Consider the following 104,298-nt stretch of genomic DNA (forward strand, 5'->3'; position numbering starts at 1 on the left):
GCCCGGATGGAGATGCGCATCGCCTTCCCCGCGCTGCTTCGCCGCTTCCCCGGCCTCGCCCTGGCCGATCCGTACGAGCAGGTGGACTTCCGCGCCTTCAGCCTCGTGTACGGCGTGCACACGCTGCAGGCGACCTGGTGAGCCCAGGGCCGTAGAGAGCCGACACGATATAATGCCAGGTGAAGCCCGGTTTGCCGGGTGCGGCGGTGGGGCCCGCCGCCTCTGCCTACGAGCGGGGACAACCACGGAGTGCGTCTTCGTCAACGGTCCCTGCCAGTGGTGTTCCGCTCAGGTACTGGTAGGAGGCGGCCATGAAACTCCCCGGCCCCGCGATGCGCTCGACGATCCGCTGTGCGAGAACGATCCGCGCCTTCTTGCCCCAGCCAGACGAGCTCACGTCGAAGGGTGAAGGGTGAGGGAGAGCAGCGTGATGAACCACCGCGGTGAGCATCCGACGCCTGCAGCACCCGGGCAGGGAGCCGAACGTCAGGCGCTGTGGTTGGTGGTGGGATACGACCGGCATCCGGCCGCGCGACGCGCGCTGGCGACCGCCGCCGACCTGGCCGTCCGGCTGGGGGCGCGGCTGCTGGTGGTGCATGTCGTCGATCTGGACGACTACCCCATCGATCCCGACGCCTGTGACTGGGACGCCTACGCCGAGCAGGCGGTGGCCGGCGAACGCGCCCAGGTCGGGGCCCTGCTCGCCGGTCATCCGCTCCCGTGGAGCTGGCAGGTCGGCCATGGGGATCCGGCGCGGCAGCTGGTGGATCTGGCCGCCCGCCACCAAGCCCTGATGATCGTCATCGGCGCGGCCCGGCATGAGTGGGGCACCCACCTTCTGACCGGCTCGGTCGCCAAGCACCTCGCCCGCCACGCCGACCAGCCGGTGCTGCTGGTCCCCGAACAGCCCTCCGGTTGAAGCCGTCCGATCGAGTGACGTACGCGCTGCGGCGGCCGTGACTCGGGCACCGTCCCGGGCCGGGTCAGGCGGTGCGGCGGGAGCGGGCCAGAGCGAGCCCGCCGAGGACCATGGCGATCAGCCCGACCACCAGGTCCACCCAGCCCCCGACTATTCCGTAACCGGTGCCGGGACCCCCCTCGGCGGCGGCCACAACCAGCCCGCCGATGACCGTGCAGGCCAGCCCCGCTCCCAGGGCCACGGTGGCCCCCCTTCTCCCGCCGTTGCCGATACGGCGGGCGGAGCGGGCCAGAGCCAGCCCGCCGATGACGGCGCCGGCCAGCCCCAGCAGCGCGCCCACCACGGACCAGAGACGCCCGGAGGTGAAGGTGTAGGCATCGACGGGCTGGACCAGAACGTGCGCGGCGGCGGTGGTGGTCAGGTGGTGGAGGGACATGAAGATCCTTTCGGTCGGATGACGGGCCCCGCGGCGCGCTGGATCGCCTGTGCCGGTCGAGATGCCGGTGACGAGCACGCGTCTCGGAGGCGCCGTGTGGTGATCGGGTTGTGCGCGGTTGTTCGGGTCTCGATCGCGGGCCTGTCCTGGCCGCGGTCAGCCGCTCGGCTCGGTCCGGCGGGAGCGGGCCAGAGCCAGGCCGCCGAGGACCGCACCGGCCAGGCCCAGCACCAGGGCCACGGCCGCCCCGAACACTCCGTTGCCGGTGCCGAGACCACCGTCGGCGACGGCCAGTTTCACCGCGCCGTTGAGCCCGCCGATCAGCCCCGCCCCCAGAGCCACGGTGGCCGCCCCTCTCCCGCCGTTGCCACGACGGACGGAGCGGTGCGCCGGCCAGCCGATGATCACGCTGGCCAGCGCCACCAGCGCGGCCACGCTGGCCCAGACGCGCGCAGGGGTCCCGATGAACGTGTCGACACCCTGGCCCGCGCATTCAGCGGCCGTCGTACAGACTGGCGAGGCCACCTGCGTGGCCAGCAGGACGGACATGGAGCATCCTTTCGGTCGGATGACGGGCACCCGCAGCGCGTGGGTCGCGGTGGCGTGGCCTATGCCGGTCGGGGTTTGGTGACGAGCGTGAGCGCCCGGCGGGGGTTTCACTGACTCGATCGTCGCGCCGTCGATGCAGGCACGGCCTCCGCCTGCGGATGGCTGCCTCTACGCAGTTCCGCGTAGACGGCTCGTGCCCCGGTACGCCCGTCGTCGTAGGCGGCCGCGCCGCTGGGCGGAGTGTTCTCGCGGGCGGCGACCGTAGGATCGAGGCATGAAAGGCCGCGCCGTGTCGTTGCGCCTGCCGGTGCCGGCGCAGGAGGTGTTGCTCGCGCTGTTCGTCACCGTGATGCAGGTGCAGGGCACGATAGTCCGCAATGCCGGCGAGGTGGTGCAGCGTCCCCTGACCGACCTCGGAAACCTGGGATATGCCCTGCTGGTCGCCAGTGGTGTGGTCGTCGCCGTCCGCCGCCGGTGGCCGGTTCCGGTGTTCGTCGTCGCCGCGTCGGCCAGCTTGGTGTACTACGGTCTCGGCTTCCCGGACGGGCCCGGCTGGCTCGGGCTCTTCGTCGCCCTGTACACCCTGGCCGCCTACGGTGACGGGCGCCGGGCGCTGGTGATCGCCGGCGTGGGCACCTCGGTGCTCACCATCGGCTGGCTGGTCGCCGCGGCCGACATCGAACCACGCGCCGCCATCGGATGGGTGTACTTCCGGATCGGCGCGTCGGTCATGAGCGCGGCCCTCGGCGAGTCCGTCCGGTCCCGGCAGGTCATCGCGGCCGAAGCTCAGCAGCGCGCCGAGCTGGCTGAGCGGACTCGTGAGGAGGAAGCGCGGGCGCGGGTGGACGCCGAACGGCTCCGGATCGCGCGCGAGGTCCACGACACCGTCGCTCACGCCATAGCGATCATCAACGTGCAGTCCGGTGTCACCGCGCACGTGCTCGACAAGCGGCCGGAAGTGGCGCGCGAGGCGCTGCGGGCCATCGAGCAGACCAGTTCCCGGGCGCTGCGGGAGATGCGGGCCATCCTCGGAGTGCTCCGTGACGACGACGATGACGGCGGGCGGGAGCCGTACCCCCGGCTGGGGCAGATCGACGAACTGGCCGCCAAGGCACGCCAGGCGGGACTCGACGTCAAGCTCGATGAGGCCTCGCCCGCGACGCCGTTGCCCAGCGCGGTGGGAAGCGCCGCCTACCGGATCGTCCAGGAATCGATCACCAACGTGATCCGCCACGTCGGCCCGACCCGCGTGACGGTGGAGCTGAAGGCAGGGATCGAAGATTTGGAGATCCGCGTGACCGATGAGGGCCGTACCGCCCGGGATCATGACTCGGCGGATCCGCGCCCGCCGGCCCGGCATCCGAGCAGCACGGGCCGCTCGGCCGAGCCCGGCCGCGGGATCGCCGGCATGCGCGAGCGCTGCCGGCTGCTGGGCGGGGAGCTCGACGCCGGGCCGCTCGCGGGCGGCGGGTTCGAAGTCAGGGCACGGCTGCCCCTCGCGCCGACCGGGTCGCGCCTGTGAACGCGGCGGCCGCCTCACCGATCAGGGTGCTGCTCGCCGACGACGAGGCTCTCGTGCGGTCCGGGTTCAAGGTCCTGCTCGACCTCGAGGACGACATCACGGTGGTGGGCGAGGCCACCAACGGCGCAGAAGCGGTCGAACGGGCCCGCGCCGGCCGTCCCGACGTCGTCCTCATGGACATCCGCATGCCGCAACTGGACGGGATCCAGGCCACCGCCCAGATCGTCCGGACGCGCGGGCTGGAGCAGGTGCGGGTCCTCATCCTCACCACCTACGACACCGACGAGTACGTCTTCGACGCCTTGCAGGTCGGCGCCAGCGGGTTCCTGCTCAAGGACGCCGGGCCGGCCGAGCTGCTGCATGCCGTCCGGGTGATCGCCGCGGGGGACGCGCTGCTGGCACCGCGGATCACCCGACGCCTCATCGGCGAGTTCACCACCAGGCGAACAGCCGCCCGGGCTGCGGAGGACCGGCTCGCGGAGCTGACCGAGCGCGAACGCGAAGTGCTGGCCCTGGTGGGGCAGGGCCTGAGCAACCACGAGATCGGCGCCCGGTTGTTTCTCAGCCCGGCCACCGCACGCACCCATGTCAGCCGCGCGATGACGAAACTGGGTGCGCGCGACCGTGCGCAACTGGTCGTCATCGCTTACCAGACAGGGCTGGTCAGCCCGGCGACGTAGGGCGCGGCCAGGCCGGGCTCAGGGCAGCGACCGGGCTGCCTTCCTCCGCGTGTACGAGCCCCGCGGAGCCCGGGAGGACACCGTCGTCACCCCGGGCACTCCTGGGGGCCGATGCTCTGGCCCGCACCGAGGACGGTGACCTGGGCGGGGTTCTCCGGCGACAGGGCGGCGGCCGTGCACACGATCTGGTCGACGGCCAGTGCCGGCAGTTCGTCTGCCGGGGTGGCTACGGTCACCACCAGGTGGCCCGGCTTGGCGGCCACCGAGAACGGGGCGGCTTCGCGCGGGATGTCGGTGGTGATCCCTTCCGCCTGTTCGCTCTGCGTGGGTCCCTCCGCCAGCAGCATGAGCGCGTTCGTTCGGGCTGGTCCACGAGCGGATCGCCGCGTCACCGTGCTGAGCCGGCCGTCCTTCACCAGGTAGAGGGTGATCTTCCAGGTAGGTGCGACGGGTCCGCTCGGCGGGGCGCCCGCGGGGATGGCGTCGCTGGGTTGCACGCCGCAGCCGGCCAGAGCGACGAACGACACGAGGCCCGCGGCGAGCACGCGACGGGCGAGCCAGGCCTTCACCCGTGGCCTCCATCCGGATCGGGTGCCCGGCGTGGCAGGCGGAGCGTGAAGACGGCGCCGCCGTCCGGGGCGTTGGTGACGGTGAGGTCGCCTCGGTGCAGGCGCGCGTTCTCCCGCGCGATGGCCAGGCCGAGGCCGCTGCCCTCGGACCTGGCCCTGGCCGCGCTGGCCTTGTAGAAGCGGTCGAACACGTGCGGCAGCACCGCCTCGTCCAGCCCCGGTCCGTGGTCGCGGACCTCGACGGCGATCCCGTCCTGGTCGGCGCGCAGCCGTACCGACACCGGTGGCTCGCCGTGCCGCAGGGCGTTGCCGACCAGGTTCGCGAGGATGACGTCCACCCGGCGCGGGTCCAGCCGGGCCGTCACCGCGGAGGCCAGTTCGGTGTGCACCCGCTCCGGCCAGCCCCGGGTACGCAGGGTCGCGCGCACCAGCTCGGCCACGTCGACCTCGTTCAGTGCGAGGGCCGCGACGCCGGAGTCGAACCTGCTGATCTCGATGAGGTCGTTCACCAGGCCGGTGAGGTTGAGCGTCTCCTGGCTGACCAGCCTGGCGGCCCTGCCGGCGGGCTCGGGCAGCCCGTCCGCCTCGTCGTCGAGGACGTCGGCGACCGCGGCGAGCGCGGCCAGCGGGGTGCGCAGCTCGTGCGACACGTCGGCCACGAACCGGCGGGCGTCGGCCTCCATCTCGCGCAGCTGCTCGACGTGCCGTTCCAGCTCCGCGGCGGTGTTGTTGAACGTGCGCGCCACGTCGGCCAGCTCGTCGGCGCCGCGGACCTCGACCCTGGCTCGCAGCTCGCCCTCGCCCAGCATGTGTGCCGCCCTACCGAGCTCGCGCACCGGCCGCAGCACGCTACGGGTGGCCAGCAAGGCCAGGACGACCGCGAACGCCAGGGCCGCCCCGCCGGTGAGCCAGGCGCGTGCGGCGAGCTCGTTGATGCTGCGCTGTTCGGGAAGCAGGCTGTGCAGGACGTAGACCTCCATGCCGGACATCCGCGCCGTCCCGTCCGGCTCGGCGATCAGCAGCGGCGCGCCGATGAGCAGGAAGGGCGCGCCCTGCCACACCAGCACGCGTTGCCACGCGACATTGCCGCCGGCCACCTCGCGCCGCAGGGACAGTGGAAGCATCTCGGGACGCACGACCGGCGTGTCACCGCCCTGCGTGCGGAGCCCCGGCGAGCCCCCCGGCGGGTCGGCCGGCGCCGGGTCGCCTGTGGAGTACGCCCCGCGGTAGATGGCCATCGCGCGTACGTTTCCTTCGGTCATCTTGTTGGCGATGCCGCGGAGCTCGTCCGGGCCGGGCTCCGCACTCCGCAACGGGAAGAGCTCCTTCAGCTGGCTCTTCGTCGCCTGCACCGCGGCGTCCTGGGCTCGCTGGAGGATGGCGTTGCGAGCCCCGACGTACATCCCGCCGGCCACCGCCGCCGCGGTGACCACACACAGCAGCGCGAACGCGAACAGCAGCCGGGCACGCAGCCCCGGGCTCGGCCGTGGTGCCACCGGCGGTTACACCGGCCCGAACCGGTAACCGAACCCGCGCACCGTCTGCACGTAGACGGGCGCCGCCGAGTCCTCCTCGATCTTCGCCCGCAGCCGCTGCACGCACGCGTCCACCAGACGCGAGTCGCCGAAGTACCCGTGCTCCCACACCGACTCCAGCAGCTGCTGGCGGCTGTGCACCCGGCCCGGCGTGCCGGAGAGCTCGAGCAGCAGGCGCAGCTCGGTCGGGGCGAGGCTGACCGGCACGCCGCGGTGGGTGACCACCAGCCCGGCCCGATCGATGGTCAGGTCTCCGTGCCGCTCCAGCTCCGCCTGGTCCCGGCCGATCCGCCGCAGCACCGCGCGAATGCGGGCCTCCAGCACCCTGGGCTGCACCGGCTTGACCACGTAGTCGTCGGCGCCCGCCTCCAGCCCGGCCACCACGTCCATGTCGTCGCCGCGCGCGGTCACCATGATGATCGGCACCTCTCTGGCGGCCCGGACGCGCCGGCAGACCTCGAACCCGTCCATGCCGGGCAACATCAGATCGAGCACGACCACGTCGGGCAGGTCCGTACGCAGCCGGTCCAGCCCCTGCTCGCCGGACTCCACCGCGCGCACCCGGTGCCCGTGCCGGGTCAGGGCCAGCTCCAGGCCCTCCCGCACGGCCGGGTCATCCTCGATCAACAACACTCGCGACACGCCGCCGAGTTTCACCGCACGCTCCGTAGCTCCCCGCAGGTCATCTCCATCCACTGTCGGCCGGTCGTGTCCCCGCCTCGTGCGCGCCGTGTCATGGTCGTGTCACGGTCGCGCCGGCGGTGGCCGCCGTCGAGAAACGATGACATGCGGCGGACAACGCACGCATATTCGGCGCCAATCGTAGTCGCCATGAACGAACCACGCACCATCCCACCTCGGCCCCGCGACCGGCTGTTCACCGTGGTCACGCTGGTGCTCGCCGTTCTGCTGCTGCCCGCGGCGTTCGTCCGCCGTCCCGGCCGCGCTCGTGAACTGGCGTGCTCCTGGGCGTTACGGATGCGCTTCCCGGCCGAGGACCTCACCGGGCTCGCCGACGGTGCCCTGGCGGCGTTCACCGCGGCCCGTACCAGGGCGCTCTGGCGTCACGGCCAGCTGCTCGGCCTCACCTCGGGCTACCGCGATCCCCTCGTCCAGCAACGGATGTTCGACGAGGAGGTGCGCCGCTCCGGCTCCCCGGCCTCGGCGCGCATGCTCGTGCTGCCGGCGGCGGAATCCAGCCACGTCAAGGGCATCGCGCTGGACGTGCGCCCCCACGAAGGCGCGCGCTGGCTGGAGGAACACGGCGCCCGCTACGACCTCTACCGCATCTACGACAACGAGTGGTGGCACTTCGAGTACCGCCCGGACCGCGGCGGCACACCACCGCCCCGCCGGCCCCACCCCGGCCTGGGCTGACCGGGGCGGGGACGTTGACGGGTTCGCGCCCGAGAACCGACGGGCGATCGGAGAAGGGTCAAGGGATATGTCATCGGGACTGCTGGGATGGCGCCTGCAAGCCGCGAGGGAGACGGCGTTCGTGGGGCGGGAGGAGGAGCTCGCGGTTTTCACCGCGGCGTTGTACGGCGGCCGCTGCAGCGTTCTGTACGTGCACGGTCCCGGCGGCGTGGGGAAGTCGGCCTTGTTGCGGCGGTTCGCCGGCGAGGCCGCGGCGGCGGGGCGGCCGGTGTCCATGGTGGACGGGCTCCTGCCGGAGCCGGCGGGCTCCGAGGCCGAGGCGGCGCTTCGTGACGCGGACGCGGTGCTGCTGGTCGACAACGTCGAACGCGTGCGGGGCTGGGAGGAGTGGCTGCGCGAGCGGTTCCTGCCGCGCGTGCCCATGGGGGCGCTGGTGGTGATCGCGGGGCGATGTCCGCCGGACATGCGATGGCAGGCCGATCCGGGATGGGCGGGTGCACTGGAGGTGCTGCCGCTGCGCGACCTGCGGGCCGGAGACGCGCAGGCCCTGCTGGACTCCCGCGGGGTGCCGGCCGAGTCGCGCGAGCCGCTGCTGGCCTTCGCCGGAGGTCATCCGCTGGCGCTGCTGCTGGGGGCGGCCGTGGCGGTGAAGGACGGCGGGGCCGGCAGGCGGTGGACGCCGGATCAGGGCGTGGTGGGCACGTTGCTGGATCAGCTGGTGGGCGAGTTGCCCTCGGCGGCGCATCGGCACGCTCTGGAGGTCTGCGCGCATGCGCGGGTGACGACAGAAGACCTGCTGCGGGCGGTCTTTCCGCAGGACGCCGCGAATTTGTTCGGCTGGTTGCGGCGGTTGCCGTTCGTGGAGTCGTGCCGTCTCGGGCTGTTTCCGCATGACGTCGTGCGCGAGGTGGTGGAGGCGGACCTGCGGTGGCGCGATCCCGAAGGGCACGCGGCGATGCACGACCGGCTGCACGCGCATCTGGCGGACAGGGTGCGCACGGCGAGCGACGTGGACGTGCCAGGCGCGGTGGCGGCGCTGCTCTACCTGCATCGCGGCAACGGGGCGCCGGCCGGTTCGCACCGTTGCCGGGACGAGGACGAGTACCAGGAGGAACCGGTGCGGCAGGAGGACGTCGGCACGCTGGTCCGGGTGGCCGCAGCCGCGGAGGGCGCCGCCTCCGGGGCCGTCTTCTGTGCCGCCTTCTGGGCCGAACGGCAGCCGCAGGCGTTCCGGCTGTACCGGCGGGCCGAAACCGGCGAGCCCGTGGCCTTCTCCGCCTGGTTGCGCCTGGCGGAACCCGACGAGCGGGAGCTGGCGGCCGATCCCGTCGTGGCCGCGGCGTGGACGCATGCGCGTGCCACCACGCCGTTGCGCGCCGGCGAACACGTGGCGGTCGGCCGGATGTGGGCGCTGCCGCAGTATCGCGAGCACTCGCCGCTGTCGGAGGCGATCCGGTGGCGGATGATCGCCGATTGCCTGCGGGCCGAGCGCCTGGCATGGTCCTCCATCGCGCTACGGCATCCGGACCCGGAGTGGGTGGAACATCTACGGCACTACGGAATGCGTACCCTCTCCGAGGAGCCGCGGCTCGGCGATGACGCCTACACCCTGTTCGTTCATGACTGGCGCGCGGTGCCGGCGCAGACCTGGCTGGAGCGCATGAACCACCCGCTCGTCGCGGGCCCGGCCGGCGGCCCGAGCGCCGCCGCGGCGGAACTGGCGGTGTTGTCGCGGGCGCAGTTCGCCGAGGCGGTGCGCAAGGCGTTGCGCCTGCTGTCGCGGCCGGACGCGCTGGCGGCTTCCCCGCTGGCGCGCACCAGGCTGATCGCCGAGCGGGCCGGGCGGGATCCCGCCGCGGCGCTGGGCGACGTGCTCCGCCAGGCGATCGACGAGTTGCGCGAGGATCCGCGTGCGTTCAAGTTCCACCGGGCGCTGTCCGTCACGTTCCTCCGCGGGACTCCCACCCAGGAGCTGGCCGCGGAACGGCTCGGCCTGCCTTTCACCACCTACCGCCGCCACCTGGCGGCCGGCATCGAACGCGTCTGCGCCGGCCTGTGGCACCGGGAACTGTACGGCGCAGGCGCGCCGGCGGACCGGTCCGCCTGACCCGCCGCATCCCGCCCACGGCGTGCACGATCAGTCGGCGAGCGCGAAGCCGGCCGCCGCCTCCGCGTGCAGCCGGGCGCTCGGCAGCACCGGGATGGCGCTGTCCTTCTCGCCGACCAGCAGCTCGATCTCCGTGCATCCGAGGATCACGCCTTCGGCTCCGTCGTCCGCGAGACCATCGATGATCCGGGCGTACGCGTCCCTGGACGACTCCCGGAGCACCCCGCGCACCAGTTCGTCGAAGATCACGCGATGGACCAGGTCGCGCTGCTCACGCCGCGGGACGACCACGTCGAAACCGTGGGCGGCCAGCCGGTCCCGGTAGAAGGGCTGCTCCATGGTGAACCGGGTGCCCAGCAGGCCGACCTTGCGCATGCCCCTGGCGCGGATCTCGGCGCCCAGCGCGTCGGCGATGTGCAGCACGGGCACGCTCACGGCCCGCTCGACGTCGTCGCTCACCCGGCTGAAGGTGTTGCTGCAGATGAGCAGGAGGTCGGCTCCGAGATCCGCCAGTTTCCCGCCGGCACCGGTCAGCAACGTGCTCACCTCGTCCCAGCGGCCGGCGAAGATGAGGTCCTCGACGGTCGTATAGTCGACCGACCAGATGAGGCTGTTGGCGGAATGGCTGCCGCCGAGTCGCTCGCGTACCCGCTGGTTGATGATCTGGTAGTAGATCACCGTCGATTCCCAGCTCAACCCGCCGATGAGACCGATAGTGCGCATGAAACCCCGTTTCGCCAGCTTGTGGCGACAGGCTAGACGGGGTGCCTGCTCATTCTTAAGGCCAGAAGGTGTCCAGCCGTCCGGATCCGGCCTGCCGCCGAAGCGGAATGGAGCGTACGTCGACACATGATCAGCACTTGTCGTCTGCTGGTATGTGCGGACACCCCTCACCCCTCACCCCTCAGGTCGTTCCCCTGACCGCCGTTGACATCTTAGGGCATCTATGTTTCCTTAATGCCCCTAAGTAATCTAGAAGCAATAAGGAGTGGTCGTAGAACCTCAGTGGTGGATCCTTCTCGCGGCGATGGCGATGGGCGCCGCCGTATGGTGGCGGATGTCCAGATCCGCCACCATACGGCGGCGTAAGGACTCCTGACGTGACTCCTCCGCTCCGTGAAGGAAGCGGCTTCTCGCCCCGCTTACGCGGGAGACGACGGCCAAGCCCTGACCGATGCCCGAAAGCACAAGCACCATCCTATCCGCAGGAGGCGACGGTGTCTGAGGTTCTGCCCCTGACCGCCCGGGCCTTGGCGGACCTCCCGCTCCCGATTCCCCCATCGCCTGAAGGCGACGGTCCCCTCAGGAGGCTCTGATGGCACGCACGATGCGCGACCCCCGGCAGGCCGACCCTTGTCCCCGTGACGTGCGGATGCGCCGGATGGTGTCCGCGTCCGCGCCGGGACAGGTCAGGCGCCGGCCAGCGCGCGGGCGCACGCGCCGAGCCCGATCTCGCTGGAGGCCTTGACGAGCACCACGTCTCCCGGTTCGAGCAGCGCGGTGGCCAGGCTGAGGGCCCCGGCCACGTCCTCGACGGTGTGGACGGCCATCTCCGGGTTCGACGACTGCGCCGCCTGCGCCATCGCGACCGGATCTCCTGCTCCGACCGCGATCAGCACGTCGAAGCGGAGACCTGCGACGAGCCGGCCCATCTCCGCGTGCCGGGCGCGCGAGGCGTCCGCCTGCTGCCCCATCGTGCCGAGCACGGCGACGGTACGACGGGCTCCGGCCAGGGCCTTCACCGCCCGCAGCCCGGCCCGCACGGATTCGGGGCTGGCGTTGTAGGCGTCGTTGACGATGGTGATGCCGTCAGGTCGTTCGGCGATTTCCAGCCGGCCCGCTGAGCGCCGCACGGCGGCGCTCAGCCCGTCGGCGATCTCGGCGGCGCCCAGGCCGAGCACGGTGGCGACGGCGGCGGCGGCCACGGCGTTGCTCACCTGGTGCTCGCCTATGAGGTCGAGCTCGACCGGGGCGCGGCCGGAGGGCGTCACCAGCTCGAACGCGGTCCGCCCCCCGTGGGTCATCCGCACGTTCCCGGAGCGCACCTGCGCCTGCGCCGACCGTCCGTACCACAGGATCCGCGCCCTGGTCCGGCCGGCCATGCCCCTGACGTACGGGTCGTCGGCGTTGAGCAGCGCGAACCCGTCCGCCGCGAGCGCCTCGACCAGCTCGCCCTTGGCCTCGGCCACGTCGGCGGGCCCGGCTCCCATGCGTTCCACGTGTGCGGTGCCGACGTTGAGCACCAGCCCGACCTGCGGCGGTGCGAGCCCGGTCAGATACGTCAGGTCGCCCTTGCGGCCCGCGCCCATCTCCAGCACCAGGTAGCGGGTGGTGGCATCGGCACGCAGCACGGTGAGCGGCAGCCCGAGCTCGTTGTTGAACGACCTGTCGGTGGCGACCGTCGCGGCGTGCCGTTCGAGCACCTGGGCCAGCAGGTCCTTGGTCGTGGTCTTGCCCACCGAGCCGGTCAGGCCGATCACGGTCGGGCTGATGCGTTCGAGCAGGTGCCTGGCCAGCAGGCCGAGCGCGACCTGGACGTCCTCGACCACGAGGGCGGGCACGCCGAGGGGCCTCGAGGCCAGCACGGCGGCGGCGCCGCCCGCGACGGCGCCGGCCGCGTAGTCGTGACCGTCGACGTTGGCGCCGGCCGTCGCGGCGAACAGGCCGCCGGGCAGCACCTCGCGGGAGTCGACCGCCGAGGGCGCCGTCACCGTCGCCTGCGGGTCGCGCACGTCGTGGAGGCTCGCGCCGACGACCCGCGCGATCTCGTTCAGCGTCATGGGGATCATGAGCGGCTCCTGGCGAAAGCCAGGTCGATGAGGCGGCGCAGCAGGTCCGGGTACGGGACACCGCTGGCGGCCCAGGCCCTGGCGTAGACGGAACGGGACGTGAAACCGGGCATGGTGTTGATCTCCAGCACGTACAGGCGTCCCGTGTCCTCCTCGTAGAGGAAGTCGACACGGGACAGGCCGTAGCCGCCGATCGCCCGGAACGCGCGCAGGGCCAGCTCGCGCACGTCCTCGGCCACGCGCTCCGGCAGCGCGGCGGGGATGGTGGCGATCTCGGCCCCGCTGAGGTATTTCGCCTCGTAGTCGAGCCAGTCGCCGGGCACGATGAGCTCGCCGGGCACCGAGACGTCCGGCGCGTCATGGCCGCCGAGCACGCCGCAGATGATCTCGCGCGCCGTCACGCCCTGCTCGACGACGGCCATCCCGTCGTAGGCCAGCGCCAGGTCCACGCCCGCGCGCAGCTCCTCCATGGAGGTGACCCGCGAGATGCCGATGGAGGAGCCCATGCCGGCCGGTTTGACGTACATCGGCCAGTCGAGCGACTTCACCAGGCCCCAGGGGTCGGTGGTGGTGCGCCACTCGTGCTCGGTGAACCACACGTGGGGAGTGACCGGGATGTCCTCCGCCGAGAACGCGCGCCGCATCGCGACCTTGTTCATGCCCACGGCCGAGGCCAGCACGCCGCAGCCCACGTACGGGATGCCCAGCGTCTCCAGGAGGCCCTGGACGACGCCGTCCTCGCCGAACGGCCCGTGCAGCGCGGGGAAGACCACGTCCGCCAGATCGGGCCGCGGCTCCACCGGCCATCTGCCCTGCCGGTCGATGATGACGGGGACGGGCTCGTACAGATCTTGCGGCAGGGCGTCGAGCACGGCCTGCGCCGACTGCAGCGACACCTCGTGCTCGGCGGACGGTCCGCCCGCCAGCACGGCCACGCGCACGCGTTCGGTCACGATCGATCAGCCTTCCTCGGTGGCACGGAGACAACGCCGCCGGCGGTACGGCGTTCCGCCGTCGCAGGACCAGCCCGCCGAGTGTCGGCTCTTCGCCTGACCGGTTACCAGGCCATTCGCTGTCCGCTTCCCGACCGCGGCGCGTCCGCGGGCGCCGCGGGTTTCACACGAGCAGGAGAGTGGCCAGTGCCGGGCCGAAGGCGCCGCCCAGCTGATAGCACAGGGTGAACAGGCTCACGGCGGTGGCCCGGTGCTCGTGTGGCACGACCTCGCCCACGCGGGCCGCGTACCAGGCCATCGCCGCTGTGGCGGCGAACACCGCGAACGCGGTGGACGCCGCGATGAGCACCGGCCACGGGGCGACCAGCGGCAGGGCGACGGCCACGGCGCCCGTGGCCGGCAGGACGGCCCAGGTGACGGCCGCACCGAGCCGGGAGGTCCACCGGGTGAACAGCAGCGAGGCGATCGAGCCGGCGGCCAGCATCATGAGCGTCATCCACCCGATCCGCTCGCTCGTCCAGTGGTGTTCCAGCAGCCGGGGCACGGTGTAGAGCAGAGCGAAGTAGGAGGTGGACAGCGTGCCGGCCGCCGCTGCCGCGGTGATGAACGGCCGGGAGCGGATGACCGGCCGAGGGACGAACCCGGCGGGTTTCCTGCGGACGTGCCGGGCCAGCAGCAGGCCGGCCACGGCCGCGGCGGCGGCCGCCGCCAGTTCCAGGCGAGGGATGAGGACGAAGGCGCTGACCAGCGCCATCACCAGAAGGGTCCCGACGGTGTCCGTACGGGTGGCGCCGGCGGCTTCGCGGCTGTCGTGATGGGGGGCGCGGCGCAGGACGGCGGGGACGGCCAGCAGCGCGGGCAGGGACAGCAGCAGCGGCACCCGCCAGGAGATCGCCGACAGCGTGGAGCCGGCCAGCGGGCCGAATGCGCCGACCAGGCCGACCCCGGCGGTGACGGCGCCCGCTCGCGAGGTGGTCCCGGCCAGGGTGATGGCGATGGTGACCAGGCCGCCTCCGCCGGCGGGTTGTTGGCGAGCAGGTACCGCTGCGCCGGCCCGGAGATCATGCCGGCGGTTCTGGTGCCGACCAGCAGGCCGGCCCGCAGGTCCTTGACCGCGGAGGCGAAGTGCTCGCACGCCGAGGCGCAGCCGCGGTAGGTGAGCACCGCCAGCGGCAGGCCGAGCAGCTCGACGGTGTCGTCGGTCCGCAGGCTCTGGCAGGTGTCATCGGCGGTGCAGTGATAGGCGGTGACCTTGCCGTGGGCGAACGCGCTCAGCAGCCGGGTCGCTTCCGTGATGCTGCCTCCGCCGGCGCCGCGCGGGTCGAGCACGACACCGGACAGTGTCCGGCCCCTGCGCAGCCGGGAGATCGCCCGCACTATCCGATCCGCGGAGTCGGGCAGGAAGCTGGCCACCCGTACGTGGGCGATGTCGTCGTCCAGCAGCTTCGACCGCACCACCTGCAGGTCGGAGAGGTCCTGCTGGTAGAGGCCGGGCTGGAGCGTCACGCTCCAGCGGCGGCCGGAGCGGGGCCGCAGGAGGCTCAGCTCGACGGGGCGTGCCTCCGGATATCGCGGATAGAGGGCGGGGATCGCAGTGGTGGCCTTCTGGTCGGTGAAGGGCGCCGAGCCGTTGATCGATTCGATGACGTCGCCCGGGCGCAGCCTGGCGGCCCGCGCCGCGCCGCCCCGCACGGCGATGACGAACAGCGGCGGTACGGCGGCGGCGAGGTTGCCGTCCGCCTGCGACGCGCCGACGTTCCCCTCGAGACCCAGGCCGTAGCCATCGCCGTCGTAGTGGTCCGGCGGCTGCTCGACGTCGTGAGCCCAGGAGGCGTGCTCATCATCGAGGGCGGCCACGATGGCTTCGAGGGCAGCGACGGCGAGCTTGTCGCGCAGGTCGGGCACCTGGCCGGTGATCTTCCGGTAGACGGTTTCGAAGACGGCCCAGTCGGCTTTCCGGTCGCCGTTCAGCGCCGGCATGGTCGCCTCGGGCAGGTCGCGTCCGTTGCGGTCGAGCTCCTGGGTCAAGGCGGCGAATCCGGCGGTCAGCAGGGTGCGGGCGTCCAGCGTGGCGCCGCTGTGGTAGTTGCCGAGGAGGCAGAAGTACGCCTGCTCGATGACGTCGATCGTGGTGGCGGTCTCCTTGCCAGGGGTGCCCTTGGGCGGCGCGCAAACCGTGCCGGCCGCCGTGCTGGTCTCGCCACGCGCGGCGCCGTGCAAGCGGCCGCCAGGAGAAGGCCGAGCCCGGCGGCCGCTACCCTGACGGCGGTCATGACAGGCCTCTGCGTACCCGCCGGAAGCAGAGCCAGGCGAGAGCGAGGGTGAGCAGGACGTAGATCCCGGTCTCGATCCACTGCAACGGCCAGAAGCGCTTCAGAGGCTGGTAGGTCGCCTGCTGCCGGTAGCCGAGCCGGTTGATCTCGGCTGTGCACGCCTCGGTGCCCAGTCCCCCCGTGGGTGCGCAGGGTCCCGACGTCGTGGAGACCGGGACGGACCGCGCGACCGTCGAGGACGGCCCCGAGGCTCTATCGCCGCCGACGACGCGTCCGGACGGATCGACCAGGTAGCTGGACAGGACCCAGGCACCCGCGTGGCCGGGCACGGCCGACGTGCTCAGGAAGATGTGCATGGCTCCGCCTTGCGGCACCATGCCTTCCACGTTCGTCCGGCCGAGCTCGAACGTCGACGTGACCGGGGGCATCAGGTGAGGCCGGACCAGCAGCGGCATGGCGAGCTGAATCGCGGCGAAAGCGATCAATGTGAGGGCCATGGCGGGCAGGGTGCGGCGCACCAGCACGCCCAGGGTCACGCCCAGGACGAAGGCGAAGGCCGCGTACCCCATCGGGGTGATGCCGCGCGCGCCGAAGACCAGAGGAGCCATGCGCGCCATTTCCGGAACGGCCGACTGGTCCAGCGGGTCGGACCACCAGGTCACCGCAAGACCGCACACCCCGGCGGCGGCCATGGCGACCAGGCCGGTAAGCCCGAGCTTGACGGCCAGCCAGCGGGCGCGGGTGATGCTCTGGTTCCACACCAGCAGGTGCGTGTCCGCCTCCAGCTCACGGGTGACCAGCGGAGCACCCCAGAACAGCCCGGCCAGCGCCGGCAGGATCAGCACGACGAGGGTGAGGGCCAGAAAGGGGATCTGGCACTCGCCGAAAAACCGGTCGAAGAAGTCGGCGCAGGTGTCGTTCGGGGTGCAGCCGGCGATTCCGGCGGCGTAGCGGGAGGCCAGACCCGGACCGGTCACAGCCAGGGCGATACCGAGGACGACGAGTACGGCGGCCGTCATCGCGGCCGAGCTGCGGAACTGGCGCCAGGTAAGCCAGATCATCCCCGCACCTCCTGGGCTTCCCGCCGGTGTTCGGCGGTGCGCCGGTCCATGTGGGCCAGGACGAGCTCTTCCAGGTCGATCGGGCTGACCGTCCAGGCCGGATCGTGCATCGGGGTACCGGCACGGACCACGAAGGTGCTCTGCCGGCCGGTGTGCCGGGCGGAGACCACGTACTGGCCGGCGGGCAGCCTGCCGGGATCGCAGCGCGGGCCGGTGAGCCGGTAATGGGTGGCCACCAGCTGGTCGATCCTCCCGGCGATCCGGACGCGGGAGTCGACGAGCACGACCAGGTAGTCGCAGTCCCGTTCCAGGTCGGAGACCAGGTGGGAGGAGGGCACCACGCTCAGCTCGTGCTTGGCGGCGGCCTCCGTCAGGTGCTGCAGGAACTCGTGACGGGCCAGCGGGTCGAGGGCGGCCGCGGGCTCGTCCAGGATCAGCAGGTCGGGCCGCTTGGCCAGGCCCAGGGTGAGGGCGAGCTGGGCGCGCTGGCCGCCCGACAGCCTGCCCGCCCGATGTGCGGGGACGAGGCCGAGCCGCGCGATGCGTTCGCGCGCCATGCCGTCGTCCCAGCGGGGGTTGAGCCGCGCGCCCAGCCGCAGATGGTCGGCAACGGTCAGGCTCGCGTAGACCGGGGTGTCCTGGGCGACGAACCCGACCTTGGCCAGTTGCGCGGGCGTGCTTCCCGGCCGGCCGCCGAGCACGGCGATGCCGCCCACGGTCGGTTCGAGCTGGCCGCAGGCCAGCTTCAGCAAGGTGGACTTGCCGACTCCGTTGGGGCCCACCAGCCCCACGATGTGGCCCGCCGGGATGTCGATGGTGCACTCGCGCAGCGCCCAGCGTCTGCCGTACTTCTTGCCCAGTGCCTGGGCTCGCAGGACAGCGGTCACGCCATGTCCTCCTGGGTACAGGGTCGAAAGGATGATCATGAACAGCGCCTCGATCGTCGAGGCCGCCATGCGGGGCCGCGGCTGCACCGCGGCCTGGTGCCGGGAACGAAGCTAGGCGCCGCTCCTGCTGGCGCGCTTCGGCCGTGCTGCCGAGATCACCTAGTGCTTGAGAACGAGGCGGGGCCAGGTCATCCCTGCGACCTAGCCCCGAAGAGCGTGCAGCCCCGTCACGACGGCCGATGTGGGACGGACGGGGCAGGCGTGACAATGTGCCGGTGGAGACCAGCGAACGACGGCCGTGGTGGCGGCGTGTGCTCGACCTGTGCAGCCGGCTGAACGAGGACGGCTCGGCCCGGGACGCGCCAGGGCGGAGCGGCGGCGGGTCTCCGGGACTGTCGCGCCGGGCCCTCGCCTTCGACGTGGTGTTCGCAATGTCGCTTCACCCGCAACATCCAGCAGTTGAAGAGGCGAGCACGCCGATAACTACACAACTCCGTATCACCCCCCGCTCGTGAACCTTGAAGGCATGACTCACCATGGTTGTTGTGACCGAGGAGCCTCTCCCTGGCGGGAACAATGCCCTGCAAGTCGTGCGGGCCGGCGAGACGGTGCGCCGCACGCGCGATGCCGGTTCCGCGTTCGCTGCCCGGGTCCTGACGTACCTGGAGTCCGTCGGCTACCCCCACGCGCCGCGCTACCTCGGCATCGACGACCACGGACGCGACATCCTCAGTTTCATCCCCGGCACCACCACCGATCACCCCACCCAGCGAGCACACGGCGCCTACGCTGCCGGCGGCCGGATGCTTCGCGAGCTGCACGAGGTCACCGCTGGCCACGCCCTGGCCGCCGACCGGGAATGCGTGATCCACGGCGATCCCGGTCCGTTCAACGCCATCTTTCGGCAGGGGCTGCCGGTGGTCTTCATCGACTGGTCGTCCTGCCGTCCCGGCGACCGGCTCGACGACTTGGGCTACATGGCGTGGACCTGGTGCATCCAGTCGCAAGGCCGGGTACTGATCGCCGAACAAGCCCGGCACCTGCGGGAACTTCGCGACGGTTACGGCACGGTCGAACCGGCGCACCTCCTGGAGGCGATGGTGCGAAGGCAGACGCACATCGCGGACGCGGAGGCGGCGAACATCGACGATCCCACGCTTACGCCCGCTCGCCGCCGCCACGCGCAGGCAGCCGTCGCCTGGGCCACAGCCGATCGCGAACTCATCCACCGGCACCAGCCGCTCCTGCTGTCTGCACTGCAACGGACCGGCTGACCTCCGACCGTCCCACTCCAGATCCGCATCCACGGATTCTGAGTACGTCAGCGGCGCATGAAGCAGGTCTACCGCTGGAGATCACGGTCAGTTACTGCCGCCCTCTGCTCACACCAGGCACGGCTTCACCAGATGACGTGGAGAGCCTTCGGGCCGGCGTCGACCCCGTCGTGGACCCACTCGACGCTCTCGGCCGTGCCCGCCAGGCGCAGACCGGGCAGCTGCCGGGCCAGCGCTCCGATCACGGCCGCGACCTCGAGGCGGGCCAGTGGCGCGCCGAGGCAGTAGTGCACGCCGTGCCCGAATACCAGTGACGGGCTCGATGTCCGCTCCGGCACGAAGGCGTCGGGATCGGCGAAGTGCCGGGGGTCGCGGTGTGCGGCCTCGAGCCGTACCAACACCAGGTCACCGGCTTGGATCCGCGTCCCGGCCAGCTCGACGTCGGTCTGGGCGAAGCGGGGGAAGGGCTCGCCGGTCTGCCCGGACTGCAGGCGGAGCACCTCCTCGACGGTCGCGCCGAGCCGCTCGGGGGCCGTGGCCAGGTGTCCCTCGCGCAGCAGCCTGAGCACGGCCGCGGAGATGGCGTTGCGGGCCGACAGGTATCCGGCGGAGACGATGGTGGCGGCCATGGCGACGAGCTCGCCGTCGCTGAGCCTGCCGTCCTCGGCGTCCCGTACGGTGATCAGGGAGCTGAGCAGGTCATCGCCGGGGTCCTCGCGCCTGGCCTCGGCCAGGGTGGCGGCGTACGCCAACAGTTTCTCCCATGCCTGCGCGCCCCGGGCCATCTCCTCCTCGCCGCCGAAGACGAAGTCGACACCGCCGGCGCCCACGGCCACGGCCTGGAAGTGCTCGCGGTCGGCGATCTCCACCCCGAGCAGCTCGCTGATCGCTGCGATCGACACGGGCCCGGCCACTTCCGCCACGAGTTCGGCGGGCGGCCCGCCCCGGGCGATCGCGGCCACGTGGTCGTCTGCGAGCCGCTCGACTCGATCGCGCAGCGCCTCGATCCCGCGCGGCCCGAACGCCTTCGACACCAGCCGCCGCAGCCGCCCGTGCGCCTCGCCGTCCTGGAAGAGCGTGTCGTTCCCGGGGTGCGCGGTCCCGGCCGGGGCGAGCCCGAACCTCCGGTCCGCCAGGATGGCGGCAACGGCGTCGTAGGAGGTGACGAGCCAGGCGGGGCCGCCGCCGGGGGTCTTCACCTGGGCGACAGGGGTGGTCTCGCGCAGGGCCGCGTACTCGGGAGGGGGCGTGAGGGGATCGGGGCGGTCGTACGGGAGCGTCATCGCCTTCGGTGCCTTTCTTTGGGGGGCAGCGGGTGGTTGCCCGCCTGGCCAAGTCAAGACGTTGACGTCGCGTCAAGGTCAAGCCGATGGGATTCCGGCTCTCTTGACCAACCCACCACAGGGCGGCCACATGCCTCCGTTAACGCAGGTAAGAGGCTACTTCGGTGGAAATTTCTTCATCGCTACGGGAGCCCCACTCCCGTCAGCCGGTCATAACGGTAGACCCGCACGCTGGAATCGGCGCGGTCCCGCAGCCCCTCGACCCGCACGACCAGCACGCCCTGGCGGACGCGGTCGTCGGTGCTGACGCGCAGCCAGGGCTCGCCGTCACGCAGCGCGGTGACCTCCTCCACCAGATCGCCCCCGCGCCCGGCCGCGATGGCGTACGTACGGCCCTGCGGCGAAACGATGTCGATGCCGCCGTCCTGCCGGAGGGTGAAGGTGACGACGAGGTCGCCACGGCCGCCGTTCGCCTCCCCCACGAAGTCGTACAGCGGCGCCGGATCGCCCACGTAGTACTTCAGCCGGCCCAGACCGGTGACGTCCATGCCGTTGTAGAAATTACGGCCGGACGGGTCGAGCCAGAAGTGCGGGTTGTGGGTGGGCGCGCTGAAGTCCGCACCGGAGTTGTACGAGATGTGCCAGTGCGGAGGATTGTCGGCGTGCAGCGTGTTGTTGGTCTCGATGCCCATCAGCACGAACCGGTGTCCCTTCGCCGCGGCGACGTCGACCATGCCGGAGTCCCGCAGGATGGTGTGCGCCGCGACGAGCTGGTGAATCACCGATCTGACCGGGCCTGCCGGCCACGGCACCGTCGTCCATGGGCCCGCGGCGCGGTCAGGGTCGTTGTGCTCGATCCGCCAGTTCATGCCTGGCGAGACGTCGGGATGGCTCCACACCTGCAGCGTCGGCTGGTTGGCGTCGGGCGAGGGCTGCGTCATCGGCAGCGTGAACGACACGCTGTGCCTGTCGCCGGGAACGCGGCGCAGCTCCAGCCGCGTGTCCTGGTGGACGACGGCCTCGACCCGCTCGTCCGGCCAGCGGACCGTGACCTCGATCCCCGCGGCGGTGTGCGGGCCCTGGACGAACGTGTAGTACTCCGCCCGAGAAGCCACGGAGTATTTCTCACCGGGCAGGATCTCGTAACCGGCGGGCAGCACGACCTCGGGCCGGCCGGGCTCGCCGGGGCGGCGACGTACGACGCGGAAGGCCGCGTAGGCGCTCTCCGCGGCCGAAGCGGCGCCGGGCAGCGCGACCGCCAGGCCGACGGCGGGCACGCCGGCCAGTAAAACTCGCCGGGACAGGGAACCTGACATGGGGACGTTCCTCTCGATCGCGCCATGGGGCTGGGCCGTCCGTCATACGGGAGGCACACCTTCATCCTCCGTCTCGCGGCCACCAGCGAAACCTCCCCTCCCCTAACGATCGGTGAACAGGGGAGCATCTATCCACGCCCTCACGACCGTGCTCGAAGCGGCGTGAGGCCGGCACACCGCTCCCGGCGACGTACCGGACGGTTGACGCGGACCGCGGTGCAGCGCAGGTCGTCCCTGATGACGCCCAGCTCGCGCTCTTCACTAAGGTGCAGTCAGTGGGTGCTCAGGTCTGTCGTCTTCTACGGATCTTGTCCGCCCTCCTGCCCGTTCCGGAGGCCGATCCGCGGAGCCACGCGCCGTTGCGCTGGGCGCGACTGCGCGGCCATGGTGAGAATCGAGGTCGGCACCCAGGTGGAAGCCGCAGTGAAGCGTCCTGACATGTCGCGCGGTGCGCGCCTGACCGCCCACGGTTCCGTCTCCACGGCCCTGGCTCTGCGCAGCGATCGCGCCCTGCGCGAGCTCATGGACACGGCCCTGCCGATCGGATCCGGCATCGGCGGGACGTCGGCCCTGCTTGAGGTCGCCGGAACCCCGGTCTTCGTGAAGCGGGTGCCCCTGACCGACCTGGAGAGGCGGCCCGAGCACGTCCGGTCCACGGCGAACCTGTTTGATCTGCCCGACTTCTGTCACTACGGCGTCGGCATCATCGGCGGGCCGGGCTTCGGAGTCTGGAGGGAGCTCGCCGTGCACACCATGACGACGAACTGGGTGCTGGCGGCGGAACACGAGGGCTTTCCCCTGATGTATCACTGGCGGGTGTTGCCGGACTCGACGCCCCTGCCCGACGAACTGGCCGACGTCGAGCGGGCTGTTGCCTACTGGGGCGGCGGATCGCAGGTACGCCGCCGGATCCAGGCCCTGCGGCAGTCGTCGGCGAGCGTCGCGCTGTTCCTGGAGTACATCCCGCAGAACCTGCACCAGTGGCTGGGCGCTCAGGTCGAGGCAGGGGGCCGAGCCGCCGGCCGGGCCTGCGTCATGGTGGACAGGGAACTGGCGGCCGGCGTCTCCTTCATGAACAGCCGCGGGCTCCTGCACTTCGACGCGCACTTCGAGAACATCCTGACCGACGGCCGGCGCCTGTACTTCGCCGACTACGGCCTGTCCATCTCCTCCGGGTTCGAGCTGTCGCCGGCCGAGGCCGGCTTCTTCGACCGCCACCAGACCTACGACCGCTGTTACAGCGCCACCTATCTGACGAACTGGCTGGTCACCGCTCTGTACGGACTCCGGAGAGAGGACAGCGAGGGGCGCTACGCTCTGGTGCGCGCCTACGCGGAGGGCGAGCGCCCCGCAGGAATCCCGGAGGAGGCCGCGGCCGTCCTCGCCCGGCACGCGCCGGTCGCCAAGGTGATGTCCGACTTCAATCGCGCGTTCCAGCGCCAGAGCAGGCGGACCCCGTACCCGCTGGAGGCGATCCGCCGGCTCGGCGGGATGCGGAGCTCATCGTCATGCTGACGTACGCGTGGAGGCCGGCCCCGGCATGGATGGCTCACCGGCTTCCCGGCGCCCGCAGGTGTCGTCGGCAGGACGCAGGGAACCACCGGCCGGCCTGAGCATCGAAGCCTCAGGAAGCGTCGCGGTACAGGTCACGTCTCTCGGGCAACGGCTCGAGGCCGGCCGACTGGTAGGTGGCGACGGCGCCGACGTTGGAGCTGGGGGTGCACACGTCCACGCTGGACGCGCCCGCCTCCTGGAGTGCGCGCGCCGCGGCGACCGTGATCGCCCGGCCGTAACCGTGACCGCGGTGCGCGCGGTGCACCCCCAGCGGCTCAATCAGCCCTGGCCTGCCCGCACCCGCCGACCACACCGTCACGGCCGCCACCGCCTCGCCCCGCTCGTCCCGCACGGCCAGGCACCGCGCGCCGGCATACGGCGCGCCTGCCGCCATCGCGTGCCAGCGCTCCTCGGTGAACGTCGACCCGTCGAACGACGCCCGCAGGACCGCGGCCCACTCAGGCGCCTGTTCCGGCCCGACCACCTCGACGCGAAAACCGGGATCCGGCACAGGCGCGCCCAGGTCACGCCGGAGCGGCGTCCACGCCTCGCCGCTCTCCCAGCCGTCCCCGGACAGCAGGTCCCGGACCAGCGCGCCCATCGGCGCCTCGACGTACACCTTGCCCTCGGGCAGCACACCGCGCTCAGGCGCCGACACGTCGCCGGCCACCTGCCGCGCCAGCTCCTCGTCCTGCCACGCCTGCGGAGCGAACGCCAGCCGCACCAGGTCCGCGCCATCGAGCAGCCCGACGGCCAGAATGTCCCCAGCCCGGCTCCAGGTCCGCGTAGCCTGCGCCGTCCGCTCCGCGCCGAACCGCCAGAACCACCCCAAGTCCCCCGGATGCACCTGCAGGGGCTGCCCGTCGTGCTGCCACTCCCCCAGCACTCGCACCACGTCACCGAGCCCGTCGACCCCGGGCCCGCCCATCTCGATCGTCATCCCCCGATCACACACCAACCCGCCGCCCCTCCGCATCCGGATTTCCGGCCCGCGGCCGGCGACCGCGGTCGCCGTGGTCACGCCCCGCGCCCGGCCGCCCCGCGTCAGGCCGGGCCGAGGACGCAGAACTCGTTGCCCTCCGGGTCGGCCAGGACCGTCCACGGGACGTCGCCCTGGCCCACGTCGGCGGGCGTCGCGCCGAGCTCCTTCAGGCGCGCGACCAGCTCCGCCTGATAAGCCGCAGAGGTGGTGGCGAGGTCGAGGTGCACGCGGTACTTCACCGTTTCGGGGTCCGGGACCCTGACGAGGTCGACGTAGAAGGCGCCGGGGTCCGGCCAGGCGAAGCCCTCGGGTTCGAGGTTGGTCACGCCGGGTCCCTCGCTGGAAACGCCCCAGCCGAGCGCCTGCGCCCAGAACCGGCCGAGCGCCGAGTCGTCCCGAGCCTTGATGTTCACCTGGACCGGTCGCAGTGCCATGCCGCCCACCCTATGCCCGGAGGATGCCGTACTTTGACACCTCCTATGGATAACCGCTATCTATTAGCCAACCGTTAGGGAGGTGCCATGCAGGACGCGGTGCTGGCGATGCTCGCCAAGGAGCCGTCGCACGGATACCACCTGCACGCTCGGCTGCGGCGCAGCCTTGGCCCGCTGGGCGAGTCGATGAACCGCGGTCAGATCTACGTGACGCTGAACCGGCTGGAGCGAGCGGGGCTCGTGGCCTGCGAGCGGGCGGACGGCCTGCCCGAGCGGCCGGAGCGCAAGGTCTACGCGCTGACGCCGGCCGGGCAGCAGCGCGTGGCCGCCTGGCTGGCCGAGGTGGGCTGGCCGAAACCGGACCTGGCGGAGTTCCATCTCAAGCTCGCCGCCGCCGCGGCGGCCCGGCTGGCCGACCCGGTGGAGCTGGTGGCGGCGCAGCGCCGCGAGCTGCTGCGCCGGCTGCGCGAGGCGCAGCAGGCCGCGCTGGCCGAACCGGCAGGATCGGGCGCCGGCCTGCTGCTGGAAGGGGTCGTGCTGCGGCTGCAGGCCGACCTGCGCTGGCTGGACGCCTGCGAGAGGGCCTGGTCCAAGGCCGATGACGAAGTCGAGGGTGGATGAACGTGCCGAGTGCTGCGGTCCGGGCCTGCGGGCTGGTGAAGACGCATGGCCAGGGACAGAGCCGGGTCCGCGCGGTGGACGAGGTCGACCTGGAGGTGCCTCAGGGACAGACGCTGGCGGTGATGGGGCCCAGCGGCTGCGGGAAATCCACGCTGCTGCACCTCCTTGGCGGCCTGGAACGGCCGACCGGCGGGGAGGTGTGGGTGGCCGGGCGGCGCATCGACACGCTGAGCGAGCGGGCCCTGGCGCGCATGCGTCGCCGGTCGGTGGGATTCGTCTTCCAGGCCTTCCACCTGGTGGAGGAGTTGTCGGCGGCCGAGAACGTGGAGCTGCCCGCGCTGCTGGCCGGACGCTCGCGCCGCCAGGCCAGGCGCCGCGCCGGCCTGCTGCTGGAACGGGTCGGGCTCGCCGCGCGTTCCCGGCACCTACCCTCGCAGCTGTCGGGCGGGCAACGCCAGCGGGTCGCCGTCGCCCGCGCCCTGGTCAACGACCCGCTGGTCGTCCTGGCCGACGAGCCGACCGGCAACCTCGACACCGCGGCGACCCTCGATGTGCTGAGGATCTTCCAGGAACTGCGTTCCGCCGGGCAGACCCTCGTGATCGTCACGCATGACGAGCGGGTGACGGCCACGGCGGACCGGCTGGTCTCGATGCGCGACGGGATGTTCGTCGACGACACCCGGCTGACCGGCTCGCACCCGCGCGGGCTCGGCGGGCTGATCGGGCTGGAGGGCTGAACGTCATGGGTTCCCTCGTGCTCGTCCTGCGCCTGGTCCTGGCCGACCTGCGCAGGCACCGGGCCCAGGCCGCGATGCTGCTGCTCGCGGTGACCGTGGCCACCGCCACGATGGCCCTGGGCCTGTCCCTGCGGGGCGTGAGCGACGCGCTGTACGAGCAGACCCGCGCGGCCACCGCCGGGCCGGACGTGGTGGCGCTCTCCGGCGCCACGGGCCCCGCCGTGACCTCGGCCCTGGCCTCGCTGGCGAGCGCTCCCGACGTGATCGCCCACCACGGCCCCTACCGCATCGTCTACGCCGACCTCACCACGCGCGATGCCACGCCGTCCCGCGTGGTGGTGCACGGCTTCGCCGACAAGCCCGGCCCGGTCAACCGGCCGCTGGTGACCGCGGGTCACTGGGTACGCTCCGGCGGCACCGTCCTCGAGCGCGGCTTCGCCACCGCGCTGGGCGCCGGCGTCGGCGACCGCGTCACCATCGCCGGCCGGCCGTACCCCGTCGTCGGGATCGCCGTGACCGCGGCCACCTCCGTCTACCCCGGTGCGTCGCAGATCGGCCCGGGCGGCGGGGGGAGCGACTACAGCGGCCTGGCCTGGATGACCCGGGACGACGCCCGCACGCTGGCCTCGTCCCGTGATCTCCCGGTGACCACGGCCGTGGACCTCAAGTTGCGCGACCCCGCCGCCACCGAAGCCTTCCGCGACGCCCACCGCGACCCCGCCATGCCCGTCAACTTCCACTCCTGGCAGTTCACCGCCGCAGCGGACATGGGCCTGCTCAAGAACAGCCAGCCGATCCTGGTCGTCGGGAGCTGGCTGCTCAGCTTCCTGGCCATCACCGGAGTGGCGGCACTGGCCGCGGGACGCGCCGTCGAGCAGACGCGCCGCGCCGGGCTGCTCAAGGCCGTCGGCGCCGCACCGGGCCTGATCGCCGCCGTCCTGCTCACCGAGTACCTGGCGCTGGCGCTGGCCGGCGACGCCCTGGGGCTGGTGATCGCCCGCCTGGCCGCGCCCGTCATCGCCAGCCCCACCGCCAGCCGGATCGGCGAGGCGGCCGGACCGAGCGGCGCCACCGTGGCCACGGCGACCGTCCTCGCCGTGGCGGTGGCGGTCCTGTCCACGCTGCGTCCCACGCTGCGCGCCCTGCGCACGGCAACCGTCACGGCGCTGACCGCGCCCGCGCACCAGCCCCGCCACCGGCCGTGGCTCACCTCGCTGTCGGCGCTGCTGCCCACGCCGCTGCTGCTCGGGCTGCGGCTGACCGCCCGCCGTCCGGGTCGCGCCGTGCTGCAGGCGTCCTCCACCGCCACCACGGTGATCGGGATCGTCGCGCTGCTGACCCTCCACGCCCAGTCCGAGAGGGGCTACGGCCTGAACGGCTCCGCCGTCCTGCCCAACCTGCGGGGCGAGCACGACCGCCTGCTGATGCTCGCCGTCACCGTCCTGCTGATCGCCCTCGCCGTCGTGAACACCATCACGTTCACCTGGACCACCGCCATGGAAGCCCGGGCGACCATGGCCGTCGCCCGCACGCTCGGCGCCACCCCGGGGCAGGTCTCCGCAGGGCTGTCCGCCGCCCAGCTCCTGCCCGGCGTGCCCGGCGCCCTCATCGGCGTCCCGCTCGGCACCGGCCTGCTCTCGCTCTTCGCCGCCAGGAACGCGGTGGACCCTCCCTCGTCCTGGCTGCTCGGCGCCGTGATCGCGACGCTCCTCGCGACGGCGGCACTCACCGCCCTGCCCGCACGCCTGGCGGCGCGCCGGCCCGTGGCGCAGGCCCTCAGCACCGAAACAGCGTGATCCGGACCGCCGCCGGAACCGCATAGGGACGAGCGCGGTCCGCCCCGGGCTGATCCCGGCCATGGGTGAGGGACCCCTCACCGTCGCGCAACATCACACAAAGTATCCGATGCGTTACGTTCAGTAGGCGATAAGCCGATCTTACAGGCGGGCACCGCTCCCCGCCCCAAGCGAACCGACGGCTCCGGCGGACCCGGAGCGCAGCGAAAGCGAGGTGGCGGGTGCATCTGACCCCGCACGAACAGGAACGCCTGCTGATGCACGTGGCCGCGGACGTGGCACGCAAACGCAAAGAACGGGGGATCACGCTCAACTACCCAGAGGCGGTCGCCATCCTGACGGCCTACGTGCTCGAAGGCGCCCGGGCGGGCACAAGCGTGGAAAAGCTCATGGCGATGCCGCAACCGCCAGAACCACCCGTGCTCACCCCCGAAGACGTCATGGACGGGGTCGCGGAGATGATCCGCGACCTCCAGATCGAGGCCACCTTCCCCGACGGCAGCAAAATGGTCACCCTACGCGACCCCATCCCGGCGATCACCAGAAAAGCACCACTCCTTCACCCCGGCAAGATCGACCACCCGCGCGACGCCGGCCCTGTCGCCTTCAACACCGGCCGCGAGGTCACGACCGTGACGGTCACCAACACCGACGACCGTCCCGTCCAGGTCGGCTCCCACTACCACTTCTACGAGGCGAACGCCCTGCTCGACATCCAACCCGACCGCGACCTCGCCTACGGCAAGCGCCTGAACATCCCCGCCGGCAGCTCGGTGCGCTTCGAACCCAACTGCCCACTGGAGATCGAACTGGTGCCCATCGAAGGCACACGCATCATCGAAGGCCTCAACGGCAAGGTCGGAGGCGAACTCCATGCTTAAGCCCCCGGCACCAGAGCCCGCCCCGCCCGCGCCCCAGCCCTCACGCCACGAACGCCATCAGCCACTCACCCGCGAGCAGTACGCCGACCGGTTCGGCCCCACCACCGGAGACCGCATCCGCCTGGCCGACACCGACCTGCGGATCGAAATCACCGAGGACTGGTGCGGCGGCCCCGGCCACAGCGGAAACGAGATGATCTTCGGCGGCGGCAAGGTGATCCGGGAATCGATGGGCCAATCCTGCGCGCCACGCGACTCCACCCGCTTCGGCGCCCCCGAACCCCCCGACACGGTCATCACCGGCGCGGTCATCCTGGACCACTGGGGCGTGGTCAAAGCCGACATCGCCATCCGCGACGGCCGCATCACCGCACTCGGCAAGGCCTACAACGACGAAACCATGGACCGCCTGCACGACGGGCACACCACCGCCACCGACTTCGTGATCGGCCCGGAAACCGAGGTCATCTCCGGCAACGGCAAGATCCTCACCGCGGGGGGCGTGGACACCCACGTACACTTCATCTGCCCCGAACAGATCCACGAGGCACTGGCCTCCGGAGTCACCACCCTCATCGGCGGCGGCACCGGCCCCGCCGAGGGAAGCACCGCCACCACCGTCACACCGGGCTCCTGGCACATCGCCCGGCTGTTCGCGGCGCTGGACGCCTTCCCGGTCAACATCGGACTGCTCGGCAAAGGCAACACGATGTCCACGGAGTCGCTGCTCAACCAGGTGGAGGCGGGCATCCTGGGCTTCAAGATCCACGAAGACTGGGGCGCGACCCCGGCCGTCCTGCGCCGGTGCCTGCAAGTGTGCCGCACGACCGGCGTCCAACTCGCCCTGCACGCCGACTCCCTCAACGAAGCCGGCACCGTCGACAACACCATCGCCGCCATCGGCGACCACCCCATCCACGTCTTCCACGTCGAAGGCGCGGGCGGCGGCCACGCCCCAGACATGATCAAAATGGCGGGCCTGCCGAACGTCCTCCCCGCCTCCACCAACCCCACCCGGCCCTACACCGTCAACACGGTCAAAGAGCACATCGACATGGTGATGATCTGCCACCACCTCAACCCGATGGTGCGGGAAGATCAGCAATTCGCCGATTCGCGGGTCCGGCCCGCCACGATGGCCGCCGAGGACATCCTGCACGACCTCGGCGCCATCTCCATCATGTCGTCCGACGCCCAGGCCATGGGCCGCATCGGCGAAGTGATCATGCGGACGTGGCAGACAGCCCACGTGATGAAACACCGACGCGGCCCTCTCGAGAACGACCGAAACGGCGCCGACAACCACCGGGCCCGCCGCTACATCGCCAAATACACCATCAACCCGGCCATCGCACACGGCATCGACCACGAGGTCGGCTCAGTCGAGGTGGGCAGGCTGGCCGACCTCGTGTTGTGGGAGCCGAAGTTCTTCGGCGTCAAACCGCACCGAGTGATCAAAGGCGGCCAGATCGCCTACGCCCAGATCGGCGACGCCAACGCCTCCATCACCACGCCACAGCCGATCCTGCCCCGCCCGATGTGGGGGGCCACCGGCCACGCCCCCGCCGCCAACTCCGTCAACTTCGTCACCGCACGGGCCATCGAATCCGGCCTTCCCGGACGGGTCAACACCGACAAAACGTTCAGACCCATCCGCGACACCCGCAAGACCTTCAAAAAGGACATGCGCCACAACGGCGCCACACCCCGCATCGAAGTCGACCCCAACACCTACGAAGTCACGATCGACGAGGAGACCATCGACCACCACCAACCACCGGCCGACCTGCCCATGGCCCAGCGGTACTTCCTGTTCTGACCACCACGAACAAGGACACCCCATGAACCGCGCCGCACTGCTCCTCCTCGCCGACGGCCGCTTCCCCTCCGGCGGGCACGCCCACTCGGGCGGAGCCGAGGCGGCCGTCACCACCGGGCGCGTACACGACGCAGCAAGCCTGCGAGAATTCTGCCGCGGCCGACTGCACACCAACGGCCTCGTCGCAGCCGGACTGGCCGCCGCAGCCGCCACCGGCCACGACCCACTCCTCCTGGAAGAAGCCGCCGACGCCCGCACCCCCACCCCCGCCCAACGGCAGGTCACACGCACACTCGGCCGACAACTCCTGCGCGCCGCCCGCGCCACCTGGCCCTCCCCCGAACTCGACACCCTGGCCGCAGCCCGGCCACGCGGCACACACCAGCCCATCGTCCTCGGCCTGACCGCCCGCGCCGCAGGCCTGACCCCGCAAGACGCCGCCCACGCGGCCGCCTACGACAGCGTCAGCGCCCCCGCCACCGCCACCGTCCGCCTGCTCAGCCTGGACCCCTTCGACGCCACCGCCATCCTCGCCCACCTGACCACCGACCTCGACCACATCGCACAACACGCCACCGACGCCGCGCAACGCCTCCGCACCGAGGGCATCGCAGCCCTGCCCGCACGCTCCGCCCCACTACTCGACATCACCGCCGAACAACACGCCGCCCGCCCGACGCGACTGTTCGCCTCCTGACCCACCCGTTCCACCACAGGAGCACCATGCACCTGCACCACAACCACGAACCCCCCAAAAACCACCCGCACGGCCCCGGCCACTCCCCCTCCCCACACCCCGGCAGCCACCACCGCGCCCTGCGCATCGGACTGGGCGGACCAGTCGGCACCGGCAAGACCGCCACCGTCGCCGCCCTCTGCCGCGCCCTACGCGACGACCTGTCCATCGCCGTCATCACCAACGACATCTACACCCGCGAAGACGCCGAATACCTGCTACGTGAAGCCGTCCTGCCCACCGAACGCATCAGAGCCGTCGAAACCGGCGCCTGCCCCCACACCGCCATCCGCGACGACATCTCCGCCAACCTCGAAGCCGTCGAAGACCTCGAACACCGGCTCGGCCCCCTCGACCTCATCCTCATCGAATCAGGCGGCGACAACCTCACCGCGACCTTCTCCAAAGGCCTGGCCGACGCCCAGATCTTCGTCATCGACGTCGCCGGCGGCGACGACATCCCCCGCAAAGGCGGCCCCGGCATCACCACCTCCGACCTCCTCGTCATCAACAAAACCGACCTCGCCCCACACGTCGGCGCCGACCTGCACACCATGGCCCGCGACGCCAAGGCCCAGCGCGGCGACCTGCCCGTCGCCTTCACCGCCCTCAGAACCGAAGACGGCGTCAAACCCGTGTCCGACTGGCTCCGCCACCGCCTGACCGCCTGGACCACGGCCACCACATGACCCTCACCACCCAGACCGCACCCGGCGAACCCAAACCGCTCGGCGTACATGCCACCGCCCGCATCAAAGCCACCCGAACAGGAAAGACCACCACCCTTCCCCTCCTCCACGGCTCCGGCCCCTTCGACCTGCGCCGCACCCACCCCCACGGCGACCACGCGCGCGTCTGCATCATCGGCGCCATGAACGCCCCCCTCGGCGGCGACCGGCTCCGCATCGAAGCCACCGCCGAAGCGGGCGCCCACCTGCACATCACCACCGCCGCCGCCACCATCGCCCTGCGCGGCCCCACCCCCGGCCACGCCACCTACGACCTGCACCTGACCGCGGCCGACCAGGCAAGTCTGCACTGGCTGCCCCAGCCGCTGATCTCCGCCGCCGGCAGCAACCTCCGCCAAACCTGCACCGTGGAACTGGCCCCCACCGCACGCTTCGTCCTGCGCGAAGAACAGGTCCTCGGCCGCACGGGCGAGATGCCCGGCCGGCTGACCACCCGCCTCACCGTCAGCCGCGACGGCCACCCACTCCTGGACCAGGAGACCCGCTACGGACCGGACGCCCCCGGCTGGGACGGCCCCGCCGTCCTGGCCGGCCACCGCGCCGCCGGCCAGCTCCTCATCGTCGACCCGGCCCTCGACGACCGGCCACCCACCGTCAGGCTGCTGGACGATGACCCGGCGCACGGGCAGGCCGTGCTGACCCCGCTTGCCGGCCCTGCCGTCCTGGTCACCGCCCTCGCCACGGACACGCTGCACCTGAGCCGCCTCCTTGACGCGGCTCAGGCCCTCACCTGAACGTGGAGCTCTCTTGTGGTGGAGTACGGGCGAAGCCCGTGCCTTGTGGGGACAGGAGGTCAGTGAAACCAGCCGGGGCCTTTACATTGTAGATCAGTCGAGGATCTCGACGTAGCCGTCAGTCCCGTGAACGCGGATCCGCTGCCCGTCCCGGATCAGCCGGGTGGCCTGCTCCACGCCCACCACGGCCGGCAGGCCGTACTCCCGCGCGATCACCGCCCCGTGCGTCATGAGGCCGCCCACCTCCGTCACCAGTCCGGCGACGGTGACGAACAGCGGCGTCCAGCTGGGGTCGGTGAAGGCGGTGACCAGGATGTCGCCCTCCTCCAGGTCGGCCCGCGCCATGTCCATGACGACACGGGCACGGCCCTCGACGGACCCGGCCGAGACCGGAAGGCCGACCAGCGCGCCGGGCGGGGCGTCCTCGCTCCGGTACCGGCCCGTGATGACCTCGCCGTCCGACGTGAAGACCCGGGGCGGGGTGAGCGGCTCGTACGAGCGGAACGCCGCACGCCTTTCCAGCACGAGCTCGGCGTCCACCTTGTTGGTGCGCACGACTTCCTGCAGCTCCTCGAACCTGAGGAAGAAGATGTCGTCATTCTCGCGCAGAACGCCGGACGCGACGAGGCGATCGGCTTCCTGCAGCAACGCCTGCTTGTAGGCGAAATAGCGGCGGATCATGCCGTACTTGGGGTATTCCCGGTAGCCGGCGAAGGCGCGGACGCGGTCGATCATCCGCTTGGTCTCCTCCGCCTTCTGCTCCCCGTGGGGCAGGGCGCGCAACCTTGCCAGCAGTTCCTGCTCCTTCCGCTGCGCCTCCTGGCGTCCCTGTTCGAAGCGTCGTTCGCCGGCGCCCGGCTCGAAGTTCTTGATGTTGCCGAGAATGGTGCGCACGAGCATGGCGGGATTCTCGCTCCAGCGCGTTCTGGTGATGTCGATCTCGCCCGCGCAGCGCATGCCGTACTCGTCGAGGTAGGTGCGGATGGCGTCATGCGCCTCCTGCCCGCCGGCCAGCCCGGGCAACTCCCTCAGGAAGGCGTCGCCCTCACGGCCTTCGTCCACGACGCGGTGCAAGAACGCCACGACGTCCGCATGCGGCCGGATCGTGTCAGCGACGTCGAGGAGCGCCAGCCCCATCTCCGACGTGACGTTGTGGGGGACGGACTGCGTGAGCGTGTCGGCCGCGTTCTTCTCGCCCAGCCACGCCTCCAGGCGGTCGTTGAGCCACCAGGCCGCATCGAACCCCGCCATGATCACCTGGTGGCTCCGCGGGTCGAACAGGACCCGCTTCAGCTCCGCGATGTCGTCCAGGATGAAGTCGAGCAGCGCCGGCCCGGACAAACTCCGGATCTTGCCCTGCAGGGTGGCGACGGACTCCTCGTTGTTCCGGATCAGCTGGGCCACGATGGCCGGATCGGCCTCGATCGGTGCGGGTGAGTCACCGGCGGGCGCGGCGCCGGAATCGTCGTCAGGAAGCGAGGGCAGGAAGTCGCCGCGGTCGACGACGCTCTGCAACGCGTCCCTGATGAGCGGGTCGGACCTCCCCAGCCCTTCGATGAGGTTCGCGCGGCCCGAGGGCCTCGCCAGGAGGGGGGCCACGTCGACGAACAACCGTCCGCCCGCCTCGTGCATCGACCGTGGGGTGGTCAGACACCACAGGGAGAGTCCCAGCGGCTTCATCGCGTCGGTCATCATCTGCTGGTGACCGACGGAGACGTAGAGGTGGTTCTCCTGGTCATCGGTCGCGGGAAGGGGGAACAGGGTGGTGATCGGCCGGCTCTGGACGATGTGGAAGTCGTCGCCGGCCAGGCACCACTCGATGTCCTGGGGCCGGCCGAAGTGCTCCTCGACGCGCCGGCCCAACCGCACCAGGCGCACGACCTGCGCCTCCGTCAGGGCCGGCTGCGCCTGCCGCCCCGGATCGGTCGGCGCCTCCCGCGTGCCGCCCCCCGGCGACGCCTGGACGAAGCGCGTCTTGGTGGCGACCTCTGCGGTGACGACCTGATCGTCGCGCACCGTGTAGACGTCCCCGGCGACCAGACCGGACACCAGCGCCTCGCCGAGCCCCCAACCGGCCTCCACGGTGGCGACCCTCCGGTTGGAGGTCACGGGATCCGCCGTGAAGAGGATCCCGGCCGCGTCGGGGAACACCATCTGCTGGACGACCACCGCCATCCGTACCTTCCGGTGGTCGAAGCCGTTACGGCACCGGTAGGTCACCGCCCGCTCGGTGAACAGCGAGGCCCAGCAGCTTCGGACGTGCCGCACGACGGCCTCCACGCCCACGACGTTCAGGTAGGAGTCCTGCTGGCCGGCGAAGGACGCGGTGGGCAGGTCCTCGGCCGTCGCGCTGGAACGCACCGCGTAGGAGGTCCGCTCCCCGAACCGGGCGAGCGCCTCGCTGATCGCCGCCACGAGATCGTCAGGGACCGCGACGCCTTCGACGGCGCGCCGGACATCGGCGCTCAGGGTGCGGATCGCCTCGCGATCGTCCGGGTTCACCCGCGCCAGCAGGTCAAGCTGAGCGTCGATCGACGGGGCCCCGGCCACGACCCGCTCGAAGGCGTCCGTCGTGACGCAGAAGCCGTCCGGCACGCGGACGCCGTCGATTCGCGAGAGCTCGCCCAGGTGCGCCCCCTTCCCTCCGACCTCTGCGATGTTCGTCGCATCGATGTGCTCGAAGCCCATCACGTAACCCAATTTTCCGTGCTCCATCGTTCGTCGGGTGGTTCGCAGTGGGCAAGTATGGAGCACTTTCCGAGGTCTCATGAGGCGCCAGGATCTGCTATAAAGTGAAAGTGGCGGGAGGAGGCTCTCAACCCTCGCCAAGGCCTTGACGCTCAGGCTCGGCCCTCTCTTCCCTTTCAGGGCCCGATGTCCCGCGCAGGCAGCGGAACCGGTCAAGAAGAGTGACGCATCCAGAGCATCTCCAGCCCCAGGACGATGGCGCACAACACCGCCACGGACCCCGGAACGGCCACCGATGCCACGTGGTTCGGGCTGCTCTCGTCCGGCAGGAAAAGGTCCACCCATCCCAAGGCGAGGGCCAGGGCGGTGGAAATCCCGCCGACCCTGGAGGTCCATCCGAACATGCGCGCATGACACGGGCCCGGAGCCGCCGACTCCCTCGACCGCACGTCGATGCTGAAGAAAATCAACAAGACGGCGAGAAACGAGATCAGGGGGACCATCTCGGCCGACGGCATCGGGCGCATGGTGCGGACCATAACCCACCGTCGATTCCCGCCCTTCGCGGTCGCGGGGCGTGTCCGTCAAGGTCATGGCGCTTCGATCCGCACAACTAGGAGCAGCGGCTCGCACCGACCCGACCTTTACCATGTCGCAGGTGACCACCTACGGCGACACCGACGCGTTCGAACATCTCGACTTCTCCGTTCTGCCGCAGCGCCAGCAGCGCATCCTGGCCACGATCCGGGACTGGGTGGTCAGGTACGGTTATCCACCGAGCACACGCGAGATCGGCCGTGCGGTCGGGCTCCGGTCGTCCTCGTCGGTGGCGAAACACCTCAGAAGCCTGGAGGAGCAGGGTTTCCTCCGCCGGGGCACGTCGATGACCCGGCCGATCGACGTGCGTCTGTTCCTGCGGGCCGCGTCGCCGGAACCGGCCGGCGACGTGGTGACCGTGCCCGTGGTCGGGGACATCGCCGCGGGCATCCCCATCCCGGCGGACGAGCACGTGGACGGCACGCTGCTTCTCCCCCGCGACCTCACCGGACGCGGCGACGTGTTCGCCCTCCGGGTGCGGGGCGACTCGATGATCGACGCGGCGATCTGCGACGGCGACATCGTCGTCGTACGGCAGCAGCCCGAGGCTCACTCGGGCCAGATCGTCGCCGCGATGATCGACGGTGAGGCCACCGTCAAGGTGTTCCGCCGGCGCGACGGCCACGTCCGTCTCGAACCACGCAACCCCGCCTACGACATCATCGACGGCGACGATGCCGTCGTGCTGGGCATCGTCGTCTCTGTCGTACGCAGCGTCTGATCCACCGGCCGGCGGCGACGTGCGTGCATTCCCAGCCAGCCCAGGTGGCGTGGCCGGATGCCCGTGACCAAGCGATCAGGACGGGTACGGGCCCCACGCGGCCCGACCCGAGGTGGACGGCTTGCGGCCCAGCTTGCCGGCCCGCACCTGCACGGCGAGGCTGTCGAGGATGACGCGGCTGCTCATCAGGCAGGTCATCTCCGCCCAGTCGTAGGGCGGAGAGCACTCCACGATCTCGATCCCGGCCAGGCCGGGCTCGGAGACGAGCCGTACCAGGTTGAGCGCCTCGCGGGGCAGCAGGCCGCCGGGCTCCGGCCAGCCGGTGCCGGGCACGAACCCGGCATCGATCACGTCGATGTCGAAGGACAGGTAGACCGCCCTGGCATTCTTCCAGGCGATCTCCAGCGCCATCTCGGCGACCTTCTCCACGCCGGCGCGTTCGACGTCTCCCACCGTGATGATCGTGGTGCCCCGCTCCCGGCCCACCTTGACGCCGGCGCGCGGCGATTGCCAGCCGCCGATCCCGATCTGGACGAGGTTGGTGGCCGGGGCGTTCTTGATGTTGGTCGCGTGGAACCAGGGCGTGGTGTGCATGCGCTCGTCGAGGTCGGTCTCCTGGGTGTCCACGTGCCGGTCGAAGTGGATGATGCCGATGTTGCCGTCCACGTGTGGGGTCAGGCCGCGGACGGTGGGGAAGCCGATTGAGTGGTCGCCCCCCAAGACGACCGGGAAGACGCCCTGCGACATCACATGCGACATCGCCTGGCTGATCTGGTCGAAGGACTTCTCCAGGTTGCCGGGGATGGTGAACACGTCGCCGATGTCGACCATGTTGAGCTGCTCGCGCAGGTCCACGCCCAGCTCGTAACAGTACGTGCCGAACAGGCCGGTGCAGCGGCGGATGCCCTGGGGACCGAACCGGGTGCCCGGCCGGTAGGTCGCGCCGGCGTCCAGCGGCACGCCGAACACGGCCACCTCGGCGTCGCCCACGGCGTGGACGTCGTCGACGTACGGGCATTTCAGGAAGGTGCCGGTTTCGCCGGCGAAGTGCGGCAGCTCGCCTCTGGCGAAGGTCGAGATGGTCCGGTCCTCGATCGTGGGGGCGCCCTCCAACCCGTGCGCCAGGCGTTGTTCGATCTCCTCCTGGTGCCTGCGCGTGGGCAACTCGCCCTCGACCCGCTGGGCCCACGCGCCTTCCCGGTCAGTCTGCTCTGCCATGGAACCTCCTCTGCGAGTCAGGGGGAGTGGAGAAGCCGTACCCGGGCAGGAGCAGGTCACACGGGATCAAGATCAAGCGCGGACTCACGCCGAGCCGGTGGGTGAGTTCCCGCGGAGCGTGAGGAGTTTCCGATCGTGCGTGCGGTGGGACAGACCTCGCATGGACCGCATGTGGGACGTGGCGATCGTGGGAGCGGGACCGGCGGGCTCGGCGGCGGCGCTGCGGGCCGTGCAACTGCGTCCCCAGCTGCGGGTGCTCCTGCTCGACAGGGCCGACTTCCCCCGCGACAAGCCGTGCGGTGACGGCATCGCCGCCCACGGGCGCGACGAGCTGGCCCGGCTGGGAGTGCCCGCGCTCATCGACGACTACCGGCCTGCTCCCCGCCTGACCGTGGTCTCGCCGGGCGGCATGCGGGTCTCCGCCGAGGCCGCGCGGCCCAATCACGTGGTGCCGCGCCGGGTGTTCGACGCCCGTCTGGTGGCCGCCGCGCGGGCCAGGGGCGTCGAGGTACGCCGGCACCGCGTCAGGGATCTCGGCTTCGACGGGTCCGGCGTGGTCATCGACGGAGGGCTGCGGGCCCGTACGGTCGTGGCCGCCGACGGGGCCGGCTCGGTCGTGCGCCGCCTGATCGGCCTGCCCGCCGCCGCCGAGAAGCACACCGCCATCGCCGTGCGCGGCTACGCCGACGTGCCCGAGGAGGACGATGTCCAGCTCATCGCCATGCAGAAGGCGGGCTGGCCGGCCTATGCGTGGTCGTTCCCCATCGGCGACGGCACCGCGAACGTCGGCTTCGGCATGCTGCTGCCGAAGCTGCGCGCGGCGGGAGCGCCGGGGCGTCAGGTGCTGCACGGCAGGCTCGCCGAGTTGCTGCCCGGCCGGCACCCCCGCGATCTGCGCGCCCACCACCTTCCGCTCTCGACCGGACGGCCGGCGCCCGGCGCCGGACGGGTGCTGCTCGCCGGTGACGCCGCGGGCCTGATCAACCCGCTCACCGGGGAGGGCATCTACTACGCGCTGCTGTCCGGGCGGCTGGCGGCCGAGGCGGCGGTGGAGTCGCCGGGCGATCCGCTGACGCTGTACCGGAGCAAGCTGCGCGAGGCGCTCGGACGGCATCTGCGCACCACCGACGTGCTGGCCCGCCTGGCCCAGTCCCCCGGTTTCATCGACGCGGCGATCGCGACCGCGGCACACCGCAAGGAGGTGTTCGACCTGCTGGTGGAGGTGGGACTCGGGGCCGGTACGGTGCCCGCCCCGCTCGCGCTGGCCGTGGGGATGCGGTGGCTGCGCGGATCCCTGCGCGCCGGGCGGTGAACGGGCCGGGAACCGTGCGCGTCACGCGGTGAGCGAGGCGCCGCCGGCGATCAGGAGGATCACGTCCACGGCCGCCACGGCGACGGCGGTGACGAACGGCACCCGTGACGACCTGGCCGCCGGCAGCAGCCCCGTGGCCGCGAGGACCGAGGCGGCGGCCACGGCCAGCCAGCCCGCCACGCCGGGCGCGCCTCCGGGGCCGAGGACGAGCAGGCAGGTGGCGGCCAGCAGCGGCACGGGGACCAGAAGCCGTACGCGTGAGGCGCCCATGCGCTGCGGCCAGCCGCGTACGCCGGAGTCCAGGTCACCCGCGATGTCCGGCAGCACGTTGGCCAGGTGTGCGCCCACTCCGAGCAGCGCAGCGGCCAGGACCGCCCACCACGCGGGCCACGGCTCGCCGGGCAGGCCCAGCGTCACGAAGGCCGGGAGCACGCCGAACCCCACGGCGTAGGGCGCCCACGACAGGAGCGTCGCCTTCAGCCCGAAGTCATATCCCCAGGCCGCCAGCACGCCGGCGAGGTGCAGGGCGCCCGCCCGCCAGCCGGAGGCCAGCGACAGCGGGACGCAGCAGGCCAGCGCCACGAGAGCGGCGATCCGGACGGCACGCGCGCTCACCATGCCGCCCGCGACGGGCTTGCCCGTGCGCCCGGCCGCCGCGTCGCGCCCGGCGTCGATCGCGTCGTTGCACCAGCCGATCGAGAGCTGCCCCGCCAGCACGGCGGCGCCCGCCAGCACGCACCCGGCCGCGTCGCGTCCCGCGGCCACGGCCAGCGCCGTGACCAGAGCGGTCACGGCCACGGTCGGGCCGGGGTGGCACGCGAGCACCAGCCCGACGGCCGGCCGTCCCGGCCCGCCGTGCACGACCGCGGCGGCCGCGGGGTCGCGGTCAGTCACAAGGTGATCGTAGTCCGGGCGATGGCCGCCGGGAATTCCCGTGCGGCTCGGCGGCTCCCCTGGCGTGCTCGGGTACGCGTTCGGCGCGAACTCCGCCGTCCCGGCGTGGCTTAAACGACCGGTCGGACGGGAAACGTGCGGGAAGCAGGAGTTGTCGGCTGACGAGGGAGAACTGCATGACCCGTATCGCCGCAGTCCGTTGTGCCTTCCCTCCCCACCGCTACCCGCAGTCCGAGCTCACCGACATGGCCGCCCGCATCTGCCTGCCGGAGAACGGCGACCGGCGCCTCCTCGACCGCCTGCACCGCAGCGCCCGGGTGGACTACCGCAACCTCGCCCTGCCCGTCGAGCAGTACGAGAAGCTCAGCGGCTTCGGCGCCGCCAACGACGCCTTCGTCTCGGTCGCCGTGGACCTGGGGCTCGAAAGCGTGAAGGCCGCCCTGGACGCGGCCGGGCTGGAGCCGGCGGACGTGGACATGATCATGTTCACGTCGGTGACCGGCATCGCCGCGCCGTCCGTCGACGCCCGGCTGGCGGCGGCGCTCGGACTGCGGCCCGACGTCAAGCGGGTGCCCGTCTTCGGCCTGGGCTGCGTGGCCGGAGCGGCGGGCATCGCCAGGGTCCACGACTACCTGCGCGGCTGGCCGGACCACGTGGCCGTGCTGCTGTCGGTGGAGTTGTGCTCGCTCACCGTCCAGCGGGGCGACTCCTCGCCCGCGAACCTGGTCGCCAGCGCATTATTCGGCGACGGCGCGGCCGCGGTGGTGGCCTGCGGCGGCGCGCGCGAGGCGGCCGGTCCCACCGTGGTGGCCACGCGCAGCCACCTGTATCCGGGTTCGGAGCACGTCATGGGCTGGCAGGTGGGCGACACCGGGTTCCGGGTGCTGCTGGACGCGAGCGTCCCGGAGGTGGTGCGGCGGTATCTGGCCGACGACGTGCACGGCTTCCTGGCCGAGCACGGCGTGACGGCCGGGGAGGTGACGGCGTGGGTGTGCCATCCCGGCGGGCCGAAGGTGCTCGAAGCCGTGTCGGACGTGCTCGCCCTGCCCGCGGACGCCCTCGAGGTGACGTGGCGCTCGCTGGCGGCCAACGGCAACCTGTCCTCGTCCTCGGTCCTGCACGTGCTCGGTGACACCCTCGCCACCCGGCGGCCGGAGCCGGGGACCTGGGGACTGATCATCGCCATGGGGCCGGGCTTCTGCTCCGAACTCGTCCTGATCCGCTGGTGACCGTGCCCGTTCCGTGCTCATGACCCGATTGCTGGTGCCTGCTTTATGACCTGGTATCTGCTGCTCGTCGTGCTGGTCGGCCTGGAACGTGTGGCCGAGCTGGTCGTCGCCCGGCGCAACGCCGCGTGGAGCATGGCCCGCGGCGGTGTCGTCTCCGGCCAGGGTCACTATCCGTGGATGGTGGCCCTGCACACGGGGTTGCTCGTCTGCGCGCCGCTGGAGGTCGTGCTGGCGCAGCGGCCCTTCCTGCCCGCGCTCGGCTGGCCGATGCTCGCCCTCGTCGTGGCCGCCCAGGGGCTGCGGTGGTGGTGCATCGCCTCGCTCGGGCCGCGCTGGAACACGCAGGTGATCGTGGTGCCCGGCCTGCCGCTGGTGACGCGCGGCCCCTACCGGTTCCGGTGGCTGCGGCATCCCAATTACGTGGCGGTGGCGGTCGAAGGGCTCGCGCTGCCGCTGGTGCACACGGCCTGGATGACCGCGCTGGCGTTCACGGTGCTCAACGCCGTGCTGATGGTGGTGCGGATCCGCTGCGAGAACGCGGCTCTCACCCTCGCGTCCGAGCGGTGACGGCGTGATCGACGTGCTCGTCGCGGGCGGCGGCCCGGCGGGGCTGGCGACGGCCGTGCACGCGGCGCTGGCCGGGATGGAGGCGGTCGTCGTCGAGCCGCGGGCCGGGCCCGTGGACAAGGCGTGCGGCGAGGGCGTCATGCCGGGCGGGGTGGCGGCGCTGGCGGCGATGGGGGTCGAGGTCGAGGGACACGCGTTCCGCGGCATCCACTACCTCGACGGCCGGCGGGAGGTGCGGGCCGCCTTCGCCGCCGCTCCCGGCCTGGGCGTGCGCCGTACGCACCTGCACGCGGCGCTCGCGCGGCGGGCCGCCGAGCTGGGCGTCACGACGGTCACCGGCAAGATCACCCGCGTTGAGCAGGACCGGGACGGCGTGCGGGCCGCCGGGCTGCGGGCCCGCTGGCTGGTGGCCGCCGACGGGCTGCACTCCCCGCTGCGCCGCTCCCTAGGCCTCGGCCTGCCCCCGCGCGGACCCCGCAGGTACGGCCAGCGCAGGCACTACAGGATCGAGCCGTGGACCGACTTCGTCGAGGTCCACTGGTCGCGCGCCGGCGAAGCCTACGTCACGCCCGTCGCCGGGGACCTGATCGGCGTCGCGATCCTCAGCTCGGTGCGGCGCGGCTACGACGAGCACCTGCGCGACTTCCCCGGCCTGAGCCGCCGCCTGCGCGGCCCGGCCGTCACCGTGGTGCGCGGCGCTGGCCCGCTGCGCCAGGCGGTGCGCGCCCGCCGCTCCGGACGCGTCCTGCTGGTCGGGGACGCCGCCGGCTACGTGGACGCGCTCACCGGCGAGGGTGTCTCGCTGGCCGTGCGCTCGGCCGAAGTGCTGGTCAGGTGCCTGGCCGAGGACCGGCCTGAGGACTACGACGGCGCGTGGCTGCGGCTTTCTCGCACGCACCGGCTGTTGACGGGCGCGCTGGTGCAGGCCGCCCGCCGCCCCGGCACGGCCCGGCTGGTGGTGCCCGCCGCCCGCCGCCTGCCCGGCCTGTTCACGAACATCGTGAGGATTCTCGCCTGACTCGCGTACGCGATCCTCGCGCGGCAGGCGAAGCCACCCACCGCCGCACGGGGGCGGCCGGACGAAGCAGCTGATTTCTTCCGACTTATTGACGTAAATCAACAGACTTCGGCAGACTCTCCGCATGCCGGCCGCTGGGCAGTGGCTGACGCGAGAGGACGTACCGATGACTGATGCCGGAAACGAGCCGCAGGTGAACCGGAGATTCTTGCTGGCCGGAGCCGCTGGAGTGGTGGGGGCGGCGGCGCTGCCCGCGAGCGCGGAGGCCGCGTCGATGCGGAGACACCCGTCCAACTGGCCCGACCCCGAGCCCTACGGCCTCGCCGACACCCGCCCGGACCTGTGGCCGCGCGCCGACAACTCCTTCATCCTGCCGCTGGAGCTGCGCCCCAGGGACGAGGAGCTGGGCCGGGTCTGGATGCGGGACACCTACGTGAACTGCTTCGTGGTCAAAGGCCGTCCGGTCTACGTCGCCACGGGCACCACCCGGGCCGCCGGCCAGAACGGGCCGGCCCCGTGGAACGACGGCATCTTCGTCTGGGTGTCCTCGTCACTGCGAGGGCCGTGGAGGCTGGCGGACACCACGCGCATCCGGCCCGGCGCCGAGAAGGGCAAGGTGTGGTCGCCCGAGTTCGCCGGCGAGAACCGGCCGGGAAGGGTGGTGGTCGCCCCGTGGCAGGAGTACTGGAACGACGAGCAGTTCGGCAAGCGGGCCGCGGCCTGGGCCCCTGAGGTGCACCACTTCCGCGGCACGTGGTACATCGTGGCGTGCATGGGCGACCACTCCCGGAAGGTCGGCTCGTTCATGCTCGTGAGCGAGGGCGGGGTCGAAGGGCCGTACCGGCTCGTGGAGGGCAACCACGACAAGCCCTTCGGCGACTCCTTCATCGGCGGGCCCGGCTTCATCGAGCCCGGCGCGTACCACCACATCGACGGCAGCCTCTACACCGAGGGCGGCGACGCGTGGCTGGTGCTGCACAACCACCTGTACGCCAAGTTCAGGGACGACATGGAGGACATCGTCCCGGTGACCGGCCTCCCGGCGTTCCGGCAGACGCCCTACGCGCCCGAGCCGTACCTCGAAGGCGCGTACGTGTTCAAGCACCACGGCAGGTACTACCTCCTGCACGCCGCCTGGAACCGCAGCTCGGCCAACCCCGACGGCAGCACCCGCTACGCCTACGACCCGCCTGGCGAGGGCCGCGCGCAGTACCACTACGACGCGGTCGTCGCCGTCTCCGACCGCTTCGAGGGGCCGTACTCCGAACGGTGGACCATGGGCGTCGGGGCCGGCCACAACAACATCTTCAAAGACCACGAAGGCCGGCTCTGGGCGACGTTCTTCCGCAACCCGCGCTTCGGCTACTGGTCCGACCCTTCGCGCCGCGACGAGGCCGCCGTACCCGGCGTCGTCCGGCTGGAATGGACCGGCCCGCGAGGCCGCCGCCTGTACGTCCGCCGCCGCGACCACGGCTGAGATCCGGTTTCCGCCGCTCCGCGGCCCAGACCCGCCCCCGCGGCCGGCCGCGGGGGCGGATTCCGGAGAGCGGCCGTCATGCGGGATTCTCTGACGGCTGCAGGACGCAGAACTCGTTGCCGTCGGGATCAGTGAACACGTGCCAGGCCAGGCCGCCTTCCACGACGAGATCGCCGGTGACGCGCCGCCCTCCCAGGGCCACCACCCTGGCCGCCTCCGCCTCCAGGTCAGGCACCCGCAGATCCAGATGCACCCGGTTCTTGGCCGCCTTCGGCTCGGGAACCTGCTGCAACAGCAGCTCGACGCCGTTGCCTTCTGGAGGCAGGAGCCGGCGATAGTGCCCGACCGAGCTCGCCTCAGCGGTGTAGCCCAGGACTCCGCACCAGAACGCCGCCGGCCGGTCGAGATCGGCGCAGTCCAGGACCACCACGAGGACGACATCGTCTCGCCCGCCGAAACGAGCCGGTCCATCGGTCATGGCGACACGCTACGCCAGCGCCGGACCCGAACGTCTAGGGACGGGCACCGCCGGCGGTGATCAGAGTCTTGCCGAACACGGTGCGGCTCTCGATCGCGGCGTGGGCCGCCCCGGCCTGGTCGAGCGGGAACGTCTGCCCGATGGCCGGCGCGATCACGCCCGCGGCCACCTCGCGCAGCGCCTGCTCGATGTAGCGCGTACGGTCGTGGTCGGCGAGTTGCGCCACTTCGATGCCGGTCACCGAGAGGTTCAACGCGTCGGCCACCCGCCGTTCGACGCTCGAGAAACGACCGCCGGCCGCGCCGTGCGCGGAGAACCGCCCGCCACGGGCGAGCAGCGTCGAGGCGGCTTCGCCGAGCGGAGCGCCGATGTTGTCCAGCACGACATCGGCGCCGTGCCCGCCGAACACCGCCCGAGCCTGGTCGACCCAGTCCCGCTGATCCACGTCGATCAGCGCGTCGGCGCCGTACTGCTCAAGCCGCGCCAGCTTCGCGCCGCGGGCGACCGCGACCACCTTCGCCGCGCGGGCGCGGGCGAGTTGCACGCACAACGCTCCCAGGCCCCCGCTGGCTCCGACCACCAGCACCTCGTCCCGTCGGCCCACTTTCGTGGCGTCGAACAGGGCCAGGGCGGTCGTCGCGTCGTGCACCAGGGCCGCGGCCACCGCGAGGTCGACGGTGTAGGGCACCGTCACCGCCGCCTCGGCGGCGGCCACCGCGCGGTCGGCGTAACCGTTCTCCGCTCCGCGGATGCCGGCCACGACTCTTCGGCCGAGCAGGTCCTGGCGCACGTCCTCGCCGACCTGGAGAACCCGGCCGGCGACCCCGCCTCCGGGCACGTACGGCGGGCGCATCGGCCAGTAGTCCTGCGCCGTCCCCGAGCGCACCACCGTCTCCAGGAGCAGGGTGTCGATCATCTCCACGCCGATCAGAACCTCTCCGGCGCCCGGCACCGGATCGGGCATCTCGACCAGTTCGAAGACCTCCGGCCCGCCGAACCTCGTCACCATCGCCGCTCGCATCACGACACTCCGTTCTGTCAGTTGTCGGAGCAGGGACCTGCCGGCCCCTGCTCCGGGCCACGACCGGGACGCTAGAACCTCAACCATGGTTGACGTCAAGCCGCGGAGGGCGTCATGACCGGGAGCGGCGAGTTCCCCCTTGCCGGTCCCGCGCCACACGTGCCATGCTCACTGTTATAGAACTCATCCAAGAGTTATAGAACGAGGTGAGTACGGGATGCGATACGTGTCGTCAGGACGGGAGCCCGTCCCATCGACGGGGACGATGGGCGAGCCGGGGGCGCGGGGCCGGTTCGGCGCGTTCGGCGGGCGGTACGCGCCGGAGTCGCTGGTGGAGGCGTGCCGCGAGGTGGAGGAGGCGTTCCGGGAGGCGTGGGCGGACCCGGGGTTCCGCGGCGACCTGGCGGAACTGCTCGCCCTGAACGCCGGACGTCCGACCCCGCTCACACCGGCCCGGCGGCTGTCGCGGGCGCTGGGCGTGCAGCTGTACCTCAAGCGCGAGGACCTCGCCCACACCGGATCGCACAAGATCAACAACGTGCTGAGCCAGGCCCTCCTCGCCGCGCGGATGGGACGGCGCAGGCTGATCGCCGAGACGGGGGCGGGCCAGCACGGGGTGGCCACCGCGACCGCCGCCGCGCTGCTCGGGCTGGAGGCCACGGTGTTCATGGGCGAGCGCGACATCGAGCGGCAGGCACTGAACGTCTTCCGGATGCGCATGCTGGGCGCCGAGGTGGTCCCGGTGACCACGGGCAGCCGCACCCTCAAGGACGCGACCAGCCAGGCCATGCGACACTGGGTGGGCGTCACGGGCGACTCCCACTACTGCGTCGGCTCGGTCATCGGACCGGATCCGTACCCGTGGATGGTCAGGGAGTTCCAGCGGGTCATCGGCGAGGAGGCCCGCGGGCAGTGCGCGGCCGAGCTGCGGACCGGCGTGCCGGACCTCGTGGTCGCGTGCGTGGGCGGCGGCTCCAACGCGGCCGGCACGTTCGCCGGATTCGCCGACACCCCGGCGCGCCTGGTCGGCGTCGAGGCGGAGGGCGGCGCCGGAGCGGCCCGCGGCCGGCCCGGCGTCCTGCACGGCTGCCGCTCGCTGTTCCTGCAGGACGACGACGGGCAGATCACCCCGGCGCACTCCATCGCCGCCGGGCTCGACTACCCGGGGGTCGGCCCCGAGCACGCCCACCTCCGCGATCTAGGCCGGGCCCGGTACGTCACGGTGACCGACGACGAGGCCGCCGGCGCGGCGGTGCGCCTGGCGCGCACCGAGGGCATCGTCCCCGCGCTCGAATCGGCGCACGCCCTGGCCTGGGTGATCCGGGCCGCGGGCGGCGGGGAGCTGCCCGCCGGGTCGACGGTGCTGATGACGCTGTCCGGCCGGGGCGACAAGGACACCTCCACGCTGAAGGAGCTGGTATGACGAACCCCACCCTGGCCGCGAGCACGGTCGAACACCACCTGCGTGCCCGCCGGGACGCCGGCCGCGGCCTGCTCATGCCGTACGTCACCGGGGAGATCACGCCCGGCTGGACGGACTACCTGCGGGCGTTCGCCGCCGCCGGCGCGGACGCGATCGAGGTCGGCCTGCCCTTCTCCGACCCCACGCTGGACGGCGTCACCATCCAGCAGGCGAACGACACGGCGCTGGCCCGGGGGGCGAGCACCCGCCGGATCCTCGCCGGCCTGGCCGGAGTCCCGGATCTGGGCGTGCCCCTGGTCGCCAGCACCTACTACAACCTGGTGCTGCACGACGGGGGCGAGGCGTTCTGCGCCGCGCTGCGCCGGGCCGGCGTCAGCGGTCTGATCGTGCCCGACCTGCCGGTGCACGAGGCGGACGAGCTGACCGAGGTGGCCGCCGCCGCCGGGATCGAGCTGGTCCTGCTGGCGTCGCCGGCCACGCCGGAGCCGAGGTTGCAGGAGATCTCGCGCCGCAGCCGCGGATTCGTCTACGCGGTGTCGCTGATGGGCACCACCGGCGAGCGGGCCGGACTCGCCGGCTCGGCGGCGGAGCTCGCCGCGCGGATCAGGCGGGGCACCGACCGGCCGGTCTTGCTAGGATTTGGCATTTCCACGCCCGACCAGGCGCGGGAAGCCGGCCGGCACGCCGACGGCGTGGTGGTCGGCGCCGCGGTCATGCGGCGGGTGCTCGACGGGGCGGGTCCGGACGATCTGCTGGCCTTCCTCGCGACCCTGCGGCGGGCCCTCGACCAGGAGTGACGCACCACGATGACCCCCGACGCCGGGCACGAGGCGAGATACCGCGCCATCGCCGCCGACCTCGCCGCGAAGATCCGGTCGGGACACTACGCACCCGGAGAGGCCCTGCCGCCGCAGCGGGAGCTGAGCGCCTCCTACGGGGTGACTCTCATGACGCTGCGCCAGGCGTTGCGGGAGCTCAGCGACGAGAGGCTGATCGTGCAGCGGCCCGGCAAGGGCACGTACGTGGCCCCGCCCCATCTGGCGTACCAGCTCGGCTCGCTCCGCAGCCTGGCCGACGATCTGCGCGAGCAGGGCCACGACGTGCGCACCGTGGTGGCCAGGCTGGCGATGCGCCGGGCCCCGGCCCCGATCGCCGCGGAGCTGCGGCTGCGTCCCGGCGACACCGCCCTGCGGCTGGAACGGGTGCGCGAGTTCGCCGGCCGTCCCGCCGTCCACCAGGTGTCCTGGGTCCGCCGGCCGGTGGCCGACCAGATCCGCGACCGCGACTTCACCGCCGTCTCCCTCTACACCGCCCTCGCCGACGCGGGAGTGGCGGTCGCCCGGGCGTCGGAGGTGGTCCGGCCGGACCTGCTCGGCCCCGCCGCCGCCCGCCGCCTCCACGAGCCCGAGGGCAGCCCCGTGCTCGTCAGCACCCGGATCACCTACACGCCTGAAGCCGTTCCCCTGGTGTCCGACCATGCCACCATCCTGGGCACCATGATGGAGATCCGCACCGAACGCGCCGCCACCGGCCTGTCCCTGTCCTGGCGCGCCACCAGCTAGACCTGGCAGGAGCCGGTGCACGCGGATAGGGTCCGATGCTGTGGGGCGATCGAGGGCCGGGTCCGGGCCGGCCGAGGACCTGCTGATCGAGCTCGACCGCGACGCCGGGGTGCCCCTGCACCGGCAGATCGAGGCGTCCATCCGGGCGAGCGTCCGGGCCGGCCGGCTGCGGGCGGGCGCGTCGCTGCCGCCGACCCGCACCCTCGCGGCCTGCCTCGGGGTTTCCCGCGGGGTGGTCGTGGAGGCCTACCAGCAACTCGTGGCCGAGGGCTACCTCGCCAGCCGGTCGGGCGGCTACACCCAGGTCGCCGCGTCGATGCCGCCCGCCGCCGGTGCGCGCACCGCGGCGTCGACGGCGCGGCCGGCCGCGCGTGGCGCCGGCATCAGGGTCGACTTCGGGTACGGGCGCACCGACGTGTCGCAGTTCCCGCGGGCCGCCTGGTTGCGCTCGGTTCGTGCCGTGCTCACCACCGCGCCCAACGACCGGTTCGCCTACCTCGACGGGCGTGGCGTGCCCGAACTGCACGAGGCCCTGTGCGACTACCTCAACCGGGTGCGCGGCACGGCCGCCGTCCCCGGTAACGTGGTGATCTGCAACGGCTACGGGCAGGGCGTCGGGCTGCTCATCCAGGTGCTCGTCCAGCGCGGCGCCAGGCGCATCGCCCTGGAGGACCCGTCGTCCAACGACGACGCCCGGGTGCTGGCCGGCGCCGCCGGCCTGGACGTGGTCGGCGTCCCGGTGGGCCCGGACGGCGTCCAGGTCGATGCGCTCCAGCGGGCCGACGCCGATGCGGTCGTGCTCACGCCGTCGCACCAGTGGCCCACCGGAGGGGTGTTGTCGGCCGCGGCGAGGGCAGCGGTGATCCGCTGGGCGAAGCGTCGCGGCGCGATGGTGGTCGAGGACGACTACGACGCCGAATACCGCTACGACCGGTCGCCGGTGGGCGCCATGCAGGGCCTGGCGCCCGATCATGTCGTCTACTGCGGCACGGCCAGCAAGACGCTCGCGCCGGGGCTGCGGCTCGGCTGGCTGGTGGTGCCTCCCCGGCTGGTCGCCGACGTCACCGCGGCGAAGGTGCTCGCCGACCGCGGTTCACCGGTCATCGACCAGTTGACGTTCGCCGACTTCCTGGCGCGCGGCGAGTTCGACCGCCACCTGCGCCGGATGCGTCCGGTGTACCGCCGCCGCCGTGACGCGCTGCTGGACGCCCTGCGCACCCACCTGCCCGATCTGGAGCCGGCCGGGGTCGCCGCCGGGCAGCATGTGGTCGCCTGGCTCCCGCCCGGCCTCGACGAGACGGCGGTGGTGACGGCCGCCGCCCGGCACGGGCTCGGCATCCGCGGCGTCGGCCCGTACCGGATCTCCGGCGGCGGACCGGGTGGCCTCATCTTCGGCTACGCCATCCTCGGCGAGAGCGCCATCGCCGAGGGGGTCGCGCTGCTGGCGATGGCCGTCCGGGAGGTACGCGGGGCCTGACCCGCCGCGCCGGCGGCCCGTCCAGGGCATGCGCATCAGTCCGCCGGGCGGATGTTCTGGTTCAGGTGGAAGACGTTGGCCGGGTCGTACGCGGTCTTCACCGCGGTCAGCCGGGCCAGCTTCGCGGCCGAGTACGCCCGCCGGATGCCGCGCCGCCCGTCGGCCATCTCGTCGGCGGTCAACGAGTTGACGTACACCCCGCTCGCGTACGGTTCGAGTGCGGCGCCGGCGTCGCGGGCGGCGCCCATCCTGGCGTCGTCCTCGGCCGGGTCGGTCCAGCGGGAACCGGCGCCGAACTCGAACATCGTGCCGCGGTGGCTGAACGCCGCGTCCGCCTCCGGGACGTCGTCGATCGCGCCGCCGTGCGCCTGCAGGCCGACGCCCGGCAGGTACGGGCTCGCGCTCAGGTCGGCGCCGCCGCGCAGCAGGAACGCCTCGATCGCCGCGGTGGGGAATCGCCGCAGGTAGTGGCCCTTGGAGTAGCGGCGGTAGGCGTGTCCGCCGGTGGAGTCGTCGCGTCGCTGGAGTTCGAGGTACGACGGCGTGGTGACGCGCGACGCGACGGGACGCCCGAGCGCCCGCATCGCGGGCAGCAGCCGGCGGCCCTCGGCCGGATCCCCGGCCCACACGAACCCCAGCGTGGCGATCGGGCCGGCGGGACCGCCGGCGACGCCGGCGGTGAACGTCGCCTGCCGGGGCGCGACGGCGTTCAGGTCACGCCAGCCCTCGATGGCCGGGACGGCGTCCTCTGCGCGGAAGTCGAACTCGGCGACCAGCGCACGCGTGCCGGTGCGATGCAGCCGGAACTCGAACTCGGTGACGATGCCGAAGTTGCCGCCGCCGCCGCGCAGGCCCCAGAACAGGTCGGGGTTCTGCTCGCGGCTCGCGGTCACCACGTCCCCCTCGGCGGTGACCATCGTGTAGGAGACGACGTTGTCGCAGGCCAGGCCGTGCTGGCGGGCCAGCCAGCCCATGCCGCCGCCGAGCGTGAGCCCGCCGACGCCGGTGTGCGAGACGTTGCCGGCGGTGGTGGCCAGGCCGTGCGCCTGGGCCGCCCGGTCCAGCGCGCCGAGCAGCGCGCCGCCCTGCACCCGGGCCCGGCGACGGGCCGGGTCGATCCGCACGCCGCCCATCGGCGTCAGGTCGATCATGAGGCCACCGTCGGGAACGGCGAAACCGGCGACGTTGTGGCCGCCGCAGCGCACGCCGATCTCGAGGTCCAGTTCCCGGGCCCGCCGCACGGCGGCGACCACGTCGGCCACGCCGGCCGCACGGAGGATCATGCGTGGCCGCCGGTCGACCATGGCGTTCCAGACTGTCCGGGCGGTGTCGTAGCCGGCGTCGCCAGGTGTGAGGAGCCCGCCGTCGAAGCGGGTCGCTGTCGTTGTCATGCCCCTCAGGCTGACAGGAATTGGTACCCGCGATAAGGGCCGATTTTTCAGGGCATTTCAGGACCAATTCCGCGAGGAGGACCCCCTCCGATCAGGAGACCTGGCGGGCCGGGGTGCAGTCGGGACCGTCGCGCCACAGCGTGCCGGCGGAGCCCGCGGCGAGATGGTCGGCGTACAGCGCGACCTTTGCCTGGATCACGTCCAGCGCCTCCTGCAGGTCGGCTACCTGTTGCCGCACCCTGGCCTCGTGCAGGCGCAGGATCTCGAACCGTTCCGTCTCGGTGCCCGCGCCCTTCCTGACCAGTTCGGCGTACCGGCGGATGTCCGACAGAGGCATCCCCGAGGAGCGCAGCTTCGCGCAGACCCGCAACCACCCGACTTCCTGCTCGGTGAACACCCGCCGCCCCGCGGCGTTGCGGCGCACCGCGTGGACGAACAGGCCCTCCTGCTCGTAGAAGCGCAACGTGTGCGTCGTCAGGCCGGTCAGCGCGCTGACTTCGCCGATGCTCAACATCGTTTCCGCAGCAGCCGTCATGGGCCCAGTGTACGCGTTTGACTTCGAGTAGACTCGAACTCGTACCGTCGGTGCGACACGCTGACGGAAGGAAAGAGCCCATGTCCAGAACGTGGTTCATCACCGGCACGTCCTCAGGTTTCGGCCGGCTCCTCACCGAGCGGCTGCTGGCGCGGGGCGATCGGGTCGCCGCGACGCTTCGCCGGCCGGAGGCTCTCGACGACCTTCGCGCCGCCCACGGCGAGCGTCTCTGGGTGGCCCGGCTCGACGTCACCGACGCGGCCCGGGTCCGGCACGTCGTGGACGAGGCGTTCGCGGCCCTCGGCACGATCGACGTGGTGGTCAACAACGCCGGGTTCGGCGTCTTCGCCTCGGTCGAGGAGGCCGCCGACGAGCAGATCCGGCAGGTGATCGAGACGAACCTGCTCGGTTCGATCCACGTGATCCGGGCCGCGCTGCCGCACCTGCGCGCCCAAGGACACGGCCGCATCCTGCAGGTCTCCACCGCGGGCGGGCAGACCACGTACCCGAACTTCGGCTACTACCACGCCTCCAAGTGGGGCATCGAGGGTTTCTGCGAGACCGTCGCTCGCGAGATCGAGCCGTTCGGCATCGGCCTGACCATCGTCGAGCCCGGCGCGACACCGACCGGATTCGGCGGCGCGCTGGCCACCGCGCCGCCCATGGCCGAGTACGACCAGACACCCGCGGGTGACACCAGACGAGCCCTCGCGGACGGCACCTTCCCCCTGGACAACGACCCGGAGAAGATCGCCCGCGCGATGATCGACCTGGTGGACAGCCGCGAGGTCCCCTTGCGGCTGCCGCTCGGATCCGACACCTACCGCCACGTGCGGGAGTCCCTCGTGGCGCGCCTCGCCGAACACGACGCGCACCGGGAGGTCGCCCTGTCAGTCGTCCGTGACGACCTGGTGGCGTCGGGGTGACGTCGGGCTCGGCGGGCGTCCCTCACCCCGCGCCGCTACCCGCCGCCCTCGTGGCGTGAGCCGGGCCGGAACTCCGCGGTGAGGTGGGCCGTCAAGCGCGCCGGCGCGTCCTCCTGAAGGAGGTGACCGGCCCCCTCGATCCAGTGGAGCTCGGCGTGCGGGATCCTCTCGCGCAACCACTGGGCGTGCTCCGGGGGAAGGATGCGATCCTCACGGCCCCAGATGAGGCGCACCGGCACCGGGATCCCGCCCAGCAGCTGCTCGTAGCCGGCCGTGTCCGCCTGCCTGATCTGGCTGTACTGGCGGTAGAACGCGGCCTGCCCCTGAGCGCCCCGCCACGGCGCCAGGAAGGCGTCGAGGACCCCTGGCCGGAAGCCGGCATGCGTGGCGTGGCGCAGGTGGCTGGCCACCAGGGCCTCATGGGCGTAACCGGGAAGCTGCTCGAAGACCTCCGCCTGCCTGAGGATGAGCTGGAAGAGTCCTCTCTCCCACTGGCCGCCGCTCACCGCGTCGAAGAGGGTGAGATCCCCGAAGTCCGCTCCTTCCAGCAGCAGGGCCCGCAACGCGACCGCGCCGCCGATGTCGTGGGCGACCACGCTCGGGCGGGACACCCTCCAGTGGTCCAGCAGCCGCCGGAAGTTCCTGGCATGAGCCGCGAGGCCGAGGTCCTGGCCCTCGTGCTGGTCCGACCGGCCGAACCCGAGATGGTCGAAGACGAAGACCTTACGGGTGAGAGCCAGCGCCGGCGCGACATCCCGCCACAGGAAGGACGAGTACGGGGTGCCGTGCACGAGCACGACGGGGTCGCCGCGGCCCATGACCGCCCATCGTATGGTCCCGTCGGGCGTGTCGAATGTTTCGCGCAGCGTCCAGTCCACGGCCGTCCTCCTGTTCCGTCGTCTCCCCCCTCTCCCCGGCGACCGCGCCGTCATGCCGGACCGCCGCCTCCCCCCCTCGTCCGGGACGCAGGTCGTCACGTACGTGTCGCCCGGCCGTGGGCCAGGTCCTGGAGGCCGACCACGCGCAGCAGTTCCAGCCGCTCGTAGGCCCTGCTGCCCGGACGGGCGGAGTAGATGATCAGTCGCTGATCGTGCTCCGGGTTCGCCAGCACCTCGCAGTCCAGCTCCAGCAGGCCCACGACCGGGTGCAGGTAACGCTTGACGTCGGCGCGGCGCACGGCCACGTGGTGGCTGTCCCACAGCGTCGCGAACTCCTCGCTGCGGGCGCGGAGCCGGCGTACGAGCCCGGCCAGCCGCGCGTCGTCCTGGCGGCGGGCGAGCGTGGCACGCAGATCCGCCACCGCCGTGCGGGCGGCACGCTCACGGTCCTCGGCCGGGAAGAGCTCCCGCGCGGCCGGGTCCGTGAAGAAGCGCCACGCGATGTTGCGGTCCGCCTCTGGGAGGGCGGAGGCGTCGCCGTGCAGCGCCTTGGCCATCGCGTTCTGGGCGGGGATGTCGCCGCGGTCGCTCAGCACCTGGGCGGGAGTGTCGGTCAGCCGGTCGAGGACGAGAAGCAGGCCGGGACGTACGTGCTCCGTGGCCGGCCGGTTGTTGCGCGGCGGCTCCTCGCCGGCCAGGTGGAAGAGGTGGTCGCGTTCGTCGCCGGTCAGTCGCAGCGCGCGGGCGACGGCGGCGAGCATCTGGCGGGACGGGCGCGAGCCCCTGGCCTGCTCAAGCCGCGTGTAGTGGTCGGTGGACATGCCCGCCAGCTGTGCCACTTCCTCGCGGCGCAGTCCGGGGGTGCGGCGCCGCGCGCCCTGCGACAGCCCGACGTCGGCAGGGGCGAGGCGGGTACGGCAGCGGCGCAGGAAGTCGGCAAGTTCGGTTCTGTCCACGCTTCCACCATGCCCGGTACGCCGTGGCGCAGCCAGGGACGGCCCGTCCCCGGACAAGGGCGTCTCTCCCGCCGCCGCCCGTACCGCCGCACGCTGGGAACCGGCACGCCCCGGAGGGGTGCCCCACGTTCATTCACGGAGAAGGGCATATCTCGCCATGCACTACCGCACGCTCGGCCGGACCGGGATCAAGGTCAGCCCCTATGCGCTCGGCGCCTTGATGTTCGCCACGTCCGTCGGCAACCCCGACCCCGGCGACTCGGCCCGCATCATCCACAAGGCGCTGGACGCGGGGATCAACGTCATCGACACCGCCGACGCCTACGGCGACTCCGAAGAGGTCGTCGGCAAGGCGCTCAAGGGGCGACGGGACAATGTCGTCCTCGCGACCAAGGTGAGCCGCCCGATGGGCGACGACCCCAACCAGCAGGGCGCCTCGCGGCGCTGGATCATGACCGCGGTCGAGAACTCGCTGCGCCGCCTGCAGACCGACCACATCGACCTCTACCAGATCCAGCGGCCCGACCCCGCCACCGACATCGAGGAGACGCTGTCCGCGCTCTCCGACCTGATCCGCAGCGGGAAGGTCCGCGCGATCGGCACGTCCACGATGCCGGCGTCCGACATCGTCGAAGCCCAGTGGGCCGGCGAGCGGCGCGCTCTGGCGCGCTTCCACACCGAGCAGCCGCCGTACTCCCTGCTCGACCGCGGCATCGAACGCGAGGTACTGCCGGTCGCCCAGCGCCACGGGATGGGCACGCTGGTGTGGGGGTCGCTCGGGCAAGGGCTGCTCACGGGGCGCGTCCGCAAGGGCCGGCCGAACGAGCTCCGCCGCGCCGGCTTCTTCCGGCACCTCAACGACGAGCGCCGGCTCGACGTCGTCGAACGGTTCGTCTCGCTCGCCGGGGAGGCGGGCCTGCCGATGACCCACCTCGCCATGGCGTTCGCGATCGTTCATCCCGGGGTGACCAGCGCGATCGTCGGGCCGCGCACGATGAGCCACCTCGACGACCTTCTCGCCGGCGTCGACGTGGCACTCAGCGACGACATCCTCGACCGGATCGACGAGATCGTCCCGCCGGGCGCCGACGTCGGCGCGCTCGACCAGGTCCACGTGCCGCCGGCTCTCCAGCAGGCGGGCCTTCGCCGCCGGCCCGTCAACGACCGCGCCGCTGCCTGACGGGCCCCGCTCCCGCTACCGGCGCTCGAGGTGGGCGACCAGGTCGTCGAGGGCACGGCCGAGGGCTTCGGCGTTGGCGGCGGTGAACCACGTGGTGCGGATGCGTTCGTTGTTCCCCCTCGGGGTCTCGTGGTCGCCCGCGAGCTGGTGCAGGGAACGGGACTCGTCGCTCAGGGCACGCCCGACGCCCTGGAAGAGGCTGCGCACGTAGCGGTCCGCGACGTCGGAGGGGACGCCGCGGCCGACGGCCCACGACGTGAGCGTGGCGACGTACCAGTAGTGGGTGGTGAGCGTTCCGGTCAGCGCGGAGAAGACGTTGAAGGCCGCCTCGTCCTCGACCGGGAGAACCCCGCCCAGGTGGTCGAAGAGAGAGTCGACCACCGGGTGCGACGGGCACGTCACCGTGACGGAGGCGCGCTCGCGGATGGCGGGCAGGGGAATGGCCCGCACCAAGGGGGCGTCGGTGGCGAGCATCCGGCGCAGGTCGTCGTTCCCGACGCCGGTCATCACGTTGACCACGATCTTGTCGTCGTCCACCCTCAGCCCGGCCAGCGCCTCGGACCGGTCATGAGGGCGTACGGCGATGATCACCAGCTCCGAACGGTCCACCACCGCCTGGTTGGCGGCGCACACCTGCACACCCTCGTAGCGCTCGGACAGCTCCGCGGCCGTACGGGCTCCCCGAGGAGAGAGGAACACCTCCAAGGAGGTGTCACCTCCGTCACACAGTCCCGTCACGATGGCTCGGCCGATCTCGCCGACGCCGATGATGCCGACGCGCTTCACGTTCACGGTGTCCTCCCCGAAGTCCTTGGTCACCTGTGGTCCTTGGTCACCGTGCCCTCCTGCCGGCGGCGGTGACGGTCGGTCCATCATCGCGTGCTCGGCCGGAGTGCGGGGAAGCGCCTTCGGCGACCGCGGGACGTGGCTGTCAGGCGTCCGCGGCCGGCGCGCGCCCTGGCCAGTCCAGCTTGACGGCCTGCTTGACGAAGACGATGCCGTCGATCGTGCCGAGCTGGGCCTGGTCGAGAGGGAAATAGGCGAAATCGCGGGAAACGCGCTTGGCAGGCTCGGTGACGGCCTCGGCCAGGCGGCGGGCGTCGATGAGAGCCTGATCCCACGGGAGGGTGGACAGGACGCCCTCGGCGGTGTCCGGGTGCGGGGCGTCGTCGCCGACCACGCCGAAGGCCGAGGCCAGGAAGGCGTACCGGTCACCAAGGTGCTTCGCGGTGATCGCCCCCGCGCTCCACCACTCCAGCACCTGGTCGCCGAACGGCATGAGGCTCTTGTTCCGCTGCAGGTGGAGGTTGCTGGCGAAGACCAGGGCCGGGCCGCGCTCGGCGACGGCGCTCAGGTTGGCGGCCATCATCGCGTCCCGCAGGGCCGACAGCCGGGTCCACCGTGCGGGGGAGGCGTCGGCCAGCCAGTAGTGGTAGCGGAGCAGGCCGGTGGCGGTGCGCGCGTACAGCGCCGCCCGCTCCCACTCCTCCGCGCCCAGCCGGGGCGCCTGCGTGTCGAGCAGCGCCACCAGGTCGTCGGCGATCAGGCGCAGCCGCTGGGCGTCGGCGGACCGGCCGATCGACTGGGACGGATCCATGGCCGAGGCCTCGTTCGCCCACCGCTCGTCCGGGCCCAGCAGCGCGTCGAGGGTTTCCCTGGTGCAGGGCAGCGGGCCGTCGAGGAGGGCGTACAGGGCGGTGAGCGCCTGGCGCGGGCTCGCCGCCCAGTACTCCAGAGGACCGTCGAAGCCGTGGAACCGGAGCTTTTCGTCATGCTCCTCGTTGTACGCCCGCATCCAGCACACGAGCTCGCGGTTGGCCGCGAACGTGCCGAAGTTGTGGCTGAAGCCGCGTTCCATGACGTCGTCGAGCGTGCCCGCGCCCGTCACGACATACTCGTCGACCACGAGGCCCATGAGACAGTCGCTCTCGATGGCGAACGACCGGTAGCCCTCGTGCTCGACCAGGTGCCGGAAGATCTCGTTGCGCGCCTCGCCGAGCTCTCCCACGAAGTGCCTGGCCTCGCCCAGGCCGAGCAGGAGGGGCTGGGCGGGCAACGACCGGAGGAACGCCGAGACGCCCGCGCCGTCGAGCGGCCGGGCGATGTCCTTGATATCCATATGTTCAACGGTATCGTTGAACATTCAGTGTAGACTTTTCCCCGCAGAATTCCCGCTCCGTCGCGAAAAACTCTCAATCGGTGGTGTATCCATGAGGGCGGTGGACCTGGCGCGCGAGCACGGCCTGTCCACGCAGGCGGTCAGGAACTACGAGGAGGCCGGCATCCTGCCCGCCGCCGAACGCACCGCCCACGGCTACCGCACCTATACGCCGCTGCACGCCCAAGCGCTGCGCGCGTTCCTCGCCCTGGCGCCCGCGCACGGCCACCAGACGGCCACGTCGATCATGCGGGCGGTCAACCGGGACGCCACCGAGGACGCGCTGCGGCTCATCGACGAGAGCCACGGCCAGCTCCTCGACGACCGGCGCACCCTCCATGCCGTCGAAGCCGCGCTCCGCGATCTGGCGCCCGTGCCTCAGGAGCGCGGCGACACGTTCATCGGCCCGCTGGCCAGGAGGCTCGGCATCCGCCCCGCCACCCTGCGCAAATGGGAGAAAACCGGGCTGGTCCGGCCGCGCCGCGATCCGCAGACGGGCTACCGGGTCTACAGCGCGGCCGACGTACGGGACGTCCGGCTGGCCCACCAGCTGCGGCGGGGCGGCTACCTGCTGGAGCAGATCGCGCCGCTGATCGCTCAGGTGCGCTCCGCCGGAGGCGTCGCCCCGCTGGAGTCGACCCTGCGCGACTGGCAGGCCCGCCTGTCCTCCCGGGGCCGCGCCATGGTCAAGGGCGCCGCCGCGCTGGACGCGTACCTCCGGGCCCGCGAACCCTGAGCCGCGTCACCAGCAGCTCATCGTGACGGAGAATGCTCACGGTCTGGCGGCTTATCCGGTAAGTGACATTCCGTGAACACAAACAGAATTTCGCGATTATATCTGGATTCAGATGTACATCAAAGAGGTTTTATGGGTTTACATAAACGGTTTCCGTTTCTAACATCGCGGTTATGGGAGCGCTCCCAAACGCCGATCCGGCGATGAGACCGCAGCTACGCGACGACGTACGGTTCGTCGAATGCCCCGACGGTGCTTACGTGCACAGCGACTACGGTGCGTGCACACTGCGAGGGCGGCAGGCGTACGCCTGGCTGGCCAGGCTGGCACCCGCACTGACCGGCCGCCACACCCTGGCCGAGCTCACGGCGCAGCTTGCCGGCGACCGGCGGGCCATGGTCGAGCGGCTGGTGGGCCAGCTCGCCGAACAACGGTTCGTGGTGGACGCGCGACAGGCGCGGCCGCACGGGCTGACCGGCGCCGAACTGCGTGCGTACGCGGAGGAGATCGCCTTCATCGGCTACGCGCTCGACTCGCCGGAGTCGCGGTTCGAGCGGATACGGCGCACCCGCCTCGTGCTGACCGGCGCGGGCCCGCTGCTGGAGGCGCTGGCGGGGGCGTGTGCCGGCTCGGGGTGGCGGCGCGTCACAGTGATCTGCCCCGCTCCTGAGGCGGCCGTCAGGGCCGCGGACGCCGCCCGCCGCGACCCTGGCCAGGAGATCAGGACGCTCTCCTCCGCCGGCGACGCCGGCGTGGTCCGCCGGACGATCGCCGACGATGCCGACGTCGTGCTCCAGGTGAGTGCCGACCTCGACGAGCTGGTGGCGACGGCCCGCGCGTGCGCGGCGGCCGGGGTCGTGCTGGGGCAGGCCCTCGTCGCCTCCGGTGAGGTCTGGCTCAGCCAGGTGGGACGGCCCGCGGTGACAGCGGCGGAGTCGGGCTGGCACCGGCTGGCCGGGCTGCCCGCCGCGGTTCCGGCCCCACCGGAGGAGGACCTGCTGTCAGGCCCGGTGCCCACGGTGGTCGCCGCCATGACGGCGCTCGCGTGCTTCGCTCACGTCACCGGGCTCGACACGGGCTCGGAACGCATGCTCACCAGGGTGGACCTGCGCACTCTCGACACGGTCCCGCACCGGTTCCTGCCCCATCCCCGGGCGGGCGCCCGTCCTGGCGCAGGCCCGGCAGCGATCAGCGGGCTGGCGGAGGCGCTGGCCGGGGCGCCGGGGACCGTCCCGGCGGAGAAGGCGGCATCCGCCGCCGACGCGGAAGGACTGATCGGCCTCACCGCCGAACTGGTCGGCTCCCGGCTGGGGCTGCTCGGCATGCTGGACGAGCAGGCGCTCACGCAGTCCCCTCTGGCGGTGTGCCAGGCGGTCGTCTCCGACCCGCTCGGCGTGCTGCCCGGGTGGGCGCCGCAACCGCAGGCGTACGGCTGGGGGCCGGACCAGCGCGCGGCCCGGCTGCGCTGCCTGCTCGCCGCCCTCGCCACGTACGGCCTGCTGGCCCTGGACCCCGGCGAGGAGGACGTGGTGTCGGGTGTGGAACTGCCGGACGGGCGGCCTCGCCGCGTGCCCGCGGCGGACCTCCGGCTCGCCGGCACCGGCACGCCGCACCCGCCTGTCGGCACCGGCGCCGGCCTGAGCTGGCCGCAGGCCCTGGCCGCCGGCCTTCGGGCCCACTGCGAGCACCTGCTGGCCACCCGCCTGCCTGCCACCCCCGATCACCACACCGCTCCCGAACACCACACCGGCCCGGCTCGCACAGCCGCCCCGGCCGCCTTCCCGGCACCGGCGGCGGACCCCCCAGGGGAGGGCGTGCCGCTGACACCTTCGGGAGACCCCGTCGCCGAGGCGCTGTTGCGCCAGCTCACGCTGGCCGGTGAGACCCCGCGGATCCGCGACCACACGGCCGTCCTCGGGGTGCCCGCCGTCGCCCTGACGGTCCCGGGCCGGGAGGCGCTCGTGTCCGTGGCCGCCACCGTCTCGGACGCGCTGCGCGACGGCCTGGAACGGCTGCTGCTGCGCTGGCAGTCCAGGACCACCCGGCAGCACGCGTACGCCGGGGCCCGTCCCCTCTGGCCGCCGGACGGCGACCCGTCCCAGGCCGTGCAGACGATGGCCGGGGCGCTGCGCCGCGCGGGCAAGGTGCCGGTGGCGGTGCCGCTCGACGGCGATCCCGAGGCGGCCAGGCTCCTGCCCTTCGTCACCCGAGTCGTCCTGCTCGATGGCTGAGGCCACCATCACCACGGTCCCGTCCGCCCCGGACCCTGACCTGGTGACCGTCCTGGGCGGTGGCCGCCTGCACGCGGCCATCAGGGAAGCCCTCACCACCGGACCGGGAGGCGGCGCCATCGTCGTCGCGAGCGACGCCGACGACGTGCGGCCGTACCCCGCGGTGGCGCGCCGCGCGGCCGGGCGGGAGGTGCCGTGGCTGCCGGTGCGTGTCGAGGCCGGCTGGGTGCTGGTGGGCCCGTCGGTCCGCCCGTCCCGGCCCGGCTGCCCGACCTGTGTGGGACGCAGACGCGCCGGCAACCGGCCGGACGCGGTGGCACGTGACGCGCTGCGCGCCTTGTGGGCCGCCGACCTCGACTCGCGGCCCAACGCCCTGCTCACCCCGCTCGTCTCACGTACGGTCGCCGCGCTGGTCGCCGACGAGGTGCGCCGGCTGCGGCACGACCCCGGCTCCGCGCGGACCGTGGGCGCGCTGCTGAAGGTCCACCTGACGACGGCCGCGGTGCGCCGCCATCCGTTCCTGCCGGACCCGCTCTGCCCGGACTGCGGGGCGCGCCCTGACGACGGTCCACATTCCGGACGGTACGTCTCGCGCCCGGCGCCCAAGCCGGACCGGGGGACCTTCCGGGTCAGCGGGATCAGCGGCCGGGAGGCGGAACTGGAACAGCGGTTCGTCGACGCGGAGACCGGCATCGTGCAGGCCCTGATCAAGGAGGAGCACGGCGGCGGCCCGATGGCCGTCGCTCGGCTCAGCCCGGCCCGCACCGAGCACGAAAGTCACCACGGCTACGGCCGCAGCGACGACTTCGCCTCCGCGCGGGCCACCGCCGTCGCCGAGGCGCTGGAGCGTATCGCGGGCATCCACCCGCGTGGCCGGCGGACCGCCGTACGCGCCGCGTACGTGGACATCGCCGACCAGGCCCTCGACCCGCGCACGCTGGGCCTCTATCCCGACGACTGGTACGACCAGCCGGGTTTCCTGTTCACCCGCTTCGCCCCCGAGCGCCCCACGACCTGGGTGTGGGCCTACTCCTTCACCCGCGACGCCCCGGTGCTGGTGCCGGAGAGCTACGCCTTCTTCGGCCCCCGCCCGGCGGACGACCTCGGCTTCGCCTACGAGTGCTCCAACGGCTGCGCCCTGGGAGGCCACCCGGCGGAGGCGATCCTGTACGGCCTGCTGGAGGTGGCGGAGCGGGACGCGGCCCTGGCCACCTGGTACGCCCGGATGCCCATCCCGCGGGTCGACCTCGGCTCGGCCGCCGACCGCCGCATCCCGATGCTCGCCCAGCGGGTACGGGACCGGCTGGGGTACGAGGTGCACGCGTTCGCGGCGCTGCTGGAGCAGCGGGTGCCGGTGTTCTGGGTGATGGCCGTCGACGCGCTGGGCCGGCCGGACCGGCCGCGTGCGCTGTGCGGGTCCGCCTCGCACCTGGACCCGGAACGAGCGCTCCGCCGGGCGCTGGAGGACCTGGTCCCGATGCTGACCGGCCATGTCGAGCGCTACGACCCGGTGTCGTCGGCGCGGCTGGCGGCCGACTCCGACGAGGTGCGGCTGCTGGAGCACCATCCGCTGGTCTACGGCCACCCGGACGCGTTCGGCCGGCTGGGCTTCCTGCCGCTCGAAGGATCCTCGCTGACCGTGGCCGAGGTGGCGGCCCGGGTGGGCTGGCCCGGGCACGACGACCTCTGCGCGGACCTGGCCGAGCTGGCCGGGCGCTACCTGGCCGGCGGGCTCGACGTGATCGCCGTCGACATCACCTCGCCTGAGGCGCGGGCATGCGGCCTGCACGCCGCGAAGGTGTTCGTGCCGGGGACGATGTCCATGACCTTCGGGCACCGCTACCGGCGCGTCCACGGCCTGCCGCGGCTGCTCAGCCTGCCGCGGCTCCTCGGCTACCGGGACCGCGACCTGCGGCCCGCGGAGCTGAACCCGTACCCCCATCCGTTCCCCTGACCGGTCTCCACGGAGGAAGCGAGGCGGACGCCGCGTGCACATGACCACGGCGACGAGCGCGCCAGGCGCGGCCACGAGCCGCTACCTGGCCGCCATGCGGAACCGGGGGCCGCTGTCCATCGACTGGGCGGCCGCGCCGACCCGGCACAAGCGCTACCCCGGCGCCGAACGCGTGCGGCTGCCCTGGACCGCCGGTGACGGCCCGGCCCTGGGCCTGCTCGGCGAGCTGCTGCGGGACCTGCTCGGCATGACCAGGACCGTGTGGTCCCACCACCTCGGCGACGGCGGCGAGCCTCTGGGACGGCCGCCCATGCTGCTCACCGGCCGGCCCGCGCCGTCGGGCGGAGGGTTGTACCCGATCGAGGCGTACGCGGCCGCGGGCGGGCCGCGCCTGCCCGGCCTGCCCTCCGCCCTCTACCACTACGACCCGGTGCACCACGTGCTGGAGCGCGTGCGCGACGACGACCACGTCCCTGCGCTGACCGGCCTGCTCACGGACGTCCCTGTGGACAGCGCTCCGGCGGACCTGGCGATCCTCCTCTCCGCGGTGTTCTGGCGGTCGATGTTCAAGTACGGCGACTTCGGCTACCGCCTGATCTGCCAGGAGACCGGCGTCCTCGTGGCCCAGGCGCTGGCCGTGGGCGGGCGGCTGGGGCTGGCCGGCCGGGCCCGCCTGCGCTTCCCTGACGGCGAGATCGACCGGCTGCTCGGTCTCGACGGCGTCCGGGAAGCCGCGCTGGCCGTGCTCACCTTCACCCTGCCGTCCGGCGGGGCACGGCCCCCGGACACCGGGCGGCCGCGCGCCTCCTCCCCGTCCGGGAGGCCGCTGCCGCCGTCGTCCCCGGCCGGGGAGCTGATGTCCCGGCCGGTCGCCGATGAGAGCAGACCGCTGCCCAGAACGATGCCCGACGGCCACGCCGCCGCCCTGCACCGGGCCTGCGCGTCCGCCTTCCCCGGCTCGCCACGTTCCGCGGACGCGCCGCGCTCCCCCGGTTCGCCTGAACCGGCCGTCGTGCCGCCGCCCCGGCCCCTGGTGCGCGCGGGCCGGGCGCTTCCGGCTCCCGAGCCCGCGGCCGGTGCCCACCCGGCCGCGGGAGTGCCGCGCCGCACGTCGCCGGTCGCCGGCTACCGTCCGGTGCCGCTCACGGGCGGGGCGCTCGGCGCGGTGCTGGCCGCGGCCGGCGGCGGCTACCCGGCCGATCTGCCCGGCGCCGGGGCGGGACCGGCCGCGACGGCGCTGTGCCTGCTGTCCCTGCGGGTGGAGGGCCTGCCCCGCGGCGCCTACTGGTACGACCCGGCCCGCCACACCCTCCACGAGCTGGCCGGGGCCGGCGAGGTGGAGGCCGTGGCCACCGGGCGGCTGCTGGCCAACACGCGGGTGGCGCTGCGCGGAGCCGCCGCCGCGCTGGTTCCCGTGGGCGATCCGCTCGCGGGCGCGAACCTGTTCGGGGACCGCTGGTATCGCATGCAGCAGATGGAGGCGGGCCTGGTCGCGCAGCGGGCAGCGCTGGCCGCCGCGGCGCTCGGCCTGGCCGCCCGCATCCACTCCGACGGCGCGAACGAGACCACCGACGAGGTGCTCGGCCTCGCCCCGACCTGCCTGAGGAGCCTGTCCTTCCTGGCGATGGGCACCCCACCGACCGGCGGGCCCCTGGTGGCCCGCCGCATCCCGGTCCTCGCCGACGAGGAGGTGGTGCCGGATCCGACGCCATCGTGACGCGTTCGGATCGACCGAGTTCATCAGCTGTGTCCATCAACTGTGTCCATCAACTGTGTCCATCAACTGTGTCCATCAACTGTGTTCATCACATCCCCATGTCAGGAGACACACATGTCGGAGAACCTCAAACTCGACCTGCGCGGCCTGGACGTCGACTCCATCGACGTCGTGTCGGCCGACTCCATCGTGGCGGAGGGGCACGGCGCCATCGAGACCGGCGCCTCCTCCTCCCCCGGCTACTGCTCGTCGTACCTGACGGCGATGAGCTGCTGGGCTCCGGAGCTGTAGAGCCGGCGTCGGCCCTCCGGTGAGCTGCGTACGGCCACCGGTATGACGAGCAGGGCCGAGGGCGCCCGTGCCGTGGGCGCCCTCGGCCCCTGACGAACCCCTTCGAGGAGCGCGTTCCTTTGACCTATGTAGCGCACGCCGTCCCCGTCGCGGCGGACGGCGACTCTGCCGGGCTCGCCGATCCCGATTATGCCCTGTCGCCCGTTCTGGCAGTCCGCGTCGCGGGGCTGCCGGTGGCCGGGCTCGACCGGATGCGCTGCACCCGGACGTGGCGGCTGGTGGACGAGCTGGCGAACGTCTCGGCCCGGCTGCGGCGGGAGGGCGCGGAACTGTCCGGTCCGTTGCACGATGTGATCGGCGGCGTGGCGGCGGGCCCGCTCAGGTCCGGGCTGGTGGCGCTGCGGCGCGCGGTGTTCGCGGGGCGCCGGCCGGGCGGCCCGGCCGCGTCCGCCGGGGTGCTGGCGGCGCTGCCCGCGGACCTGGCCGACCGGATCAGCGCGTGGACCACCCTGCGGCAGCGCGCGGAGACGTTGCGCGGCGCGCTGCCCGCCGTGCTGGCGGAGGAGTCGCGGGAGAAGACGGCGGTGCTGCGCGAGGCGGTGTCCGACGCCGGCTTCCGCCACGGCCTCGCCCAGGGCAGCGCGGTACTGGCCGGCCGGCTCGAAGCCTGGCTCGCCGGCCCCGCCGACCGCCCGCCGGACCGGCAGGAACTGCTGCGGCTGGCCCGCTACCTCGCCCGGGCGAGCGTCAAGACCAGCCCGTACGCCACCTTCACGCTCAGCGGCCTGGGCCGGTGGGAGGCGGACGGTCCCGCCGTGCGGACCGGCGGCGAGCCGGCCTGGCACGTCATGGTGGAGCTGGACCGGGCGGTCCTGCGCCCGCTGTGGGCGGCGCTCACCCGGCACCGGCGGGTGCGGGAGCGGGCCCGATTGCGCGTCAACCCGTCCGCCGCCGACGACGGCGACCGGATCTGGTTCCTCGGCTACGGGCACGGCGAGCCGCTGTCCGGGGTGGCCGCGAGCCCCGCGGTGCGGGAGGCTCTCGCCTGGGTGCGCGGGCGGGACTTCGCCACCCTGGCCGCAGCGCCGGGGGTCGAGCCGCTGGTCGACGCGGGACTGCTCGAACTGGTCCCGCCGTACGACGAGCAGGGCGCCGACCCGGTGGGGCGGCTGGCGTCGTGGCTGGCCGAGGACGGTCCGGCGCCGTACGCGCGGGCCGTCGGCCGGGTCGCCGAGGCGCTGCGCGACGGTGTCACCCACCCCGGCGACGGCGCACGCACGGCCGGGGACGTGCGGGCGGCGCTGAGCGAGGTGCTGCCGCCGGGGCCGTCGCTGCCCGGCAAGAACCTGCTCTGGCACAGCGCCGTCATCCCCGGCGTGGCCGGACGGCTGAGCGCGACGGCCTGGCGCGGGGTGTGCGACGACCTCGACGCGCTGCGCGGGCTGCTCGGCCTCTTCGACCCCGACCTGCCCGTCAAGATCGCCGCCACCGCGTTCTTCCTGGACCGGTACGGCCCCGGCGGGCGGATCGCCGCCGTGGACCTCTACCGCGAGATCCACCGGCAGGCGCCGGGCGAGGGCGGGGCGCTGCTGCGCGGCATGCTGCGCGACCCGGTCGCGGGCACGCGCGCGATACCGGGCGCCGAGCACCCGCCCGGCCTGACGCGGCTGACGGAGCTGCGGCAAAGCTTCTGGGAACGGGCCGGCGCCGGGCCCGGCGGCGGCGAGCCGGTGGTGGAGCTGACGGCGTCCCGCCTGGCCGCCATGGCGGAGAGCTGGCCGCGCTTCGTCCGGCCGCCGGGGTCGATCTGCTGTTACCTGCAGGCCGTGCCGGGCCCCGGCGGCGTGCGCGCGGTCGTCAACTCGGTCTCCGCCGGGTACGGGCGCGGGCTGTCGCGGCTGCACCGGCTGGTCACCCTGGCCGGAGGGGAGGCGCCGCCCGCCGCCGGCCTGCGGGCGGCGCAGGACGGCGTCATGGTGGCCGAGTGCCGCGGGCTCGTCGGCGGCGGCCTCAACGTCCGCCCCGCCACCGCCGACCTCGCCCTCGACCACCCCTTCACCGCTCCCGACGCGCACCTCCCGCGGGTTTCGCCTGCGGAGCTCGTGGCCGGCTACGACCCCGGGTGCGACCGGCTGACGCTGTTCGACGGTGCGGGCCGCCCAGTCAAGCCGGTCCACCTGGGCATGACGGCCCAGTACTGGCTGCCGCCGTGGTTGCAGTTCCTGGTGCGGGCGTTCGGCGAGCCGTCCACGGCGATGGTGCCCGGCTGGGTGTTCCGCACCCGGGCCGAGCCGCCGGACGAGGGCGTGGTGGAGCGCTGGCCGCGGATGGACCTCGGGCGGGTGACGGTCGCGCGGGCGGTCTGGCGGCTGCGAGCCGGGGCGTTCCCGGTGCCGGCCAAGGGCGAGGGCGAGGCCGCGTACCTGCCCAGGCTGGCCGAGTGGCTGGCGCTGCACGGAGTGCCCCGCCGGTTCTTCGCCCGGGTGGTGGATCTCCGGCGCGGCCTGCTGGCGGGCCTGCTGAGCAAGGACCGCAAGCCCATGTACGTGGACGTCACCGACCTGCTGCTGCTGACCGGGTTCGTCCGCACGTTGCGCGACCCCGGCGCGCTGCTGGTACTCGAAGAGGCGCTGCCCGACCCCTACCAGGCGCCCCGCTACGGCGCGGGCGGCCGCGTCACCGAGTACGTCGTGCAGCTGTCGGAAAGGCCGGGCCGATGACGGCGGCGCGGGAGGACGCGGCCACCGGTGACGGCTGGGTCGGCGCGCACCTGTTCCATTTCGGCGACCTCGACCCGCTGATCACCGGCGTGGTGGACCCGGTGACGCGGGAGCTGGCGGCGGACGGCACCGCGCGCCGCGCCTTCTTCCTGCGCTACTGGGAGGGCGGCCAGCACGTGCGGCTGCGGCTGGAGGTGCCGGACCCGGCGCTGCGGCCGCGCGTCCAGAACCTGGTACGCGAGCGGGCGGCGGCCCACTTCGCCGCCCGCCCGTCCCCTTCCGTCGACGCGGCGGCCTACCGCGCCTTCGCCGCCGCCATGGCGAGGGGCGAGCGGCGCACGCACTACGACGAGCGGCTGTACCCCGCCGGCTCGGTCGCGTTCATCGGCTACCGGCCCGAGCACGAGGCGTACGGCGACGCCGCCTGCGTGGCCGCCGCGGAACGGCATTTCGCGGTGTCGAGCGGGCTCGCGCTGGACGTGTTGCGCGCCGGGACGGAGATGGGCCGGCGGGCGGCGATCGGGCTGGCCGCGCTGACCATCGCGGCCGCCGTGTGCGAGCCCGACCTGGCCGCCGCCGCGCGCCGCCTGGCCAGGGCCGCCCGCGAGGCGCCGGGCGCCGGTCTCGCCCCGCTCGCTCCCGGCAGCGAGGAGGATTGGCGGCGCCGCGAGAGCGCCCTGCTCGCCCAGACGCGCAGGTTGTGGGACACGCCCGAGTCGGGCGGCGACCTGCTGGCCGCGTGGGCGTCGTCGGTGCGCGCGCTCCGCGACGACCTCGACGCGCTGCGCTCCGCCGGCCGGTGCGCGCCGCTCGACCCGGGCTCGCCCCACGCGTTCTTCGCCCTGGCCGCGCCGCCGGAGCGGCGCACGGTGTCGCTGATCCTGATGCGCTGCGCGCATCTGCTCCACAACCGGCTGGGGCTGCGCGCAGGAACCGAGCAGCACATGTCGTTCCTGGCGGGCCGTGCCATCGCCGGCCTCGCCGACGCCCGGAGGTGGTCCCCTTGACCGGCTTGCCCGATTCCGACGCTCCCGCCTGGCACTGCGTGCACGTCCACTACCACGCGCCGGACAAGGACGGCCTGCTGCTGGACGCCGTACGGCCGCTGCTCGACGGGCTGCGCGGCCAGGTGGCGGCGGCGTACGTGCTGCGCCACTGGCGGCAGGGCCCGCACCTGCGGATCAACGTCAAGGCGGAGCCGGCCGTCTGGCGGCGGGTCGTGCGCCCGCGCGTGGCCGAGGTCGTCGGCGGCTGGCTGCGCGAGCACCCCTCGACGGCCGTGCTCGACCCGGCCGACAGCCTGTCCAGGCACCGCCTGCTCGCCCTGCGCGAGCAGGAGCGCGGCCCGCTCACGCCGTGGCCGCCGGACAACTCCATCCGCGACGCGCCGTACGACTCTCGCCGGCACGTGCTCGGCAGCGACGAGGCGGTGGACCTGCTCACCGCGTTCTACGTCGATGCCACCCCGCTGCTGTTCGGCATGCTGGAGCACGTGCGCGCGGGCCGCGACAGCAGGATCGGGCTGGCGCTGAGCCTCATGCTGACGATCGCGCACACCTCGCAGCGCATCGACCGCAGCTACCTGTCGTTCCGGATGCACGCGGAGGGATACCTCACGTGGGCGGCAGACCCGGATGGCGCCCGCGCCCTCTTCGAGCGCGGCTTCAGGGAGCGGCGCGCGGCCCTGACGCAGCGTGTGCGCGAGGTCGTCGCCTGCCTGGACGACGGCGGCGCCCCGGCCGTCCCGTTCGTACGGGAGTGGGCGTCCCTGCTGGAGCAGTACCGCAGGCGGGTCGCGGCGCTGGACGACGGCCGGCTGATCCAGCCGATGATCGGGCCGGGCGAGGCCCTCCGGGTGCGGCCGGGCGACCCGCCGGCGCCGCACCGCGAGCCGAGCGAGCTGCAACGCCTGGTCTTCGACAATCCCGCCTACCACGAGGCGATCTTCGCCGACCCCGCCTTCCGGCGCTACCGGGTGCTGCTCAACTACACGTACCTGCACCTGACGCGGCTCGGGCTCACCCCGCTCGACCGGTTCAGGACCTGCCATCTGCTGGCCGACGCGGTGGAGGACGTCTACGGCCTGTCAGGGCTGGACGCCCTGCGCCGCTTCGCCGGCCGCCCGGCGGCCGCCGGCTGACGTCGATCCTGCGACGGCGGTCGAGCACGCCTGGGGTCGCCTGAAATGCGTTGGCTTCGTACGCATCGGCTGGGCTAGCGTTGCTGCCGTCACGCGCCAGGACGACGCGCTTCCGCCCGCGTCCCGGCGAGTCAGCGGATAGGAGACGCCGGATGGCTGCCCAGCTCGTCGCGCTCTGCATCGATGCCAACGACCCGCCCGCTCTCGCCCGCTTCTGGGCCGGGGTCCTGGGCTGGGAGATGGTCGACGACCCCCACGACGGGCTCGTGCTCGTGCCGGGCGACGACACCGGGTTCCGCATCCGCTGCCTGCCGACCCAGGAGAAGAAGACCGCCCCGAACCAGATCCACTTCGATCTGACCAGCGCGACCCACGACGACCAGCAGCGGACGGTGGACAGGGTGCTCGCGCTCGGCGGGCGCCACATCGACGTCGGCCAGCGCCCCGAGGAGGGTCATGTGGTGCTCGCCGACCCCGAGGGCAACGAGATGTGCGTCATCCCGGCGGGCAACAACTTCCTCGCCGACTGCGGGTTCGTCGGAGCGCTCTCGTGCGACGGCACGCAGGAGGTCGGCTACTTCTGGAGCGAGGCGGTGGGGTGGCCGCTGGTCTGGGACCAGGACCAGGAGACCGCGATCCGCTCGCCGCACGGAGGTCCGAAGATCACGTGGGGTGGTCCTCCGGTGGCGCCGAAGACCGGGAAGAACAGGCTCCACTTCGACCTCGCTCCGCCTGCCGGCGGGGATCAGCAGGCGGAGGTCGACCGCCTGGTCGCCCTCGGAGCCACGCGCGTCGACATCGGCCAGCGCGAGGTCAGCTGGGTCGTGATGGCCGATCCCGACGGCAACGAGTTCTGCGTGCTGGCCCCCCGATAGCGTTCGCCGCCCCGCATCGCGCGGCGGCCCCTACGGACGCCCGTGGCCGGGCGTCACCAGCCCGGCCTCGTAGGCGACGATCACCGCCTGGGCCCGGTCGCGCACGCCGAGCTTGGCGAACAGGTCGCTCACCCGGTTCTTCACCGTCGACACCGACAGCCCCACCTCCTCCGCGATCTGCGCGTTCGACAGGCCACGCGCGATGAGCTCCAGCACCCGCAGCTCGCGCTCGCTCAGCACGGACAACTCGGCGGGCGTCACGACCGCGCGCGGGCGGGACGGGCGCACGAAGGTGCCGATCAGGCCGAGCAGGAGCCGGGGCGCCACCGTCGCCTCGCCCCGGTGCACGATCCTGATGCCTTCGATCAGCTCCTCCGGCGACACGTCCTTGGGCAGGAAGCCGGACGCCCCCGCCCGCAGCGCCGCCACCACGTGCTCCTCCAGGTCGAACGTGCTCAGCGCGAGCACTCTGACCTCCGGCAGCTCGGAGATGATCCGCTCGGTGGCGGCCACCCCGTCCATGTCCGGCATGTGCAGGTCCATCAGGACGACGTCCGGACGCAGGTCGTGGCTGAGGCGTACCGCGTCGAGCCCGTCGGCCGCCTCCCCCACCGGGGTCAGATCGGGTGCGGTGTCGAGCAGCAGGCGCAGCCCGACGCGGACGACGGCGTGGTCGTCCACGAGCAGTACTCTGATCACATCGTCTCCGGCAGCGGGATGCGGGCGTGTACGGTGAAGCCTCCCTCAGGGGAGGGCCCGGCGCGGATCTCGCCGCCGCACAGCGACACCCGCTCGGCCATCCCCGCCAGCCCCAGTCCCTGTCCGGCGGTGCCAGGACGGGCCGGCCCGTCGTCGTCGATCTCCACCTCCACCCGATCGGGCAGGTACGCCAGCCGCACCCGCGACCGGGCCCCGCCCGCGTGCTTGCGCGTGTTGGTGAGCGCCTCCTGGACGATGCGGTAGACCGCGTGGTCCACGGTCGTCGGCAGGACGACGGCCTCACCCGAGACCTGCAGCGTGGCGTTGCCCGACGCGTCGACGAGCGCGGGCAGCCGCGCCACCCCGACGCCCGCCTGGTTGTCGATCGGCTCGCCGTCGGTACGCAACACGTCCAGCAGGCGGCGCATCTCCGTCATCGCCTGGCGGGCCGTTTCCTCGCCGGTGAGCAGGGCGGACCGGGCACGTTCCGGGTCGGTCGGGATCGTCCGCCTGGCCACGCCCATGTAGAGGCCGACCACGCTGACGTGGTGGGCGATCACGTCGTGCAGTTCGCGGGCGATGCGGCGGCGTTCCTCGCGTACCGCGCTCTCGGCGACCTGCTGCTCGCGCCGCTGGGACAGCTCCGCACGCAGGCGCTCGGCGTACCCGACCGCCACCGGGTACGCCGGGGCAAGCGTGACGGTCAGGAACATCAGGAACGGGGCCGTCGCGGGCGCCGGGCCGAGGACGACGACGCCGCCGGCCACGGCCAGCACCGCCGTGACGATCGACGTCGGCGCCGAGGTGTGCCTGCCCACGGCGAAAAGGGCGATGAGCATGGCGCTGACCGGCGCGTCGTACGTGGGCGGCTGTATGCCCACCAGGTAGAGGACGGCGACGAGAGCGGCCACGACGATCGGATGCCGCCGGCGCGCCGGCATCAGTCCCGCGGCCGCCACCGCGATCAGCACCACCCTGCCGTCCAGCCCCGCGGCGGGGGAGCCGAGAAGCTCCGCCGCCAGCACCACCGCGGCGATCGCGGCGTCTCCCGTCCAGGGACGGCTCTTCCAGGCCTTGACGATCATTTCTCCAACGCATCACGAACGGCGGCCGCATGGCAATCGCCGGACCGGCCGGCTCGTGATCCCTGGACGCTCCCGCGGCCGGTGGCGGGACGCACGGCGCCCGCGCGGCGGGTGCCTCCAGGATCGGGCGGACCCGGCGTCACCGCGCCGCTCACGCTGCACGCCGCGTCCCCGTCACCGCGATGTGGGTGATCCGCGTCAAGGTGCGGCTGCCGGGCCGCAGGTAGGTGTGATGCCAGGCGTCGCCGGCGTCGACGACTCGTGCCCCGAACCCGGCGCTCACGGGATCGGCGCCGAACCCGAACGGCCCGATCCGCAGGCCGGCGCGGAGGACGTCGTCGTTGCTGCCGAGCGCCGCCCAGACCCGCGCCGACGTGTGCAGGTCGGCTGCCTGTCCGACGCCCAGGCCAGGGCTGCCGGTGACGATGAGATCGCGCACCGGCGAACCCCCCGCGACGGCACGAGCGCACACCACCGAACCATAGCTGTGGCAGACCAGGCTGATCCGCAGGGTTCGCGGCAGCGCGGAGAGGAGGGATCTCAGCCGCCGCGCCCCTCTGTCGGCGGGCCAGGTGGTGAGGATCTCCGGGTGGGCGAGTGACGGGGTGTCGTAGCCCAGCCAGCCGATCACCGCGGTCCCCGGCCCCAGCGTGGCGGCCTCGTCGTAGAGCGCGCGGGCGGCCCGCCCGGGGCTTTCCTGGGAGTCGTCGAAGGCGGCCAGGCTCTGTCCCGAGCCGGGAACGTAGACAATGGCCCTTCGCGCGCCGGCGAGATCTCCTACGACCTCGATCGCCTGGCCGTCGCCCTGACGGCTCAACGCCAGGAACTGCCGGCCCGGCCACGCGTCACGTTCGTAGCGTTCCTGGAGCGCGCGGGCGGTGAAGGCGGAGGGAAGGGGCAACTCGGCCGCCACCGGCCGGCAGGCGGCGGCCGTCCCGGCGGCGAGCGCGGCGGCCAGCAGCACGGTCCTGAGCAGCCGCGTGCGCGGGGAAGCGGTGGTGCCCGGTTCCCGCGCACGCGCGGCGCGGTCTCGCGAGAGGGGCTCCACGCGTTCGTACGCGGTGACGGCGTACGGGCGCACCGGGTGATCGTACGTGTCGATCTCAAACGGCTCGGCGTCATACCGCCGCGGGTCGGGAACGTGGTGCATCCACTCGAAGAAGCGGCGGAGAAAGCGGCCGTGAACGGAACCGGGCAAGAGGGAGGCGGCTCGGAAGAACATCCTGTGCAGGCGAGCGCGGACGTCGGGCATATATGCCAGCCTGCTGACGCCGGTGCCGCGCTTCATCGGCGTCAGGAACGATCTCTCACCGGGACCTGGCTCCCGCCACCGCGGCGTCTGCGGTACTCCGGGCCCTAGGGCTCCGGCGGGATCAACCGCCCATCGCCACTCCGTAGAGGGCCGCGAGCGCGTCGTCGATGGGATGGGGCTGCGGTTTCCCCGAGGCGTCGAGCCTGTTCCACCTCTGCAGGTTGAGCGCGACGGACATCTGCCGCCCGCCGTCGGCGCGCGTCATGGACAGTGTCCCGCCACCCCAGACCGTGCCGCCGTGACCCCAGAAGGTCCCGCCGCCGGGGACCTCCGTCGGGTGCAGGCCGAGACCGTAGTCGATCACCTTTCCCTCCTGGGAGACGACCGGGACGGTGCGCTGCATCTGCGCCAGCGACGACGGACTGACGATCTCCCCGGCCAGCAGCATGCCGAAGAAGCGGTTGAGATCCGCCATCGTCGATATCAGCGAGGCCGAGGGCCCCACCCACGACATGTCGTAGACGCTGTAGTCGCGCGGCGGGTCGATCATGCCGAACCACGCCTCGTAGATCTGCGAGTGCGGCCCGTGGACGTGCGGTCCGTCCGGGAAGCGGGTGTCCGGCAGCCCGGCGCGGTCAATGACGTTCCGGGTGATCAGCTTCTCCGCGGGAACGCCGGTCACGTGTTCCAGGAGCCGGCCGAGCAGCAGGTAGTTGGTGTTGGAGTACACCCCGGGGGTGCCGCCCGGCGCGCCGACGGCGGGCGCCGTGACTCCCATCTCGATCAGATCGGCGGGCTGGAACCGCGTGAGCCGGTGGTCGTCCAGGCTTTGCGGCCCCGTGTCCGCCAAGGAGGGGAACGCCTTGAGGGACGGGTAGGCGTGCGGGAGGTATTCGGCGAGGCCGCTGGTGTGGTTGATCAACATCCGGACCGTGATCGCGTCGCCTCGGTCTCCCGGGACCAGCCGCGGCAGGTAATGGCCGATCGGCGTGTCCAGCCCGATCTGGCCGCTCTCGACCAGCTGCAGCACCGCGGCGGCGGTGAAGGTCTTGGTGATGCTGCCGACGCGGTGCCGCATGTCGGCCGTGACGGGACGGCCGGTGGCGACGTCGGCGACCCCTGCGGCGCCCCGCCAGACCTGGGCGCCGTCACGCACCTCGGCGAACACTCCGGGCACTCCCGCGCGGTGGACGTTCTCCATGGCGGTTCGCAGCGCCACGGCGTCAAGGGGGTCGGTCACGATGCGTGTCCTCTCGTCATGAGTGGATGGACGGTCTCCTCCATTATGCACGCGGTGCGTGCAACAGTGAGTGCATAGGTTAGGTTGGGTTCGGATGAGAGGGGTGACATGACAGGCCGACGGCGTTGGTCGACCGAAGAGATCCTGGACACGGCGGCGGAGCTGCTACGCACGAGCGACGCCGAGTCCTTCAGCGTGCGCCGGCTCGCCGCAGCCCTGGGGACCGACTCCTCCAGCCTCTACCGGCACTTCCGCAACAAGACCGAGCTGTTGCGCGCGGTCACCGACCGCATCCTCATCGCCGCCATGGACGGCTACCACCCCGAGGGCGACTGGAAGCAGCGCATCACCACCGTGGCCACCCGGTTGAGGGAGGCCTTCGGCCGGCATCCCCAGGTCGCCGTGATCTGGGCACGCTACGTCTCGGGCGGCACCGGCTCCCGGCTGGTCATAGAGGAGACGCTGACGGCCCTGCGGGCGTCGGGCCTGCCCGACGAGGAGATCCCGGCGCACTACCACCGGCTGGCGATCCTCCTCGCGGCGTTGATCTCCTCCGAGGCGGCGGCCGGCAGCATCACCGCCGAAGAGCACGAACAGGGCCTCGAGTCGTTCCGCGTCGCGGTGCTGGGCGCCGACCCCGCGCGCTTCCCCGCCCTGGCCCATTTCTCCCGCGACATCCGCCCCCTGTCCGACAACCGCCACGCCGTGTTCGAAGCGATCCTCGCCGCCCAGCTCAGCGCGATCGAGGCCAGGATCCCCCGGCCCGCGCCGGGCTCCGGAACCGGAACCTGAACGCGCCGGCTCCCCGAGCCCTCGTGACGGCGCGGGTCAAGGCCGGGCAAGCAAGGTCGTCTCCTCGGCGGTTCCCCTAGGTCCGCGGCCGGATCCTGCCTATCGTGAGCGCCTGTTTCCTAGGAGAGCGGACGCGGCATGCTCGATCGGCGATCTCGGAGCCGCCGCGCGGCCATGCGGTCCGTACGTGTGCAGGGCGGAGCGGAATGAGCAAGTCACGATACTCCCGGGTGGCGGGGGTGGCGGCGCACCTGCCGGCGGACAGCCTGACGACGGAGCAGCTGGAAGACCTGCTGGCCGAGCGCAACCCCGGCATCGACGTTCCGCGCGGCCTGATCGAACGGCACAGCGGGGTCAGGCGCCGCCATGTCGCCCCGCCGGAGTGCATGGCATCGGACCTGGCGGCGGAGGCGGCGAGCCGGCTGCTGCGGCAGACCGGGCACACGCCGCCCTCGATCGACCTGATCATTTACGCGGGCGTGTCCGGCGACGCCGTCGAACCCGCGACGGGACACATGGTGGCGGCCAAGCTGGGCGCCGGCTGCCCCGTCTTCGACGTGCGGGACGCGTGCAACAGCGTCCTGCGGGCGATTCACCTCGCCGACGCGCTCATCACCGCCGGCCATCACCGCACGGTCCTCATCGTCTGCGGCGAGGTCATCACCTCGAGCATCCGGTGGCACGTGGAGTCGCAGGAGGACTTCGAGCCGGCGATCCCGTCCTACACGGTCTCGGACTCGGGCACAGCGCTGCTGCTGGAGCTCAGCGGCACCCCTGGCGTGCTCGGGCACGCGTTCGGCGCGAACTCCGCGGACTGGCGGGCCTCCATCATGCCGTTCGTCCGCGACGCCTCCGGCGGGTTCCGCACCGGGCCTTTCACCATCGACTCCGTGGGCCTGGCCATCGGCGTGCAGAAGCTGGACTTCGGCGTGCTGCGGCAGCCCCTGGCGGAACGCGGGCTCGGCTGGGACGACATGGACGTGGTGTGCGTGCACCAGCCGTCGCTGGCGGCGCTGCACTGGGGCTGCGAGCTCATGGGGGCCTCCCCGGGCAGGGCCGAGGTGACGATCGTCGACCACGGCAACCTCGCCGCCTCCACTCTGCCGATGCAGTTGCACCTGGCCGAACGGGCCGGCCGGCTCAAGCGGGGCGACCTCGTCGCCCTGGTGGGCGTGGCCAGCGGGCTCAGCGCCGGCACCGTGCTGCTGCGCTGGTAGGAGCCGCGGAGGGCGCATCGCCCGATCGGCGCGTACGGAACCGCCGCGCCGTGGCGGGCTCACTCGTTGCGGTCCCCGCTCTCATCGCATAGTAGTTGATCGTTTGCGATGAGTGACATCGAGGGGGCTGGCGGATGAGCGGTACGAAGGGGACAGACATGGCGGTGATCGGCGTGGGCTGCCGGCTTCCGGGCGGCATCACCGACATGAACGGCCTCTGGCAGGCCCTGGAGCAGGGCTCCGACCTGGTCGGGCAGGTGCCGCCCGACCGCTTCGACGCCGACCGCTTCGTCGACGAGCACACGCCCCGCCCGGGCAAGAGCTACACGCGGGCCGGCGGATTCCTCGACGACATCGCCGGCTTCGACGCCGCCTACTTCAAGATCTCGCCCAAGGAGGCGGCCGCCATGGATCCCCAGCAGCGCCTGCTGCTGGAGATGACGGCCGAGGCGCTGGACGACGCGGGCGTGGACCCGGCGGGCCTCGCCGGAAGCGACACCGCGGTGTTCGTCGGCATCTCCGACACCTCCTACGGCTTCCAGCAGATGCTGGAGAAACAGGACGTCACCCCGTACACCATGGCGGGCGCCACGCTGTCGATCGCGGCCAACCGCATCTCCCACACCTTCGACCTGCACGGCCCCAGCATGGCGGTCGACACCGCGTGCTCGTCCTCCCTGCTGGCGGTGGAGCGCGCCTACCGGACGCTGCTCGCGGGCACCAGCAGGCTGGCGCTGGCCGGTGGCGTGAACGTGCTGGTGTCGCCCGGCAGCTTCACCGGGTTCAGCCAGGCGCAGATGCTCTCCCCCACGGGCCGGTGCGCCGCCTTCTCCGCTCATGCCGACGGATTCGTACGGGCCGAGGGCGGCGGCGTGGTGGTGCTGAAACGGCTGGCCGACGCGTTGGCGGACGGCGACCGTGTCCACGGCGTCATCGTCGGCGCCGGCACCAACAACGACGGCCGCACCATGGGGCTGGCGCTGCCCAACCCCGAGGCGCAGGAGGCGCTGCTGCGCCAGGTGTACGGGCCGGACGCACTCGACCCGGACGACCTGGTGTACGTCGAAGCGCACGGCACCGGCACCCAGGCCGGGGACCCGGCCGAATGCGAGGCGCTCGGCCGGGTGCTCGGCCGTGGGCGCGCACGGGGGCCGTTGCCCATCGGGTCGGTCAAGTCCAACCTCGGCCATCTGGAGCCGGCGTCGGGCATGCCGGGACTGTTCAAGGCGCTGCTGGTGCTGCGGCACGGCAGGATCCCCGCCTCCTTGCACGCGGAGGAGCTCAATCCGCGCATCGACTTCGACGGCCTCAACCTGTCGGTGGCGACGAGGGCCACCGCGGTGAGCGCACCCGTCGGCGGGCGAGCGCTGGCGGGGGTGAACAGTTTCGGTTTCGGCGGCAGCAACGTGCACGTCACCCTCACCACGCCGCCCCCGCCGGCGCGCCTTCCCGGGCCCGCGCCGAGCCCGGGGACGACGCTGCCGGTGCTGGTGTCGGCCCGGACGGACACGGCGTTGCGGCAGGCGATCGAGCGCACCGCCGACCGTCTGACGCGTCTGGGCGACGACGAGGAGGCCTGGTACGACTGCGCCTACACCTCCACCCGCCGCCGGGGCGGCCACCCGCGCCGGGCGGTGGCGCTGGCGGACTCGCCCGCGCAGGCGGCCAGGGCGTTGCGCGGCCTGCTGGCCGATCAGCCCCGCACGGGCGGCCCCGAACGGGCACAAGGCCCGGACCGGACGGCGGGCCCCCAGCGGGCGCAGGGCCCCGAGCAGGCGGCGAGCTCCGAGCAAGCGACCGGCCAGGAGGCACAGGACGCTGAGCGAGGGCGGGGCGTGGCGGCGGTGGTGGACGCGGCCGAGCACGGCCGGGTGGTGTTCGTCTTCTCCGGCAACGGCTCGCAGTGGGCGGGCATGGGCGCCGACCTGCTGGCCACCGACGAGACCTTCCGCGCTGCCGTGCGGGAGGCCGACGCCGCGCTGCGGCCTTACCTCGGCTGGTCGGTGCTGCGCGAGATGGAGCAGCCGCCCCGGCAGTGGCGGTTGTCGGCGACGGAGGTCGCCCAGCCCTTGTTGTTCGCCGTACAGGCCGGGCTGCTGGCCGTGTTGCGCGCGGCGGGTGTCCACCCGGAGGCCGTGCTGGGCCACAGCGTGGGCGAGGTCGCGGCCGCCTACGCCGCCGGGGCGTTGTCGCTGGAGCAGGCCGCGCGCGTGATCGCGGCACGCGGCACGGCGCAGGCCGCCACGATGGGAACGGGCCGGATGGCCGCCGTCGGGCTGCCGGAGGAGCGTGCCCGCGCGGTGCTGGCCCGCTGTCCGGACGTGGAGGTCGCGGCGGTCAACACCGATCGCGACGTCACGCTCGCCGGGCCGGAGGGGCAGCTCAAGCAGCTCGGCGCGGACCTGGAGGCGGACGGCGTGTTCGTCCGCCACCTGGACCTCGACTATCCCTTCCACAGCGCCGCCATGGACGCCGTCCGCGAGCCGCTGCTGCGGTCCCTCGACGGGCTGCGCCCCCGTTCGGGCGGCGTCACGCTGCTGTCCACCGTGACGGGGCGCGAGCTGGACGGAAGCGAGCTGACGGCAGACTACTGGTGGCGCAACGTCCGCGAGCCGGTGCGGTTCGCGGACGCCGTCGACGGCGCGCTGGCCGGCGGCCACGACGTCTTCGTGGAAGTGGGGCCGCATCCGGTGCTCCGCTCCTACCTGCGCCGGATGACCGCGCGGGCCCGCCGGCGGGCCTGCGTGGTGCCGACCCTGCGCCGCGAGCAGCCCGCCGCCGTGCCGGCCACGGTCGCCGAGATCATCGCCGCCGGCGCCCAGCTCGACTGGGACGCCTACTTCCCGCGCCCGGGCCGGGTCGTGTCCCTGCCGCCCTACCCGTGGCAGCGCGAGCGGTACTGGATCGGCGGCCCCGACACGTGGGTGCGCTCCAGCGGCACAGGAGCGCTGCAACATCCGCTGCTGGGCGAGCGCCTGCCGGCCCCGCACCCCACCTGGCACGGCCCGATCGAACGCACGCTGGCGCCCTGGCTGGTCGACCACCGCGCGGGGGGCGTGCCCGTCCTGCCCGTCACCGGATACATCGAGATGGCGTTGTCGGCCGCCAGGCTGGCCATGCCGGAGGCCGGCGAAGCCGTGGAGGTCGACCGTGCGGCCGTCACCCGGGCGCTGGTGATCCCCGAGTCGGCCGACGCCCGGCCGCTGTACGCGCAGACGTCGTTGACGCCCGAGACCGGCGCGGTGGTCGTGACCAGCACCGACGATCTGGCGCTGCCGCCGCAGGAGCACTTCAGGGCACGTGTACGGCTGCTGCTTCGGCCCTGCCCGCCGCCGCTGGACCTGGCCGCGCTGCGCGCCCGCGTCACCGCCGAGGCCGACGTGGACGCCTTCTACCGGGACACCGCCCGCGGCGGGATGGCCTACGGGCCCTCCTTCCGGGTCCTGACCGGCCTGCGGCTGGGCGAGGGTGAGGTGCTGGCCGCCTACAGCGTGCCCGCGCAGGCCGAAGGCCGCTACCACGTGCACCCGGTGCTGCTGGACAGCGCGCTGCAGGCGGGGGTGGCCTGGCTGGTGGAGACCATGCTGCGGGGCAACGCCTTCATGCCCTCGGCCATCGGCGCGGTGCGGGTGTGGCGCGCCCCGGCCGCCGAGGGCGTCCTGCACGTACGCGAACGCGCGCGCGGCGACGACGAGGTGTGCTGGGACATCCTGGTGGCCGACCCCGACGGCACGGTCACCGTCGAGGTGGAGGGATGCCGGCTGCGGCGCACCCAGCTCAGCGCGGTCCTGCCGCTGGAGCACTTCCGCACCGAACTGCGCGCCCTGCCGCGCGAGAACACGCCCGCCGCGCCATGGCCGCTGGCCGGCCCCGTGGAGATCGTCGACGCGGTCGCCGGCAGGCTCGCCGATCTCCGTTCGGCCTGGCGGGCCCTGGACCACGGCCGTTTCGCCGACCGTGCGGAGGCGTCGTTCGCCGTCGCCCTGGCCGCCGCCCTGGAGGACGTCGACTGCCCGGCCGGCCGGGAGATCGGCATGACCGACCTGGTACGGGCAGGGGTGACGGGCCGCGGCGTGGCGATGGTGCAGCACGCCCTTCCGCTCCTGGAACGGCACGGCCTGGCCCGGCGCCTGGGCGAGGCACGTTTCGAGCTGGCCGGCCCGCACCGCGACGGCCCAGCCGCCGGACCGGCCGGGCGGGACGGGACGGCGGCGTTCTTCGGGCAGGCGACGCCGTTCGCCGCCGAACAAGCTCTGACCGCGCTGTGCGTCCGGCACCTGGTACCCGTCCTGCTCGGCGAGGACGACCCCGCCGAGCTGCTGCATTCCGGCGGGGGCGCCGAACTGCTGGACCAGGTGCACGACATCGCTCCCCTGTGCCTGCACGGCAACCGGCTCATTCGCGCCCTGGCCGGGGAGATCGCCGCACGCTGGCCGGCGGACCGGCCGCTGCGCGTCGTGGAGGTGGGCGCGGGGACCGGCGGCACGGCCGCCATGCTGCTGCCGGTCCTGCCCGCCGACCGTACCCGCTACCTGGTCACCGACGTCGACGAGGTGGTCCTGGCGCGGGCGCAACGGCGGCTGGCCGGGTCGGACGTCGTGGAGTTCCGCCGCTTCGATCTCGACGCCGGCCCCGCCGAGCAGGGCCTGCCTCCTGGCTCCTTCGACCTGGTGATCGCCGCCCACACCCTGCACCGCTCCGCCGACCTCGCGGGCACGCTCGCCCGCCTGTCCGGGCTCCTGGTGCCGGGCGGGCTGCTGCTGGCGGTCGAACCCCACCGGCCGCCCGTCGCGGCCTACGCCGGGATGCTGCCCGGCTACTGGGGCAACGCCGACCGCGAGCTGCGGCCGCACTCGCCGCTGGTCGAGGCCGGGCGCTGGCCGCAGGTGCTGGCCGAGGCGGGATACCGCGAGGTCGCGCACCTGACCGATGACGACGATCCCGGGCGCGCGGCGTACTCGCTCCTGCTGGCCGCGGCGGCCGGAACGGTCCCTGCCCCGCAGCGGCTCGCGCTCGACACCGCGCAGACCTGGATCGTCATCGCCGGCCACGCGAAGAACGACGCGGACGACCCGTCCCAGGTTCCAGCCCACGACCGCGCGCCCGCGCTCGCCGAAGGTCCGGCGCACGGGCACGCGCTGGCGGACGCGCTGGGGGACCTGATCGCCGGGCAGGGCCACGTCGAGCGGGCGGGCGCCGGAGAGGACGCGGCGCGGTTGCTGGGGCGAGTGCCGCAGGGGGCCACCGCCGTCACCTTCGTCCTCGTCGTGGAGAGCCCGGCCGGCCGGCGCGGCGCCGCCTGCCCGCCCGAGGCCGTCGTCGAGGAGATCGCCGGCCACATCGCCACCGTGCGCGCCGTGGCCCAGGCGTGCGCCCAGCTCCCGCCGTCCACAGCGGCGACGTTGTGGCTGGTCACGGACGAGTGCGCGGCCGTGCCCTGCCCCGGCCCCGGCGGCGGGGACACGCCGGTGGCCTCGGCCGTGTGGGGGGCGACCCGTACCCTGGCCAACGAGCAACCCCGCTTGACGATCCGGCGGGTGTCGGCGCACCGCGGCGGCGGCGCCGCCGAGCGGGTGTTCGGCGAGCTCGCCCGCCCCGGGCATGAGGACGAGATCGTCCTGACCGGGCAGGGCCGCTTCGTCCCCCGCACGCGGCACACTCCGGCCCGCCCGCCCCGGCCCGCCGAAGGCGGTGGCCACCGGCTGGCGGTGCGCGATCCCGGGCCCGCGTACCGCCTGGTCTGGGAGCCGCTGTCGCCGCCGTCGCCCGGGCCCGGCCAGGTGCTGGTCGAGCTGCGGGCGGCGGGCGGCGGGCCTGAACTTCCGCGACCTGGTCCACGCCGTCAACCTGCTGCCCGGCGAGGCGCTCGAAGGCTTCTACGGCGGCTTCCCGCTGGGGCTGGAGGGCGCCGGTGTGGTCGCCGCCGTCGGCCCGGACGTGACGGGCGTGCGCCCCGGCGAGCGCGTGATGACGGCGCAGGCCGTGGGCCTGGGCACCCACGCCGTCGTCCCGGCCTGGGCGATCATGCCGGTGCCGGGGCGCATGAGCTTCACCGAGGCCGCCTCCATGCCCATGGCCCACCTGACCGCCCATGCCGCGCTGCGCACGGCCGGCCGGCTGCGGGCCGGTGAGACGGTGCTGGTCCACAGCGGCGCCGGCGGCGTGGGGCTGGCGGCGATCCAGTACGGCCGTCGCGTCGGCGCCCGCGTGATCGCCACCGCCGGCACCCGCGCGCGGCGCGACTTCCTGCGCGCCCACGGCGTCGAGCACGTGTACGATTCCCGCAGCCTGGACTTCGCCGAGCAGATCATGGAGCTGACCGGCGGGCGCGGCGTGGACGTGGTGCTCAACTCGCTGATCGGCGAGGCGCTGATCCGCAGCATGGAGATCCTCGCGCACGGCGGCCGGTTCATCGAGATCGGCAAGCGTGACATCTTCGCCGACCACCGGCTGCCGATGCGTCCGTTCGGCAACAACACCGCTTTCATCGGCCTGGACGTGGGCACGCTCATCACCCAGGAACCGGACCGGTCGGCCCGCGTGATGGCCGAGCTGGCCGGCGATGTGACCGCCGAACGGGTCACGCCGCTGCCGCACACCGTCTATCCGGCCTCCCGCGTCGCGGACGCCTTCGCGGCGATGCGCCACTCGCGGCACATCGGCAAGATCGTCGTCTCGTTCGGCGGCGGTGACGAGTCCGTCCTCGTCGAGGCGGAGCCGCGCGCGCCGCGGTTCGACCCCCGCGGCACCTACCTGGTCAGCGGCGGGCTGGGCGGGTTCGGCGCGGCGACGGCCCGCTGGCTCGCCGCCCGCGGCGCCCGCCGTCTGGCGCTGGTCGGCCGGCGCGGCATCGACAGCCCGGAAGCGGCCGGTCTGCTGCGCGACCTGGCCGAGCTCGGGGCGGACACGCACGTGTACGCGGCCGACGTGAGCGATCGGGCGGCGATGACCCGCGTCGTCCAGGAGGCACGGGCGGAGGGCCGGCCGCTGCGCGGCGTCGTCCACGCGGCCATGCACCTCGACGACGGCCAGATCGGCGACCTCACCGATGACCGGATCGCGGCCGTGCTCCAGCCGAAGATCGCCGGGGCGCTGGTCCTCGACGACGTGACCGGACAGGAGGAGCTGGACCTGTTCCTGCTGTACTCCTCGGTCACCACCACGCTCGGGCACGTGGGACAGACGTCGTACGTGGCCGCCAACCAGTTCCTGGAGGCGCTGGCGCGCCGCAGGAGAGCCCGCGGCCTGCCCGCTCTGGCGGTCTGTCTGGGCGCGCTGGCCCAGACCGGCGTCGTGGCACGCGGCGCGGGCGACAGGCTGGCCGCGTTCGGGGTCGAGGCCATCAGCCCGCGGGAGGCGTTCACCGCGATCGAGGACATGCTCGCCGGTGGAGCGGACGTGGCCGGGGTGGGCCGCTGCGACTGGAGCCGGCTGCGCCAGGTCCTGCCCGCCCTGGACCGGCCGCGGATGTCGCCGGTCATGCCGGCGTCGATGCGGCAGGAGGACGTCAGCCCCGAACAGATCGCCAGGGAGCTGGAGGCGATGGACGCCGGTGAGGGGCTGGCCTACCTCACCGAGCACATCCCGCGGATCCTGGCGTCGATCCTGCAGATGCCGGCCGAGCAGATCGCCCACGATCGCAAGCTGGAGGACTACGGGATGGACTCCCTGATGGGCGCGCAGGTGCTGGCCTCGCTTCGCCACCAGTACGGCATCGACATCCCGCCGATGGAGATCCTGCGCAGCGGCGGCACGGTCGCCGACCTCGCCGGTCTCGTCCTGGAGCGGCTGCGGCCGCAGGCGGCCCGGGACACGGCGGCGCCCGGCCAGTAGAAGCCCTAGGGGAAAGCGCAGGAGAAGGACCGCCGCCCGCAGGTTCCGGGCGGCGGGAGGAGGAAGAGGAGCGCTCATGCCGGTTGGTGTCCGTCGCCGCCGTTCCCGCCACGGCGGCGCGGCCGTCTCCCCTGCCGGCCTCTCCCCCGGGCCTTCCGGTTCTCAGCCGGACGATCCCGGCGCCGGCTCCGCCGCGCTCGGCAGGCTGGGCCGGGCGGCGGCCCGCCGTGGACGGCTCGTCCTCGCGGTGTGGCTGCTCCTGGCCGCAGGGTCGGTGATGCTGCTGCCGGGCCTCATGCAGCGGCTGGCTCCGCCCTCGCTGGAAGTGCCCGGCTCCAGGTCCGCGGCGGCCGCGGCCATGATCGCACGCGGGCTCCCTGAACTGGGCGAGGAGCAGATGCTGCTGGCCTTCTCCTCGGCGCGCCTGGACGCGGGCGAGCCGCGCTTCCAGCAGGCGATGGCCGCCACGGTGGACGCGCTGGCCGCCCGCCCGGACATCGGCGCGCTGCTGCCGCTGCCGGAGATCGACGGCGGGCATCCCCGCCACGCCTACGTTCTGGCCGGCGTGCACGGTGACGAACTCACCCGTCAGCGGAATCTGCCCGCCCAGCTCGCGAGCGCGCGGCAGGCGGCCGGGGACGCGTCGGCGGGCGCGGTCGGCGTGACCATCCTCGGCGTCAGCCGCGCCTTCGGGCAGATGGCGCACACCGACATGGCCGACCTGCGGACGATGGAGGCCGTGACCATCCCGGTGGCGGCGCTGCTGCTGGTGTTCGGGCTGGGGACGGTGGGCGCCGCGGTCGTGCCCCTGGTGGTGGGCGGTGCGGCGATCACGACCGGGGCGGGCGCGCTCGCGGTGGCGGGCACGCTCGTGCCCGTCGACTCGACCATGCTGACCTACACGGTCACCATGTCGCTGGGGTTGGGGCTGGACTACACGCTGCTGATCCTGCTGCGTTACCGCCAGGCCCGTCGCGCGGGTCTGGCGCCCCCGGTGGCGGCCGGACGCGCCGCCGCCACCGCGGGCAGCACGGTGGCCTGGTGCGGAGCCGTCGTCGCCGTCACCTCCTGCGCGCTGCTGGTCGTCGGCGTCCCGTGGGCGCGTTCCCTGGCGCTGGCGGGGATATTGGCCGCGAGCGTCACCCTGGCGGCCGCGCTGACGCTGGGCCCCGCGCTGCTGGCCCGGGTGGATCGCCGGCTGGAGTGGGGCAGGGTGCCGAGGTGGCGGGCCGGGCGCGGAGCGGAGCGGCCCGCGTGGGCGCGCGGTGGCGAGCATCTGACGAGGCGGCCCGCGTGGCTGCGCGGCGCGGAACATCTGATGAGGCGGCCAGGCTGGTACGCGGTGGCGGCCACCACCGTGCTGCTGCTGGCCGCCGCGCCGGTGCTGCATCTGCGGCTCGGGCTGCACTACGACCGGGGCGCGCTGGCCGGCACCGACATCGGCGCGGGCCTGGCCGAGCTGGAGCGGGACGGGGTGGCCGGGCTGACCGCGCTGGCGCTGCCGCACCCGGACGGCGCCGCCCCGGTGGACACCTTCGCCTTCGGCCAGGCTCTGCGGGCCGACCCGCGGGTGTCGGTGGCCACCGTGCTGGACAACGGCAGGGATCTGACGGTGATGCTGGTCGCCGGCAGGCCCGCCCCGGACAGCGACGCCGGCGCCGCCTTGCAGCAGGACGTGTACGCCCTCGCCGGGCGCCTGCTGCCCGCCGGTCAGCAGGTGCTGGCCACCGGGCCGGCGGCGCGGCTCGCCGACCTGGCGGAAGGCGCGCTGGGCGGACTGTGGCGGGTGCTGGCGGTCGTGCTGCTGGCGTCGTCCGCGCTCCTGCTGATCGTCTTCCGCAGCCTGCTGATCCCGGTGAAGGCGCTCGCCATGAACCTGCTGTGCGTCTGCGCCGCCTTCGGGCTGCTCACCGTCGTCTTCCAGGACCTGGGCGGGCAGGGCGCCGACATCAACGTGCTGTTGCCGCTGGTCGTCTTCACCATCGTCTTCGGCCTGTCCCTGGACTACGGGGTCTTCCTCGTGCACCGCATCGCCGAGCACTACCGCCGCGGCGGCGACAACACCGCCGCCGTCCTGCACGGGCTGCGGCACACGGCGCGTCCCATCACGCTGGCCGCCGCCATCATGGCCGTCACGTTCGGCGGCCTGATGTTCACGCGGCGGCTGGACTTCCAGCAGGGCGGGTTCGCGGTGGCGGCGGCGATCGTCATCGACGCGACCATCATCCGGATGGTGCTGGTCCCGTGCCTGATGCGGCTGCTGGGGCATCGCAACTGGTGGCTGCCAGGAACGCGGGTCAGTGCCCGGTCAGGGCGGCCCGGGGTGAAGGGGCCCGGCGCAGGGCGTCCGGTGGGAAGCGTCCGGGGCGAGGACCCGCTGGACGGCGTCCGGTCCGGGCCGGTCAGCGGCGCAGGAAGGCGCTGATGGCGGGGACGAGCCGGTCGTGGGCGTCTTCGAGCACGTAGTGGCCGGCATCGCGGAAGGCGTGGATCTGGGCGCGGGGCAGGCGCCGTCGCCACTCGCGCAGCATGAGCGGGTCGAACACCGGGTCGCGCATCCCCCAGCCGATCAGTACGGGCCGGTCCGCGAAGCCGGCCAGGCACTCCCCCGCCCGCACCAGCAGCGGCCAGGATCGGTGGCCGGGGCCGAGCGGGATGTCGTGCACGAACCGCTGGACGGCCAGCCGGTTCCCCTGGCGGTCGCCGGGGGCCAGGAAGGCGGCCCGCACGTCGGAGGGCAGCCGGTTGCGGACCCCGAACGGCGGCAGCGTGGCCAGGCGGGCGAAGGCGTGGTGGCGCAGGAACAGCCGCTCACCCAGGCGGGTCTCACGCAGCAGCCACAGCGGCAGCCGCAGCGCCGGCCGTACCCTCGGGCCGTGCGGGTTGGGGAATGCGGCGCTGTTGAGCACGACCAGCCGGGCCACCCGGCCGGGGTGGCGGCCGGCCCAGGCCATGCCGATCGGGCCGCCCCAGTCGTGCACCACGAGCGTCCAGCCATGGTCCGGTGCGCCCCGCTCGGCGACGAGGTGGGCGGTGAGCGCGTCGAGGTCGTCCACGCGGGAGGCCAGGGTGTGGGGATAGCGGTCCTGGCCGGGCTTGTCCGACAGGCCCATGCCGATGTGGTCGGGCGCGACGCAGCGGTGCTCGCCGCGCAGCGCCTCGATCAGCCGCCGCCACAGGTAGCTCCACGAAGGGTTGCCGTGCAGCATGAGCACGGGCGCCCCGTCGCCCTCGTCCAGGTAGTGCTGGCGCAGCCCGTCACGGGCGAACCAGCGGGAGACGAAGGGGTAGCCGGGCAGGCTCGGGACGTGGCCGGGCATCGGGACCTCAGGGCTGGATCGGTGGTACGGGCGGGCGTGCGGCGCGATCGCCGTCCGGGTCCGCGGCGTGGGCGGACAGGTGGGCGGCGAGCCTGGCCAGGCCCTCGGCCGTGCTGACGCGCGGCACGTAGCCGAGATCGCGGCGGGCGGCGGAGACGTCGAACCAGTGGGAGGTCGTGGCCTGGACGGCGGCGATCCGCGTGACGGGGGGCTGCGAGCGCGTGCGGGCGAGCCGGTAGCCGTATTCGACGACCGCGGCTCCCATCCGGGCCACGCCGGCCGGGACGTACCGGGTCACCGGCGGCAGGCCGGCCGCGCCCAGCAGGCCGTTGACCCAGGCGGCGACCGTGATGGGCTCGTCCTGGGTGATGAAGTAGGCGCGGCCGGCGACCGGCGAGCCCGGGGCGAGCACGTCCAGGGCGAGCAGGGTGGCTTCGGCCGCGTTGCCGACGTAGACCGTGTCGATGCGCTTGCCGGGGGCGCGTGGCAGGATGAGCCGGCCGCGGCGGGCCTGGGCGACGAGCCTGGGCAGGAAATGCGGGTCTCCCGGCCCCCAGATGAGGTGCGGGCGCAGCGCGACGGTGGCCAGCCGCTCGTTGCCGGCGGCCAGCACGATCCGTTCGGCGATCGCCTTGCTCGCCGGGTAGTGGGCCAGGAAGCGGCGGGCGTAGGGGGCCGACTCGTCGACGCCCTCCAGGTCGCCTCCGTCGTGCACGACGCTGGGCGAGGAGATGTGCACCAGCCGGGTGACGCCGGCCCGCAGGCACGCCTCGATCAGGTTCGCCGTGCCCGCCACGTTGATCGACCGGTAGGCGTGGGCCGGTCCCCACATCCCGGCCAGGGCGGCGCAGTGCACGACGGCCTCGCAGCCGGCCACGGCGGCGCGTACGCCGTCCGGGTCACGGATGTCGGCGGCGTGCTGGACGACGCCGAGCGCGTCCAGCTCCGGGTGGCCGCGGCGGCCCAGCGTCGAGACGTGCTCGCCTCGCGCGGCCAGCAGCCGGCACACGGCCTGGCCGAGGAATCCGCCGCCGCCGGTCACCAGCACCTTCACCGCCCGTCACCGCCCAGCTCGCGCGCGGCCCAGCGGGCCAGCAGAGGGCGGCGGATCTTGCTGGCGTGCCGGACGTCCATGGGGAAGCCCGGGTGGGCCAGCACGTGCCCGATGCCGCCGATCGCGGCGGCCCGCACCCGTTCGACGATCTCGCGACGCTCGCGCCCGGGGGTGCCCGGCTCGCACTCCACGCACAACACCGGGCGCTGGCCGCCCGGCGGCCCCACCCCCACCAGCGCGCTGCGGTGCACGCCCGGCAGCGCGTTGACGATCGGCTCGACCTGGTCGGTGTACATCTCGCCGTCGGCGGTGCGCACGCGTTCGCTCTTGCGTCCCGCGAACCACAGCCGCCCCCGCTCGTCCTGCCAGCCGAGATCCCCCATGCGGTGCACCGGCTCGCCGTCGTCGTCGATGCGGGCCAGCGCGCTCTCGCGCGGGCGCTTCAGGTACGGGTCGCTGACCGCGGGGCCGGCCACGGTGATCTCCCCCACGGTGCCGGCCGGCACCGACAGATCATCCGACCAGCGCGGGATCGCCTCGTCGGTGATGCCGATGACGCGGACCCGGTTGCCGGGCAGCGCCGAGCCCAGGCAGGTGCCGGCGCCGCGCGCGGTGTCCGCCGCCGTGCCCGCGAGCTCGGCCGCGTCCGCCACGGCGACCAGCAGGCATTCGGTCGCGCCGTACACCGAGCGGACGTCGGCGTGCGCGGGCAGGCACCGCTGGGCGCGCCGCAGCACCGAGAAGGGCAGGGGCGCGCCGGCGGTGAGCACGATCTGGAGGCTGTCCAGGACCTGTCCGTGGCGCGCGCAGTGACGGGTGAGCCGGTCCAGCAGCGCGGGCGCCGCGAACAGGCCCCGCACGCCGTGGGCGGCGATGGAGGCGGCCATGGCGGCCGGGTCGGTGCGTCCGGGACGGCGCAGGTCGAGCCGCGGGATGACCGAGGCGCACCCCATTGCCGGCGCCGCCACCGCGAACGGCAGGAAGGTCGAATACACCGTGGCGCCCGGCTCGAGCGCGCCCAGGTGCGCCAGCAGCTCGGTCTGCCCGGCCAGGTGCCGGTGGCGGTAGGGCACTCCTTTCGGCACGCCGGTGGAGCCGGAGGTGAAGGCGATCAACGCCAGATCGTCGGCGTACGGCGTCCGTGGGCGCGCCGCGGCGACCGGCGGGGTGCCGGCGTGGAGGCGGCGGATGCGGGCGAACCACAGGGCGTACGTGGCGAACGTGACGGTGGTGGTCACGCTGCCGCGAGCCCAGCCCAGCAGGAGCCGCGCCAGATGAGCGCGCGGAACCGCGATGAACGCCTGGACGGCGGCCTCCTCGAGGCAGGCGCCGATGGCGCGCGCCCCGAGCCCCGGGTCGATCAGGACGGGTACGGCCCGCAGCCGGAGCAGCGCCAGCACCACCGCGACCAGATCCCGGCCGGGCGGGATCATCACCGCGGCCCGCGTCCCGGCCGTCACCCCGGCGCGGGCCAGCCTGGCCGCCGCCTCGGTGATGAGCTCGTCGAGCCGCCCGTAGGTCAGCTCCTCGGCGCCGCGACGGCGATCGACGCGGCAGGCGACCGTGCCGGGCCTGGCGCGCGTCCAGTGTTCGGTCATCGCCACGACGTCGAAGAGCGGGGTGGTCACGCCTCACCTCTCACAGCTCGTTCTGGATCACTACCGTATAGTAACTCTATGTAGTAGGACATTACTTACAGTGAATGGATTCGCCATGCGCCGCCTCATCACCGTCCTCGCCTCCACAGCCGCAGGAAGCGCCCTCATGGTCGTCACGGCAGGGCCCGCCCTCAGCGTCTCGATCATCGACTGCATGCTCGGCACCGGCGTGGTCCTGCCGAGCCCGACCAGCACGAGCCGCATGACCTGCTACGGCGGCACCTTCCACGGCTCCCCCGTGAGCGGGATCGCCTGACGGGCGGGCTCAGCAGGGCACGGCTTCCAGGAAGGGCATGGCCTTGGGCAGCCCGCCGCCAGGGAACCGCAGAGCGGGCGTCACCCCAGGCGTCACCACTGGCGTCACCGCCGGCTGGGGCGGCGTTGGCTGGGGCGGCGTTGGCTGGGGCGGCGTTGGCTGGGGCGGCGTTGGCTGGGGCGGCGTTGGCTGGGGCGGCGTTGGCACCCCGACGCGCGGCGCCGCGCCGGCGGCGCGACTGACGACCAGACCCGGCGCGACGATCCTGGCCCAGGCTCTGGCGATGGCGTCGACGGGAACGTTGATGCAGATCTTGCCCTGCCCCACTTCCAGCTCCTCTTCCTGATCACCGGGCAGGGCATCGGGCGGGGCGTCGAGCGGGGCATCCGCCGACGGGAGCCCGGTGCCGGCGACGACAGGCCGGGGCGTCGCGGCGGGAACACCGGCGACGACCGGACCGGCCGGCGAGGGCACGATGCCGGGAACACCGGCGGCGACCGGTGAGGGCGTGGCGACGTCGGCGGCGACCGGACCGGCCGGCCCACCGGCGAGCAGGACGGCGAGCGGGAAGGCGGGCAGGACGGCGGCGGTGACGCCGGTGAGAGCGGAGATGCGCACGACAGGTCCTCGGGTCAGCACGGCGAGAAGATCAGGGCGGCGTTGTGGCCGCCGAAACCGAAAGAGTTCGACATGACCGGCCGCGGCGGCATGGGCCGCACCCGGTCGACGACATCGACGTCGCACCGCGGGTCCACGTGCTCGAGGTTGGCCGTGGGCGGGATGGCACGTTCCTGCAGCGCCAGCACGGCCGCCACGGCCTCGATGGCGCCCGCGGCGGCGATGGCGTGCCCGGTGACCCCCTTGACCGAGGTGACCGCAACCCTCGCCGGGCCGAACACCTCGTTGATCGCCTGGGCCTCGGCCACGTCGTTGAGCGGTGTGCCGGTGCCGTGCGCGTTGACGTGCGCGATCTCCTCCGGGGCCAGGCCCGCGTCGGCGAGCGCGGCGCGCATGCAACGGGCCGCCCCCTCGCCCTGCGGCGACGGCGCGGTGAGATGGTGGGCGTCGGAGACGGAGGCGTAGCCGGTCAGCTCGGCGTAGACATGGGCGTCGCGGCGCATGGCGTGTTCGAGGTTCTCCAGGACGACGAACGCGGCGCCCTCGGCCAGCACGAAGCCGTCCCGATCACGGTCGAAGGGCCGGCTGGCACGCTCAGGCGCGTCGTTGCGCTGCGACAGGACCTGGCAACGCCGGAAGCCCAGCAGCACCGTCGGAGTGATACAGGCCTCCGCTCCACCGGCGATCGCCACATCGGCGTGCCCGCCGCGCACCAGGCGGCCCGCCTCGCCGATCGCGTGGGAGCCTGAGGCGCAGGCCGTCTCCACCGACAGGCTGGGACCCTGGATGCGGTGGTGAATGCTGATCGCGGCGGCCGCCGAGTTGTGCATGGCCATCGGCACACACAGCGGGCCCGGATCGCCGCGTCCGGAATGCTGCCCTCCGAGCATGACCGCCTCGTCCGTCATCCTGCCGCCGAAGCAGGTGCCGGTCACCACCGCCCGGCGCTGCGGCGGCGCTCGCAGGGCGCCCGCGTCGGCCAGAGCGTCGGTGGCGGCGCAGAAGGCCAGCTGAGCCATCCGGTCGAGCCGCGACGCCTGCTTGGCGGGCAGGTACGCCTCCATGTCCAGGTCGGCGATCTGGCAGGCGAAGCCGACGCCCAGCCCTTCGGTGTCGAACGAGGTGATCGGGCGGGCGGTGGACCGGCCGGCCAGCAGCGTGTTCCACACCTCCTTGGGGTGGGCGCCCGCCGGAGTACGCACCCCCAGGCCGGTCACCGCGACACGAACCCCGGGCACGCTCACACCGATCCCCTCAGCAGCAGGCGGGCCCTGGCGATCACATCGCCTACGGTCCGCACGTCAGCGAGGGTCTCGCGAGGCAGCGGCCCCCACCTGTCCTCCAAGGCCACGTGCAGCTCGGCCAGATCCAGGCTGTCGGCCTCCAGGTCCTCACGCAGCAGCGCGTCCACGGTCACCCGGCCCGGGTCGACCTTCAGGATCCGCACGCAGTGCTCCCGCACCACGGTCGCGATGTCGTCCTCACCCACGATGAAACTCCCTCCCCCAGGGCACAGTCAGCGCTCGTGCCACCCAGCGTCGCCCATACCGCGACAACTGATCACTTGTGGCACGGCGTGCGCCGTTAAGAAGTCGATCAAGTTTTCCCGCCAGGCGCCGCGCTCGCCGCCCCGCAGCACGCCCCCTCCTATCGTGGGCTCCACCTAGGAAGATCACCGAGCGCCGCACACCGGCCACCACCAGGACAAGGAGACGACATGCCCGTTCACCCGCTCATGCGCGCAGGCGCGGCCACGGCCGCGGCGGTGGCGATGACGACGGCGACCACATCACCCGCCGCGGCCACCGCCCGGCAGACCCTGCTCACCTGCCAGGTCTCCACCACCACCGAACGCCCCATCACGTTCGCCCCGCCGGTCAGGTTCCTGCCGGACACCGTCACCGCCCAGGCCAGGCTCGCGCTGACCGGCTGCACCGCCTCATCGCCCTCGGCCGCCGGGATGCGCTCCGGCGTCATGACCGTGCGCAGCACCGGCCGCGCCTCCTGCGCCGGCGCGCAAGACATACACGGCAAAGGCAGCATCACCTGGTACGGCGCCGACGGCCGGCGAGCCGGCGTCTCCACCCTGCGACCATCGATGGAGAAGCTGACCGGCCACAACCCCGGCGACATGCTCCTCAGCGGACGGGTCAGCAAAGGAGCGCTGGCGGGCAGCAAGGTTGCCGGCACCGCCACCCCGACCTCCAACATCAGCATCTGCGCCACCAAGGGACTCAGCACCGTCCACGGCACAGGAAAGATCACCTTCTTCGCCTGACCACCAGGGTCCGGCCGCACGGTGACCCCGCCCCACCGGCACGCGCCGCGCGGGCCAGCCGTCGCCTGCGGCCGGACTCCCCCTCAGCACTCCGGAAGTCCCCACACCGGCGCCCACCGGACCGCACCGCGCAGCACGGCCTGCGGCCCCGAACACCGGCGGCGCTGTGTCGCGAAACCCCCTACCTCCCTTACCGATCATCGCGCTAACGTCAGACCTCAGATCCATGCCACGGGCACCGCAGTGCCGAGAACGTTCCTTCCACCCCCAGCAGAAGACCCCAAGGAGGAAAGAGCCGTGAGCTCTGGCAAGAAGATCTGGTCGGCGGCCCTGCTCGCCACCGCCATGCTGGCGGTCACCACGGCCTGCGGCGGCGGCGAGAGCACCGACGACGAGGTCAAGCTGCGCTTCGCCTACTGGGGCAGTGACGCGCGCCGCGAGATGACCGAAGCGGCGATCGCGAAATTCGAGGCGAAGAACCCGACCATCGACGTCGAGGGCGAGATCTCCGACTTTCCCAGCTACTACGAAAGGCTGGCCACCCAGGTCGCGGGCCGGGACGCGCCCGACGTCATCACCCTGGAAATCCGCGCGCTACGCGAATACGCCGAACGCGGCGCGCTGGCCGACCTGGCCTCCAAGGTCAGCGCCGCCGACATCGACGCCAAAATACTGGCGACCGGCGTCGTCGACGGCAAGCAGTACGCCATCCCCACCGGCGTCAACTCCTTCGCGATGGTGATCAACTCCGCCCTGGTCAAGCGCGCCAGAGCCACGCTCCCCGACGACAGCTCCTGGACCTGGGAAGACTTCGTCGAACTCTGCTCCAAGGTCACGACCGGCACCGACGGGAAGATCACCGGCACCCAGCTGACCTGGAACCCCGCGTACCTGCAGATCTACGCCGCCCAGAAGGGCGAGCAACTCTACGCCGGCAACAAGATCGGCGTGTCCCCCCAGACCCTCGAAGACTGGTGGGCCATCACGCAGGACCTGATCAGGACCAAAGGCTCCCCCAGCGCCGACAAGAGCTCCGAACTGTACGACGCCGGCATCGAACAGACACTCATCGGCACCAACACCGGCGCCACGAGCATGATCTGGAGCAACGTCCTCGGCGCGGCCGCCAAGGCATCAGGCCAGGAACTCGACCTCGTGCGCATGCCGAAGATCGAAGGCGCCACGACCAGCGGCATGTTCCTGCAGCCGGCCATGTTCTACACCGCCTCCTCCAGGTCGGAGCACGCCGCCGAAGCCGCGAAGTTCATCGACTTCATGGTCAACGACGCCGAAGCCGGCCAGAACATCCTCAGCGACCGCGGCCTGCCCGCCAACGCCAAGGTGCTGTCCGCCGTCAGCGCCAAACTCCCGGAGGCCGACCAGAAGACCCTGGCGTTCGTGAACGAAGTCCGTGGCGAACTGGCCGACCCGCCCGCCGCCCCTCCCAAGGGCTCCAGCGCCATGGAAGGCATCCTCAGGCGCTACTCCGAGGAGGTCATCTTCAACCGGATGCCCCCCGACGAGGCCGCGCAGAAACTCATCACCGAGGCCAACGCCCTGCTCGCCGGCTGACCGCCGCCGCGCACCCCGCCGGCCAGCGGGCCGGGAGGGTGCGCGGCGATCCAGTTCGACGCGCTCAGCGCACACCGCACCACCCGGCGCGAAGTCGCCTCCTGGGGCCCGGGAGACCGGGGCGCCGCTCCCGCGCCGCCGAGTCCTCGCGTTGAACCCGCGGCCGCCGGCGCGCGTACCTGGACATGGTCTCTCCACCGCCGGACCCGAGAAAGGTGCGCGAGATGAAGCATCTGCGAATCATTGCGGCATCCAGCCTGACCGTCCTGGGCGTGGGCCTCGCCGTCTTCACGATCTTCGCTCCCGCACCGAGCAGCACCGCGACCGCCCATCACCACCCGACCCGACCCGTCGCGGGCGAACCCCTCCCCGGCGCCGGCCTGGACCGCATCCTCGCCGCCATCGAGTGTGACCGGCCGTCGGTCCAGGTCGATGCGAGCGAACTGCGCCAGGTGTCCTGCCGAACCGGCGCCGGCCGCTACGTCGTCATGACCTTCACCACGCGAGAGAACCAGGACGCGTGGTACGAAGGAGCCCGGGCCTACGGCGGGACGTATCTCGTGGGCGACCGGTGGACCGTCGTCTCCGATCCGAAGCTCCTGGCCGAGCCTCACGCTCGACTCGGCGGCCGCATCGAAAGCCACCAGCACTGATCGTACGGCCTGACCGGTGATGCTCTGTTTTCATCGCTGAATGCGGGAGTCGTTACCAGAGCGGGCGGCTTTACAAAGTAGAGCACAGATTTCCGGGGCGTCCCGAGTATGCGGCAAACGGCATTTGAACCGGGCTTACTTGATTCTTGTGAATGATGGGCACAAGCCTGTTCCTGGGTTGCTCTCATCGTCCCAGGCAAGGAGCGGATGTCATGTCCCAGGTGTACGAGCCCCGCCACACGGCCGTGCTGCTGGTCGATCCCTACAACGACTTCCTGTCCGAGGGCGGCAAGGTGTGGCCGCACGTGGAGTCCGTGGCGAAGCAGGTCGGGCTGCTGGACCACCTGCGCTCCGTGATCGCCGCCGCCCGAAGGACCGGCATCCGGATAATGATCGTTCCGCACCGCCGCTGGGAGCCGGGCGACTACGAGACCTGGGATCACCCCAACCCGACGCAACGCGCCATCATGAAGCGTCACAGCTTCGCCCGCGGGACCTGGGGTGGGGAGTTCCACCCCGACTTCCAGCCGCAGCCCGGCGACGTCGTGGCGCGGGAGCACTGGGCGCAGAGCGGGTTCGCCAACACCGACCTCGACTTCCAGCTCAAGCAGCACGGCATCACCCATGTCGTGCTCATCGGCCTGCTGGCGAACACCTGCATCGAGTCCACCGGCCGATTCGCCATGGAACTCGGCTACCACATCACGCTGGTGCGCGACGCCACCGCGGCGTTCCTGCCCGAGATGATGCACGCCGCACACGAGCTGAACGGCCCCACCTTCGCCCACGCCATCACCACCGCCGACGAGCTCGCCGCCGCATGGTGCATCTCGCCGGCCGCCAGGACGGCCTGACCAGTACGTCACCGCGGACGACCGGGCCGTGTGGTCCTGACCGCGTCCGCCGTCGGGACCGCCCGCGGAGACCGGACATCGACCGGACATCGACCGGCCATTTCTCAATATCGGGCGCATATGCCGGTCCGAGCAGGAGAACGTCGCTAATGTTCCTAGCCGTACATCACCCTGTCCGGCAAGGAAAGATGAACCATGAAGAAGAATGTGCTGGTAGCGAGCGCGCTGACCGCCGCGGCGGCCATCGTCGGAGTCGGCGCGCCCGCCGCTCAGGCGGAGGCCGGGACGGTGCCGCTGGTGCGTTATTTCGACGGGCTCAAGCACTATGTCACCAGCGGCGCCCGGCCTGGCACGAAATATCGCGAGGAAGGACGGGTGCCCATTCTCACCAAGAAAGAGCCGGGCACCAAGGCCATCTACGGCTGCCTCTCCGGAAACGCGAAGCGCGACCAATTCCTGTCCGGCGCGGCCGACTGCGAGAACAGCGTCAACCCCTCGGCCAAGCGGCACGCCAAACTGCGTACCGAGGGTTATCTCTTCACCAGCCCCGGCCCCGGCAGAAGGGCGCTGTACCGCTGCTACGTCCCGCACACGCAGAGCCACTTCGTCTCGCTGAGGCCGGACTGTGAGTCGAAGCCGCCCACCTCGAAGGTGAACAAGGAGTTCGTCCTCGGATACTTCCCCCACGCATAGGGAGCGCCCCGGCCGCGCGTCGCGCCGTCATCGCCGCGCGGCCGACCGCGGTCAGGAGAGCCGGGTCAGCCGAGCTTGAGCAGCAGATCGGCGAGCTCGGCCGGCATGGTGATCATGCAGTCGTGGCCCGTCTCCAGTTCCCACACCTGCGCCGGGGTGCCGTTGGGCTGTGTCGCCGGGACCGGCCGCCGCTCGATGCCCTCCGGCACGCCGGCCACGCAGTGGATGTGGGTCCGCGCAATGGTGCGCACGGCCGGGTCGTCCAGCCGGACCGGCTGCTGGAGGCAGAGCACCGGCTGATCGGACAACATCGCCCGCAGCCACGCCACGTCCGCCGGGTCGGTCACCCCGAACAGGCCCAGGGGCGGCGGCAACTCCGGCATCGGCGGGATCCGCCAGGGCGCCGCGGACTCCGCCGCGCCGTCGATGAGGGCCTGGGTCACAGGCTGCACGTCCACCGCGCTCTCGCCGTCCTCCGGGACCATCGCGTCGAGATAGACCAGATGGGAGATCCGATCCGGGATCCGGTTGGCGGCGGAGGAGATGACCAGCCCGGCGTAGCTGTGCCCCACCAGGATCACGTCGCTGAGGTCCTGCTCGATGATCAGCTCGACGACGTCGTGGACGTGTGTGTCCAGCCCCACCTCGGGACCGAGCAGATGCGCCCTGTCGCCGTAGCCGGTCAGCGACGGCGCCAGCGCCCGGTGCCCGGCCGCGGCCAGCAACGGCACCACCCGTTCCCAGCATTGCCCGCTGTGCCAGGCCCCGTGCACCAGCAAATATGTAGACATGGTGTAGCTCCTTGCCGTGTCACCGCTGTTCGTACGGAGACGAGGTTTCCGCTTGCCGGCCGGCGGAGCCAGGGTCCCGGCGATCCTGGGGGCGAGGGGACCAGGCACGCGCGAAGGCGCGCGCACTACTGTGGCGGCATGAGCGACGAATCCAACCTTCTGGGCGACTACGTACGCGCCCGCAGGAAGCTCGTCACTCCCGAACAGGCCGGCATCTCCTCGGTGGGCGTACGGCGGGTGCCCGGCCTGCGCCGGGAGGAGGTCGCGATGCTCGCCGGTATCAGCGCCGACTACTACCTGCGCCTGGAGCAGGGTCGCGACCGCAACCCCTCCGCCCAGGTCCTCGAGTCCCTGGCCCGCGTGCTGCGGCTCGACGACGACGCGACCGCCTACCTGCTACGGCTGGGGACGGAGGGACCTCGGCGGCGACGGCGGCCCAGGAAGGAGTCCGTTCCCGCGGGTGTCGCCAAGCTCGTCGGCACGCTCGCGCTGCCCGCGTACGTGGAGGGCCGCTACTTCGACGTCCTGGCCGCCAACGCGCCGGCGACCGCTCTGTCACCGCGACTCGTGGCGGGGCGCAACCGCCTGCGGGACGTGTTCCTCGACCCCGCCGAGCAGGCCCTGTTCCCGGACTGGAAGGACGCCGCGCAGGGCATGGTCGCCGGCTTCCGCAAGTCCGTCGGCACCGACACCGACGACCCCAGGTTCATCGAGCTCGTCGGCGAGCTCTCCCTCGCCCACCCTCACTTCAGCAGGCTGTGGGCCCGCCACGACGTGAACACGTGCGACGGCGCGTTCAAGCACCTCGACCATCCCCAGGTCGGCGACCTGTGGCTGAACCGGGAGAGGCTGGGGGTCAGCGGCGCGCCAGGTCAGACGCTCGTCATCCTCCACCCGGATCCCGGCACCGACAGCGCCGACAAGCTGGCGCTTCTCGCGTCCATCACGCGCACAGCGGAGACCCCGCCTCGTCCGGACCCGTGCTGAACTCCTGCGCAGCCTCGGCGTGGACGAGCCGGTCGACGCCGCCGCACCCCTGAGATCGCGTCAGGTTGCTCCGGGCGCGTGGAGTGTGCGGCGAACGGCGTCGCGGAGCCAGTGGTGGGCTCCGTCGGCCGCATGGCGGGGGTGCCAGGCCATGCCGATGGTCAAGGGCGGCAGCAGCAGGGGGATTCACGTGGTCGATGGATCCGACCTCCAGATCGGTCCGGCCCTCGCAGAGAGCCGGACCGGCCTCCAGCTCCTCTGCCTGGAACCGGAACGAGACGCCCGGCGCCTCCTGCCGGGCCAGGCGCAGCAGTCCGGGGGCCAGCGCCGCACCACGGCGGCGGCTGACGCCCGAGCGGTCACGGTGATCAGCGGGCCTTGCCGCGGGTGACGTAGAGGTTCATGTCGGTGAAGTCGGTGGTGACGGTGTAGGGCTTGTAGAAGCAGTGGGCGAAGTGGCCCAGCACGTCGAAGCCGTGAGGGCTGAGCGGCAGGTGCGGGTCCGAGTAGCAGTAGACGTTTTCGGCGACGGCGTCGCCCAGGCGGAGCTCGTTCGGGTAGCACGGGTAGGCGACGGCCGGCTGGCTGTGGGCGAAAGTCTCGATCGGGCGGTCGTGGTCGACACGGACGTCCAGCAGCTCGGCCGCTGGCCCGTGCAGGCCCGCGGCGATCTCGCCGACGCCGCCGAAGCCCACGCCCAGCACCCGGGTGCCGGAGCCGGCGATGCTGCCCCTGCTGAACGTCTGGTGCTCACGGGCCAGATACAGCGGCAGAGGCTCGGTGCCCGCCCGCACCGCGGCGGCGCGTACCTTTCTGGCCGTTTCGGGGGTCTTGCGGCGCAGGATGAGCGACCGGCCGGCGTAGTCGAAGGTGGGCAGCAGGTGGTAGAAGACCCACATGCCGATCATGCCGTCGCTCCGCGCGTCGACGTCGTCGCCGGACTCCGACTCCAGCCAGGCCACGGGGACGTTGCGCAGCTCCATGCCGCCGACCTCGAACGAGGCCAGCACCCCCACGTTCCGCCATGCGATGCCGCCCAGGTGATCGATCTGCTTCCTGGCCATGGCGCTCACCCCTGCTTCCCTGGCCACCGACGCCGACAAGCTCAGTGCCGGGGCGCCGGTGTAGAACTGGAAGCGCTTCGCCGACCCGCCATTGACCGAGGCTTCGACCAGCGGAAACGGGTCCATCTGCAGCCAGGGCACCTGCGTGGTGTCGCCGTGGATCTGGTACGGCTCGCCGCGGACCGCCGCGAACCAGGTGGCGTTCAGCTCGTTGCCGGCCGCCTTCCAGTGCGGTGCGGACAGGGCGAACTTGTCCTGCCGGATGTAGCAGTCGGCGAGGTACTGGTTGGCCTGCCTGTCGTCGGGCGCCAGCTCGATGGCCATCGTGAGGTATTTCTCGGCCGCCGGGAACCGGTTGGACAGCAGCGCGATGAAGCCGCGCCGGCGGGCCGCGTGCAGATTCGCGGGGTCCGTTCCGAGGATCTCCTCGTACGCGCGGGCGGCCTGGTCGAACTCCCCGGCCTTGAACAGCGCGTCCGCGTCGGCGCCGCGGGCTCGCGCCGTTGCCGTCCCGCCCAGCAGCGGCGCGACGGCGGTGGCGCCGGCCAGCAAGGCGGCACCTCGCAACACCGAACGCCGGTCCCACGCTCCAACATCAGCCAAGGCCCTCTCCTCGATCATCTGACCTCTGTCCAACGGACGGTCACAGCGGCCCAGGCGGGGCCGCGGCGCGCCGCCGAGTGTCAACAGCGCACCGCGTGAACTCGCCCGCCGGTCAACTCCACCCACTGTCGACCGGCCGTGTCCCCGCCCGGTCCGCGCCGTGTCATCGTCGTGTCACCGTCGCGGCTGAGTGGCCCGGCTGGCCCGGCTCACGGCCGGGCCAGGCGGACGGGGCGCCGCGAGGCTGCGGGGGTGTGCTCTCAGCGCCACTGGTAGCGCGTTTGGGACGATCGGCTACCGGTGGCGAAGGCGAACGCCTTGTCGGGCTGGATCTGGTAGAGCTGAACATCTCCGGTCCGGATGGCTCCGCCCAGATGATGCCAGGTTCCGTCCTCGCGGGTGAGCTGCCAGCCATAGGCCTGTTCGAACGCGGTCGCCACGGCTTGCCTGGTGGCCTGGTCGGTGACCAGGCTCGCGGTGCCTTCGATGACGTAGTCCATGCCGGTCAGGGTGCCGGTCCCGGTGGTCAGCGCGCACTGCGGGTTGGCGCTGAGGTTCCTGGCTTTCTGCTCGTTGTCGCCGGTGGTGAACCACATCGCGCCGAACGCCCAGATCGCCAGCAACGGTGTCACGTGGGGGCGGCCGTCCCGGCGCACCGTGCACAGCTGGAATTTCTGGATCCGGCGCAGTGCCCACTCCGTCTCCTCCCACGGCGTCGGGCCGGCGCCCGGTGAGGAGAACGGACCGAGGCTGGTCTGCGGCGTGGTCGAGTCGCCGGCCGTAGAAGTGGACAAGATTCTCTCCTTGCGATCGTCGTGAGCTCCGCCCCGGCGCGGGCCGCGGTGACAGCTCAGCGGGTCCCGGCGAGATGCTCGGCCAGGATCGTGGTGACCGACAGCGCGGTGTCGAAGTTCGGGACGAGCCGGGTTTTCGTCAGCGCGAAGGCGACTCCCCTGGCGGGATCGGCGTAGGCGTAGCTGCCGCCGCCGCCCGGCCATCCGAGTGCCACGGAGTTCTCCGCGGCAGGGGCACCCATCCTGCCGATCGGGAAGCCCAGCGCCATCCGCGCCGGGGTGCCGAAAACCTGATCCGTACCCTCGAACGCGAGCGCGGACAGCCGCGCCAACCGGGCAGGGTCCACGAGCTCGCCCCGCAGCACGGCGTCGAACATCGCGGCAAGACCGTGCGCGGTGGCGGTCCCCACCGACGGGATGTCGGCGCGCAGGATCTCGCCGTTGTTGCCGACAACGGCACTCGGCCGGCTCTCCCACGGCGCGAGGATCGCATCACCGCCGTCCGGGGCGGCAGGCCATTGCCGCGCCCGCTGTTCCAGGCGCGCCAGCCCCGGCAGCGATTCCTTCGGAGCGGCGAAGTAGAGCTGCCCCTCGATACCCAGCGGCACAGTGATCCACTCACGCAGCAGCTCGCCCATGGACCGCCCGGTCGCGCGGCGGGCCAGCTCGCCGACGAGATAGCCGAAGGTGTAGGAGTGATAGCCCACGGCGGCGCCCGGCCGCCAGCGCGGCTCGGCGGCGGCCAGCGACTCGCACACCCTGGACCAGTCGGGAAGCTCGGCCGGGGTGATCTCGCGCGGCATGGCCGGAAGACCGACCGTGTGGGTCAGCACGTGCCGCAGTGTCGCCGTGGCCTTGCCGTGCACGCCGAACTCGGGCCACAGGTCCGTGACCGGGCTGTCGTACGCGAGGCACCCATGCGCGACGAGCAGATGCGCCAGCGTGGCCGTCACGTTCTTGCCGGTGGAGAAACTGAAGATCGGCGTACCGGAGGTGATCGGTCGCCCGGTGGCCGGGTCGGCCGTGCCCGCCACCGCGTCGACGATCAGCGCGCCGTCCTGATAGACAGCCACCTGCACGCCGGTCTCCGCGCCGGTGGCGACCAGCGTGTCGATATGACGCTGGATCCGGTCCTGTACCTCGCTCATCGCATCCTCCCCACTCGCCGGCCACGCGGAGAAATCTTCCGGAGGTAGACGGCCGGCGGAGGGAGAACTCATCGGTCGAACGCGCCGCGGCACCCGCACAGCGGGCTGGTTTCTCCTCCGGCGCCTCAGCGCCTGGTCCTTCGCGAGGGCGGCCACGTCAGCCTGATCGCCCGCCGGCCGCCACCGAGACTGACGCCGTGGGTCCGGACGAGTCCCGCGGCCGGCACGGATCCGGCGAGCTCATCCGGCAGGACATAGCCGTCATGGCCGGCCTCGGGAGTGACGACCCAGATCCAGCCGGCGTCGGCGAGGTTGCCCATCGCGTCCATGAGGGCGTCGACCAGGTCGTCGCCGCCTCCGTCGCCCGCGCGCCAGCACAACAACACGACGTCGACGACCTCGTCGGCGCTCTCGTCCAGCAGTTCGCCGCCGCACCGTTGTTCCAGCGCGGCTCGGACGCCGTCGAGCCAGGCGGCGGCCTCCGGGGCCGGGTTCCTCGTCTGGACGGCCATCCCCCGCTCGATGCCGAGCAGATCGGCGATGCCCTCCTCCATCGCCTCACCGGGCACCGCCACCACCTCCTCCCGTGCTGCTCCCGCCGCCACCGTGGTGCCCGCTGGACGAGCCGCCGGGATCGCGGTCGCACGGCTCCGACGGGGCTTGACGCGCCCGTCGCCGCAAGCCTGCATGCCGACGGCGCGGCGTCGGCCCGTGCCGGAAGGTGGTGTTCCGGCACGGGGCCCGCTCAGCGTCGTCAGACCTCTTCGACGCTGCTCGGCTCGCGCCGGGACAGGTCGATTCCGAGCTCCTCCGCGGCGCGGAAGACGTCCTCGTCGGTGTCACGCATCTCGATGGACATGCCGTCGCTGGAAAGCACCTCGACGTTCAGGCACA

The 104,298-nt window shown here is 72.7% G+C and carries 89 protein-coding genes and 3 pseudogenes; 49 read left to right on the forward strand and 43 right to left on the reverse strand.

Annotated elements, in window-relative coordinates:
* Nucleotides 1-430 precede the first annotated feature (430 nt).
* Complete coding sequence (locus ACTWPV_RS43965; protein WP_443156404.1) at nucleotides 431-919, forward strand: universal stress protein; 489 nt, start codon at nucleotides 431-433, stop codon at nucleotides 917-919.
* 64 nt (nucleotides 920-983) lie between these two features.
* Here ACTWPV_RS43965 and ACTWPV_RS43970 read toward each other — a convergent pair whose 3' ends face one another.
* Nucleotides 984-1,355: a DUF6223 family protein gene (locus ACTWPV_RS43970; protein ID WP_443156328.1), complete on the reverse strand. Its 372-nt coding sequence runs from the start codon at nucleotides 1,353-1,355 to the stop codon at nucleotides 984-986.
* Between the two features lie 156 nt (nucleotides 1,356-1,511).
* Entirely contained in the window at nucleotides 1,512-1,904 is a 393-nt protein-coding gene (locus tag ACTWPV_RS43975) for a DUF6223 family protein (protein WP_443156329.1), read from the reverse strand.
* A 274-nt stretch (nucleotides 1,905-2,178) separates the two neighbouring features.
* On the opposite strand from ACTWPV_RS43975, the gene ACTWPV_RS43980 reads away from it, so the two are divergent.
* Both ACTWPV_RS43980 and ACTWPV_RS43985 read left to right on the forward strand, forming a co-directional pair.
* The gene (locus ACTWPV_RS43980; RefSeq protein ID WP_443156330.1) at nucleotides 2,179-3,426 is read left to right on the forward strand and encodes a sensor histidine kinase; all 1,248 of its coding nucleotides are present in this window, start codon (nucleotides 2,179-2,181) and stop codon (nucleotides 3,424-3,426) included.
* The gene (locus ACTWPV_RS43985) at nucleotides 3,423-4,106 is read left to right on the forward strand and encodes a response regulator (protein ID WP_443156331.1); all 684 of its coding nucleotides are present in this window, start codon (nucleotides 3,423-3,425) and stop codon (nucleotides 4,104-4,106) included. The genes ACTWPV_RS43980 and ACTWPV_RS43985 overlap by 4 nt, the downstream gene beginning before the upstream one ends.
* A gap of 86 nt (nucleotides 4,107-4,192) precedes the next feature.
* Here ACTWPV_RS43985 and ACTWPV_RS43990 read toward each other — a convergent pair whose 3' ends face one another.
* From ACTWPV_RS43990 to ACTWPV_RS44000, 3 genes are read right to left on the reverse strand one after another with little or no spacing between them, the layout of a single operon-like run.
* Complete coding sequence (locus tag ACTWPV_RS43990; RefSeq protein ID WP_443156332.1) at nucleotides 4,193-4,675, reverse strand: hypothetical protein; 483 nt, start codon at nucleotides 4,673-4,675, stop codon at nucleotides 4,193-4,195.
* Nucleotides 4,672-6,171 (reverse strand): ATP-binding protein, encoded by a 1,500-nt coding sequence (locus tag ACTWPV_RS43995; RefSeq protein ID WP_443156333.1) that lies wholly within the window; start codon nucleotides 6,169-6,171, stop codon nucleotides 4,672-4,674. Before ACTWPV_RS43995 ends, ACTWPV_RS43990 begins: the two co-directional genes overlap by 4 nt.
* A gap of 6 nt (nucleotides 6,172-6,177) precedes the next feature.
* Nucleotides 6,178-6,852 carry a response regulator gene (locus ACTWPV_RS44000; RefSeq protein ID WP_443156405.1) on the reverse strand — a complete coding sequence of 225 codons (675 nt, stop codon included), beginning with the start codon at nucleotides 6,850-6,852 and terminating at the stop codon, nucleotides 6,178-6,180.
* A gap of 189 nt (nucleotides 6,853-7,041) precedes the next feature.
* On the opposite strand from ACTWPV_RS44000, the gene vanY-N reads away from it, so the two are divergent.
* A complete protein-coding gene (gene vanY-N / locus ACTWPV_RS44005) occupies nucleotides 7,042-7,587 on the forward strand; it encodes a D,D-peptidase/D,D-carboxypeptidase VanY-N (RefSeq protein ID WP_443156334.1) in 546 nt (181 codons plus the stop codon).
* A gap of 67 nt (nucleotides 7,588-7,654) precedes the next feature.
* A complete protein-coding gene (locus tag ACTWPV_RS44010; protein WP_443156335.1) occupies nucleotides 7,655-9,694 on the forward strand; it encodes an ATP-binding protein in 2,040 nt (679 codons plus the stop codon).
* A gap of 30 nt (nucleotides 9,695-9,724) precedes the next feature.
* Here ACTWPV_RS44010 and ACTWPV_RS44015 read toward each other — a convergent pair whose 3' ends face one another.
* From ACTWPV_RS44015 to ACTWPV_RS44045, 7 genes are all read right to left on the reverse strand, one after another.
* Entirely contained in the window at nucleotides 9,725-10,417 is a 693-nt protein-coding gene (locus ACTWPV_RS44015; protein WP_347649507.1) for an aspartate/glutamate racemase family protein, read from the reverse strand.
* Between the two features lie 686 nt (nucleotides 10,418-11,103).
* Nucleotides 11,104-12,483 carry a UDP-N-acetylmuramoyl-tripeptide--D-alanyl-D-alanine ligase gene (locus ACTWPV_RS44020; protein ID WP_443156336.1) on the reverse strand — a complete coding sequence of 460 codons (1,380 nt, stop codon included), beginning with the start codon at nucleotides 12,481-12,483 and terminating at the stop codon, nucleotides 11,104-11,106.
* The gene (locus ACTWPV_RS44025; protein WP_443156337.1) at nucleotides 12,480-13,436 is read right to left on the reverse strand and encodes a D-alanine--D-alanine ligase family protein; all 957 of its coding nucleotides are present in this window, start codon (nucleotides 13,434-13,436) and stop codon (nucleotides 12,480-12,482) included. The genes ACTWPV_RS44020 and ACTWPV_RS44025 overlap by 4 nt, the downstream gene beginning before the upstream one ends.
* A 163-nt stretch (nucleotides 13,437-13,599) precedes the next feature.
* Nucleotides 13,600-14,190, reverse strand: coding sequence for an MFS transporter (locus ACTWPV_RS44030; RefSeq protein ID WP_443156338.1), 591 nt, complete (start codon nucleotides 14,188-14,190; stop codon nucleotides 13,600-13,602).
* Nucleotides 14,190-15,656 (reverse strand): S41 family peptidase, encoded by a 1,467-nt coding sequence (locus ACTWPV_RS44035; protein WP_443156339.1) that lies wholly within the window; start codon nucleotides 15,654-15,656, stop codon nucleotides 14,190-14,192. The genes ACTWPV_RS44030 and ACTWPV_RS44035 overlap by 1 nt, the downstream gene beginning before the upstream one ends.
* A gap of 49 nt (nucleotides 15,657-15,705) precedes the next feature.
* Entirely contained in the window at nucleotides 15,706-16,770 is a 1,065-nt protein-coding gene (locus tag ACTWPV_RS44040) for an ABC transporter permease (RefSeq protein ID WP_443156340.1), read from the reverse strand.
* A complete protein-coding gene (locus ACTWPV_RS44045) occupies nucleotides 16,767-17,657 on the reverse strand; it encodes an ABC transporter ATP-binding protein (RefSeq protein WP_443156341.1) in 891 nt (296 codons plus the stop codon). The genes ACTWPV_RS44040 and ACTWPV_RS44045 overlap by 4 nt, the downstream gene beginning before the upstream one ends.
* Before the next feature lie 545 nt (nucleotides 17,658-18,202).
* Between ACTWPV_RS44045 and ACTWPV_RS44050 the strand changes: the two genes are divergently transcribed.
* Nucleotides 18,203-18,931, forward strand: coding sequence for an aminoglycoside phosphotransferase family protein (locus ACTWPV_RS44050; protein ID WP_443156342.1), 729 nt, complete (start codon nucleotides 18,203-18,205; stop codon nucleotides 18,929-18,931).
* A gap of 125 nt (nucleotides 18,932-19,056) precedes the next feature.
* Here ACTWPV_RS44050 and ACTWPV_RS44055 read toward each other — a convergent pair whose 3' ends face one another.
* Nucleotides 19,057-20,214, reverse strand: a complete 1,158-nt coding sequence (locus ACTWPV_RS44055; RefSeq protein ID WP_443156343.1) for a cytochrome P450 — start codon at nucleotides 20,212-20,214, stop codon at nucleotides 19,057-19,059.
* Nucleotides 20,215-20,396: 182 nt separating this feature from the next.
* On the reverse strand, nucleotides 20,397-21,530 hold the full coding sequence (locus ACTWPV_RS44060; RefSeq protein WP_443156344.1) for a hypothetical protein: 1,134 nt from the start codon (nucleotides 21,528-21,530) through the stop codon (nucleotides 20,397-20,399).
* 438 nt (nucleotides 21,531-21,968) lie between these two features.
* Here ACTWPV_RS44060 and ACTWPV_RS44065 point away from each other — a divergent pair, with 438 nt between their 5' ends.
* On the forward strand, nucleotides 21,969-23,045 hold the full coding sequence (locus ACTWPV_RS44065) for a protein kinase family protein (protein WP_443156345.1): 1,077 nt from the start codon (nucleotides 21,969-21,971) through the stop codon (nucleotides 23,043-23,045).
* Between the two features lie 109 nt (nucleotides 23,046-23,154).
* On the opposite strand, the gene ACTWPV_RS44070 is transcribed toward ACTWPV_RS44065, so the two are convergent.
* Nucleotides 23,155-24,024: a GNAT family N-acetyltransferase gene (locus ACTWPV_RS44070; RefSeq protein WP_443156346.1), complete on the reverse strand. Its 870-nt coding sequence runs from the start codon at nucleotides 24,022-24,024 to the stop codon at nucleotides 23,155-23,157.
* Between the two features lie 110 nt (nucleotides 24,025-24,134).
* Nucleotides 24,135-24,500 (reverse strand): annotated as a pseudogene (locus ACTWPV_RS44075) (VOC family protein); the annotation flags it as partial.
* A gap of 87 nt (nucleotides 24,501-24,587) precedes the next feature.
* On the opposite strand from ACTWPV_RS44075, the gene ACTWPV_RS44080 reads away from it, so the two are divergent.
* The 8 genes from ACTWPV_RS44080 to ACTWPV_RS44115 all read left to right on the forward strand — a co-directional run bounded on the left by ACTWPV_RS44080 (nucleotide 24,588) and on the right by ACTWPV_RS44115 (nucleotide 32,573).
* A complete protein-coding gene (locus ACTWPV_RS44080; protein WP_347649483.1) occupies nucleotides 24,588-25,121 on the forward strand; it encodes a PadR family transcriptional regulator in 534 nt (177 codons plus the stop codon).
* Nucleotides 25,118-25,858 carry an ABC transporter ATP-binding protein gene (locus tag ACTWPV_RS44085; RefSeq protein WP_347649482.1) on the forward strand — a complete coding sequence of 247 codons (741 nt, stop codon included), beginning with the start codon at nucleotides 25,118-25,120 and terminating at the stop codon, nucleotides 25,856-25,858. Before ACTWPV_RS44080 ends, ACTWPV_RS44085 begins: the two co-directional genes overlap by 4 nt.
* A gap of 5 nt (nucleotides 25,859-25,863) precedes the next feature.
* Nucleotides 25,864-27,654: an FtsX-like permease family protein gene (locus tag ACTWPV_RS44090; RefSeq protein ID WP_443156347.1), complete on the forward strand. Its 1,791-nt coding sequence runs from the start codon at nucleotides 25,864-25,866 to the stop codon at nucleotides 27,652-27,654.
* Nucleotides 27,655-27,875: 221 nt separating this feature from the next.
* Nucleotides 27,876-28,535, forward strand: a complete 660-nt coding sequence (locus tag ACTWPV_RS44095) for an urease subunit gamma (RefSeq protein WP_443156348.1) — start codon at nucleotides 27,876-27,878, stop codon at nucleotides 28,533-28,535.
* On the forward strand, nucleotides 28,528-30,354 hold the full coding sequence (locus tag ACTWPV_RS44100; protein WP_443156349.1) for an urease subunit alpha: 1,827 nt from the start codon (nucleotides 28,528-28,530) through the stop codon (nucleotides 30,352-30,354). The genes ACTWPV_RS44095 and ACTWPV_RS44100 overlap by 8 nt, the downstream gene beginning before the upstream one ends.
* 22 nt (nucleotides 30,355-30,376) lie before the next feature.
* Nucleotides 30,377-31,051 (forward strand): urease accessory protein UreF, encoded by a 675-nt coding sequence (locus ACTWPV_RS44105; protein WP_443156350.1) that lies wholly within the window; start codon nucleotides 30,377-30,379, stop codon nucleotides 31,049-31,051.
* Between the two features lie 26 nt (nucleotides 31,052-31,077).
* Nucleotides 31,078-31,779 carry an urease accessory protein UreG gene (ureG, locus tag ACTWPV_RS44110; RefSeq protein ID WP_443156351.1) on the forward strand — a complete coding sequence of 234 codons (702 nt, stop codon included), beginning with the start codon at nucleotides 31,078-31,080 and terminating at the stop codon, nucleotides 31,777-31,779.
* The gene (locus ACTWPV_RS44115) at nucleotides 31,776-32,573 is read left to right on the forward strand and encodes an urease accessory protein UreD (protein ID WP_443156352.1); all 798 of its coding nucleotides are present in this window, start codon (nucleotides 31,776-31,778) and stop codon (nucleotides 32,571-32,573) included. The genes ureG and ACTWPV_RS44115 overlap by 4 nt, the downstream gene beginning before the upstream one ends.
* A 93-nt stretch (nucleotides 32,574-32,666) precedes the next feature.
* On the opposite strand, the gene rph is transcribed toward ACTWPV_RS44115, so the two are convergent.
* Nucleotides 32,667-35,264: a rifamycin-inactivating phosphotransferase gene (gene rph / locus ACTWPV_RS44120; RefSeq protein ID WP_443156406.1), complete on the reverse strand. Its 2,598-nt coding sequence runs from the start codon at nucleotides 35,262-35,264 to the stop codon at nucleotides 32,667-32,669.
* Nucleotides 35,265-35,473: 209 nt separating this feature from the next.
* A complete protein-coding gene (locus ACTWPV_RS44125) occupies nucleotides 35,474-35,788 on the reverse strand; it encodes a hypothetical protein (RefSeq protein ID WP_443156353.1) in 315 nt (104 codons plus the stop codon).
* 122 nt (nucleotides 35,789-35,910) lie between these two features.
* Between ACTWPV_RS44125 and lexA the strand changes: the two genes are divergently transcribed.
* Nucleotides 35,911-36,579, forward strand: a complete 669-nt coding sequence (gene lexA, locus ACTWPV_RS44130; RefSeq protein ID WP_443156354.1) for a transcriptional repressor LexA — start codon at nucleotides 35,911-35,913, stop codon at nucleotides 36,577-36,579.
* Between the two features lie 75 nt (nucleotides 36,580-36,654).
* Here lexA and ACTWPV_RS44135 read toward each other — a convergent pair whose 3' ends face one another.
* Entirely contained in the window at nucleotides 36,655-37,797 is a 1,143-nt protein-coding gene (locus ACTWPV_RS44135; protein ID WP_443156355.1) for an agmatinase family protein, read from the reverse strand.
* A gap of 160 nt (nucleotides 37,798-37,957) precedes the next feature.
* Between ACTWPV_RS44135 and ACTWPV_RS44140 the strand changes: the two genes are divergently transcribed.
* On the forward strand, nucleotides 37,958-39,109 hold the full coding sequence (locus ACTWPV_RS44140) for an NAD(P)/FAD-dependent oxidoreductase (RefSeq protein ID WP_443156356.1): 1,152 nt from the start codon (nucleotides 37,958-37,960) through the stop codon (nucleotides 39,107-39,109).
* Nucleotides 39,110-39,130: 21 nt separating this feature from the next.
* Here ACTWPV_RS44140 and ACTWPV_RS44145 read toward each other — a convergent pair whose 3' ends face one another.
* A complete protein-coding gene (locus ACTWPV_RS44145; RefSeq protein WP_443156357.1) occupies nucleotides 39,131-40,003 on the reverse strand; it encodes a UbiA family prenyltransferase in 873 nt (290 codons plus the stop codon).
* Nucleotides 40,004-40,179: 176 nt separating this feature from the next.
* Between ACTWPV_RS44145 and ACTWPV_RS44150 the strand changes: the two genes are divergently transcribed.
* From ACTWPV_RS44150 to ACTWPV_RS44165, 4 genes are all read left to right on the forward strand, one after another.
* On the forward strand, nucleotides 40,180-41,232 hold the full coding sequence (locus tag ACTWPV_RS44150) for a type III polyketide synthase (RefSeq protein ID WP_443156358.1): 1,053 nt from the start codon (nucleotides 40,180-40,182) through the stop codon (nucleotides 41,230-41,232).
* A gap of 45 nt (nucleotides 41,233-41,277) precedes the next feature.
* The gene (locus ACTWPV_RS44155; RefSeq protein ID WP_347649469.1) at nucleotides 41,278-41,799 is read left to right on the forward strand and encodes an isoprenylcysteine carboxyl methyltransferase family protein; all 522 of its coding nucleotides are present in this window, start codon (nucleotides 41,278-41,280) and stop codon (nucleotides 41,797-41,799) included.
* Nucleotides 41,800-41,803: 4 nt separating this feature from the next.
* Complete coding sequence (locus ACTWPV_RS44160; protein ID WP_347649468.1) at nucleotides 41,804-42,817, forward strand: NAD(P)/FAD-dependent oxidoreductase; 1,014 nt, start codon at nucleotides 41,804-41,806, stop codon at nucleotides 42,815-42,817.
* 166 nt (nucleotides 42,818-42,983) lie between these two features.
* The gene (locus ACTWPV_RS44165; RefSeq protein ID WP_347649467.1) at nucleotides 42,984-44,294 is read left to right on the forward strand and encodes a family 43 glycosylhydrolase; all 1,311 of its coding nucleotides are present in this window, start codon (nucleotides 42,984-42,986) and stop codon (nucleotides 44,292-44,294) included.
* Between the two features lie 76 nt (nucleotides 44,295-44,370).
* Here ACTWPV_RS44165 and ACTWPV_RS44170 read toward each other — a convergent pair whose 3' ends face one another.
* Both ACTWPV_RS44170 and ACTWPV_RS44175 read right to left on the reverse strand, forming a co-directional pair.
* Complete coding sequence (locus ACTWPV_RS44170) at nucleotides 44,371-44,772, reverse strand: VOC family protein (protein WP_443156359.1); 402 nt, start codon at nucleotides 44,770-44,772, stop codon at nucleotides 44,371-44,373.
* Between the two features lie 34 nt (nucleotides 44,773-44,806).
* Nucleotides 44,807-45,793: a zinc-binding dehydrogenase gene (locus ACTWPV_RS44175; RefSeq protein ID WP_443156360.1), complete on the reverse strand. Its 987-nt coding sequence runs from the start codon at nucleotides 45,791-45,793 to the stop codon at nucleotides 44,807-44,809.
* A 217-nt stretch (nucleotides 45,794-46,010) separates the two neighbouring features.
* Here ACTWPV_RS44175 and trpB point away from each other — a divergent pair, with 217 nt between their 5' ends.
* Genes trpB through pdxR form a run of 4 tightly spaced genes read left to right on the forward strand, consistent with a single transcriptional unit; the run spans nucleotide 46,011 to nucleotide 50,255 of the window.
* Nucleotides 46,011-47,216, forward strand: a complete 1,206-nt coding sequence (gene trpB / locus ACTWPV_RS44180; RefSeq protein WP_443156361.1) for a tryptophan synthase subunit beta — start codon at nucleotides 46,011-46,013, stop codon at nucleotides 47,214-47,216.
* On the forward strand, nucleotides 47,213-48,013 hold the full coding sequence (gene trpA / locus ACTWPV_RS44185; protein WP_443156362.1) for a tryptophan synthase subunit alpha: 801 nt from the start codon (nucleotides 47,213-47,215) through the stop codon (nucleotides 48,011-48,013). The genes trpB and trpA overlap by 4 nt, the downstream gene beginning before the upstream one ends.
* Before the next feature lie 9 nt (nucleotides 48,014-48,022).
* Nucleotides 48,023-48,778: a GntR family transcriptional regulator gene (locus ACTWPV_RS44190; protein WP_443156363.1), complete on the forward strand. Its 756-nt coding sequence runs from the start codon at nucleotides 48,023-48,025 to the stop codon at nucleotides 48,776-48,778.
* 40 nt (nucleotides 48,779-48,818) lie between these two features.
* Nucleotides 48,819-50,255 (forward strand): MocR-like pyridoxine biosynthesis transcription factor PdxR, encoded by a 1,437-nt coding sequence (gene pdxR / locus ACTWPV_RS44195; RefSeq protein ID WP_443156364.1) that lies wholly within the window; start codon nucleotides 48,819-48,821, stop codon nucleotides 50,253-50,255.
* Nucleotides 50,256-50,290: 35 nt separating this feature from the next.
* On the opposite strand, the gene ACTWPV_RS44200 is transcribed toward pdxR, so the two are convergent.
* Complete coding sequence (locus ACTWPV_RS44200) at nucleotides 50,291-51,646, reverse strand: FAD-binding oxidoreductase (protein WP_443156365.1); 1,356 nt, start codon at nucleotides 51,644-51,646, stop codon at nucleotides 50,291-50,293.
* A 91-nt stretch (nucleotides 51,647-51,737) separates the two neighbouring features.
* A complete protein-coding gene (locus ACTWPV_RS44205) occupies nucleotides 51,738-52,181 on the reverse strand; it encodes a MerR family transcriptional regulator (protein ID WP_443156366.1) in 444 nt (147 codons plus the stop codon).
* A gap of 80 nt (nucleotides 52,182-52,261) precedes the next feature.
* On the opposite strand from ACTWPV_RS44205, the gene ACTWPV_RS44210 reads away from it, so the two are divergent.
* Nucleotides 52,262-53,107 carry an SDR family oxidoreductase gene (locus ACTWPV_RS44210; RefSeq protein ID WP_443156367.1) on the forward strand — a complete coding sequence of 282 codons (846 nt, stop codon included), beginning with the start codon at nucleotides 52,262-52,264 and terminating at the stop codon, nucleotides 53,105-53,107.
* 35 nt (nucleotides 53,108-53,142) lie between these two features.
* On the opposite strand, the gene ACTWPV_RS44215 is transcribed toward ACTWPV_RS44210, so the two are convergent.
* Both ACTWPV_RS44215 and ACTWPV_RS44220 read right to left on the reverse strand, forming a co-directional pair.
* On the reverse strand, nucleotides 53,143-53,985 hold the full coding sequence (locus ACTWPV_RS44215; protein WP_443156368.1) for an alpha/beta fold hydrolase: 843 nt from the start codon (nucleotides 53,983-53,985) through the stop codon (nucleotides 53,143-53,145).
* Nucleotides 53,986-54,080: 95 nt separating this feature from the next.
* Nucleotides 54,081-54,941: a helix-turn-helix transcriptional regulator gene (locus ACTWPV_RS44220; protein ID WP_443156369.1), complete on the reverse strand. Its 861-nt coding sequence runs from the start codon at nucleotides 54,939-54,941 to the stop codon at nucleotides 54,081-54,083.
* Between the two features lie 157 nt (nucleotides 54,942-55,098).
* Here ACTWPV_RS44220 and ACTWPV_RS44225 point away from each other — a divergent pair, with 157 nt between their 5' ends.
* Nucleotides 55,099-56,121: an aldo/keto reductase gene (locus tag ACTWPV_RS44225; RefSeq protein ID WP_443156370.1), complete on the forward strand. Its 1,023-nt coding sequence runs from the start codon at nucleotides 55,099-55,101 to the stop codon at nucleotides 56,119-56,121.
* A 15-nt stretch (nucleotides 56,122-56,136) separates the two neighbouring features.
* Here ACTWPV_RS44225 and ACTWPV_RS44230 read toward each other — a convergent pair whose 3' ends face one another.
* Complete coding sequence (locus tag ACTWPV_RS44230; protein WP_443156371.1) at nucleotides 56,137-56,940, reverse strand: NAD(P)-binding domain-containing protein; 804 nt, start codon at nucleotides 56,938-56,940, stop codon at nucleotides 56,137-56,139.
* A 112-nt stretch (nucleotides 56,941-57,052) separates the two neighbouring features.
* Nucleotides 57,053-58,240, reverse strand: a complete 1,188-nt coding sequence (locus ACTWPV_RS44235; protein WP_443156372.1) for an erythromycin esterase family protein — start codon at nucleotides 58,238-58,240, stop codon at nucleotides 57,053-57,055.
* A gap of 91 nt (nucleotides 58,241-58,331) precedes the next feature.
* On the opposite strand from ACTWPV_RS44235, the gene ACTWPV_RS44240 reads away from it, so the two are divergent.
* From ACTWPV_RS44240 to ACTWPV_RS44280, 9 genes are all read left to right on the forward strand, one after another.
* The gene (locus ACTWPV_RS44240) at nucleotides 58,332-59,015 is read left to right on the forward strand and encodes a TioE family transcriptional regulator (RefSeq protein WP_443156373.1); all 684 of its coding nucleotides are present in this window, start codon (nucleotides 58,332-58,334) and stop codon (nucleotides 59,013-59,015) included.
* Between the two features lie 173 nt (nucleotides 59,016-59,188).
* Nucleotides 59,189-61,246 (forward strand): hypothetical protein, encoded by a 2,058-nt coding sequence (locus tag ACTWPV_RS44245; RefSeq protein WP_443156374.1) that lies wholly within the window; start codon nucleotides 59,189-59,191, stop codon nucleotides 61,244-61,246.
* Nucleotides 61,239-63,200 carry a TOMM precursor leader peptide-binding protein gene (locus ACTWPV_RS44250; protein WP_443156375.1) on the forward strand — a complete coding sequence of 654 codons (1,962 nt, stop codon included), beginning with the start codon at nucleotides 61,239-61,241 and terminating at the stop codon, nucleotides 63,198-63,200. The genes ACTWPV_RS44245 and ACTWPV_RS44250 overlap by 8 nt, the downstream gene beginning before the upstream one ends.
* Before the next feature lie 40 nt (nucleotides 63,201-63,240).
* Nucleotides 63,241-64,917 (forward strand): SagB family peptide dehydrogenase, encoded by a 1,677-nt coding sequence (locus tag ACTWPV_RS44255; RefSeq protein WP_443156376.1) that lies wholly within the window; start codon nucleotides 63,241-63,243, stop codon nucleotides 64,915-64,917.
* Between the two features lie 114 nt (nucleotides 64,918-65,031).
* On the forward strand, nucleotides 65,032-65,208 hold the full coding sequence (locus ACTWPV_RS44260) for a hypothetical protein (RefSeq protein ID WP_347622853.1): 177 nt from the start codon (nucleotides 65,032-65,034) through the stop codon (nucleotides 65,206-65,208).
* Nucleotides 65,209-65,327: 119 nt separating this feature from the next.
* Entirely contained in the window at nucleotides 65,328-67,928 is a 2,601-nt protein-coding gene (locus ACTWPV_RS44265; protein WP_443156377.1) for a lantibiotic dehydratase, read from the forward strand.
* Nucleotides 67,925-68,935, forward strand: a complete 1,011-nt coding sequence (locus ACTWPV_RS44270; RefSeq protein ID WP_443156378.1) for a lantibiotic dehydratase C-terminal domain-containing protein — start codon at nucleotides 67,925-67,927, stop codon at nucleotides 68,933-68,935. Before ACTWPV_RS44265 ends, ACTWPV_RS44270 begins: the two co-directional genes overlap by 4 nt.
* Nucleotides 68,932-70,068: a thiopeptide maturation pyridine synthase gene (locus tag ACTWPV_RS44275; RefSeq protein WP_443156379.1), complete on the forward strand. Its 1,137-nt coding sequence runs from the start codon at nucleotides 68,932-68,934 to the stop codon at nucleotides 70,066-70,068. The genes ACTWPV_RS44270 and ACTWPV_RS44275 overlap by 4 nt, the downstream gene beginning before the upstream one ends.
* A 152-nt stretch (nucleotides 70,069-70,220) precedes the next feature.
* Entirely contained in the window at nucleotides 70,221-70,943 is a 723-nt protein-coding gene (locus ACTWPV_RS44280) for a VOC family protein (RefSeq protein ID WP_443156380.1), read from the forward strand.
* A gap of 30 nt (nucleotides 70,944-70,973) precedes the next feature.
* Here ACTWPV_RS44280 and ACTWPV_RS44285 read toward each other — a convergent pair whose 3' ends face one another.
* The 4 genes from ACTWPV_RS44285 to ACTWPV_RS44300 form a co-directional block, all read right to left on the reverse strand.
* A complete protein-coding gene (locus ACTWPV_RS44285; RefSeq protein ID WP_443156381.1) occupies nucleotides 70,974-71,642 on the reverse strand; it encodes a response regulator in 669 nt (222 codons plus the stop codon).
* Entirely contained in the window at nucleotides 71,639-72,727 is a 1,089-nt protein-coding gene (locus ACTWPV_RS44290) for a sensor histidine kinase (protein WP_443156382.1), read from the reverse strand. The genes ACTWPV_RS44285 and ACTWPV_RS44290 overlap by 4 nt, the downstream gene beginning before the upstream one ends.
* A gap of 151 nt (nucleotides 72,728-72,878) precedes the next feature.
* A complete protein-coding gene (locus ACTWPV_RS44295) occupies nucleotides 72,879-74,015 on the reverse strand; it encodes an alpha/beta hydrolase (RefSeq protein WP_443156383.1) in 1,137 nt (378 codons plus the stop codon).
* An 85-nt stretch (nucleotides 74,016-74,100) separates the two neighbouring features.
* A complete protein-coding gene (locus ACTWPV_RS44300; protein WP_443156384.1) occupies nucleotides 74,101-75,219 on the reverse strand; it encodes a serine hydrolase domain-containing protein in 1,119 nt (372 codons plus the stop codon).
* A 108-nt stretch (nucleotides 75,220-75,327) separates the two neighbouring features.
* On the opposite strand from ACTWPV_RS44300, the gene ACTWPV_RS44305 reads away from it, so the two are divergent.
* The 6 genes and pseudogenes from ACTWPV_RS44305 (at nucleotide 75,328) to ACTWPV_RS44330 (ending at nucleotide 87,486) form a co-directional block, all read left to right on the forward strand.
* Entirely contained in the window at nucleotides 75,328-76,011 is a 684-nt protein-coding gene (locus ACTWPV_RS44305) for a TetR/AcrR family transcriptional regulator (protein ID WP_443156385.1), read from the forward strand.
* A gap of 206 nt (nucleotides 76,012-76,217) precedes the next feature.
* Complete coding sequence (locus tag ACTWPV_RS44310) at nucleotides 76,218-77,228, forward strand: 3-oxoacyl-ACP synthase III family protein (protein WP_347649439.1); 1,011 nt, start codon at nucleotides 76,218-76,220, stop codon at nucleotides 77,226-77,228.
* 158 nt (nucleotides 77,229-77,386) lie between these two features.
* A pseudogene (locus ACTWPV_RS44315) lies at nucleotides 77,387-82,126 on the forward strand (beta-ketoacyl synthase N-terminal-like domain-containing protein); the annotation flags it as partial.
* A gap of 793 nt (nucleotides 82,127-82,919) precedes the next feature.
* A pseudogene (locus ACTWPV_RS44320) lies at nucleotides 82,920-83,147 on the forward strand (hypothetical protein); the annotation flags it as partial.
* Nucleotides 83,148-83,195: 48 nt separating this feature from the next.
* Nucleotides 83,196-85,061, forward strand: coding sequence for an SDR family NAD(P)-dependent oxidoreductase (locus ACTWPV_RS44325; protein WP_443156407.1), 1,866 nt, complete (start codon nucleotides 83,196-83,198; stop codon nucleotides 85,059-85,061).
* Between the two features lie 76 nt (nucleotides 85,062-85,137).
* On the forward strand, nucleotides 85,138-87,486 hold the full coding sequence (locus ACTWPV_RS44330; RefSeq protein WP_443156386.1) for an MMPL family transporter: 2,349 nt from the start codon (nucleotides 85,138-85,140) through the stop codon (nucleotides 87,484-87,486).
* Here ACTWPV_RS44330 and ACTWPV_RS44335 read toward each other — a convergent pair.
* Genes ACTWPV_RS44335 through ACTWPV_RS44345 form a run of 3 tightly spaced genes read right to left on the reverse strand, consistent with a single transcriptional unit; the run spans nucleotide 87,464 to nucleotide 91,063 of the window.
* Entirely contained in the window at nucleotides 87,464-88,381 is a 918-nt protein-coding gene (locus ACTWPV_RS44335) for an alpha/beta fold hydrolase (protein WP_443156387.1), read from the reverse strand. The genes ACTWPV_RS44330 and ACTWPV_RS44335 overlap by 23 nt on opposite strands.
* 7 nt (nucleotides 88,382-88,388) lie before the next feature.
* A complete protein-coding gene (locus ACTWPV_RS44340) occupies nucleotides 88,389-89,435 on the reverse strand; it encodes an NAD-dependent epimerase/dehydratase family protein (RefSeq protein WP_443156388.1) in 1,047 nt (348 codons plus the stop codon).
* Nucleotides 89,432-91,063 carry a fatty acid CoA ligase family protein gene (locus ACTWPV_RS44345; RefSeq protein ID WP_443156389.1) on the reverse strand — a complete coding sequence of 544 codons (1,632 nt, stop codon included), beginning with the start codon at nucleotides 91,061-91,063 and terminating at the stop codon, nucleotides 89,432-89,434. The genes ACTWPV_RS44340 and ACTWPV_RS44345 overlap by 4 nt, the downstream gene beginning before the upstream one ends.
* Before the next feature lie 85 nt (nucleotides 91,064-91,148).
* Here ACTWPV_RS44345 and ACTWPV_RS44350 point away from each other — a divergent pair, with 85 nt between their 5' ends.
* On the forward strand, nucleotides 91,149-91,349 hold the full coding sequence (locus ACTWPV_RS44350; RefSeq protein WP_443156390.1) for a hypothetical protein: 201 nt from the start codon (nucleotides 91,149-91,151) through the stop codon (nucleotides 91,347-91,349).
* 9 nt (nucleotides 91,350-91,358) lie between these two features.
* Here the strand turns inward: ACTWPV_RS44350 and ACTWPV_RS44355 are convergent, their stop codons facing one another.
* Genes ACTWPV_RS44355 through ACTWPV_RS44365 form a run of 3 tightly spaced genes read right to left on the reverse strand, consistent with a single transcriptional unit; the run spans nucleotide 91,359 to nucleotide 93,456 of the window.
* Nucleotides 91,359-91,967 (reverse strand): hypothetical protein, encoded by a 609-nt coding sequence (locus ACTWPV_RS44355; protein WP_443156391.1) that lies wholly within the window; start codon nucleotides 91,965-91,967, stop codon nucleotides 91,359-91,361.
* Between the two features lie 14 nt (nucleotides 91,968-91,981).
* A complete protein-coding gene (locus ACTWPV_RS44360) occupies nucleotides 91,982-93,211 on the reverse strand; it encodes a beta-ketoacyl-[acyl-carrier-protein] synthase family protein (protein ID WP_443156392.1) in 1,230 nt (409 codons plus the stop codon).
* A complete protein-coding gene (locus tag ACTWPV_RS44365; RefSeq protein WP_347649430.1) occupies nucleotides 93,208-93,456 on the reverse strand; it encodes an acyl carrier protein in 249 nt (82 codons plus the stop codon). The genes ACTWPV_RS44360 and ACTWPV_RS44365 overlap by 4 nt, the downstream gene beginning before the upstream one ends.
* A gap of 228 nt (nucleotides 93,457-93,684) precedes the next feature.
* Between ACTWPV_RS44365 and ACTWPV_RS44370 the strand changes: the two genes are divergently transcribed.
* The 5 genes from ACTWPV_RS44370 (at nucleotide 93,685) to ACTWPV_RS44390 (ending at nucleotide 98,017) form a co-directional block, all read left to right on the forward strand.
* On the forward strand, nucleotides 93,685-94,245 hold the full coding sequence (locus tag ACTWPV_RS44370) for a hypothetical protein (RefSeq protein ID WP_443156393.1): 561 nt from the start codon (nucleotides 93,685-93,687) through the stop codon (nucleotides 94,243-94,245).
* A gap of 297 nt (nucleotides 94,246-94,542) precedes the next feature.
* A complete protein-coding gene (locus ACTWPV_RS44375) occupies nucleotides 94,543-95,817 on the forward strand; it encodes an extracellular solute-binding protein (protein ID WP_443156394.1) in 1,275 nt (424 codons plus the stop codon).
* A 224-nt stretch (nucleotides 95,818-96,041) separates the two neighbouring features.
* Nucleotides 96,042-96,470, forward strand: a complete 429-nt coding sequence (locus tag ACTWPV_RS44380) for a hypothetical protein (protein WP_443156395.1) — start codon at nucleotides 96,042-96,044, stop codon at nucleotides 96,468-96,470.
* Nucleotides 96,471-96,682: 212 nt separating this feature from the next.
* Complete coding sequence (locus tag ACTWPV_RS44385; protein WP_443156396.1) at nucleotides 96,683-97,324, forward strand: cysteine hydrolase; 642 nt, start codon at nucleotides 96,683-96,685, stop codon at nucleotides 97,322-97,324.
* A 195-nt stretch (nucleotides 97,325-97,519) separates the two neighbouring features.
* Nucleotides 97,520-98,017 (forward strand): hypothetical protein, encoded by a 498-nt coding sequence (locus ACTWPV_RS44390; RefSeq protein WP_443156397.1) that lies wholly within the window; start codon nucleotides 97,520-97,522, stop codon nucleotides 98,015-98,017.
* Between the two features lie 65 nt (nucleotides 98,018-98,082).
* Here ACTWPV_RS44390 and ACTWPV_RS44395 read toward each other — a convergent pair whose 3' ends face one another.
* Complete coding sequence (locus ACTWPV_RS44395) at nucleotides 98,083-98,808, reverse strand: alpha/beta fold hydrolase (RefSeq protein WP_443156398.1); 726 nt, start codon at nucleotides 98,806-98,808, stop codon at nucleotides 98,083-98,085.
* Between the two features lie 138 nt (nucleotides 98,809-98,946).
* Here ACTWPV_RS44395 and ACTWPV_RS44400 point away from each other — a divergent pair, with 138 nt between their 5' ends.
* Nucleotides 98,947-99,795, forward strand: coding sequence for a helix-turn-helix domain-containing protein (locus tag ACTWPV_RS44400; RefSeq protein ID WP_443156399.1), 849 nt, complete (start codon nucleotides 98,947-98,949; stop codon nucleotides 99,793-99,795).
* A gap of 368 nt (nucleotides 99,796-100,163) precedes the next feature.
* Here ACTWPV_RS44400 and ACTWPV_RS44405 read toward each other — a convergent pair whose 3' ends face one another.
* The 4 genes from ACTWPV_RS44405 to ACTWPV_RS44420 all read right to left on the reverse strand — a co-directional run bounded on the left by ACTWPV_RS44405 (nucleotide 100,164) and on the right by ACTWPV_RS44420 (nucleotide 103,979).
* Complete coding sequence (locus ACTWPV_RS44405; RefSeq protein ID WP_443156400.1) at nucleotides 100,164-101,462, reverse strand: aspartyl protease family protein; 1,299 nt, start codon at nucleotides 101,460-101,462, stop codon at nucleotides 100,164-100,166.
* 260 nt (nucleotides 101,463-101,722) lie between these two features.
* Nucleotides 101,723-102,256 carry a pyridoxamine 5'-phosphate oxidase family protein gene (locus tag ACTWPV_RS44410; protein WP_443156401.1) on the reverse strand — a complete coding sequence of 178 codons (534 nt, stop codon included), beginning with the start codon at nucleotides 102,254-102,256 and terminating at the stop codon, nucleotides 101,723-101,725.
* Between the two features lie 56 nt (nucleotides 102,257-102,312).
* Complete coding sequence (locus tag ACTWPV_RS44415) at nucleotides 102,313-103,404, reverse strand: serine hydrolase domain-containing protein (protein ID WP_443156402.1); 1,092 nt, start codon at nucleotides 103,402-103,404, stop codon at nucleotides 102,313-102,315.
* 125 nt (nucleotides 103,405-103,529) lie between these two features.
* Nucleotides 103,530-103,979 (reverse strand): DUF3052 family protein, encoded by a 450-nt coding sequence (locus ACTWPV_RS44420; RefSeq protein ID WP_443156403.1) that lies wholly within the window; start codon nucleotides 103,977-103,979, stop codon nucleotides 103,530-103,532.
* Nucleotides 103,980-104,298 lie beyond the last annotated feature (319 nt).

It is taken from the genome of Nonomuraea sp. KM88 (genome assembly GCF_052245635.1).
Lineage (GTDB): Bacteria > Actinomycetota > Actinomycetes > Streptosporangiales > Streptosporangiaceae > Nonomuraea.

Excerpts from the sequence above, each read along its gene's own strand:
- ACTWPV_RS43965 (WP_443156404.1), top strand. The coding sequence starts at position 431 with ATGAACCACCGCGGTGAGCATCCGACGCCTGCAGCACCCGGGCAGGGA.
- ACTWPV_RS43970 (WP_443156328.1), bottom strand. The coding sequence starts at position 1,355 with ATGTCCCTCCACCACCTGACCACCACCGCCGCCGCGCACGTTCTGGTC.
- ACTWPV_RS43975 (WP_443156329.1), bottom strand. The coding sequence starts at position 1,904 with ATGTCCGTCCTGCTGGCCACGCAGGTGGCCTCGCCAGTCTGTACGACG.
- ACTWPV_RS43980 (WP_443156330.1), top strand. The coding sequence starts at position 2,179 with ATGAAAGGCCGCGCCGTGTCGTTGCGCCTGCCGGTGCCGGCGCAGGAG.
- vanY-N (WP_443156334.1), top strand. The coding sequence starts at position 7,042 with ATGAACGAACCACGCACCATCCCACCTCGGCCCCGCGACCGGCTGTTC.
- ACTWPV_RS44010 (WP_443156335.1), top strand. The coding sequence starts at position 7,655 with ATGTCATCGGGACTGCTGGGATGGCGCCTGCAAGCCGCGAGGGAGACG.
- ACTWPV_RS44015 (WP_347649507.1), bottom strand. The coding sequence starts at position 10,417 with ATGCGCACTATCGGTCTCATCGGCGGGTTGAGCTGGGAATCGACGGTG.
- ACTWPV_RS44020 (WP_443156336.1), bottom strand. The coding sequence starts at position 12,483 with ATGATCCCCATGACGCTGAACGAGATCGCGCGGGTCGTCGGCGCGAGC.
- ACTWPV_RS44030 (WP_443156338.1), bottom strand. The coding sequence starts at position 14,190 with ATGGCGCTGGTCAGCGCCTTCGTCCTCATCCCTCGCCTGGAACTGGCG.
- ACTWPV_RS44040 (WP_443156340.1), bottom strand. The coding sequence starts at position 16,770 with ATGATCTGGCTTACCTGGCGCCAGTTCCGCAGCTCGGCCGCGATGACG.
- ACTWPV_RS44055 (WP_443156343.1), bottom strand. The coding sequence starts at position 20,214 with ATGACGCTCCCGTACGACCGCCCCGATCCCCTCACGCCCCCTCCCGAG.
- ACTWPV_RS44060 (WP_443156344.1), bottom strand. The coding sequence starts at position 21,530 with ATGTCAGGTTCCCTGTCCCGGCGAGTTTTACTGGCCGGCGTGCCCGCC.
- ACTWPV_RS44065 (WP_443156345.1), top strand. The coding sequence starts at position 21,969 with ATGTCGCGCGGTGCGCGCCTGACCGCCCACGGTTCCGTCTCCACGGCC.
- ACTWPV_RS44070 (WP_443156346.1), bottom strand. The coding sequence starts at position 24,024 with ATGACGATCGAGATGGGCGGGCCCGGGGTCGACGGGCTCGGTGACGTG.
- ACTWPV_RS44080 (WP_347649483.1), top strand. The coding sequence starts at position 24,588 with ATGCAGGACGCGGTGCTGGCGATGCTCGCCAAGGAGCCGTCGCACGGA.
- ACTWPV_RS44085 (WP_347649482.1), top strand. The coding sequence starts at position 25,118 with ATGAACGTGCCGAGTGCTGCGGTCCGGGCCTGCGGGCTGGTGAAGACG.
- ACTWPV_RS44090 (WP_443156347.1), top strand. The coding sequence starts at position 25,864 with ATGGGTTCCCTCGTGCTCGTCCTGCGCCTGGTCCTGGCCGACCTGCGC.
- ACTWPV_RS44100 (WP_443156349.1), top strand. The coding sequence starts at position 28,528 with ATGCTTAAGCCCCCGGCACCAGAGCCCGCCCCGCCCGCGCCCCAGCCC.
- ACTWPV_RS44105 (WP_443156350.1), top strand. The coding sequence starts at position 30,377 with ATGAACCGCGCCGCACTGCTCCTCCTCGCCGACGGCCGCTTCCCCTCC.
- ureG (WP_443156351.1), top strand. The coding sequence starts at position 31,078 with ATGCACCTGCACCACAACCACGAACCCCCCAAAAACCACCCGCACGGC.
- ACTWPV_RS44115 (WP_443156352.1), top strand. The coding sequence starts at position 31,776 with ATGACCCTCACCACCCAGACCGCACCCGGCGAACCCAAACCGCTCGGC.
- ACTWPV_RS44125 (WP_443156353.1), bottom strand. The coding sequence starts at position 35,788 with ATGCGCCCGATGCCGTCGGCCGAGATGGTCCCCCTGATCTCGTTTCTC.
- lexA (WP_443156354.1), top strand. The coding sequence starts at position 35,911 with ATGTCGCAGGTGACCACCTACGGCGACACCGACGCGTTCGAACATCTC.
- ACTWPV_RS44135 (WP_443156355.1), bottom strand. The coding sequence starts at position 37,797 with ATGGCAGAGCAGACTGACCGGGAAGGCGCGTGGGCCCAGCGGGTCGAG.
- ACTWPV_RS44140 (WP_443156356.1), top strand. The coding sequence starts at position 37,958 with ATGGACCGCATGTGGGACGTGGCGATCGTGGGAGCGGGACCGGCGGGC.
- ACTWPV_RS44150 (WP_443156358.1), top strand. The coding sequence starts at position 40,180 with ATGACCCGTATCGCCGCAGTCCGTTGTGCCTTCCCTCCCCACCGCTAC.
- ACTWPV_RS44155 (WP_347649469.1), top strand. The coding sequence starts at position 41,278 with ATGACCTGGTATCTGCTGCTCGTCGTGCTGGTCGGCCTGGAACGTGTG.
- ACTWPV_RS44165 (WP_347649467.1), top strand. The coding sequence starts at position 42,984 with ATGACTGATGCCGGAAACGAGCCGCAGGTGAACCGGAGATTCTTGCTG.
- ACTWPV_RS44170 (WP_443156359.1), bottom strand. The coding sequence starts at position 44,772 with ATGACCGATGGACCGGCTCGTTTCGGCGGGCGAGACGATGTCGTCCTC.
- ACTWPV_RS44175 (WP_443156360.1), bottom strand. The coding sequence starts at position 45,793 with ATGCGAGCGGCGATGGTGACGAGGTTCGGCGGGCCGGAGGTCTTCGAA.
- trpB (WP_443156361.1), top strand. The coding sequence starts at position 46,011 with ATGCGATACGTGTCGTCAGGACGGGAGCCCGTCCCATCGACGGGGACG.
- trpA (WP_443156362.1), top strand. The coding sequence starts at position 47,213 with ATGACGAACCCCACCCTGGCCGCGAGCACGGTCGAACACCACCTGCGT.
- ACTWPV_RS44190 (WP_443156363.1), top strand. The coding sequence starts at position 48,023 with ATGACCCCCGACGCCGGGCACGAGGCGAGATACCGCGCCATCGCCGCC.
- ACTWPV_RS44200 (WP_443156365.1), bottom strand. The coding sequence starts at position 51,646 with ATGACAACGACAGCGACCCGCTTCGACGGCGGGCTCCTCACACCTGGC.
- ACTWPV_RS44205 (WP_443156366.1), bottom strand. The coding sequence starts at position 52,181 with ATGACGGCTGCTGCGGAAACGATGTTGAGCATCGGCGAAGTCAGCGCG.
- ACTWPV_RS44210 (WP_443156367.1), top strand. The coding sequence starts at position 52,262 with ATGTCCAGAACGTGGTTCATCACCGGCACGTCCTCAGGTTTCGGCCGG.
- ACTWPV_RS44225 (WP_443156370.1), top strand. The coding sequence starts at position 55,099 with ATGCACTACCGCACGCTCGGCCGGACCGGGATCAAGGTCAGCCCCTAT.
- ACTWPV_RS44235 (WP_443156372.1), bottom strand. The coding sequence starts at position 58,240 with ATGGATATCAAGGACATCGCCCGGCCGCTCGACGGCGCGGGCGTCTCG.
- ACTWPV_RS44240 (WP_443156373.1), top strand. The coding sequence starts at position 58,332 with ATGAGGGCGGTGGACCTGGCGCGCGAGCACGGCCTGTCCACGCAGGCG.
- ACTWPV_RS44245 (WP_443156374.1), top strand. The coding sequence starts at position 59,189 with ATGGGAGCGCTCCCAAACGCCGATCCGGCGATGAGACCGCAGCTACGC.
- ACTWPV_RS44250 (WP_443156375.1), top strand. The coding sequence starts at position 61,239 with ATGGCTGAGGCCACCATCACCACGGTCCCGTCCGCCCCGGACCCTGAC.
- ACTWPV_RS44255 (WP_443156376.1), top strand. The coding sequence starts at position 63,241 with ATGACCACGGCGACGAGCGCGCCAGGCGCGGCCACGAGCCGCTACCTG.
- ACTWPV_RS44260 (WP_347622853.1), top strand. The coding sequence starts at position 65,032 with ATGTCGGAGAACCTCAAACTCGACCTGCGCGGCCTGGACGTCGACTCC.
- ACTWPV_RS44270 (WP_443156378.1), top strand. The coding sequence starts at position 67,925 with ATGACGGCGGCGCGGGAGGACGCGGCCACCGGTGACGGCTGGGTCGGC.
- ACTWPV_RS44280 (WP_443156380.1), top strand. The coding sequence starts at position 70,221 with ATGGCTGCCCAGCTCGTCGCGCTCTGCATCGATGCCAACGACCCGCCC.
- ACTWPV_RS44290 (WP_443156382.1), bottom strand. The coding sequence starts at position 72,727 with ATGATCGTCAAGGCCTGGAAGAGCCGTCCCTGGACGGGAGACGCCGCG.
- ACTWPV_RS44295 (WP_443156383.1), bottom strand. The coding sequence starts at position 74,015 with ATGAAGCGCGGCACCGGCGTCAGCAGGCTGGCATATATGCCCGACGTC.
- ACTWPV_RS44305 (WP_443156385.1), top strand. The coding sequence starts at position 75,328 with ATGACAGGCCGACGGCGTTGGTCGACCGAAGAGATCCTGGACACGGCG.
- ACTWPV_RS44310 (WP_347649439.1), top strand. The coding sequence starts at position 76,218 with ATGAGCAAGTCACGATACTCCCGGGTGGCGGGGGTGGCGGCGCACCTG.
- ACTWPV_RS44325 (WP_443156407.1), top strand. The coding sequence starts at position 83,196 with ATGACGGCGCAGGCCGTGGGCCTGGGCACCCACGCCGTCGTCCCGGCC.
- ACTWPV_RS44330 (WP_443156386.1), top strand. The coding sequence starts at position 85,138 with ATGCCGGTTGGTGTCCGTCGCCGCCGTTCCCGCCACGGCGGCGCGGCC.
- ACTWPV_RS44335 (WP_443156387.1), bottom strand. The coding sequence starts at position 88,381 with ATGCCCGGCCACGTCCCGAGCCTGCCCGGCTACCCCTTCGTCTCCCGC.
- ACTWPV_RS44350 (WP_443156390.1), top strand. The coding sequence starts at position 91,149 with ATGCGCCGCCTCATCACCGTCCTCGCCTCCACAGCCGCAGGAAGCGCC.
- ACTWPV_RS44370 (WP_443156393.1), top strand. The coding sequence starts at position 93,685 with ATGCCCGTTCACCCGCTCATGCGCGCAGGCGCGGCCACGGCCGCGGCG.
- ACTWPV_RS44380 (WP_443156395.1), top strand. The coding sequence starts at position 96,042 with ATGAAGCATCTGCGAATCATTGCGGCATCCAGCCTGACCGTCCTGGGC.
- ACTWPV_RS44385 (WP_443156396.1), top strand. The coding sequence starts at position 96,683 with ATGTCCCAGGTGTACGAGCCCCGCCACACGGCCGTGCTGCTGGTCGAT.
- ACTWPV_RS44390 (WP_443156397.1), top strand. The coding sequence starts at position 97,520 with ATGAAGAAGAATGTGCTGGTAGCGAGCGCGCTGACCGCCGCGGCGGCC.
- ACTWPV_RS44395 (WP_443156398.1), bottom strand. The coding sequence starts at position 98,808 with ATGTCTACATATTTGCTGGTGCACGGGGCCTGGCACAGCGGGCAATGC.
- ACTWPV_RS44400 (WP_443156399.1), top strand. The coding sequence starts at position 98,947 with ATGAGCGACGAATCCAACCTTCTGGGCGACTACGTACGCGCCCGCAGG.
- ACTWPV_RS44415 (WP_443156402.1), bottom strand. The coding sequence starts at position 103,404 with ATGAGCGAGGTACAGGACCGGATCCAGCGTCATATCGACACGCTGGTC.